Here is a 113,632-nt window from a genome sequence, read left to right as displayed (position 1 = left end):
CAACCCCGACGCCGAAACCGCCATCGATCCGTATGCTGCGGAAAACCCCGCGGAATTTTTTGCGGTCACCAGCGAATATTTTTTCAGTGCGCCGGATTTGCTCGCCGACAGTTATCCACAGGTCTACGAGCAACTGAGCCACTTTTACCGCCAGGATCCACTGGCCCGCCTCAAACATCTGCAAGCCAGCGACCCACGCTATCAGACTGAAGGCTAAGTACCGTACGACGTCTGGCGCGTGGCATCGGCGCAGGAATATGCCTATAATCGCCGCCACTTTTAGGCCAATCCGGCCAATTTACTTGGCCAACTACGGGGGCAACGCCCAATGAGCTACAGCAAGATTCCGGCTGGCAAAGACCTGCCGAACGACATCTACGTCGCCATCGAGATTCCGGCCAACCACGCGCCGATCAAATACGAAATCGACAAAGACAGCGACTGCCTGTTCGTTGACCGTTTCATGGCCACCCCGATGTTCTACCCGGCCAACTACGGTTTTATCCCCAACACCCTGGCTGACGACGGCGACCCCCTCGACGTGCTGGTCGTGACCCCTTACCCGGTCACCCCAGGCTCGGTCATCCGCGCCCGCCCGGTAGGCATCCTGAACATGACCGACGACGGCGGCGGCGATGCCAAAGTTATCGCAGTGCCACACGACAAGCTGTCCCAGCTGTATGTCGACGTGAAGGAATACACCGACCTGCCGCCACTGCTGCTGGAACAGATCAAGCACTTCTTCGAGAACTACAAAGACCTCGAAAAAGGCAAATGGGTGAAGATCGACGGTTGGGGCAACGCAGACGCCGCCCGTGCCGAGATCATGAAGTCGGTAGCCGCCTACAAAGGCTGATACCACGACTCATTGCCCAGGCAGTCAAAAAAGCCCCGATTATTCGGGGCTTTTTTTGTGGGAAAATTTAAACGACAAGTTCAATTAGATAAACAAAAACACAACTACCGTTTAACTTGATCAAGTTGGAGTGCGACTTTACTTCCAATAAGGAAATACCTACATACACCAACTCAACACATAGTTTATTTGATCTTATTTTCCGGCCAGTAAACTCTGCGTTTATGAATACATCAGGTGATCGCTTAAGAACGTTACTTCGGGAAGTTCATCTTTCCGCATCCGACTTCGCCAAGAATCGCGACGTCACGCCCCAGCACGTGAACAACTGGTTCAAGCGCGGCGTGCCCATGGCCCGGCTCGACGAAATAGCAGAACTGCTGTCTGTCACCAGCCGCTGGCTGCGCACCGGCGAAGGCCCCAAATACCCGCCGACCAACCTCCAACTGGAAGGCCCCAACCACGCAAACAGCGCCACCGCCCGCGAAGACTGCGGCCACTACCGCTGCGGCCCCAGCAGCGGCCCGGAAAAAATCGACGTGGAAATCCCCCTCCACGCCTCCTTCAACACCCAGGAAAGCCTACGCCTCTCCCTGCGCACCCTGGAACAACTCAACGTCACCGCCGACCGCGCCTTGGGGGCCTACATGGTCGGCAACAGCATGATCGACATCATCCAGGACGGCGCCACCCTGGCCATTGACCGCGGCCGCACCCAAATCATCGACGGCGAAATATACGCCCTCGAACACGACGGCATGCTCCGTATCAAATACCTCTACAACCGCCCCGGCGGCGGCCTGCGCATGCGCAGCCACAACAGCAACGAACACCCCGACGAACTCCTGACCTACGACCAACGCTTCGAGCAAAACCTACAGATCCTGGGCTGGGTCTTCTGGTGGTCCACCCTCAACAACCGCCGCCCACCGGTCCCGCTGGACGAGCACTTGATCGGCTACGACAGCTCTAAATCAGACCAGACGCTGGAAAACTGAGAGGAGTGTCAGTATCATGCGCGGCACATTTGGCAGGGGTTGGCGTAGCGTCGACACACCCTGCCCGGCAATGCGGAGGAGTTCCCGCTGATGCCCCCTTTATCACTTGGGCGAGCGCTTGAGTGAACGATTGAAGGCTGGTGAGGTTTACCAAAAATAGACTTAACCAGTCCCCGAGAAGCCGGCCACAAGCCGGCTTTTTAATTACCCCAAACAATCTAATCCCATCTAAAAGCCCCCCATCAGCCCAACTACTCACGCAAGGCTTGCGACCAAAAGCCAAGAGCCGCACCCTAACGTGCAGCTCTCGCAAACTAAGCAGCAACAACCCTACCGAGTACCCCGCAACCGCAACGCCGACGGCATAAAGTACGAATCCTCAGGAATCGCCTGGCCAAAATCCACCGTCTGCGGTTCTTCGTTATCCAGGTTCTGCACGTAGTACCGCCGCGCCTGCAGGTCGTGGAATACATCCAATGCACTCCAGGTAGTCGGCAAGTCGTAGAAGTTCTTCAAGTAAGCCATCGACACCCGCCACAGTTCGCCACGGCCGTCGTACTGATCAACCACTGCTGCGCCCCAGCTGTCTTCGTCGAGGTACAGCACGCGTTTGGAGTACAGGTGACGCGCCGTCGGTTTCAGGGTGCCTTCGACGACCCACACGCGGTGCAGTTCGTAGCGGGTGTATTGCGGGTTGAGGTGGCCGACCTTGAGCAGGTCGGCGTATTTCACGTCGGCGCTGGCGACTTTGTAGTTGTTGTAGGGGATGTAGATTTCCTTCTTGCCCAGCAGTTTCCAGTCGTAGCGATCCGGCGAGCCGTTGAACATGTCGGTGTCGTCCGCCGTGCGCAAGCCATCGGAGGATGAGATCGGTGTGTCGTAGGCCAGGTTCGGCGCGCGGCGTACGCGGCGTTGGCCGGCGTCGTAGATCCAGGCTTGGCGTGCGTCTTTGATCTGGTCGAGGGTCTCGTGTACCAGGGTCGCGCCACCGGCCAGGCGGGCCGGGCTTTTTACGAAGGTCAGGTAGTAGAACAGGATGTTCTTCAGGTCGGCGTACTGCCCGCCCTGGCGGTAGTAGTTGAACAGCCCTTCCTGCTGCGCCGTCACCAGGGCAAAGCTGCCATTGCGTTGCACGGGCGCTTCCGAGGCGCGGCGGACCACGTAGGTGCCACGGTAGCGGGTGATGTGGTTCCACAATGCCTCGACACCGCTTTGTGGAATGGGGAACGGCACGCCGCCAAAGGCGTCGGCAAAGCCGGTGCCACCGTCCAGCAGCTTGGCGCTGGTGGCGTTTTTGAAGGTGTTGTCATACACCCACTGGGGTGCCGAGCCGGAACGCCGGCTTGGGTAGATGGGCATCTGGAAGGTGTCGGGGTAGCTGTTGAACAAGGCGATCTCGCCCGCCGTCAGGTTGGCCTTGTACTGTTCCAGGTTGGCCTTGGTGATGGTGAACAGCGGCTTGTCGCCGGCAAAGGGATCGACATGGTGCTTGCCCTTTTCATAGCCCTTGGGTGCCTGGGTGATCCCGCCTTCCCAGGTCGGGATGGTGCCGGCGGCATTGCCCGCGCGCTCGGCGCCGAACGGGGTGAGCTGGGTCTTGAGCTGTTGTGCGTCTTGAGGCGAGAGCGCAGCAAGCGCGTTGCCAGCGGCCAGGCCGAGGGCCAGGGCCAGGCTGGCGGTGAGCATTCGAGGTGTGTGGAACATGGCAAATCTCCAAAAAAACGAGGGCGGGCAGCCGCCCTCGCGCCGCAGCACGGCAGCGGCTTACAGGAAGTACTTGAGGTTGAAACCGATGTTGTCGCGGTCGCGGATCACGTTGTTCTGGCCGCCACCAAAGAACTCGGTGTATTGCAGCTCGGCTTCCAGCTTGTTCTGGTAGTTGGCCTTGAGCCCCAGGGTGTAGGCCTTGCGTCCCTCGATGTAGTTGCCGGCCTGATAGGAGTTGCCCTTGAAGTCGTCCTTGTAGACCACGTAGGGCGACAGGTTGACCCCGGCGTACACGTCGTTCCAGGTACCGTTGAACATCACCGTATAGCTGTAGGAATCACGGCTGACCTGGTCATCGCGCTCACCACCAGACACATAGGAGGTGTTGCCGCTGCCCGCGTAGTAGCGGGTGCTGCCATCGTAGGCCTGGTACTTCAGGCTGCTGCCACGCAGGTGCTCGGAGGCCAGTTCGAACACGCCAAACAGCGAGTCGAAGCTCAGGCCCGGACCGAAGTTGTAGATGCTACCCAAGGAGGTGTTGAAGGCCTCGACGCGTTCGGAGTTGTCGATCTGGCTGTTGAGGTTGACCATCTGCCCGCCGACATTGATGTACTGCCCGCCCGCCGCCGCGCCGGCGCCATTGGCCAGGTCGCCGATCAGGTCGTTGGTGGCGGCGACGCCGATGGGCAGGTTCGGCCGGTAGGCCAGCTCACCAAACACCGAGGCCTTGCCCAGGGTGGTGTTGAAGCTGAAGCCATACATGCGGATGTCTTCGGCATAACGCCGGTGCGCCTGGATATTGCCCATCACGTCCACCGTCGCCAGGCCATTGGCCAAGGCCGCCGCCTGGCTGCCGGCCACCGACGACAGCATGCTGGTCAGCGCTGCCATGTCGATGCCTTTGTAGCCCGCCAGGTCAGCGGCAATGGTCGGCTCCTTGGCGTGGTAGTTGACCAGGTACAGCCCGAACTCGGTGCTGTTGAGTTCCTCGGCGATGTAGCGGAAGGCAAAGCCGTACTGGCCATCGTTGCGCGCGTTGTAGTCCTTGCCGATGGACGCCACCTTGAGGGTGTTGCCGTAGGCCGGGGTCATGCCGTTGGCATACAGCCCGGTACTGCGCAGCATGCCGCCGAGCATCGGGTTGTTGCCCAGGGCGTCGTATAACCCGATGACGTTGCCGCCGATGGGCGTCGGGGTGTCGAGGGCGCTGCCGGTGAAGTTGTTGTAGCCCGTGCGGCCGCCATCGGCGAACAGGTCGCTCTGGGAATAGAAGGTGCCGACCGGATCGATGCGGGTCTCCTTCCAGTTCCACTGGTAGAAACTCTCCATCGACAGGTTGTCGCTCAAGCCGATATTGAAGCTGATGGCTTCCACCGGCATCAGCACTTCCTTGACCTCGGCGCCCGGCAGGCGGTACTTGGCCGCGTCCACCGGGTTGGTGGTGTTGACCCCGCCGCGATAGAAAATGCCCTCGCCCCAGTTGAACACCTGGCGCCCCAGACGCGCGGTCAGGGGCATCTGGCCCACGCCCCAGTTGCCATAGATGTAGGAGTCGAGGATCTCCACGCGGCTACCGGCGATGTCGCGGGTCTGGTCGGTGAAGTGGTCATCCTGGGGATGGCTCTGGCTGGGTTGCGACGGGTTGTTGTTGCGGTAGTAGTCGTTGCGCTTGTCCATGATCTGGGTGTCATAGAACCCCGTGCCACGCACGAACAGCCCGTAGTTCTGATAGTTGGCCTCCAGCTCCGAAGTGATCTTGTACACCTCGGAAACCAGCCCGGTATCGAAGTTGCGATTGCCGTCGTTGGTGTTGACGTCATCGTTGCCCTTGTCACGCCCCTGGACCCGCCACAGGCGCCCATACGACAGGGTGCTGTCGAACGAGCCGGTGACCTGGTTGTCCAGCACACTGAACTCCATGGCCTGCACGTCCCCGCCGCTGCACAGTTGCAGCAGGCCCACCAGGCCGACGCCCGCCCCCGTGGATTTAATGGACCATTTACCCTCGGATCCCGAGCCTTGCGCGCGCACTGTGGTGCTCATTGCCGTCTCTCCCCTGCAACTTTTTTGTTGTTATTGCACTGCGATGTCTGTTGTCACGGCGCCGGGCGGTCGAGGCCGGCCCTGACGTAGTTGCGACTGTGGGCGCCAAAGTGGCGCAGCAACTGCACCAACTGTTCGTTGAGCTGGGCATGGTCGTAGCGTTCGGCGGGCAATTGGTTGCCCGCACTGAAGCTCTGGGTCGCCCCGGGCGTCGCCAACCACTGGCCGATGGCCTCGTCGAACGCCACCGCCTGGGCATCCGCCTCGGCGCTGACTACCTGGCGCAGGTAATCGGTCGAATAAGCCGGGTAATCGGCGTCCCGGGAGGCGTCGGCATAGGCCGTCAGCATCGGGTTGCTCGCCCCCGTCAGCAGCAGGTGGCGCAGCCAGGCGAACTGGTAGCGCTCCACCTCGTTGTGGCGCGTGGCGACACGCTCGATCGCCGCCCGCTTGTCACTGTCATAGCCAGCCAGGGCCTTGCCCTCCATCAGCAGCATGCTGGTCAGGTCATCGCCCGGCAGGGTCGTGGCGTGATACGGCTGGGTCAGGTCCTGCAGGTAGTGCATGCCCCAGCCCAGGAAGCGATAGCCCCAGTAGGGATGGCCATTGGCAAAGGCAAAACGCGCCAGGCCGAAGTACTGGTAGGCCCGCCAGTCCGGCCAGTTGCGCAGCAGGAAGGGCGCCGCGACGTAGACCACCGCGCTCTCGTGGAAGAAGCCCATATGGAACGGCGCCTGGGAGCTGTATTGGAAACGCGCGTCGCCAAACGACTGCACGCCGAAGCCATACAACGCGCCGACGGCCCCCGGGTTATCGCTGAACAGATTGATATCGTGACCGTAGTCCGGCTCGTCCGCAGCGGTCGCCAGCACGGCCAGTGGCGCGACCTGCTGCCCCGGCTGCAGCTGAATGAAGCGCTGGCGATTCCACGGCGAAAGCGTTTGCTCGACCATCACGTCGGCGGCCTTGAGCTGCGGGCGTCCCGCCAGGTCCTCGCCGGGCATGGGCTGGATCACCTGGGCCAGGTGGATCTGCGGGTTGACCCGCAGGGCCATGAGCAAGTCCCGGCGCAGATCGGCCCCAGGTTGCGGCGCCAGGCGCAGGTTGTCGGGGCGCGGCGGATAGTCGGGGAAGTGGCTGCGGGCGAAGTTCTCCTGCTCGTCCAGCAAAGCCACCAGGCCTGGATACTGCTCGGACACAAACTGCTCGAGGGACTCGACCGCCACCTCGGGCGCCTCGCGCAAGGCGGGCAAATCCCGCAGGGCCAGGTAGCTGCCCACGCTGTGATTAGACCATGCACCGGCCAAGGGCGACAGACTGCACAGCCCCAGGCACAGCAGCAACGACGGCAACTTCATGGCTTTACGCTCTTGTTGTAGATGCGTTCAGCCTAACAATCCGGGTACCCCCCGACACTGTCCGATCTTGCCAAAAAGACTCTCCAATAGCGCCATACAGCTTGGGTCTACGCCGGGTAGCCGGTAATCTCGCGAATACTCTGGTACAGCGGCTTGAGCTGGCGATACATGTGCAGGTAGACCTCACGGTACAAGCGGTCGTACATCTGTTGCGCCTCGGGCTGGGGCATGAACACCTCGGCAGTGCGGGTCATGGCCGCGATGGCGGTATCGAAGTCCGCGTACAACCCAAGCCCCACCGCACAGGCAATCGCCGCCCCCAGTCCAGAGGCCTCGTAGACATGCGGGCGCTCGGCGGGCAGGCCGAAGATATCGGCGGTCAGTTGCATCGCCGCATCGCTCTGGGAACCGCCCCCGGCCACGCGCAAGCGCTTGATCGACAGTTTCGAACGGCGCTCGATACGCTCCTTGCCCTGGCGCAGGGCATAGGCCAGGCCCTCGAGGATCGCCCGGTAGATATGGGCCCGGGTGTGCACGTCGCCAAAGCCGATCATCGCCCCCTTGGCCTCTACACCCGGCTCGCGGATGCCCGGCGACCAGTAGGGTTGCAGGGTCAGGCCCATGGAGCCGGGCGGCACCGCGTTGACCAGCGCATCGAACAACTGCTCCGGCTCCAGGCCCTGCTCCCGGGCCTGCTGCATTTCCCGCAGGCCGAACTCGTTCTTGAACCAACTGACCATCCAGTAGCCGCGATAGATCATCACCTCGCAGTTGTAGTGATCGGGGATTGCCGCCGGATACGGCGGGATCAGCGGGACTATCTCCAGGTAGCGCGAGCGCGTGGTGGTGATGGTCGCCGTGGTGCCGTAGGACAGGCACGCAGTCGTCGCCTCCACCACGCCGGAGCCGAGCACCTCGCAGGCCTTGTCGGAGCCGGCAGCGATCAGTGGCAGGCCCTCGGGGATCCCGGTGTGGCGGCTGGCCTCGGCGGTGATGCGGCCCAACTCCTCTCCCGGCTTGTACAAACGCGGCAGTTGCTGCGCACGCACCGCCAGGGCCTGCCATTTCCAGTCCCGGGGCGCGGCCCAGCGCAGGTGCTTGAAGTCGAAGGGCAAGTAGCCCACGCAGCACCCCACCGAGTCGACAAAACGCCCGGTCAGGCGATGGCTGAGAAAGCCCGAGAGCAGCAGGAACTTGTCCGTGGCGGCCCAGATATCCGGCTGATGCTGGGCGATCCAGTTGGCCTCGGCCTGGGCGCGAAAATAGTCCACCGTGGCCTCGGCGCCGATCAACTTGAACAGCCAGCCCCAGGGCCCCTTGATCCCGCCCTCCGGCTCGCACTGGCGCTGGTCGAGCCAAAGGATGGCCGGGCGCAAGGCCTGGCCCTGGGCATCGACATTGATCAAGGTGCCGCGCTGGGTGGTCAGGGACACGCCACGGATCAGGCTGCGGTCGATGCCGGTCTGCGCCCACAATTGCTGGCAGGCTTCGCCCAGTTTGCGCCAGTAGTAATCCGGATCCTGCTCGGCCCAGCCAGGCTGCGTGGAGTAGTAGGCCTGCAACTCGACCTTGCCTTTGCCCAGCAGGTTGCCCTGCAGGTCGAACAACAGCGCGCGGACACTCTGGGTGCCGTTGTCGATCGCCAGTACATAGTGTTTGTCGGGGGAATTGTTATCCACGAAGCTCTCTTTATTCATGACGCGCTCTTCAGATCGAGGCGGACGGGACGCTGTGATGGCGTTGCCAGAGTTGCAGGTAGCGCTGCTGTTCCTGTTCCCAGCGCGCGTCGTCCCAGCCCAGGCGCGGCTGACATAGCCGACGGATGTCTGGCAGGTAGTGGGCGGCGCCGCCGGGCAGGAGCAGGCCGAGACGGGTGCGCCGCAACAACAGGTCGTCCAGGTGCAGGACCATCTCGGCCTCGGCGGCAAAGGCCAGCTCTGCCCACAGGGTATCGCTGGCGCCGACACACTCGCTGCCCAGACTATGTATCAGGCTGGCCAGGCGGGGCAGGTCGCGGCCATGGCGCCCGGCCAGGCGCCGCCTGCCGGCATCGCTCAGCCCGGGGATCGCCTGCCGCGACACAGCCTGGAACACTGGCGCGCCGTCATCCTCCAGGGGCTTCCCGAGCATCCCGGCACAGGCCCGCAGCACCTCGATGGCCTGGGGCCTGAAGGTGGTCAGCTTGCCCCCCGCCAGGGTCACGCAGCCCGGTTCCTGCCACAGCACATGTTCGCGGGTTTCATTGGAGGGTTTGGCCTGGGAATCGGCGGCGCCCACCACCGGGCGCACCCCGGACCAGGTGCACAGCACGTCCGCCGCCGTCACCTCGGCCTGGGGAAATGGCTGGGCGCAAGCCTCCAACAGGTAGTCGAGTTCTTCACGGGTAATGCTCGCCTCGAGGTCCAGGTCCTCGCGATGATCCAGGTCGGTGGTGCCCACCACGGTGGCCCCTTCCCAGGGAAACACGAACACCGGGCGACCGTCGCGCCGATGCATAAAACTGAAGGCATGGGCCACCGGCAAGCGCCAGCCAGGCAACAACAAATGACTGCCACGCAAGGGCCGCAACTGCCGCTGCCCGCCGCCCGGTTGCAAGCGTTCAGCCCAGGCGCCGGTGGCGACCGCCAGCACCGCGCAACGCACTCGCATAACGGCGCCGCCTTGCGCGTCTTCGACCTCGACCCCACACACCCGCCCGTCCTCGCGCAGCAACTGGCGCACCCGCAGGCCATTGAGCGCCCAGGCGCCATCGGCGCGGGCCTCGGCCAACACGCGCATGACCAGGCGGGCATCGTCGGTCAGCGCATCGCGAAACTGCGACGCCCCCAGCAGCCCCGGCTCCATCAGCCCCGGCGCCAAGTAGCGCAGTTGTGCAGGCCGGTGGAACTGCCGGCTGCGGCAACCGGCCAGGGCGTCATACACCCGCAGCAAGCCGCCGAACACCCGCGGCCCGGGAAACCCGCCACGATAGTGCGGCATCAAAAAACTCAGGGGTTCCACCAACCCCGGTGCTTCGCCCATCAGGCGCTGGCGCTCGCGTACCGAATCGCGCGCCAGGCGCCACTGGCCCTTGGCGATGTAGCGCAGGCCGCCATGGACCATTTTTGAAGAACGGCTGGAGGTGCCCCAGGCAAAATCCCGTTGCTCCAGCAGCAGGCAGCGCCAGCCGCGCCGGGCCGCCTCGCGCAGGATCCCGGCGCCGCTGATGCCGCCGCCAATCACAATCAAGTCCCAGGGTTCACGCGCCAGTTGCGGCAACACGGCCTCGCGCCATTGGGCATTCCAGTCATCGCTCATGGGCCTAGTCTTCCAGCAGGGTGCCGGGGTTCATACGCCCGGCCGGATCGAAATGCCGGCTCAGGCTGTGCAACGCCGCCATCGCCAATTCGCCCTTCTCCCTCGGCAGGTAAGGCGCGTGGTCCTTGCCCACACCATGCTGATGGCTGATGGTGCCGTGGTTTTCGACGATGGTGCGGCTGGCCACCTGCTTGAGGGCTTTCCAGCGCTCCAGGGTGGCCGGGTAGTCCGCCGCCGGGCGGAACACATAGCTGGTGTAGATGCTCGAACCTTCGCCATAGACATGGGACAGGTGGGTGAACACATGGACGCGCTCGCCCTCGGCCGCCAGGCAGTCGCGCAGGCTGGCCTCGATCGCGTGCAGCAGGGCGTCGACATGGCACCAGTCGGTCGCGGTCTCCAGGGTGTCTACCACGTAGCCGGCATGCCAGAGGTTCTCCCGCAGGTAGGGGAAGCGAAAGCGGTTCTGTTGCCACTTTTTGCCCAGCAGGGTGCCGGTAAACACCCCGCCAAAAGCCTTGAGGTGCTGGCGCGCCTGGCGCAACGACAAGGCATTCTGCCGACGATTGCCGGTGACGCCGAAAGTCAGCAGGCATTTGCCCTCGCCAGCCCCGCGCAGTGCCAGGTAGCGTTCCAGCCAGGCGATTTGATTGGGATGGCCGGCCAGCGCCAGTTGGGTCTGGGTTTCCATGGCATTGGACAGGCGCAGCATCGACAGCGGCACCCGGGCCTGCACCAGTTGGCGGATCGCCTGCAGGGCCTTGGGCCAGTCTGGCAGGAATACGCCGTAGAAGCGCTCGTCCTCGGGCAACGCGCTGACCCGGACCTTGACCTTGGAGATGATGCCGAACCGCCCTTCACTGCCCAGCACCACTTCCCGCAGGTCGGGGCCCGCGGCCGAGGCCGGGAAGCTCGGGATTTCCAGGGGCCCGGCGAAAGTCTCCAGGGTGCCGCCGGCAAACAGTTGCTCGATCCGCCCATAGCGCAGCGATTGCTGGCCACTCGAGCGGCTGGCCACCCAGCCGCCCAGGGTCGACAGCTCCCAGGACTGCGGGAAGTGCCCCAGGGTGTAGCCTTTCGCACGCAGCTGGCTCTCCACCTGGGGCCCACTGGCACCGGGGCCAAAGGTAGCGATCAGGCTTTGTTCGTCGAGGTCGAGCAGGCGGTTCATGTGGGCCAGGGACACCGTCAGCACCGGGCGCGTGGATGCCGGCGGGTTGATATGCCCGGCCACCGAGGTGCCGCCGCCGTAGGGAATCAGGCACAGGTCGGCACTGTCGGCCAGGGCCAGCAGCTGGCGGATCTGCTCGACAGTTTCCGGCAGGGCCACGGCGTCCGGGTACCGGCCCAGCGCACCTTCACGCAGGGCCAGCCAGTCCGGCAGGCTCTGGCCGCGGGCATGCATCAGACGATCCCGGGGCTCGATACTGTAAAGCGGATGGGGCGCCAGGCGCGACGCGGGCACCGCGGCCAGGGCGCGGTCCAGGCTGGCGTCCGGCAGGGTGTGCCCGTCGCCCAATCGCTCGCGCAGAAACGCTGCCCCATGGGCGGGCATCTCCATCTGCGTAGTTTCTTCGCCCCAGCCGTTCCAGCGTCGCATGCCTGTTTCTCCCAGCAGATCTTATGATTTTCAGTGTCCCCATACTAAACAGCCGGTGCGCGCTGTCACGGTCGCATCGGGACAGATGGAGTAGCCAATTGGGTCAATCGCTGTATTACCGGATGTATCCACGGGAGCATTTACTTTAGTCACGATTTCAAATTACCTTGCCTGCCATCGACGCGCGCAAGGCACTGCCGCCGGCAACACCCCGCAAGGAACCCGATCATGCAGACACTCGGCTCTACCTCCGTCCCCCCTCTGCTGAAGTACCTGCGCCATGCCGAACAGCTCGGCGTGGCAACCGCCCCCGCACTGGAGGCGGCCGGGATCACTGTCGGCCAACTGGACGACAACAGCCTGCGCCTGCCCGTGGAAGCCCACGAGCGCCTGCTGGGGTACTTCTGCGAACATTCCGGGGACTTGCTGTTCGGGCTCAATTCGGCGCGCTTCGTGTTGCCCAACTCGTGGAGCGTGCTCGGCTACATCACCATGAACTGCGCGACCCTGGGCGAGGCGATGAACCGCATCATGCCGTTCGAAAAACTGGTGGGCGACATGGGCACCAGCCGCGCGGAAATGGTCCATGACCAGGTGCGACTGATCTGGAACTGCCGCCACCAGCAGCCGCAGATCCGCCGGCACATGGTGGAAAACGTCCTGGCATCCTGGCTGGTGTATGCCCGCTGGATCGCCGACACCGAGCTGTCGCCAAGCCAGGTGTTGCTCGAACATCCGCTGCCGGACGGCGCACAACTAAGCCAGTACGAGGACTTCTTCGGCTGCCCGGTGTTGTTCGAACAGCCCTGCTCGGCCCTGGTGGCGCCCTTGAGCTACCTGCAAACGCCCCTGCGCCAGGCCGATGCGCAATTGCTGCGCACCCTGGAAGAACATGCCCTGGCCCTGATGGCCTCACTGGACGATTCAACCCTGGCGCTGCGGGTGAAAAACGCCCTGCGCCAGTTGCTCAAGGAAGGCCTGCCGCGCAAGGAACAGGTGGCCGAGCAGTTCGCCATGTCGGTGCGCACCCTGCAACGCCAGTTGCAGCAGGCCGGCACGTCCTACCAGCAGATCCTCGACGACCTGCGCCAGGAACTGGCCGAGCACTACCTGCTGCACAGCGACCTGCCGATCCAGGACATCGCCCAATACCTGGGCTTCACCGAACCGCGCTCGTTCCACCGCACCTTCAAGAGCCGCACCGGTGTGCCACCGGGCGAGTATCGGCAGACCCATCGGGGCAGTTGAGGCCGAACATCACAGGCGCTCCAGCCCCAACCCCTCGATCAAATCCTCCCCTGCTTCATCCGCCCGCCAGCGCCGACTGGAGATGCGCATGGTGTAGCGCCGCCGATACTCCGAAGGCGTCAGCCCCGTACTGCGCAAAAACAGGCGCCGAAATGCACTGGCATCTTGATAACCGCAGTACTCCATGACTTCCGTCAGGTCGATCAGGGTCACTTCCAGTAACTGCTTGGCGCGCTCAACCCGCAGGCGATGCAGGTAATCCAGGGGGGTCATGCCCTCCACCTCTTTGAAGTGACGCAGCAAGGTCCGCGGGCTGGCGGTCGCGGCCTGGGCGACCTCGTCCAGGCTGTAGGGCGTCTGAATATGCTGTTGCAGCCACTGCTTGGCGCGGAACACCACACTGTCGCGGGTTTTTACCGAGATGCCGGGGAAATTCAGGCTTGAGTGTTCAAAGCGCATCGGGTGATAAAGCAGGCCATTGGTCGCGACCTGGGCCATTTCTTCGCCGGCGAAGTGCCGGATCAACTCCACCATCAAATCGCAGACCGCCGCCGGGGCTCCAGCGGTGAACACCGGGCCGTCGACCACCACCGGGCCTTCCATCGCCAATTGCACCTTCGTAAAGGCGCACGCGAACCAATTGGCAATCATCCAGGTGACCGTCGCGCGCCGGCCATCCAGGACACCTGCACGCGCGAGCATCACCGCGCCATTGAAGCTGGCAGCAATCACGCGCCCTTGGGCGTGGTAACGCGCGATGCAGTTCAGCTCGGCGGTGCATTGATCGAGAACATGGTTCAGGTCCGGCACGCTTTTCATCTGCACGCCGGGAACAAACAGGGCTGTCTGCGAGGGCCGCAGGGTTTTGCGGCCGGCGTTGGGCGGGCGCATTTGCGCCAGCCAGTCGGGAAGCGGCAGCTCATTGCCCGCCGCATCGATCAGGCGCCAGTGAAAAAACGCGCCGCGCTTATCCGGGTTGCGCAACTGCCAGAGGCTGTTAAAGGTGCGCAGCATGTCGATCACGCTAAACAGCGTGCCAGTGAGACTGTGCGGGCCATGCAATAAATCGACGCGGACATTCATGGGCTTACCTGGCGATATTAGATTTATTGTTGGCGATATTAGCCCTGCCTTTTCACGCTGTCTCCCGACCGCTCGCCCGGCCTGCGTGATGCTCCTTTAAAAACAGGGTCGAACCGCCTTTTCACCTGGCTTTTAACAGTCAATTGCCCGGGATTTTTACTGGCGATATTGGCTTTATCGCTGTCGGTACTCGCCTTATTACCGAGACCGCTTCGACGATAGACTGAAAAACACCTGAGCTGCGCAAAGAAAAAAACAAGGGTATCAGTCAGTGAAAACAACAATAAGAAACACCGGCAAGCCTGTGATGGCAGGGTTGGCCACGGCCTTGCTCAGTGCTGGCATCGGCACTCCAGTCACCGCAGGAGAACTGGTGTTCAGTGACCTCAAGTCAGGGCTGGGGAATGGCATGCAATGGCAACATGAAGACACCCGTCTGCAGGTAAAAGGCGCCTTGGCCCTGGGCACAGTGCGACGCATGGACGACCCGAGCCACCGCCTGACCAGTGCCGAATACGGTATGAACCTGTTCAACGACGGCAACCTCAACTACAAGCGCGGCGATGCGGTTTCCACGTCGGCCGAAGCCTACCTGCAAGCGGACCTCAGCCACCGTAACCTCGGGGTTTTCGTCAGCGCAAAGGGTTGGTACGACTACACCCAGAAACACCAGGACGTCGGGCATGGCAGCGTCCCCAACGGCTATCGCTCGGGAGAACCACTCAGTGATTCGGGGTTCGATTCCCTGGCGCGCTTCTCCAATGCGGTGTTCAACGACGCCTATGTCTACGGCAATTTCCAGCCCGCCGGGCATGATCTGCTGGTGCGCCTGGGCGACCAGGCGATCCCTTGGGTCACGCCCACCACCATCAGCGGTGGCTTGCAGGCAGTGAACGCGTTTGACTGGGCCGCCGCACGCCGCGCCACCTCGATTGCCGAAGCCCGCACCGTGCCGATGCCGACCCTGTACGCCAAGCTGGCCCTGACCGAGAACCTGTCGGTGGATGCGTTCAATCAGTTTGAATTGCGCCCCAGTGCCTACTCTGGCTGTGGCACATTTCTGTCGACCAGCGACTACGCCCAACCCGGCTGCAACCAATTTATCCTTAACGGCAGCGTGATGAGCGCGATAGCAGGCCGACCGATCTCGACCACCGACGGCCAGGCCCTCAACAACCCCTTGGATCACGTGGCCCGCGGCCCGGACCATCGCCCAGGCAATAATCAATACGGCGCCAGCCTGCAGTATTTATGGAAGGACGTCGGGTTGTTCGGCTTGTATTTCGCCGACTACAGCAGCCGGGAAGCGCTGACACAAGTCATGCGTACCGGCCCCGGCGTACTGACACCACCGGCCGCGAACGTGGGGCAGGCAACACCCACTGGAGTGGCGGCCTATTATCAACGCGCCTACCCAACCCGCATTCGCCTGTACGCCCTCAACTTCAAGACACGGCTACCGGGTGGCACCGGGATTTATGCCGAATACAGTTACCGCCCCAATCAACCGATCGCCTGGAACGGCGCTGACTTTATTGCCGGGCTGCTCGCCGGCAGCGGGCCGATGGGCTACCTGTCCAAAACCCCGACGGGCTACCTGGCAAGCGGCTACGACCGCTTCCACGTCAGCCAATTGAATCTCGGCGCCAGCCACCCTTTTGGCCAAGTGCTGGGCGGTGCGATGAAGCTATCGGCAGAAGCCGGGTTGAAATATGTACATGACCTGCCCGACACCGACCAGATCCGTTACGGACGCCCCGGTTTTGGCAGCGCGCCCTACGGCAAAGCGGCGAAGTGCACAGGCCCGGCGGCCAGATGTGCGGATGACGGATTTATCACGCCGTTTGCCTGGGGTACCCGTATCAAAGGGGAAATCAACTACAGGAATGTGTTGCCCGGGCTGGACCTGACGCCTTCGCTGACACTCGTCTATGACATCGAGGGGCACGCCTATGACGGGGTATTTTCCGAAGGCCGCTACGCGCAAATACTCGGTGTGAACGGTGATTACAAAAGCACTTACACCTTCGATCTCAGCTACCTGAACACCGGTGGCGGCGATTACAACCTGGTGGCAGATCGCAGCCTGTTAGAGGCCAGTGTCGGTATTCGCTTCTAGCAGCCCCCCTTAAAACAAGGCCATAACCATGAGTTCATTTACCGATAGCCGACGCCCGCTCGTCGTTGCCCTGCTGATGACAGTGGTGATCATCAGCGTGCTGGACAAGACCATTTTTGCCTTCGCCGGCCCGCAGATCATTGATGAGTTAAAGCTCACGCCAGCACAGTTCGGTTTTATCAGCAGCGCGTTCTTTTTTCTTTATTCGATCTCTGGGGTACTGGTGGGTTTTCTCGCCAACCGTATGCCGAGTCGCTGGATTCTCTCCGGCATGGCCCTGGTATGGATGACCGCCCAATTGCTCGCGGCCCTGTCCACCAGTTTCTTCACCCTGCTGGCCAGCCGCATCCTGCTCGGTGCCGGTTGCGGCCCGGGCACGGCGGTGACCCAGCACGCCTGCTTCAAGTGGTACACCAGCCGAGAGCGGGTGCTGCCAGCAGCGCTGATCCAGGTCGCAATCATGCTCGGCGCGATTGCCGGAGCGGTCGCCCTGCCCAAGCTGATCGAGCAGTACGGCTGGCGCACGGGCTATGTGCTGCTGGCCGGTGTCGGCCTGGTGTGGCTGCTGCTGTGGCAACGTTATGGCCGTGAAGGCCAGCATGACGATACACGGGACACCCAGGGCGACCTGCTGCCCACGCTGCCCTACAAGCGCCTGTTGCTCAACCGCACGTTTGTCTGCATTACCCTGGTCGCGTTCTGCAGCTACCTGCCCAATGCCTTGCTCTACAGCTGGCTGCCCACCTACCTGCAAAGGGGCCTGGGCATGACCCCGATGCAATCGGGGTACCTGGTGCTGGCCACCACCCTGGGGGTGATCTTTATCAACTTGCTGGTTTCCAGCCTGGCGCAACGCGCGATGAAACGCGGCGCCAGCCTGCGCAAGGCGATGGTTGTGCCGCCGCTGCTGGCGTGCCTGGTCGCCGCCGTCACCTACATCCTGATGGGTTTTACCAGCACCAGCCTGACGGTGACCCTGGGGTTTTTCCTGCTCGGCAGCATCCTCCTCAACCTGCTGTCGGCCTTCGGTTTCAGCATCGTTGCCCACATCGCCCCGGCCCGCCAGCGCGGGAGCATGCTGGCGATCCATATTGCGCTGCTGACCACTGCCGGCATGCTCGCGCCAGTGCTGGTCGGCCAGGCCATTGGCTGGCAGAACGGCGACCTGGTGACCGGCTTCGAGCTGGCGATCGGCCTGTTCGGCATTGCCCTGCTGGTGTTCAGCCTGCTGGGCCTGGTACTGATCGACCCGGAGCGCAGTCGTCGTGAGCTCCTTGCCAGCACTCCCAGCGCAGCTTTTGAGGCCACCAGCCCGGCCTAAACCGCGCAGTGATTGCCCACCACCTTGAGCGCTGCGCGCGGCGCCCAGCACGACTGCCAATAGGGAACACCCGATGGACTTATCCTGCTTTTCACAAAGCTACGCCGAAGCTCGGCAAAAATTCCTCCAGGCCTGTGCCAATGCGGGTCTGGAGGCTCAATCTCATCCTCACCCACTACCGGGTATCGATGGCGAGGAACTGGCCCTGGATGTGGTATTTGCCGGCTCACCAAAGGCCACCAACCTGCTGGTCCTGAGCAGCGGCGTACATGGTGTGGAAGGCTTCTGCGGCTCGGCCGTACAGGTTGATCACCTGCGCAACCGCGAGTGGGGGGAGCACTGCCAGCGCCAGGACCTGGCGGTGCTGTACCTGCATGCGATCAACCCCTACGGCTTCTCCTGGCTGCGCCGGGTCAACGAAGACAATATCGACCTCAATCGTAACTTCATTGACTTCAACCAACCGCTGCCCGACAACCCAGACTACCGCGCCCTCGCCCCGCTGCTGCTTCCCCGCCGGCAGCCACCCACCCTGCTCAGCACGTTGGGCCTGGCCGGATATGCGCTGCGACATGGCACCAAAGCCCTGCAGTCAGCCATTACCCGGGGCCAACACAGCCACCCTGAAGGCCTGTTTTACGCAGGCGCGGCCCCCGCCTGGAGCAACCTGCAACTACGCCAGATTATCCGTCGCCTGGGCAACCACTGCCGGCGCATCGGCTGGATCGATGTGCACACCGGGCTAGGCCCGTGTGGCGTGGGTGAGCGGATCTATAAAGGGCTCAACCACCCCAACGATATTGCGCGGGCACGAAGCTGGTGGGGCGCACAGGTCACGGCCAGCGCAGACGGAACCTCCTCGTCGGCCATGCTCAATGGCACCCTGGATCTGGCCGTGATGGAGGAATGCCCGCACGCGCAATACAACGGCTTGACCCTGGAATACGGCACCCAGCCAGGGCCACGGGTACTTGAAGCGCTACGTGCCGATCACTGGCTGCACGCCCATCCGGATACGGCACAAGCCCGACGGGTGCAGATCAAGCGCCAGTTGCGCGATGCCTTCTACATCGACACCGAACTCTGGAAGCGCCGGGTCCTGGAACAAGCCCGAGAAGTGACTGCGCTGACCCTGCGCGGTCTTGCCACGCGCCTTGAATGACAAAAATGCCCACTATCGGTGGGGTACCCACTCAAACCACAGAGGATGTTCATGATGAGTGCATATTTGGTGCAAGCGTTAAAAGAGGTCATGCAAAAGGTCCAGACCCGTCTCGACCAGCATCAGGATGAGGTCGTCACCACACTCAGCCGCGTAGCCACGGGCGAGCTGAAGATGACCGAGACGCTCAGCCCCGATGAGCAGGAGTGCGCCCGACTGCTGTTCGGCTGGGTGGCGCAGGAGGGCCCGCAAAAGGTGTTTGCCGCGATCCAGCCCGTGCTGGCCGATCCTGCCAAGTTGAGCGCCGGCATCACCCTCGATGAAATCATCGAAGGCCCGCCGTTCGGGATCATCCCGCCGGCTCTCAAGCACATTGACCTGCGCGCCCTGACCCGACTCGCGGTACTTCTGGCCAGCTACATCTTTTATGAGCAATTCCACTACCCACAGCCAGAAACCGGGGTGTACGACATCTCGGGCAAGCCTTTCCAAAAACTCAAATGGCTTTACCGCTACTGGTTCAATCAACTTGAAGTGGCCGAGAAAGGCTCCGGGCTGGAGGAGCTGTTTGAGTCCCAGGCGTTCAACTTCTTCAACCTGAATCAATCGCCGATAGACCCAGGCTTCGGCAACCCGCCTTTGCGTTCGGTCTCGGTTTCATGTGCCGGAGACCTGCTGGCGGTCGATGTCCTGACCCCGGAAAACACCCCGCACCTGTTCGACGACATCACGGATTTCTACAGCAGCGCAGACATCGTCAGCGCCAACCTGGAATCGACCGTTGACTGCCACAGAAAACCGGGACGCCATCAGGCCAAAGGGCAACCGGCCCAGATGAATACATCCGAGGCGATGTTCCGCAAGTTCCGTGACGAGGCGAAAATCAACTTCTTCAGTACCGCGACCAACCACGCCATGGACTGGGATGAACAAGGCGTACTCGCCACCCTCGATGTACTGAAAAAATCCGGCGCCTACTATGCCGGCACTGCCGCCAGCCAGGCCGAGCAGGATGACGTGGTGGTGGTGGAAAAAAACGGCATCAAGGTTGCCTTGCTGGCCTACACCTTTGACCTCAATGGCCGCGACCCATCGCCTGACAAGGCGTACCTGGCCAACGTGGTGCGCTTCAACGATGTAAACCCGGCGCCCGACTACTCACTGATCGAAAAACAGGTCGCCCGCGCCAAAGCCAAGGGGGCGGACTGGATCATCGCCTACTGCCACTGGGGCTGGGAGTTCGAGATGTACCCCCACCTCAATATCGTGGAAGCCGCACGCAAGGTGATTGCCTGCGGTGTAGACACGATCCTTGGCAACCATGCGCATGTCAGCCAGCCCGCAGAACTTATCCCGCGCCCTGGCAAGCAGGATGCGCTGGTGATCTACGCGTTCGGCGACTTCGTCAGTTATCACCCCGAAAGCCGTAACTCAAAACTGGCCTACACCCTCAAATTCAGCATCGGGAAATTCCTGGGTGTTACTCGCCTGTTCAACGTCAAGGCACTGCCTATCTACATCGTTAACGAAAGATTGGATGACACGCGTTTCAACTGCCGCATCGTCAAATTCTTCGATGTGCTGGAGAACCCGGATGGCTACGGGCTGACCGAGTTGGAGAAGAGCCAACTGCCCCATCTGCGGGACAAGGTGTGGAGCGATATTCTGTCGCCACTTTCCAGCCTCCCGGACTGATGTGAGCAACAGCGCCAAGCCTGCCTTACACGGCAGGCTTTTTTGTAGGGCCCTTGACTCTCCCCTATACGGCAGACCCTACGCTGAAGATCATTTCCCCAAGGGCTTTCCCGTGGTTCAGCGCATCCTGGTCATCCTCGGCCACTCCTCCAGCACCAGCTTCTGCTCGGCCCTCGCCGAGACCTACCTGCAATCGGCCAGAAACGCCGGGCATGAGGTACGTCTCCTGCGCCTGGGCGAGCTGACGTTCGACCCGATCCTGCACCATGCCTATCACCAGGCCCAACCCCTGGAGCCCGACTTGCTCGGCGCCCAATCCGACATCCTCTGGGCTACTCATCTGACGTTCGTGTTCCCCATCTGGTGGGGCGGTGTTCCGGCGTTGTTGAAGGGGTTTATCGATCGGATCTTCCTTGCCGGCTTCGCCTTCAAATACCGCAAGGGCAAGGCGTTCCCCGACAAGCTCTTGAAGGGCCGCACCGCCCACCTGCTGGTGACCATGGATACGCCACCGTGGTATTACCGCTGGTTCTACCGCATGCCCGGCCTGCACCAAATGCGCAAGACCACCCTTGAGTTTTGTGGCATCAAGCCGATCAAGACGTTGATGTTCGGCCCACTGCTGGGCTCTACTGCAGCGCAGCGCGACAAGTGGCTGAAGAAGGCCCGCACACTCTTTTAGGAAAGGACCTGCATGTACATCGGTAAAGCCGCGCAGTTGTCAGGCACGACGATCAAGGCGATTCGTCACTACGAGGACATCGGCTTGCTACCGCAGCCGCAACGCGAGGGGCGGTATCGGGTGTATTCGGCGCAGAGCGTTGAGCTGCTGACGTTTATCAAGTGCGCGCAGCAGTTGGGCTTCAAGCTCAAGGAGTTGCAGGGGATTCTTCACGGGTACCGTGGCAATGAACTGCCTTGGCAGCGCGCCAACCAGGCGATAGCACAAAAGAAACTCGAGTTGATGACGCAGATCCAAGCCCTGCAGCAAGTGCATGCAGGGCTGGTGGCGTTTGAGGGCAGCCTGGAACAGGCCCAGGGTCAGTGCCAGTTTGCACGTCTGGTGGAAACCGGCACGGCGCGCATCGGCTAGTTCAGCAGGTCGCCCCATTTGTTTTGCAGGACGCGCTCTTCTGCCAGGATTTCCCGCGTCATGCTGCCAACCCATTGCTGGGCAAAACCATTAGCTTCACGCAGCAGTACGATGTCATCGAGCTCGAAGTCGCCGGGTTGGGCCACGTCCTGATGCTCATCCAGCATCTTCCTGACCATTTCATTGAGCTGCTTAGGAGCTGAAGCCTTGGCTGTATGACTGAAAAACCCCGGCGTGCCCAAGCGCCCCTCATTTGCCCCTCCACCCCCTATCTGCTAGTGTCGCGCCCGTTTACCGTCAACCGGAATAGCCGCCATGGCCCGCAAAAAAGTTGCACTCGATTTCGAACAATCCCTCGCCGACCTGCAAACCCTGGTCGAGCGTCTGGAGAACGGCGAGTTGTCGCTGGAAGACTCGTTGACGGCGTTCGAGCAAGGTATCGGCCTGACCCGCGACTGCCAGAGCGCCCTGGCGCAGGCGGAGCAGAAGGTCCAGGTATTGCTGGAACGGGATGGGGAGTTGGCCGAAGAACCTTTCGACGCGGAACAAGCGCAATGATCGACGTTTATCAGGCCAGCAGTCAGGCTCGGGTCAATGCTGCGCTCGAACCGCTGTTTGTGGCACCCAGCCCGGAGCTGGCCAGGCTGTATGAGGCCATGCGCTACAGCGTGATGAACGGCGGCAAGCGCGTACGGCCATTGCTCGCCTATGCGGCCTGCGAGGCGCTGGGCGTGGACGCCGCGCAAGCCAATGGCGCGGCGTGTGCGGTGGAGTTGATTCATGCCTATTCATTGGTGCATGACGATTTGCCGGCGATGGACGATGACGATCTGCGTCGCGGCCAGCCCACTACCCATAAAGCCTTTGACGAAGCCTGTGCGATCCTCGCCGGTGACGGCCTGCAAAGTCTGGCGTTCAGCGCCTTGCTTGATCCGCGCCTGAGCGGCGTGAATGCCGAGATTCGCCTGCGTATGGTCACCGCGTTGGCCAGCGCTGCGGGCCCGGCCGGTATGGTCGGGGGCCAGGCGATTGACCTGGGGTCGGTGGGCCTCAAGCTGGACCAGCAAGCCCTGGAATATATGCACCGGCACAAGACCGGTGCGCTGATCGAGGCTGCCGTGCACCTCGGCGCCCTGGCCAGTGGCCGCGCCGAAGCGGCGCAGTTGGCCGCCTTGCAGACCTATGCCCGGGCCATCGGCCTGGCGTTCCAGGTGCAGGACGATATTCTCGACGTAGAAAGCGATACCGCGACCCTCGGCAAGCGCCAGGGCGCCGATATTGCCCGTGACAAGCCGACCTATCCGTCACTGCTGGGGCTCGAAGCCGCCAAGGCCTATGCCCTGGAGCTGTGCGACCAGGCCCTGGCCGCCCTGCGACCATTCGACGCGGCAGCCGAGCCGCTGCGTGACCTGGCGCGGTATATCGTCGAACGCCGCCACTGATTACAGCGGCCTTTACCGCCGCATATCGGCCAAGTTCGGTGCTCTGCGTGGGCAGTTTGCGATGCTTGAGGTAAACTGCCGCCTCTTCTATACCTATAACGATTCGCCTGATGCCCACGACGTTTCAAGAGATTCCCCGCAAGCGCCCGACCACGCCTCTGCTGGACCGTGCTAACACGCCGGCCGGCCTGCGCCGCCTGGGTGAAGCCGAGCTGGAAACCCTGGCCGATGAGTTGCGCCTGGAATTGCTCTACACGGTCGGCCAGACCGGTGGGCATTTTGGTGCTGGCCTTGGCGTCATCGAGCTGACCATCGCGTTGCATTACGTATTCGACACCCCGGACGACCGGCTGGTGTGGGACGTGGGCCACCAGGCGTATCCGCACAAAATCCTCACCGGACGCCGCGAGCGCATGGCCACCTTGCGCCAGAAGGACGGCATCGCCGCCTTCCCGCGCCGCGCCGAGAGCGAATACGACACCTTTGGCGTCGGCCACTCCAGCACCTCGATCAGCGCAGCCCTGGGCATGGCGATTGCCGCCCGTCTGCAAAACAGCGATCGCAAGGCGATTGCCGTGATCGGTGATGGCGCACTGACAGCCGGCATGGCGTTTGAAGCGCTGAACCATGCGCCGGAAGTGGACGCCAACATGCTGGTGATCCTCAACGACAACGACATGTCGATCTCGCGCAATGTCGGTGGTTTGTCCAATTACCTGGCGAAGATCCTGTCCAGCCGCACCTACGCCAGCATGCGCGAGGGCAGCAAAAAAGTGCTGTCCCGCCTGCCCGGCGCCTGGGAAATTGCCCGCCGTACCGAAGAATACGCCAAGGGCATGCTGGTCCCCGGCACCCTGTTCGAAGAGCTGGGCTGGAACTATATCGGCCCCATCGACGGCCACGACCTGCCGACCCTGATCGCTACCCTGCGCAATATGCGCGACCTCAAGGGCCCGCAGTTCCTGCATATCGTCACCAAGAAAGGCAAAGGCTTCGCCCCGGCGGAAGTCGACCCGATTGGCTACCACGCCATCACCAAGCTCGAACCGCTGGACGCGCCCGTGGCGGCGCCGAAAAAGGCCAGTGGGCCGAAGTACTCCGGTGTGTTTGGCGAATGGCTGTGCGACATGGCCGCCGCCGATCCGCGCCTGGTGGGCATTACCCCGGCGATGAAGGAAGGCTCCGACCTGGTGGCGTTCAGCGAGCGTTTCCCGCTGCGCTACTTCGACGTGGCGATTGCCGAGCAACACGCGGTGACCTTTGCCGCTGGCATGGCCTGCGAAGGCGCCAAGCCAGTGGTGGCGATCTACTCCACGTTCCTGCAACGCGGTTATGACCAGCTTGTCCACGATGTGGCGGTGCAGAACCTCGACGTGCTGTTCGCCATCGACCGCGCCGGCTTGGTGGGCGAAGACGGCCCGACCCACGCCGGCAGCTTTGATCTGTCGTACTTGCGCTGCATCCCCGGCATGCTGGTGATGACCCCAAGCGACGAGAACGAGCTGCGCAAGATGCTCAGCACCGGCCACCTGTACAACGGCCCCGCAGCGGTACGCTACCCCCGTGGCAACGGCCCGAATGCGCTGATCGAGAAAGACCTGGAGCCGATCGAGATCGGCAAGGGCATCGTGCGGCGCCAGGGCAGCCAGACTGCGTTCCTGGTCTTCGGCGTGCAACTGGCCGAAGCCCTGAAAGTGGCGGAAAAAATCGACGCCACCGTGATCGACATGCGCTTCGTCAAACCCCTGGATGAAGCCCTGGTGCGCGAGATCGCCGGCAGCCATCAATTGCTGGTAACGGTTGAAGAAAACGCCATCATGGGCGGCGCCGGTGCGGCAGTCAGTGAGTTCCTGGCACGGGAGAATATCCTCAAGTCGGTGCTGCACCTGGGTTTGCCGGACATTTATGTGGAGCACGCCAAGCCGGCGCAGATGCTGGCTGAGTGCGGGCTGGATGAAGCGGGGATCGAGGCTGCGGTTCGCCAGCGCATGGCCTTGCTCGGCCTGTAAACCGGATCAAATTGTGGGAGCTGGCTTGCCTGCGATAGCATCACCCCGGTCTGTCTGAAAGACCGAGGTGTCTGCACCGCAGGCAAGCCAGCTCCCACATTTGTTTTGTATTGCCTTGGAACCCATGGACGGCCCATGAAACACCTTCGACTTGCCCTGCCACTCCTGCTCCTACCCACTCCAGAGCTGCTCGCCGACACCCGCGACGCCGCCCTGAAGCTCCCCGATGTGGTCATCAGCGCCAACCGCCAGGTGCAGGCGCGCAATGACAGCAGCGCCGCCAACACCGTATTCACTCGCGACGATATCGACCGCCTGCAACCCTCCAGCGTGACCGACCTGCTCAGCCGCGTGCCCGGTGTACAAGTGGCGCGGACCGGTGGCCGGGGCAGCTTGCCGGGGATCTTCATACGCGGCACAAAGTCGGCGCAAAGCCTGGTGCTGGTGGATGGCCAGCGGATCGCCAATGCCACCTCTGGCGACAGTGGCCTGCAATACTTGAATGTCGACCAGATTGAACGGGTGGAAGTGCTGCGCGGATCGCGCTCGGTGATTTACGGCAGTGACGCGATTGGCGGGGTGATCCAGATATTTACCCGACGCAATGCCGGACCAGGCCTGCAACCGCGCCTGAAGTTGGGCTTTGGCAGCAACAACACCTGGGAGCGCAGCCTGGGCCTGTCGGGCGGTGATCAACGCACGCGCTTCAACCTGGGCGCGAGCCTGGATGACACGGCCGGTATCGACTGGAGCCACGCCTCCTTCCCCAGCGACCGCGACCATGATGCCTATCGCAATAAGTCGCTGAGCTTGAACCTCAGCCATGAGTTCAGCGATGAGCTGGAGGTGGGTTTTAACCTGCTGGATAGCCGGGGCAAGTCGGAATATGACAACAGCTTTGGACGCTATGATTTCGCCACGGGGCAAAGTGTCGGCCAAAAGCCCTATACCGACTACACCGTCAGCAGCGCCAGCGCTTACATCGACGCCCAACTCAACGAGGCCTGGCAGACCCGTGTAGAGCTGGGCCACAGCGAAAACCGCGACACCAAGCGCGACAAGCTCAGCACTGACTTCAGTGTGTTCAACACCTATCGCGACTCGATCAACTGGCAGAACGACCTGACGCTCGACCAGCAGAACAGCCTGATTCTGGGCGGTGATTGGTATGAGGACCGCTTTCACGGCAGCACCACGTTCAGCGAAAACAGCCGCTGGAACCGTGCCGCATTTATCCAGCATCGTTTCAAGGGCGAGTGGTTTTCCACCGAACTGGGGCTGCGCCGCGACCAGAACCAGCAATTTGGAGGGCAGAACAGCTGGAGCGGCACCCTGACCTTGCCAGTCAACAGCGATAACGACGTATTGCTGAGTTACAGCGAAGGGTTTCGCGCACCGACTTTCAATGACCTGTACTACCCCGACACCCAGTACAGCAATCCGAACCTGCAGCCAGAGACATCGAAAAGCTATGAACTGCAATGGCGCAGCCAGCTCAGTGACAGCACACGCCTGGAAGCCTCGCTGTACCGCACCGACCTGAAAGACGCGATCATCCTCGACGCCAGCAGCAAGCCACAAAATGTCGCCACCGCCCGCATCAACGGCTTCGAAGCCGCCCTCAAGCAGGAGTTCTTCGGCTGGCAAGGCAACCTCGGCCTGTCGATCATCGACCCGCGCGACCGCAACAGCGGCCACACCCTGGCCCGTCGTGCCCGGCGCACCCTGAACCTGGACCTGGATCGGCAGTTCGACCAATTGAGCCTGGGCGCCAGCTGGCAGGCCATCAGCAGCAGCTACGACGACGAGTACAATAAAAACCGGCTAGCAGGCTATTACCTGCTGGGATTGCGCAGCGGTTGGGCGCTGAACCGGGAAGTGGCGCTTTCGCTCAAGGTCGATAACCTGCTGGATCGCCGCTATACACGGGCGTGGTACAGCTATGACGATCCGAACTTCGCGAACAACCAGCCGTACCGCGAAGAAGGCCGGACGTGGATGCTTGGGGTGACGTGGACGCCGCAGCTCTGAGGTTGTCCGGGCCGACGCCATTGCAGGCAAGCCAGCTCCCACATTTGTTCTGTGGTGTGGCCAAAATATTCTGCACTGCCGAGCTCCCACCTTTTGATGTGTGAATACAGTCAAATGTGGGAGCTCGCTTGCCTGCGATAGCGGTCTTAGCGGTTCGGCGCAATCACCTGACACAACCTCGCCACCGCCTCCACCATCTGCCCACTGGGCCGCTCCAGCCCTTTATCCGGCACGATCAGCAAGCGCCCCTGGACCACCGCCGCCACCTGGGGCCAGGCCTTCCAGTCGTCCAGTTGCGCTTGATCCGCCGCCAGGATCACCTGGGGATCACGCTGCAACACCGACTCGATATTGACCTGCGGGGCTGGCAACTTGAGGTCGTCAAACACATTGCGCGCGCCACATACGCTAAGCGCATCGCTGATGATCTGCCCACCGCCCACGGTGTACAGCGGTTGGTTCCAGACCTGGTAGAACACGCGCAACGGCTCGCTACGCTGATAACGCTGGCGCAACTCGGCCAAGCGTTGACGCAAGCGGTCGGCCAGTTGGCGACCGGCTTCGGCGCGGCCCAACTGTTGGGCGATGGCTTCGACCTGGCTGCTCAGTTGTTCAAGGCTATGGGGTTCGGCGACGTAGATCGGGATGTTCAAGCGCTTGAGCTGCTCGCGCTGGGCGGGGCCGACGCTGCCGGGCCAGAGCAGCAACAAGTCAGGCTGCAGGCTGAGCAGCCGCTCCAGATCCAACTGCCCATAACGGCCCACCGAGGGCACATTGCGCAGCGCGTCAGGCCGTTCGCCGCCGTCGAGCACGCCCACCAGCAGATCGCTCGCACCCAGCTCAACGACGATTTCAGATAGGGACGGTGCGAGGCTGACCACCCGCTCGACCGCCGCCGCCGACGCGCTGGCGGCCAGCAGCAGAACCGCCAGCCACAAGCGCATCAACCGAGCTGACGCGGGATGCGATAGAGGTAGAACAGCACCAGGGTCGACAAGGCCAGGAGAAACAGCGGCACTGCCTCCAGGCCGACGAACACGGCCAGCGCACCGATCCAGGCCGGGAACGCCGCGACCAGCAGCGCCGTGCGTCGACGAGCCGCGAGGGTGATCCAGGCGGCGGGCTCTTCAGGTGTATCCAGGGCCTTGGAGGTGGCAATCAGCGCATGTTTATAGCCATGGAAGTAACGCAGGCTGGCAAACATCGAGGCAACGCCGGCGATAAAGAACGGCATCGCCAACACTGGCAACAGCGGCTCGCCCTGACCAAACACCAGGTTGATCACGAACAACGGCAGCAACGCCAGCGCCAGGTACTGCCACCAACTGAAGGACAGCCGCCGCTTGACCTGGCCGCGCGTCACGCCCGGTCGACCTCGCCCTGATGCTCGTTGCCCATCATATGGTCGAGCTTGCTGGCTTTGGTCGCCAGGTAGAGTTTGTTGTGCGGGTTATGCCCGGTGTGCAGCGGCACGCGCTCGGCAACGGTGATGCCCATCTCGGTCAAGGCGTTGACCTTGCGCGGGTTGTTGGTCATCAGGCGCAGGGACTGGATGCCCAGGTGTTCGAGCATCGGCAGGCAGATGCCGTAGTCGCGCTGATCGGCGGCAAAGCCCAGGCGCTCATTGGCTTCTACGGTGTCGGCGCCGCCGTCTTGCAGTTCGTAGGCGCGGATCTTGTTCAGCAAACCAATGCCCCGGCCTTCCTGACGCAGATACAGCAGCACGCCACGGCCTTCACGGGCGATGGCTTGCAAGGCGGCTTCCAGTTGCGAACCGCAGTCGCAGCGCTGGCTGAACAGTGCGTCACCGGTCAGGCACTCGGAGTGCACGCGGCCCAGGACCGGGGCGCCATCGGCCACATCGCCCAGGCTGAGCACGACATGCTCGCGCCCGGAGGCTTTTTCAAGAAAGCCATGCATGGTAAACGTGGCAAAAGGGGTAGGCAGCTTGGAAGCAGCGACGAAAACGACGGGCACCGTGTGCTCCTGATTTCAGATTTCACAGAGGCAGGCATTGTAACAGCACGTTCCTACAGACGCTTAAGCTGAATTATCGCTGATAAAGATCAATCGGTTCGATTGGCCTTTGCCTTGGTTCTATGGGCGTCAAAACGGATACGGCTGATTCCAGCGCTGGAAAATCGGTTTCAACTCGCCACTTTTCACCAGCGCCTCCATGCGCTGGTCAAACAACGCCATCAGCGCCCGCCCCCGCTCATTGTCGGTAAACCCCAGGAACAACGGCAGTTCGGCAATGTGCGTGAGCTTGAACGCGGACGGGTCGTCGGCTTGGCCCAGGATGTATTTCAATTCGGCCAGGGCATCGATGTAGAAGTCGGCCCGCCCGTGCTGGAGCATCGGCAAAATCCCGCCACGACGCTCGATCTGGTTGAAACGATGAATATTGGGCAGGTACTCCTCGTACTTGTAGCCGCGCACCCAGGCCAGGCGGTAAGTACCCAGGGTCACCAGGGTCGGTACGGGGCTGCCCGCCAGGCCCAGGGCGTAGATGTGGTCGGCGTCATAGTTCCAGCGGGCGTACAGCACGCCTTCGGTTTCATCATGATAGGAGCCGACCCAGGCATCCACTTCGCCCCGCCGTGCCAGGCCGACTGAGCGGGTGTAGGGCACGCTGCGAATCTTGACCTTGACCCCGGCCGGCTCGAAGATTTCCCTCAACACATCCCAGGCCAGGCCGCTGCCGTCGGCGTTGGTGTAGTCATTCCAGGTTTCACTGGCCAGACGGATCTGGCTGGGCACTTCAGAGCTGTCATCGGCCCATACGCCAGGCGCGACAACACACAGCAGGATCAGCAACCAGCGACGTAGCCCCATGATGACGTCCTCCTGGGAAAAGCGATCTGTTCTACAACGCTGTAAAGGGTAGCGCAGCCCGCCGTGTCACGGCGCCTGGCGAAAATGCTGATAGCCGCGCACGGCCGGGGTGATGTCGTGGCCGCGGGCATCCAGCAGCCTGACGCCCGCCCCCGCTTCCACACGCCCGACAACCTGCACCGGCCAACCGTCGGCCAGCAACGGCGCCAGCTCAGCGGGCGGCAGGGTGAACGCGAGGACATAATCGTCGCCACCGCTCAAGGCGGCAGCCCGCGCACCGTCATCGCCGAGAAAGGCCAGCAGCGCCGCCGACAGCGGCAGCCGTTGCCGCTCGATCACCAGGCTTACGCCTGACGCCTTGGCGATATGCCCGCAATCGGCTAGAAGGCCGTCGGAAATATCCAACGCAGACGTCGCCTTGCCACGCAACGCTATGCCCAGGGCCAACTGCGGTTGCGGCGACCAGTAATGGCCCAGCAACGGTTCGGCGACATCCGCCGCGGCACTACGCTGGCCCAACACCAACGGCAAGGCTGCGGCGGCATTGCCCAGGTCACCGCCGACACACAGCAGGTCGCCCGGCTGCGCCCCACTGCGGGTCAACGCCAGGCCCGCCGGGACACGGCCAAACACAGTGACGGTCAGGCTCAGCGGCCCACGAGTGGTATCGCCGCCCACCAGGCCCACGCCGCAGCGCTGGGCCATGGCGTTCAAACCCTGGGCATAGCGCTGCAACCAATCGGCCGCGACCGTCGGTAGGGTGAGTGCAAGGGTAAAGGCCAGGGGATTGGCGCCCATGGCCGCCAGATCGCTGACTGCCACCGCCAGCGAGCGCTGGCCGAGCAGGAACGGGTCGCAGGGGTCGGCAAAGTGCACGCCGGCCACCAGGGTATCGGTGGAGATTGCCAACTGTTCCCCGGGGGGAACCGCCAGCAAGGCGCAGTCGTCGCCGATCCCCAGGGCAATGCCCTCGCCGCCTTGCGCACAGGGCGCGGCGGCGAAGTAGGTACGGATCAGCTCGAACTCGCCCATCAGGGAGCCAAGCGCAGGTTAGCGCTTGTACGCCTTCACTTCGGCTTCACGCAGGCGCGGGGCCAGCTTGTCGAGCACGCCGTTGACGAACTTGTGACCGTCGGTCGAACCGTAGACTTTCGCCAGTTCGATACCTTCGTTGATCACTACGCGGTAAGGCACGTCAACGCGCTTGAGCAGCTCCCAGGTGGACAGGCGCATCACGCACAGTTCAACCGGGTCCAGCTCTTCGAGGGTCAGGTCCAGGCAGGGTGCCAGGGCTGTGTCGATCTCGCTCAGATTGGCATGCACACCGTGCAGGATGTCGTGGAAGTACGGCAGGTCGGCGAAGGTAAAATCGTTGTCGACGCGAAACTGCGCTTCGATTTCGTTCAGCGAAGTACCCGCCATCTGACGCTGATACAGCGCCTGGGTCGCCAACTGACGGGCAGCCCGGCGCTTTTCGTTCTTCGATGGTTTGCCGGCGTCCGCAGGACGTGGCTCGCGCGGGTTGAAACGATCGCTCTCGTCGGAAATCACTTGGCCTCCAACTGCGACAGCAGGCTGACCATTTCCAGCGCGGACAGGGCAGCTTCAGCGCCTTTGTTACCGGCCTTGGTGCCGGAACGCTCGATGGCTTGCTCGATGGAATCAACAGTCAGGACGCCGAAGGCCACTGGCACGCCGAACTCCATGGACACCTGGGCCAGGCCCTTGGTGCACTCGCCAGCCACGTATTCGAAATGCGGGGTGCCGCCACGAATGACCGCGCCCAGGGCGATGATTGCTGCGTATTCGCCTTGTTGCGCGACTTTCTGCGCAACCAGTGGAATTTCGAAGGCGCCAGGGGCACGGATAATCGTGATATCGCTTTCGCTCACACCGTGGCGAACCAGGGCGTCCACGGCACCGCTTACCAGGCTTTCAACCACGAAGCTGTTGAAGCGGCCAACCACCAGGGCGTAGCGGCCTTTGGGGGCGATGAAGGTACCTTCGATGGTCTTCAGGGTCATTCGACAAATCTCTTAAAGAGCCGGGACGCGTATCTGACGCGCCCCTTAGTGATATTTGAACCGCGAACAAGGTGCGACAATCGCCGGCCTTTATTCGGAGGGCACGTATTCTACTACTTCCAGGTCGAAACCGGATATCGCATTAAATTTCATTGGCGCACTCATCAAGCGCATTTTGCGCACGCCCAGGTCACGCAGGATCTGCGAACCGGCGCCGACGATGCTGTAGGTGGTCGGTTTTTTCACCGGCACCTGGTCAGCGCTTTCGCGGATATGGGCCAGCAGCACGTCGCCATCCACCGGGTTACCCAACAGCAGCACGACCCCGCTGCCCGCCTCGGAAACCGCAGCCATGGCGGCTCGCAGGCTCCAACGGCCCGGCTGCTTGACCATCAACAGGTCGCGCAGCGGGTCCATGTTGTGCACGCGCACCAGGGTCGGCTCTTCGGCGCAGATGTTGCCCAGGGTCAGCGCCATGTGCACGTCGCCTTCCACCGAATCACGGTAGGTCACCAGGTTGAAATGCCCCAGTTCGCTGTCCAGCGGCTGCTCGGCAATCCGCTGAACGGTACGTTCGTGGATCATCCGGTAGTGAATCAGGTCGGCGATGGTGCCGATCTTGATGTTGTGCTCGGCGGCAAAGGCTTCCAGCTCCGGGCGACGGGCCATGGTGCCGTCGTCATTCATCACTTCGCAGATCACCCCGCTCGGCTCGAAACCGGCCATGCGCGCCAGGTCGCAGGCAGCTTCGGTATGGCCGGCACGGGCCAGGGTGCCACCGGGCTGGGCCATCAGCGGGAAAATGTGGCCAGGGCTGACAATGTCTTCGGCCTTGGCGTCTTTGGCAGCCGCGGCTTGCACGGTGCGGGCGCGGTCAGCGGCAGAGATGCCGGTGGTCACGCCGGTGGTCGCTTCAATCGAGACGGTGAACTTGGTGCCAAACCCAGAACCATTGCGCGGTGCCATCAGCGGCAGCTTGAGCAGTTCGCAGCGCTCGCGGCTCATGGGCATGCAGATCAGGCCACGGGCGTGCTTGGCCATGAAGTTGATGTGTTCAGGCTGGCACAACTCGGCGGCCATGATCAGGTCGCCTTCGTTCTCGCGGTCTTCGTCATCCATCAGGATGACCATCTTGCCTTGGCGGATATCTTCAACCAGTTCTTCGATGCTATTGAGCGCCACGCGGCACCCCCTTGGTCAGGATTTCAGGTAGCCGTTAGCGGCCAGAAAACTTTCGGTGATGTTACTCGGCCCTTGAGAAAGGCTTGGCTCTGCGGCCTTATCGCCAAGCAGAAGGCGCTCCAGGTAACGGGCAAGCAAGTCGACTTCCAGGTTCACCCGGCGACCTGGCTGGTAAGACGCCATGATGGTTTCGCTGAGGGTGTGGGGAATGATGGTCAGTTCGAATTCGGCGCCATTCACGGCGTTCACGGTCAGGCTGGTGCCGTCGACGGTGATCGAGCCTTTGTGGGCGATGTACTTGGCCAATTCTTTCGGCGCACGGATGCGAAATTCCACGGCCCGCGCGTTTTCGCTGCGTGCCACTACTTCGCCGACGCCGTCGACATGGCCGCTGACCAGGTGGCCGCCCAGGCGGGTGGTCGGGGTCAGGGCTTTTTCCAGGTTGACCGGGCTGCCGGCCTTGAGGTCATTCATCGCGGTGCAGTCCAGGGTTTCCCGGCTGACGTCGGCGGCAAAGCCATTGCCCGGCAGTTCGATGACGGTCAGGCACACGCCGCTGACGGCGATGCTGTCGCCCAGCTTGACGTCGCCAAGGTCCAGCTTGCCGGTTTCAACCAGCAGGCGCACGTCGCCGCCTTTGGGGGTCATGGCGCGGATGCTGCCGATGGATTCGATAATGCCGGTGAACATGGCCTTCTCCTGGAAAACGGTACGGGCGCCTGGGCGCCCGGTCGGAATTATACGCTCGCTGCTGGCACAGGTATGGCAGTGACTCGCCAGTCGTCGCCTACAGCGCGCATTTCAGTGATCTTGAGTTGGGGGGCGTCGGCCAGTTTCTCAAGCGGCCAGTCGAGCAAAGGCCGGGCGGCGGAGCCCAGGAACTTGCCGGCGATGAAAATCACATACTCGTCCACCAGGCCCTGCTGGGCAAACGCGCCTGCCAGGCTTGGGCCGGCTTCCACCAGCACCTCGTTGACACCACGGGCCGCCAGCGCCACCAGCGCCGAGCGCAGGTCGACCTGGCCGTCGACACCCGGCACCACCAGGCATTCCGGGCCACGGGGGAACTGGTTCTCCGGGGTCACGCAGGTGATGACCAGGGCCGGCCCGGCCTTGAAGAACGGCGCATTGAGCGGCACCCGCAGGCGACCGTCGATCAGCACGCGCAGCGGTGGACGCGACATGGCCAGGGCCGTGGTTTCGGCATCCAGGCCCAGTTCGGCGGCACGCACGGTCAGGCGCGCACCATCGGCCAGCACGGTATCGGCACCGGTCAGCACCACACTGGCCTGGGCACGCAGGCGCTGCACGGCGGCGCGGCCGGCGGGGCCGGTGATCCATTGGCTCTCGCCACTGGCCATCGCGGTGCGGCCGTCCAGGCTCATCGCCAGCTTGACCCGCACAAACGGCAGGCCATGTTCCATGCGTTTGAGGAACCCTGGGTTCAGGGCACGCGCCTGGCTTTCCAGCACGCCGCTGAGCACCTCGATGCCGGCCTGGGCCAGGCGCTGCATGCCACGCCCGGCCACTTCCGGGTTCGGGTCCTGCATACCCGCGACCACCCGTGCCACGCCAGCGCTCACCAGCGCATCGGCGCAGGGCGGCGTATGACCATAATGGCTGCACGGTTCAAGCGTCACGTACACCGTGGCACCGCGGGCTTTGTCGCCAGCGGCGCGCAAGGCGTTGGGCTCGGCATGGGGCTCGCCGGTGCGCTCGTGCCAGCCTTCGCCGACAATCTGCCCATCGCGCACAATCACGCAGCCGACCCGAGGGTTGGGATGGGTGGTGTACAGGCCCTTGCGCGCCAATTCGAGGGCGCGAGCCATGTAATGGGCGTCGAGCACAGCCTGTTCTACAGAAGGAGGGTTCATTCTTTGACCGGCTCACGGGCCAGGCGGTCGATCTCTTCGCGGAACTCGTTGAGGTCCTGGAAGCGTCGATACACCGAGGCGAAACGAATGTAGGCAACTTCGTCGAGCTTTTGCAGCTCGCCCATCACCAGTTCTCCCACCACCAGGCTCTTGACCTCGCGCTCGCCAGTCGCGCGCAGCTTGTGCTTGATATGCGCCAGCGCCGCCTCCAGCCGCTCGACACTCACCGGGCGTTTTTCCAGGGCGCGCTGCATACCGGCGCGCAATTTGTCTTCGTCAAAGGGCTGGCGGCTGCCGTCGGACTTGATCAGGCGTGGCAGTACCAGTTCGGCGGTTTCGAAGGTGGTGAAACGTTCACCGCAGGCCAGGCATTCGCGCCGGCGACGTACTTGATCGCCCTCGGCGACCAGACGCGAGTCAATGACCTTGGTGTCGTTGGCACCGCAGAAGGGACAGTGCATGGTGGCAGGCAACAAAAAAAGGGAGGGCCATGGTAGCGCATCCCCGTGGCAAGACAAGCCATAGCCTTTACGGTATATAGGCTGACTATTATGTTTCTTATGTTTAGTTCACGGATTTTTGCCCTTTTTGGAGCCGTACATGCCGTTACGACCGCTGGTTTTACTCACAATGTTCAGTTTCCTGGTCGCGTGCAGCAGCGAAGCGCCAAAACCAGCGGCCCCGCAACCCACGCCGCAACAAGAGAAAAAAATCCCCGGCCAGGAACCGCTCGGGCCATTGCCGGCCTACCAGCGTGAAGTGAGCGGCACCCTCAACGGCGTACCGGCCGGCGCCGAAGTGGAACTGGCACTGCTGGTGATCGACGACCGCAGCCGCCCGCAACAACTGCTGGCCAGCAGCGTGCTGATCGGCAACAACAAACCGCTGGCTTTTCGCCTGCGCTTCAACCCGCAAGCGTTCCCCGCCGGTGCCCGCGTTGAGCTGCGAGGGCGTGCCAGCCAGTCCGGGCAGTTGATCCTGCACCTGCCGGCGGTGCGCATCCAACAGCCGATCACCCAGACCACCGGGCCGCTGCAACTCGTTCGCGCACCATGACGCCACCGCTGCACCTGCAACGGGCCTTGAGCGAACTGATCGGCGACGCGCAACTGGTGCCCTGCCCGTTACCGGGCACCGACCTGTCGTTGTGGCTGCTGGACGCCGACAACATGGACCGCGCCTTCAGCCCCGAAGAAACCCGGCGCATCCTGCATGAGCCGCCCTACTGGAGCTTCTGCTGGGCCAGTGGCCTGGCACTGGCCCGCTACCTGGCCGCCAACCCCGAGTGGGTGGCGGGCAAGCGCGTCCTGGATTTTGGCGCCGGCTCCGGGGTGGCAGGGATTGCCGCCGTGAAAGCCGGCGCCCTGGAAGTGGTGGCTTGCGACCTCGACCCACTGGCACTGGGCGCCTGCCGTGCGAATGCGCAACTCAATGGCGTAACGCTGGGTTATTCGGCGGATTTTTTTGCCGAAGCCGATCGTTTCGACCTGATCCTGGTGGCCGACGTGCTGTACGACCGGGCGAACCTGCCGCTGCTGGATCAATTTCTCACACGCGGACGGCAAGCATTGGTCGCCGATTCCCGGGTACGCGATTTCCAACATCCCGATTACCAACGGCTGGGGATCCTCGAGGCGCTGACGCTGCCGGACCTGGCGGAACCTTGGGAGTTTCGTAAAGTGAGTCTGTACCATTCGCGCAGGCCTTGAGGCCATCGCCGGCAAGCCGGCGCCTACAAAGCCTGTTTGACCTGCCCACGCTTTCAGCCAACCCCACCAAGCCTTATAGTTGCCCCATTCCCGCTTTCTTCGAGATATCCCATGAGTGAGCCCACGCCCTACATTTTCGATGTCACCACCGCCACCTTCGACCAGGCTGTCATCGAAAACTCGTTCCACAAACCCGTGCTGGTGGATTTCTGGGCCGAATGGTGTGCGCCGTGCAAGGCGTTGATGCCGTTGCTGGCGCAGATTGCCGAGAGTTATCAGGGCGAGTTGCTGCTGGCCAAGGTCGATTGCGAAGCCGAGCAGGATATTGTCGCGCGTTTTGGTATCCGCAGCCTGCCGACCGTGGTGCTGTTCAAGGACGGCCAGCCGGTGGATGGGTTTGCCGGGGCCAAGCCTGAGTCTGAGATTCGCGCGCTGCTGGAGCCCCATGTGCAGATGCCGCCACCGGCTGAGGCGGATCCGCTGGAACAGGCCCAGGCGCTGTTTGCCGAAGGCCGGATCAGTGAGGCCGAGGCGGTGCTGGTGGCTTTGCTCGGTGAAGACAACACCAACGCCGCCGCGTTGATCCTTTACGCCCGCTGCCTGGCCGAGCGTGGCGAACTGGGCGAAGCGCAGGCCGTGCTCGATGCGGTCAAGAGCGACGCGCACAAGGCGGCCCTCGCCGGCGCCAAGGCGCAGATCACTTTCCTGCGCCAGGCGGCCGACCTGCCGGACACCGCTGACCTCAAGGCGCGCCTGGCGCAGAACCCGCAAGACGATGAAGCGGCGTATCAACTGGCCGTGCAGCAATTGGCCCGCCAGCAATACGACGCGGCGCTGGAAGGCTTGCTGAAGTTGTTTATCCGCAACCGCAGCTACAACGAAGGCCTGCCGCACAAGACGCTGCTGCAAGTGTTCGAGTTGCTGGGCAACGACCACCCGCTGGTCACGGTGTATCGCCGCAAGTTGTTCGCCGCGCTGTACTAATCCGCGATCCAACTGTACTGCGGCGTATCCCCGCCGCTGGACACCTTCACCTTGGCGCTATGGCGCAAGCGCACTAGCAGGCGCTTGCCGGCCTGGGCGCTGCCGGCCAGCGCTTCGAGGCGATCCGACAACTCCAACCCGCTGAGTTGCCCGGCCTCGCGCAGCAGGTCCTGGGCGGCCTGCCACAGGTTTTCATCCTGATTGACCGGCGCAGCGGCGGGCACTGCCTCCGGCGCCGGCGTGGCCGTCTGCAGGTGCACGCCCAACCGCGCCCAATCGCTGTCGTCCAGCTCCAGGGTCAAGTCCACGGGCAGCTCGCCGATGGTTCCACGAATTCGCATCATTGCTCGTCCTCCAGCACTTTTCTGACGAGCATGCTCCCACGCGTCTTGCGCAACGCCAAGCAGAGGGTCAAACTCTCGGCACTTTTGTTATAAGATCACATAACAAAATCTTCATTCACGCCCTGGAGTCTCCCTATGCGCCGCCTGTTGCTCGCTTTGCCGTTTGCCCTGTTGCCACTGGCCGCCCAGGCCGCCGACGAACATAACCACGATCATGACCATGAACATGGCAGCCTGGACGCCCACGAACACGGCGTTGGCCGCCTGAATGCGGTGCTGGACGGCAAGGCGCTGGAACTGGAGCTGGAAAGCCCGGCGATGAACCTGGTGGGTTTCGAACACCTGGCCACCACCGACGCCGACAAAGCCAAGGTCGCCGCCGCCCGCAAGCAGTTGGAACAACCGCTGGTGCTGTTCAGCCTGCCCAAGGCTGCCGGTTGCGTGGTCAGCACCCAGGAGCTGGAAAGCCCGCTGTTTGGCGACAAGCCAGACGATGATCATGACCACGCCACCGATGGCAAAGGCGCGGCCGCCCATGACCACGATCACAGTGAAATCCACGCTCACTACCAGTTCACCTGCGCCAACCCCACTGCGCTGAAAAATCTCGACCTGGCGAACATCTTCAAGACCTTCCCCGCCACCCAGAAAATTCAGGTACAACTGATCGGCCCAAGCGGCCAGCAGGGTGTTGAAGCAACGGCGGCTGCCGCGACCCTGAAATTCTGACCCCACACGGTTGATGTAGGAGCTGGCTTGCCTGCGATGGCATCGACGCGGTGTCACTGATACACCGCGTCGTCTGCATCGCAGGCAAGCCAGCGCCCACAGGTGACCGCGCTCTGCAGGTGATATTGAGTTCCCATGACCCAAGCACTGATCGAACTGTCCGACCTGGGCTTTAACTGGCCCGGTCACCCGCAGTTGCTGGACATCCCGGCGTTTCGCCTGGAGCCGGGGGAAACCCTGTTCCTCAAGGGCCCCAGCGGCAGCGGCAAAACCACCTTGCTCGGCCTGCTGGGCGGGGTGCAGACACCCAGCCGTGGCAGCATCCGCCTGCTGGGCCAGGAGTTGACCGACTTGTCGGCCGGCGCCCGTGATCGGTTTCGGGTCGACCACACCGGCTATATCTTCCAGCAGTTCAACCTGCTGCCGTTTCTCTCGGTCCGCGAGAACGTCGAACTGCCTTGCCACTTCTCCAAGCTGCGCGCGCAGCGGGCGATCCAGCGCCATGGCAGTGTCGACCAGGCCGCCGCGACCCTGCTCGCGCACCTGGGTCTCAAGGACCCGGACTTGCTCGGGCGCCGCGCCGATGCGCTGTCGATCGGCCAGCAACAACGGGTGGCCGCCGCCCGGGCATTGATCGGCCAGCCGGAACTGGTGATCGCCGACGAACCGACCTCGGCCCTGGACCACGACGCCCGGGAAGCCTTCCTTCAACTGTTGTTCGCCGAATGCCGCGAGGCGGGCGCCAGCCTGTTGTTCGTCAGCCATGACCAGAGCCTGGCTTCGCTGTTCGACCGCAACCTGTCGCTGGCCGAGCTCAATCGCGCCGCCACGCCGCTCGAGGTTTGAGATGTATTTGTTCCGTCTAGCCATGGCCAGCCTGGCAAACCGCCGCTTTACCGCGATCCTCACCGCCTTCGCCATCGCCCTGTCGGTGTGCCTGTTGTTGGCGGTAGAGCGCGTGCGTACCGAGGCCCGCGCCAGCTTTGCCAGCACCATCAGCGGCACCGACCTGATCGTCGGCGCCCGTTCCGGCTCGGTCAACCTGCTGTTGTACTCGGTATTTCGCATTGGCAACGCCACCAACAACATCCGCTGGGACAGCTTCGAGCACTTTGCCGCCAGCCCGCAGGTGAAATGGGCGATCCCCATGTCCCTCGGCGACTCCCATCGCGGCTACCGGGTGATGGGCACCACTCAGGCCTACTTCGAGCATTACCAGTACGGCCGCAAGCAAAACCTGCAATTGGCCAGTGGCCGCGCGTTTGATACCGACCCGTTTGAAGTGGTGCTCGGCGCCGAAGTGGCCGACGCCCTGCACTACAAGCTCGGAGACAAGCTGGTGCTGGCCCACGGCGTGGCGGTGGTCAGCCTGGTCAAGCACGATGACAAGCCGTTCACCGTGGTCGGTATCCTGCAACGCACCGGCACCCCGGTGGACCGCACGCTGCACATCAGCCTCGGCGGCATGGAGGCGATCCACATCGACTGGCACAACGGCGTGCCGGCCCAGGGCAAGGGCCGGATCAGTGCCGACCAGGCGCGTAACATGGACCTCACGCCGCAAGCCATCACCGCGTTTATGCTGGGGCTGAACAACAAGATTTCGACCTTTGCCCTGCAACGGCAGATCAACGAATTCCGTGGCGAACCGATGCTGGCGATCCTCCCCGGCGTGGCCCTGCAAGAGCTGTGGAGCATGATGGGCACCGCCGAAAAAGCGCTGTTCGTGATCTCGCTGTTTGTCGTGCTGACCGGGTTGATCGGCATGCTCACCGCAATCCTCACCAGCCTCAACGAGCGCCGCCGGGAAATGGCGATCCTGCGCTCGGTTGGCGCACGGCCGTGGCACATTGCGAGCCTGCTGGTTTTCGAGGCGTTCGCCCTGGCACTGGCCGGAGTGGTCGCGGGGGTCGGCCTGCTGTATGTGTGCATCGCCGCGGCCCGTGGCTATTTGCAGGCCAATTACGGCCTGGACCTGCCGCTGGCGCTGCCCAGCCCGTATGAATGGACGCTGCTCGCCGGTATCCTGGCCGCTGCCCTGCTGATGGGCAGCGTGCCGGCCTGGCGCGCCTATCGCCAATCGTTGGCCGATGGTCTGTCGATCCGTTTATGAGGAAGGCTTTGATGCGCCGTGCCCTGCTTGCGCTGTTATTGATGGCGGCCCTGCCCGCCTGGGCCGAGGCGCCCCGGGACTTGTCGTGGCAAGAAATGATTCCGCCGGATGCGCCGGTGGAAGTGCCGAATATGACGCCGCTGCACGACCTGTCGAACATGGCCGACGCCCTGTCGGCGGAAGCCGCGCCAGCGGCCAGGCAGGACTTGCCCAACGCGCCGGTGGTGGCGACCCTCAACGGCCAGCATATCCGCCTGCCGGGTTATATCGTGCCGCTGGAAGTCAGCGAGGCAGGCCGCACCACCGAGTTCCTGCTGGTGCCGTACTTCGGCGCCTGCATCCATGTGCCGCCACCGCCGTCGAACCAGATCGTGCATGTGCGCAGCGAGATCGGCGTGAAGCTGGAAGAGCTGTACCAGCCGTACTGGATCGAAGGCCAGATGCAGGTCAAGCCGTCCACCAGCGAATTGGCAGATGCTGGCTATCAGATGGAGGCCGAGAAGATCTACATCTATGAGTTGCCGGAATAGCACCACCAATCAAATGTGGGGCTTGTGTGGGAGCGGGCTTGTCGGGTCGCCGCATCGCCGCGATGGCGGCGGGTCAGCGACAAATGCAGCGACTGACAGTCTGCAATCGCGGGCAAGCCCGCTCCCACACTGTTGATTGGCGGCGGACTTGGCTGATCACCGTTTCATTGAGCTGAGTCAAAAGCCCCGCCGCAGCGATCTTTACCATTGGACACAGCCAACTAAAAACGTCCTTTGGAGCCACCCATGCACAAGTCACTGCTCAGCGCTTCCCTCTTCGCGCTTGCACTCGCCGCCCCTCTCGCCCATGCCCACGAAGCTGGCGACATCCTCGTTCGCGCCGGTGCCATCACCGTTAACCCAAAGGCCGACAGCGGCAGTGTCAAGGTTGACCAGGGTCCATTGGCCGGCACCAACCTGGGCGGCAAGGCGACCATGAGCAGCGACACGCAACTGGGCCTCAACTTCGCCTACATGCTGACCAACCACGTCGGTATCGAGCTGCTGGCGGCCACGCCGTTCGAGCATGATGTGAAGATCAAGAACACCGCCCTCGGCGCCGCCAACGGCAAGCTTGGTACCCTCAAGCACCTGCCGCCAACCCTGAGCGTCGTGTACTACCCACTGGACAGCAAGTCGGCGTTCCAGCCCTACGTCGGTGCCGGTATCAACTACACCTGGATCTATGACGAACACGTCGGCAGCCGCGCCCAGGGCGAAGGCTTCAGCAACTTCAAGGCCGAGAACTCCTGGGGCTGGGCCGCGCAGATCGGCGCGGACTACATGATCAACGACAAGTGGATGATCAACGGCCAGGTGCGCTACATCGACATCAGCACCAAAGCCACCGTGGACAACAACGCCCTGGCGGCGGGTACTCGTGCCAAGGTCAATGTGGACGTGGATCCAATGGTCTACATGGTGGGTATCGGCTACAAGTTCTAAGCACGACTTAACAAACGCCACAAAAAATGTGGGAGCTGGCTTGTGTAGGAGCTGGCTTGCCTGCGATAGCATCGCCTCGGTGTCTTTAATAGACCGAGGTGTCTGCATCGCAGGCAAGCCAGCTCCTACATAAGCCGAGCTTCCACATTTTTTTTGCGTTCTGTCAGCTAGTGATGCCGGTAGAAGCGGTCCAGCAACGCCGGCAGCCCCGCACGCCACGCCCGTGGCTTGATGCCGAATGTATGCAGGATCTTCTTGCAGGCCAGCACTGCGTGTTGCGGTTCGTCGGCGGCATCTGGCCGCGCGGCGTGGGCCTGGGCTGTCGGTGCTTCGACCGCCAGCGCATGGAAGTTACGCGCTTCGGTGAGGATCGCCTGGCCAAGGGCCACAGGGGTGGTCGCCTCTTGCCCCGCGTAATGGTAGGTGCCCCACAGCGGCGCCGCACAATCGAGCTGCTTGAGCACCGAGATAATCACCCGTGCCGCATCGTCTACCGGCGTCGGGTTGCCCCGTCGATCATCGGCCAACAACAACTCCTCGGGTTTCTCGGCACGCGCCAGGAAACGCCCGAGCGCGCCGTCGACACTGTCATCGAGCAACCAGCCAAAGCGCAGTAGCACATGTTGCGGGCAGGTCGCGCGTACGCTTTGCTCAATGCGCCATAACGCCTGGCCGCGCAGGCCCAGGGGCACGGGTTCGTCTTTTTCGCTGTAGGCGGTGGCGCGCGAGCCATCGAACACCCGATAGCTGGACGGTTGCAGCAGCGTGATGTTGTGGTGCTGGCACAGTTCCGCCAGGCGCTCGACAGCAGATTCCTGCCCGGCCAGGCGCGCCTCGTTCACGCTTTCGGCCTGGAACCAGTCGAAATAGTAGGCGAGATTGATCAAGGCATCGGGACGGGTGTCGTCGAGCAATTGGGTAAGGCTGGCGGCATCCCAGCCGTCTTGTGGCGGGCGCGGGGCGAGGAAACCGATATCTTCCTCTGCACCGAGGCGAATCAGCGCCTGCCCGAGGGCATTCCCGCCGCCCAGTAACATAAGGCGCATTCGCATAGATTGAGCAGGCCCGGTCTGTTTGGAACGATGGCTATTATCGACAGGCGTTGATGCCGTGCCGTTAGTATTTGCCAGAATCGTTGCATTTTGCGGGTTTGTAGCGCAACCGTCACTTACTAAGTGGCGTTGAGTGGCGCTGCTTCCTCTTCAATCTGTGGCACGCGCTGCGCGATTGACGGCACAAGGCTCAGGCGCCTTCAGAGGGAGTGCCGTTGGTAGGATCGTCGAAACTTTCGCGCCAGCACCACAGTCAGCCGTTAACGAACGGAGGCCACTGCCCCGCCAACCCACGGGAGCCACCATGGCTGTGATTCCAGAATGGGTGCCTGTCACGCCCAGCGCTGCCATCACCCGCTTCAAGGTGCTGACGGTCAATACCCACAAGGGCTTCACTGCCCTCAATCGACGCTTCATCCTGCCGGAGTTGCGCGAGGCGGTGCGCGGTGTGGCGGCCGACGTGGTGTTCCTGCAGGAGGTGCACGGCACCCATGAGCACCATCCCCGGCGCTACAGCAACTGGCCGAGCATGCCCCAGTATGAGTTTCTCGCCGACAGCATCTGGCCGCAGTTCGCCTACGGGCGCAACGCGGTGTATCCCCATGGTGACCATGGCAATGCGTTGCTGTCGAAATTCCAGATCATTCGCTATGACAACCTCGACATCTCCCAGAGCGGCCACGAAAGCCGCGGGCTGTTGCATTGCATCCTGCGCCTGCCCGGCACCGGCCAGGAGGTACATGCCATTTGCGTGCACCTGGGTTTGCGCGAGGTGCACCGCCAACAACAGCTGAAATTACTGGCCCGGCGGGTTGCCGAGATTCCCGGCGAAGCGCCGCTGATCGTCGCCGGTGACTTCAATGACTGGCGCCAGCAGGCCGACCTGAGCCGCAGCGGCCTTAAGGAAGTGTTCGTGCAGGCCCACGGCAAGCCGGCGCGTACGTTCCCGGCGCGCCTGCCACTGCTGGCGCTGGACCGCATTTATGTGCGCAACCTCAAGGCCCATCAGCCGCAAGTGCTGACGGCGCGCCCCTGGTCGCACCTGTCGGATCACGCACCGCTGTCGGTGGAGATTGAGTTATGAACAGCGCCGTGGAGCACATCGCCACCGACCAGCCACCGGGTGACGCCAGGGCCAGGGACCTGGACTACGGCTGGCAGGCCGGTAACCAGGTGCAATTGCTGGAAAACGGCGAGGCGTACTTCCCCAAGGTGTTCGAGGCCCTGCGCCAGGCCCGCCAGGAAATCCTCCTGGAGACCTTTATTCTGTTCGAAGACAAGGTCGGCCATGAACTGCACGGGATTCTGATCGAAGCCGCGCAGCGTGGGGTGAAGGTGGTGGTCAGCCTCGATGGCTTTGGCTGTGGCGAACTGAGCCCCGGGTTTCTCGGCGAGTTGGCCCAGGCCGGGGTCACGGTGCAGATGTTCGACCCGGCGCCCAAGACCCTGGGGGTTCGCACCAACTGGTTTCGCCGCCTGCATCGCAAGATCGTGGTGGTAGACGCGGCAGTGGGGTTTATCGGCGGGATCAATTTTTCCGCCGACCATCTGGCGGACTTCGGCCCCGAGGCCAAGCAGGATTATGCGGTGCAGGTGATCGGGCCGGCGGTGGCGGACCTGCATCACTTTGCCCTCGCGCAAAGCGGCCGCCCGGTGCGCATGCGGCGCGGTTGGCGGCGCCGGCAACAACCTGCCTGGGCTGCGGAGGAAGGTGACGGCCTGGTGCGCCTGATCTACCGCGATAACCTGCAACACCGCTCGGATATCGAAGAAGCCTACCTGCACGCCCTGCGCTACGCCCGCCAGCGCGTGGTGATCGCCAATGCCTACTTCTTTCCCGGTTATCGCCTGCTGCGCGAATTGCGCAATGCCGCGCGGCGCGGCGTGCAGGTGCAGTTGATCATGCAGGGCCAGCCGGACGTGCTGCTGGCCAAGCTGGCGGCGCGCATGCTCTATGACTATCTGCTCAAGGAAGGCGTGGTGATCCACGAGTATTGCCAGCGCCCACTGCACGGCAAGGTGGCCCTGGTGGATGAGCAATGGAGCACCGTGGGCTCGAGCAACCTCGACCCGTTGAGCCTGTCGCTGAACCTGGAAGCCAACGTGCTGATTCGTGACCGAGGGTTCAATCAACTGTTGTTCGAGCGCCTGCAAGACCTGAGCCGCAACCACTGCAAGACCATGCCGGAAAACCGCAGCCCCCGCGGCTGGTTGTGGCGGGTGACCGTGGGGTTTGTGGTGTTCCATGTGCTGCGCCATTTCCCGGCCTGGACCGGCTGGCTGCCCGCGCATAAACCGCGTTTGAAACCCTTTGTGCATCCATGAGCCAAGCCCGCGCGGATGATGCCCGCCCCCATGCGTTCAAACGCTGGAAGAAGCCGCTGACCGTCGCGTTCTTTGTGCTGCTGATTGTGCTGTTTACCCTGCTCGCGCGGCGTATCGACTGGAGCGAAGTGTTCGACACCCTCGGCGACTTCAAGCTGCGCACCCTGTGGATCGCAGCCGGGCTGACCCTGTGCAGCTTCCTCGTGTATGCGTGCTTTGACCTGATTGGCCGAACCTACATCCGCCAGCCCTTGCGCTGGAAACAGATCCTGCCGGTGGGCATCATCAGCTATGCGTTCAACCTCAACCTCAGCGCCTGGGTCGGCGGGATTGCCATGCGCTATCGGCTGTATTCGCGGCTGGGGGTGAGCAACGGCAACATCGCGAAAATCCTTGGCTTGAGCCTGGCCACCAATTGGTTTGGCTATATGGCCCTGGCCGGCGTGGTGTTCAGCAGCGGCCTGGTGACCATGCCGCCGGGCTGGAAGCTCAGTAGCGGCGCGTTGCAAGGTGTCGGGGTGTTGCTGGTATTGGCAAGCCTCGGCTATCTGGCTGCCTGTCAGTTCTCGAAGAAGCGCGCCTGGTCGATTCGCGGGATCGAGATCAACCTGCCGTCGCTACGCATGGCGTGCCTGCAACTGGCGCTCGGCGCGCTGAACTGGTCGCTGATGGCAGCGGTGATTTTCACCTTGTTGCCGGCGAAGCTGGACTACCCGCTGGTGCTGGGGGTGTTGCTGATCAGTGCGATTGCCGGCGTGGTCACGCACATTCCGGCCGGCCTTGGCGTGCTGGAGGCGGTGTTTATCGCGCTGCTGCAACATGAGGCCTCACGGGGCAGCTTGCTCGCCGGTTTGATTGCCTACCGGGCGATCTATTTTATCTTGCCGCTGCTGATCGCCCTGGTGATGTACCTCGCGGTGGAGGCGAAGGCCAAGGCCTTGCGGGTGAAAAAAACACCGGCGTGAAACGCATCATTGGGATTGGATGATGCTCAACCGCTCGCCCACCACCATCTCGGTGATCCAGTCCACCAGGATCGAGGTGTAGGCCTGCTGGGATACCGGGTCGCTCAATGAATGATCGCCACCGTCGATGATCCGGTGCGTCAGCGAATGGGTCTGCTGGCACGCAGCCCGGTAGCTCATGATGGTGGCGTGGGGCACATGGTCATCCGTTTGTGATTCGACAATCAGCACATCCCCGGTAAATGCGGCGCAGGCGTGCAGCGCGCGATTGGTCTCGGCCTGCACCAGGGTGCTGCGGTAATCCATCAGGTCGGCTTTATCCAGGTCGCGCTTGGGGGTGTGCCATTGCTGGTCGCGATACAGCGCCGGCACCCGCAGTGCGAGCCAGCGCACCGGGCGCAATGAGGTGAGGATCGCCGCCAGGTAGCCGCCATAACTGGTGCCCACCACCGCCACCGCCGAGGTATCGATGGCCGGGTGCGCCAGCAGTCGATCATAGGCCGCCAGCAAGTCCCGCAGGTTGTCGTCCCGGGTGACCCGCGACAAGGGAATGCCGTTGCCAGCATGCCCGCGCAGGTCAAAGGTCAGGCACACACAGCCAAGGCCGGCGATGCCCTTGGCCCGTTCCAGGTCACGCTCCTGGCTACCGCCCCAGCCATGCACAAACAACACCCCTGGCACTTTTGACTTGGGACTGAGGAAGGTGGCGCTCATCTGTTCGTCGTCGATATCAATGGTGATGGTTTCGCTTCTAGCCGTCATAGGATTTGACCGTTACGTACTTGAGAAGAAAGTCGCTGTTTTCTGCCGGGCCGCGATAAATCTCGATGGCATTGGCGGGCAAGGACTGCTCGATATAGGTCTCTACGGACGAGACGCGAATCGCACGCAGGCCGGGGTCGTTGATAAAACTCTGCAATGCCGCCACCTCCGCGCTGCTGGCACCGCCCATGCGCCAGGATTGCTCGAGCACCCCGCTGCGGCGCTGGCCTTGGCTGTCCAGGCCCTGGGCGATGTCGTAATTGCGCCGCGAGGCATAGAAACCAGGATAGGCCTCATCGGCGGCGTTATCGAAGACTTGTGCCTGCTCAATGGCCAGGCGCACGTCCTCGTTGAGCGCCAGGGCCAGCAATGCTTCGTAATAACCCGGCACCACCAGCAGGTCGGAGCCGCCGTAGACCGCCTCGCCCTGCCCGTCCTGGGTCAGGTACTGCTCGCCGCAGTAACTGAATACATGCCCGCCGATAAAGCTCTGGCCGACACTGTGGGTCACTACGTCCTGCAGGTCTTGCTCCAGCACCACGCCTTGGTCGAACAGCTGCGCTGCATCGGCACGGGCGAGGATTGCATGCAATTGCTCGAGGTTGTCGACCACCTCCTGACCACGACCGGCGCAAGCATGTACCGGCTTCAGGCGAATCGGCCCGAGCGCCAGCAACTGGATGGCGGCAGCGCGGGCATCTTCCACGCCATACACACTCCAGCCGTCGAGCACCACGGCGCGCACCCGCTCGGCAAACAGCGGCGACCAACCCTCGGGCGCCAGGGCAGCCGTGTGGTGCAAGCCATGGGTGATGGCCTTGGTGCAGATGAAATCGTGGTCCACATAACCGCCCCACAAATCCTCCGGCCCCTTCACCCCCAGGCTGAGTGCCTGGGCCGGCCCGACCAGGGTCTGGGTAGGCAGCAGGTACAGATCGGTATGGGCATGCAGCTCGGCGCTGTAGCTGCCGCCGTAGTCGAGCCCGAGGATCTGCGCCAGCCAGCGAGCGAGGGCGCGGTTGCTTTCCACTTCATGGAGTGGGGCATCGGGCCGGACCGAGTGCGCCACCACGATCTTTTTGCGGTTGGTCGGGGTCATGCGTCCCCCTTGTGCAAGGCTTGCGGGTGTGTATCGCAAAGGTTGCAGGGATCAGGCCAAGGCGCGACTCAGGCAAAGGGTTGGTGGATCAAGCGGTTAGGGGAAGAGCAGTGGCATTTGGCCTGCTTCATTTTGCACGAAGGGCGATGGAGCGGCCGGCGTTCTGCACGATCCAGGGCGCGCAGGCGATCAAAAATGTGGCGGCGGGCTTGCTCGCGCCCACATTGGTGGGGTGGCGTGTCCGGCAATCAAGCGGGGGCCTTCACGCCAAATCGGTTGCGGTAATCGCTGGGCGCAAGGCCGGTGATTTTCTTGAAGATCGCGCGAAAGGCGCTCGGGTCTTGATAACCCACGGTCCAGGCAATCTGATCAATGGTGGTATTGGTGAACTCCAGCATCTGCCGCGCCTTGCCGACCCGCAGGTGCTGGCAGTATTGGGTGGGTTTCAAGCCGGTGGCATTGCGAAAACGGCGTAGGAAGGTGCGCTCCTCCAGACCGGCCGCCTGGGCCATCGCCGCAAGCGAGACATCCACCGCACCACTGGCCTGCAACGCGTGCTGGACCTTGAGGATCGCTCCGTCACCATGGCTGAGGATCGGTGCAAAATTGCTGCCGCACTGGCTGGCGCTGTCGCTGTGCTCAATCACCAGAAAGCGCGCGGTGTCGGCGGCGATGCTGGGGCCCATGAGACGGTCGACCAGGCGCAGGCCCAGTTCGGACCAGGCCATCAGCCCGGCGGTGGTGATCAAGTCGCCGTCGTCGACTATGGGTTTGTCGGCCTCCAGGCGCACCGCAGGAAACCGGCTGGCGAAGGTGTTGGCCGAAGACCAGTGGGTGGTGGCGCTGCGCCCATCGAGCAAACCACTGCGCGCCAGCATGATCGAACCGATGCACACGCCTCCCAGCACGGTGCCGGCCGCATGTTGCTGGCGCAGCCAGTGCAGCAGCGCGGGCGGCGCCTGCTCTTCGCAAAACTCGCCAATCGACGGCGGCACCAGCACGGCCATCAGGGGTTGATCGGGGCCGGGCTGGCTGTCGAAACCTCGAACAGGGGTACCATCGTCATTGACCTGCCAGTGGCTGACACGTAACAAGGGCAACTGCTGGCTCTGATGCTCGGCGGCAATGCGATTGGCGACGCCAAACAAGTCGGTCAAGCCATGTACTGCGGCCATCTGCGCACCGCGATAAATCAGCACGCCGAGCTCGACGATCGAGCGTTCCAGAGCCATTGTCAGTTTTCCCCCTGTTATTGTCGGTACGGCCAATCCCCGTGCCACGCGCCAGTCACGATACTGGGCGCATCAACCCATCACGAGAACATACACATGGCCAAGCAAGCACTTATCCTAATCGATATCCAGAACGACTACTTCCCCCAGGGCAAGTGGCCATTGACCGGCGTGGAAGCGGCGGCCGACAGGGCGCAACAGGTGCTCCAGGCATTTCGCCAGGCCGGCGACGCGGTGATCCACGTGCGCCATGAGTTCACCTCCGAGGATGCGCCCTTCTTCACCCCAGGCTCCGAAGGCGCACATATACATGCCAAGGTGCAGAACGAAAACGACGAGCCGGTGGTGCTCAAGCATTTTGTAAATGCGTTTCGCCAAACCAACCTGCGCGAGGTGCTGGAACAACGCAGCATCACCGACCTGGTGGTGGTCGGCAGCATGAGCCACATGTGCATTGACGCAGTGGTTCGGGCAGCAGCGGACTACGGCTACAACGTGACGGTGATCCATGACGCCTGTGCCACGCGCGACCTGGAATTCAATGGCAAGACCATTGCCGCCGCCCAGGTACATGATGCCTACATGGCATCGCTGGCATTTGCCTATGCCAGCGTGGTGTCGGCGGATGAGTTCCTGAAGACTGTCAGCGCGTAGCGATAATGAACAGCCGTGGAAACGGTAGCAACACTGTGCCATCGGCCAGGGCCGGGTAAGCCTCGCGGATGCGCGCCAGGTAGGCGTCGAGGAAGGCGCCTTTCGCGGCCGCATCCAGCGGCGCCAGGAATGGCCGCAAGCCCGTGCCCTTGAACCACTCCACCACCGCCTCATGACCGGTGAGCGGGTGGTAATAGGTGGTGTGCCATACATCCACGGTGCTGCAATGTTTGCTCAACAACTCGTAGTAATAACTCGCCGGGTGACGCGCTTCATGTTTGACCGCGCCGATCTTGCCCGCCCAAGGGCCTTGCGCTGCCACCTCACGGGCCAGGCGGTGAGCCGGCTCGTTGAGGTTATCCGGGGTTTGCACCGCCAGCGTCCCGCCCGGCGTCAATTGCGCCACCAGGTGTGGATAAAGGCTGGTGTGGTCCGGCACCCATTGCAGTGAGGCGTTGGCGAGGATCACATCGAACTGTTGCGCAGGCTTCCAGGCGCCGATATCGGCCAATTCAAAGTTAAGTGCCGGCAACCGCTCGCGGGCACTAACCAGCATGTCCTGCGAGCTGTCCAAGCCGGTAATCGTCGCCTGGGGGAAACGCCCGGCCAACACCTCGGTGGAATTGCCCGGGCCACAACCCAGGTCGACCGCCGTTCGCACATCGCCCGCGGGGATGGCGGCGACCAGGTCCTGGACGGGACGGGTGCGCTGTTGTTCAAACATCGAATACTGCTTGGCAGACCAGGTCATCGGGGCTTCCTTCTTGGGTAAGGGAATGCGCTACAGCCTAAGTCTTGTGGCGCCCTGGGACAAATGCCAGGGCTCGGGACTTTGCCCACTCAAAAACAAGAAACCCCCGAGGCAAATGCCAGCGGGGGTTCCTGGTGTTACTGGATAGTCCGTGCCGAGGTGGCCCTAGAAAGGTTGTAGCCACCACAAAGTCTAGTGCTTTCGGCGAGTGAGTGAGTGACCCCATATAATACGGCCACATCCCTCCGATGAACCTGTACCAAGAAAACAATACGTAAAGAATAATGTAAGGTTTTTGCTAAAAAAGCGCTTTTCACTATGAAATACTTTACAAAGTATAGCACCCACATTTCGCTTCGCCTCCATGTCAACGAAGCCGCCCATCAGCAGAGCAAGCTTGTGCATTTTTAGGCCGAGATGCCGCCTACTGACATGAAGCTAGCCCTGCTGAGGATCATCGCTGCAATACGCTGTCCACGAGGGTGTAGGTTGCTAGCATCCGCTAGTGACTGTGTAGCTGGAGCTAGAGCTAGAGCTAGAGCTAGACATTTAGCTTGGCTTTCAGTTTGAGCTTAGCGGTATCGGCTGCCATGGTGCTTGGCATAGCTGCATCGCTATGCTCGTTCGGAATGGAAAAACCTCCGGCTGTAAAAATGCAAGCTATAGTGTCAAAGCGCCACGCTCCGTGCCGAATTTTTAAGCACGTATGAAGTGCGATGACACGCACATATAAACCAAAGAGAGAGAATCATATGAGTATCAAACCCGGACCTAAACCAATAGCTGAATCTACTGGCAAAGAAGATCAGCGCCGACGTGTTACACCCGAGAACAAACCCAAACACCCCGATCTGGATGTACACAAGCATAGAAAAGGTAAGTGACCCATAAAGCTTCGAGTTGCATCGCGAGGCTTTCAAAATGAACCCAATCGATTGCTAGTAGAAAAATGATGACTTTTGAATCACAAAAAGCCGCTATCTGCGGCTTTTTCGTGATCACCACTTAAAAATAACCCAATGATTCGCGCCTCTAGTACTTTGCAAACATATCATCAATAGGCGCTTGGATTTCCTCTATTCGCAACTTTAAATCCGCAATAGATTTTTCATGCTGTGCAATTGCAACTTGATGATCTTCTATCATTTTTTTTAAATTACCCAACTCAGTTTCAGGCAACTCATCCGAGTTCGTCCCTTCGAGCAAACTCATAGTTTTATTAAGCGATATTTTTTTATCGGCCTCAACAAATGAATCATAATCCATTTGATTTACCAATGTTTTCAAATCGGAAACACTAGACACATTAAGAAACGCTTTTCTTGAAGAAACATAAACTACAGATTTCTTTTTTTTCTTCAACAATTCTATAACATTGCTTAATGTCCCAGTGCTTTTGCAGTCCCAAACCATAAGCCCAAAATCGGAATCATCAGCCATTTTTAAATCTTTTGCAGTAAAATATGCCCTAGATTTTGCCTTAACTGGTGGTTCAACATTTACAACAGGCCACGAGCCATCGTTATTTCTAGGCGAATCACCAGTACAATAAACTGTAACTGATGGAAAGTTATTCTTTATAAGATACTGCTGGACTGACTTATCAACTCCTCCAGCATCACCTATCAGAACCTTTACACCAGACGACATGACATTATCCAACCTAGATTTTACTTTATCATCCAAGTTTTTAATCTTGATTGAACCAGATATGAAAACTGTTGACATTTAATGCCTCCGGGTCAAAGCAACAATAGAGATACTCTTAATGTTAGTATACTTTCGCAGCTCTGTACAGGCAGCTTCAAGAGAAGCTCCAGTATCATACAAATCGTCAATCACGAGAATATTCCATGGCCCTGCATTAAGTCTAGCACGAGCTTCAAAACAGCCCTTGAGAGCATCTACACGTTCCCCATAAGACTCAAGATCCTTCATGACTCCTGTAGACTTTATCTTAACCAATACATCTTCGGTGTAAAAAACCCCTAAAATCTGAGCAACTTTTTTAGCGACCTCATAAACTGGCTGCTGTGCCCTTTTTTTGCTTGCCGGCATAGGTACAACCACATGAATTTTCGGAAACATGTCATCTTGTAGAGCTTTAATCACAGCCTGAGCTAAAGAATCGACTTTGGTAAAATCTGATCGATACTTAAGTAGAAATACCTCTTCACCAATAAGTGTTCTTTCCGTGTCAAATTGCATATACCCTTGCGCGTTCGGACCAATCGGCACACTTTTAACTATATGCTTATCTAAGCTAACAGCATGATCCCACGCGCTGGTCTTTGGTATTATTTTAATAACCATTTTTTCTTCCCTGTATTTTGACTTTCCAGAAAATAACTCTTGCCCTTGGGGCTACCGCTAATCTACTACCGAACTCATACGTAACTGTGGCCTACAACTGCTAAATGGCCACTGCGCCCGCTGTGACCAACAATCGCAAGTGCTAGGCTCCGAAAAGCTTTTTACGCTGATCCGTCCTTTCTCCGCGCAGCTTTTGATATGCGGATCGCCTTTTCCCCGCCTCTCCAACCAGCTGCAATATCAAACCGATATCACTTAACAGTTCTTCCCGAGTAGGGAGCGGCAACTGGCGTTCGCCGGGGGTGTCGTGCGCTTCGGTCGCCTCACATGCCCTACCGTAGATGTCCAATAATTGCTCCCATTCTGCCGAAGGGTGTCCAATAACTGCACCGAACGCCTCTACGCTCACAATATCGCTGAAAGGTTGAACCGTATTGTTCATGAACACCTCCCGTATTGCGCGTTCGATGGTGCCCCTAAGACTTGAGTAGCCGGCTGCAATTTCTCGTTCGAGATCATCATCAGGGTAGCTATCGTCAACCGCATTCAAAGCTGTTGCTCGGTTTCTTAGGTCAGTCAATCGAGCTTTGGTATCCATTGCGGCCCACGTCAAGCCTTCGCTTACTAGCCCTGGCGATTCATCCCAGCCGATGGTCTTGTAGCTTGCAGAGCGATCAGAGCGCTGGAGAGCCATGGCAAGCTCAGTCAAGAACACTGCATCATGTGTGAAAACTAAAACCTGTCGTGCATCAGATAGCCCAACCAATCGCCGTGCAATAGCGCGCCGATATGAGTGGTCCAGCGAGGTCGATGGATCATCGAATATTACAGTGGATGTATGGGGCAAGGATTCGAGTTCAGCGAGGAACATAGCCATCCCTAACGCCCGCTGCTCGCCTTCGGATAGAACCCTTGATGCTTTGGTCGTAATGTCTTTCAGCCGCAGCGTAACCTTAGTCACTCCAAGCTCAGTACGCCCGCTCAGATCAGGTTGCACTCTGCGCTTGTACCCTAGCGCTTTCAATTCAGCATTCATCGTTGCGGCTAAGGCCTCGGTCACATGCGCCCCGGCCAGTTGGGTGAGCTTGCGAGAGACGGTGGCTGGATTCAGAGCAGTGTGGCAACGACTCAAGGTAGCGTGCGTCTGGCTGTCCTGAATAAATCGTTCGACTGTGGCGAATTGATCTGACAGCCGCTGCCGAGATTCTAGCTCTGCAAGTTCTTTGGTTAAAGCAAGACGAACTTCCGGATCGGCGGACGCCCGTAGAGTCGCTGCATCCGCACGTAGCGAGGCAGCCTTGAGTGCTAATTCAGCATTCAGATTTATCTCTTGAGGGACTGGTTCAGCGCCAGTAGGTAAATCCCCGTCTTGCAGCGCCTTGCTCACCCAGGAGTGCCTAACGCTCCAGACAGAAGTTGCGGCAGTAAGAGCACTGTGTAAATCCGGAAGGCGCTCTGCGAGTTCAGATAGCGTAGGTGCGTCCATGATAGTGAGATTCACTGCGTTCACTTTCCGCAGCGCAGCTAGACGAGCATCGTTAGCGGCCTGAGCATCAGCAGTCGCGCTATCTGAAACGAATTCTGCGAAACGGAGCATACGCTCCACTGCATCTTCGGAGTAAGGCTGCTGACAAAGCAAACATTGTGAGCCCGGCTCCAAATGAGGAAAATGAAGTCCAGGGTATGCCAACTGCTGAGAAAATGATTCGGCGGCGCGGTACAGCGTCTGCCAAAGCACATCTCCAGTGCCCGGCAGGAGTGATGCAAAATTCGAATCAGAAGTTAGAATATCCGTAACTTCTTCTGAGGGTACGGGCCCACGGAGGCGGGCTTGCGCCAACTGCATCGCCATATGAGATGCTTTCTCGGTAGCAATGAGTTCCTTCACTCGTCCAACTGCTCGGTCGCTAACCCAAGGCTGGACCTGCTCGACCCGAGCTTGAGCCTGATCTAGTCGGGTCGCTAAACGTTCAAAGGCTGCTATTCGGGGGCTGGAATCAGTTTCCAATAAATTTTGCTTCAGAAATTGAAGCCTTTGAAGCTCCGCCTCGCTAACCGTTCCCAAGCGAGCTAGGTCTTCATAGCTTGAATTAGCACCGAGCGTATTGATGTAACGACCTACCGCAGTATTTCCTTTCAGAGATTCAAACTGCGTGGCATTCAGCACCAAAGCATTGCGTTCACCTCCGATTCGAGCCTGCAAGTCACGCTGAAGTAGCACCAGACGGGTGAGTTGGGTCAACCCGTATGGTTGAAATGCCGGGATGCCTTCAGCATCAATGTAGTCGGCGGCACAGGCAACGTCATACACAGAAACCGAACTCAGATGTGGATGCGCTGGTTCGCCCTGAACCCATCGGGCCGTAGCCGCAACACCATCCACCAGAATAGAAAACTCGCCAGATGGAGCCCGACTAGAACTTACCGTGTTGAAGGCATTGGGCAGTACGTCAACACGATGCCGAGCTTTGCATGCGTTTTTGAAGACGCGAGCATAACCAGACTTACCTGCCCCGTTGCTGCCAAATAATACGGTCATACCTTCCGGAACGAGGTTCAGGCTGCGGCCAGAGGGGAAACCATTTACCTGATCTAGCCCAGATACCCCAACCAGTCGCACAGTGGCACCGCTACCGGCACCTGGTACGTCAGCTAGCGAAAATAGCGTTGCATCCGGTGAAGCCGAGCCCAGCCTTTCTTCGTCCCGGACCAACTGCAAAACAGCGTCGACGTCATCTTGAGATAGATCTGGCTGGGCGAAAATGCGACGCAACGCATCCTGTTGCCACGTCTTTAGCCCTTGAGCCCATGTAATGATTTCCTCTAGCAGCGACATAGCAATCTCCTTTGCATGAGTCTCCAATTAGAGGTTGCCAGGATGCGCATGGCAAGTGGCCATTCATAAGAAAGGATCGGGTACTGCTATTGCTTCAGTTCAGCCAACAGGGCTAAGCATGATAATTGACAAGCCACTCGTAACAAAACACTCGTGAAGTGGCCCAGGAATTACGATTCGAAGAAAATCTCGAATAGCTTCAAAACGCCTGCGAATTTAGGCGGGTGACTGGCTCCATTTGCAGGAAAATGTCTTCCTTAGATAAAGCGTGCATACCGTACTTCTGCCAACCGACTTCGACCATCAGGTGCTTTATAAACGGAAAGGTGTGTCGATAAATCCTGCTACACCAAGCTGCCGCTCGATGTCTCGAATCGTTAGAGGCAACGGATCTTGGGGATGCATGAAATGCTTTGCCAAAATAACTGGCACAGCTTCGTGCACCTCCAGCCGCTCACAAATCCGGGCCAAAATAGCGAGCGAGGGTGCTCGCTTGCCGCACTCCAGATCGCTCAGATACTGGGTAGACACAGTCCCCAAAAAATCCTTCTGCGTAAGCCCCTTTTGACGACGTAAAGCCTGCACAGCAAGGCCTATAGCCTCGTTGAAATTCATGGATTTTTGCCTAGCTTTAAAGCTGGCATTTGACGCAGGGATCAGATATTTTGGGAATCAACGATAGGCGATGTTAAGATATGTCTATGGAATCATTGTCAGGTTCTGCTCTGGAAACCAGCGCCTCACGAGGATCAGAGCCAAAACATAGAAGCGCTTCGAAGCATGCATTCACCTATGCAATCCTCACCGACGAGAATGACAAGAATGAGCGACACCATCGACGAGGCAATATTAAGACTGAAAGGTGATGCCAGTGACGTGATATTCACAGGCTACGTTACAAACGCTTATGTCGAGGATTCTTCATCGCTAATCGGAGAAGTCTGGCACCACGCAGGTGCGGACGAATTGGGGAAGTTTGCCAATGGGCATTGCATCGAAACCTCAGCCATAGCCCAGATTCATACTCGGGGTGAGAGCCTGTGGGTCATCACCGAAAGCGGAAGTACTTATGGCATTCTTTCGTTTACCCCGTTGGGCTGGACGTATTTCAGCCACTTCTATGTGACGCACAGTCGTCTTGATTCAGTAGCTGTGTGCATCCCAAGCTTTTATATGCCCTCACCAGCCGCGAGCCGTGTTGGTTTAGGACGAGCTTTTTTGAAGAGAAAAAAAAACGTACCGAAAGAAAATGTCCCGGAGTCCACGACACGCGTTCTTCGTGGACCAGAACCAGATCTGGACTACATACGGCGGATGAGTATCCATGCCCAGGAGACTTTGGAGACGCTAAAGCGCAACGGAGTGAAAACAACAGATTATGAAAAATGAGCCATCTCTCGTGATTAGCGCATCCTTAGGCGCCTCAAGCACTGAGAATATTTTAGCGGGGCCTACGAAGGCTGACTTCGGCTCAGAACTTCAACGACTTTATCCTGAGGCGTTTCAGCGCACCGATTCTAGCCAAATAAAATTTCGGTGTGGTGAAGGGTGGCTGGCGATCATCAGAACACTCTGCTCACTTTTAGCAGAAGCTAATCGCCATGAGGCTGGGCAACCAACGTATCTCACTGAAGCCAAAGAGAAATTAGGGACTTTAAGAATCCTGGTATCCGGTCGCTCACGGGTCGCCCATGAATGGATCAGATTTGCAGCGCAGCACTCCGCTAATGTCTGTGAAATTTGCGGGTGTAGCGCTCGATTAATCTACACAGACGGCTGGCAGCGGGTACGGTGCGATGCTCACACCTCTTCGCCCGTTCCTGACTTGATCGATTGACTAAGAAGCTGTCATTCGTCTTACAAGGATTAATCATGGAAAAGCAGATCAACATCGTAATGGCTAATCATCCAGAGGTTATTTCTTTGGTCAGAATCTTTCTAGAGGACGAGAAGCTTTCCAAGCAGAACGCAGTGCCGCTGTATATTCTCAAAGCCTGCGTATCCTCACCCAGACTTTTCGATGTCTATCTGCGAGACTTTCCTGACAGTTCCTTTTTGAAGGTGGGCGATAGCTATTTGGACAGCAGAACTATGCTGGCCGACCTTCCCCAAAAGACATATGGGATATCACTAACAGAATGGAATCTTATTAAAGGTCGTTATCGGAATGCCGAAAATTTTATGCCAAATGACAGTTCTATATCACGAGTCCAGATTTGGCCGTTCGACCCTAGGAGTCTATCCCCCGAACAATTGAAGTTGGCAGTAGCGGTGAGCTACAGCGATTTAGAAATGTATCGCGAGCCGAGATTGTCTGGAGCACTACGTGACTTACTTGTCGATTACAACATCGAACCTTACTCTGACCCCCCGACTTACGGGTAGGTGAGATAGAAAATTCTTAAATTAGCAATGTGCAAAAAATGCACATTGCTACACACCAGATCGACTCCTGAGTAGTTAGTTGCTGCTCGGAATAGTCAATACCAACCACAAGATAATCGCGCCTTTTAGTCCTTGGCCGTTCCAACTGGCTCTTCGCTGCATCGCTGCGCAGCGGTAAACGGGCAGCGGCGATCATGAGCCTGATCCAGTCGGCACGCATGAATGGGCATGATCCGTACGCGAATCTCAAGGATGTGCTGATGCGGTTGCCGATGCAGAAGGCCAGCGAGATCGAGCAGTTGCTGCCGTATCAGTGGATGGCTGACTGACCTGCGCAAGGTCTATTCCCCGTGCGCTTACGGTAACGTGATCGTGACGACTGTTTGCAGCAACGCTGGGACGCAAAAGGTCGCAGATATGAACATGTGCAGGGAAACGACTGAGTTGCTGCTGTGCTCCAGTTCCCCGCCCGGGTACTCTCTGGGGACATTGAGCGAAGCATAAACCTAAGTGGCGCATGCTGCTCCACCAAGACACGCCAGAACAATGATTTCAGCCTAAGGGCTATATGCCACTGCACGTACCCGGTGTGTAGATATATCGGAAACACAGGTGGAACGGGCTTTTACAGTGGTTGTGCCGTGCCCAGTATGATAAGCAGTTAAGGAAGACCCATGAGTGCCGAACAAGACAATCCTCGTAAACAATTCAAAGATGCGCTAGACAAGCTTGATCTCAAAAGAGCGACCGATGCGCTGAAAAACCTCGATTCAGATGACGTCACAGCAGTCTTCGCTAGCAAGATGACACAGCCAGGTGGCTTCCAGATGCGGGCGGATCGCAAGAAGCGAAACCAGTTCTATTCCTCGCTTCTGAGCGACACTGCCATGGATCGGCACCCTGAAGCACAATCGTACGCTCAAGACCTCAACGAAAAAATACAGATCATCGAGCAGTGCTTCGACCAGATACGCGCGAATCTAGCTCTCTGTGACATCTCCAGTTATCCGGCGGATATCCAGTTCTGGAGCCACATCGAACGCGCAGTTGGGGAGCTTAAAGAGCTGAACGCTCTGAGCAAAAAAGCGATGGGAGCTTTGGAGGCCAAGGCCCGAGCCGGACTGCCCTTTGTTATGCCCGAAGCGATCATGGTCAAGACGCCAGAGGGTATGGAGGTTAATGTTGATGCGGCCTACTCAAACACTGCCACTACGCTCAGCTTGACCCTGAAAATGATGGCCTTTGAGCACAAACTGTTGATCAATGGCAAGCTCGCTGCCCCGACGAAAGTGCAGACCACCGATGAGCATCAGTATAAAGCGGGAAGCATCCAGCTTTTTGCGGTGTCTTGGAATGCCTTGGAGGACATCGGCAATAGGACACTTTTCTTTGCGGGACAAATCGGTGATATGAAAACCTTGGGCATCCCGCGTACCAAGCTGGATGAGGCCTTTTATAAAAAGTTTCCAGACCCCATTTTCTTTCACCGCACGCCTTCCGAAGATGAGGTGTATGATTTCTTGGCAAACCGGCGCCAGCATTCCTGGGCTGTCCAAAACTCTCATAACCTTCTGCAAGGTAAAACCCTGCGAAAGGCTGTCATGGCCAAGGGGGCGAAAGTACCGGATCTTTCGGGGGCACCTTTCGTATCCGAGGATGAGGGCGTCACCCTAACGACGCTGTCCGAGATACTGTCGTTCGATGTTTTCTCTGACCAAGATCGCCATCATGGCCTTACTTTGCGTGAGTGGGTACGTGGGTACTGCGCGTTGAAACTCATGGCCAAAGCCAAGGAAAAAACATCGGGTTCCAGTCTGGTCACCTTTGATAAAGCAGAGCTGGAACAAGGTCTGGTTGATTACCGGATTCCCCAATCAGTCGTTGCCACTTTGACTGACCACCTGACCTTTGGCACTGACAGCCGTGACCTGTATGACTCACCACTGATTCGATCGCAGGATGACAAATACTCTCTTCTGGCCGAAATCCTTGTCAGCTGCAATGTACCCAACGTCCTGTTCTCTAGGCTGGGCTCACTTCAAACTCAAGTAGACAAGAAAGGCAAAGGCTTTGAGGACAAGGTTGTGTCGTTCCTCCAGAATCTAGGCTACCCATGCAAACCCGCTAAATTCAACCTCGACGGTGCTCAGTATGAGTACGATGCGCTGTTTATGATGGATGACAAATTGTTTTTGGTTGAGTGCAAAAACAATCTGTTATCAGGAAATCATGCAGTCCCGGCCCTGCGATACAGCAAATTCATCACCGACACCGTCAAGCAGGTGAAGCGATTGGAGCAAGGTTTGCGAGCACGTCCAGAGGTTGTAGAGTCACTGTTCGGCAAAAAGCTTGAAGACCTCACTCTGGTGCCGATGATTTTGAACTCGCTCCCCTACTCTAGGGCGCCGATTGACGGTGTTCACATTTCCGATTACTCGGCGCTCAGCAAATTCTTGACCGAAAGTACCATCTCCGAATCTCATAAAAAAAATGGCAAGAAAATGATCAGGAAGGTCATTCATCGACTGTGGTCAGGCGAGCGTCCCACCGCTCAAGAGTTGCTTGATTATCTGGCTTTGCCACCCCAATTGAAGTTCATCATCGACCACTTAAATTATCAAATTTTCCCAAGGCCGATGTCCGAGAGTACGATTTTTTTCTCTCGCATATTGGAGGTAGATGAAACTGCAATGCAGCAGGCGAAACAAGACGCTCCTCACGTCAAGTGAGCCAAGAATGGTGGATGCTAGCACGCTCTGGCTCCACCAGTATCCGGCTCAAAAACCATCTCACCCCAGCCATGTGCCCCCCCGGAAAGTCAGCTCTCGAAATGCGACATGATCGGAGGCTGGGAGTGAAAAGTCTCTAGGCGTCCGGAGCACCAAAGCCTCTTAAGCGCCTGGTGAACCCACCTACCGAACTCCAGCGTTAAGGGAGATGTTGTCCGCCTATTTTTTAGCGGACGCGATCACCCTTATCGCCAGGATTCACATGCGCTTTGAATTCCACGGCTAGTGATCTCCTGGTGGACTGTACAGTGTGTTTAGACTAATAGTCGCTTTTGGCCGATTTCCGCCTGTCGTGACGGGCAGCAATCCACCCTCATAGATGCCTTCCAAAGCAGACGTTGTAGCACTTCTATTAGGGAAGAAACAATTCTGGCCTGGCTAGACAGAGGGTAGCTAGAGATGCACAGTGCTATCACCCTGACAAATGGAACTTGAGCATGCACGTCGCCACCACGATAGCCAAAAACGGGTTTTTCTTCCTTCCGCAATCCCCCGAAAAACGTTACCCAGGCACGCTTACCATCTCAGACGGTGGTCGGATTGAACTAGAAATAACTGCGGACGAGCCTGCTTTCACCTCACACGATGAGATGATGATCGGGCGGCTGATCGGTCAGGTCGAAGGCGGCTATGTGACACTGGAAGGTTGCGAATATCGGACGATGAATCTCTCGTTCGCTGGCATGACCGGGAAGTCGCTCATCACAGCACGATTGGTTTTTGTCGGGTTGGGGCTACCAGAGCCGGCCAAGTTCATATCCCTCAGATTTTGCATAGATGGCCTCAGCGAATGGCTAGGTAGATCTGCATTCAAAGTCGGAATCGGCCAAAGCTTTGAAGACTGGACCGTGACAATGAAACGACCTGAACCAGTACAGTGCACGTTACCAGATGGCACGACGCTAGAGATCGACATCGAGGTAAAGCTGCCTGGCGCTATTAGGTATCCGACCTTGGAACTCTATCAGCAGGCATTCATTCAGATAACCCCCACCGAACCTCAACTTTTCGAGTTTTACCAAAAGCTTTCGCATCGTATTACTCGATTTTTCTCCTTTGCAATTGGCCGTCCGGTAGCGATTCATTCTTTGAAGGCGGAGGTAGATGACCCTGAAATTAGCGACGTGCATAAATGGGTGGAGCTTTATTTTCAAAGCCTGAACAATTCGGCTAAACAGTCGCTAGGTTCAAGGGATATGTTACTTGGATACTCCAGTATTGCGCTCCGTTTCGGAGATTTACTCTCGACTTGGTTGAACGAATACGAAAATCTAATGCCAGCTCTTCACCATTATTTTTCCGTCCAGGACGAAAGCCTTGCCTATCTAGACACCAAATTCATTGCGATGGCGCAAGCTCTCGAAGCATTCCACCGCCGGACGTCTGAGTCCGGAAGATGGCCGAAAGACGAATACAAAGCCAAAGTTGCCGCAATCATTGAAGGATGCCCCGAAAAGGACCGCCAATGGTTACAGCAGAAGCTCAACTTCGGCAACGAAATAACCTTGGCTGAAAGGCTACATCAACTGATCGACCGCTTTGCATGCGTGTTTGGTGGAGAGGCTCCCATAGATTTAATTGTTCGGGGTACTGTGAGAACACGAAACTACCATGCCCACTACGATCCACAGGGTGCAGCTAAGGCGCTAAAAGGCGGAGCACTTATCTCATTAACTTTCCGCTTACGAGTTTTGTTCGCTCTATGCTTGTTAATCCGTCTTGGCTTAACGGAGGAGGAAGCTATAGACCTAGCTCGGTCTGCCCCCCTACAGCGGTTGCTACGCAATGCCAATTACATTGAGCAAAATGGAGATTAGACGGTAATCCGCTTCTAGGTTTCATCTTCGTCAAGCATCAAAGCCAGTGGGCTATGATCGTTCGATACGGTGATGTAGGAGCTGCTGGGCTGCCGCTTATGACCAGCATATTCGTTCGATAGCTGCCGCTCACGGGCAACCGCTTTCGGCCTATTGCGGCCGCTCTCAACTACTGAATAGGCTCCCATTTCGCTTATCACTATCCTTGGCCGTACGCAGGCAACGCTTCTATTGCAATAGGCAGAGCAACAACCTTTGTCGGGGAAATTGCCGGTGCTCCGGTTAAAGTCTTGTTCTGAAATTCATGGGCAACGAGCAGATATTTCGCACTCAACATCTTGCTCAGCGGCCTGATATGCTTGGATCTAGGTCAACGAAACACTTGGCCAAAATCCAGGACGATCTCGCCTAGCCTTTCGCTTATGCGGATGGATGCATCGCTACCCAATCTCTCTTCCGAGCAGCCGAATATGTCAAACACTCGCGACGATTTCACGAGCCGCACCAAGAGTGACTTGGCGTTGCGTGCGAGCTATTTCTGCTCCAACTGCAAATGCTCGACGGTTGGACCGAGCGATGAGGCTTCTGACGCGGTGACGATGATCGGAATTGCCGCACACATTTCTGCCGCTTCGGCTGGTCGTGGTGCGCGCCGCTACGACCCCAGTCTGACGCCTTCAGAGCGTTCGCACATCGATAACGGGATTTGGTTGTGCGGAACGTGCAGTATTCTCATTGATCGAGATGAACAGCGCTTTTCGGTTAAAGCCCTCTTGGACCTCAAGAAGCAGCACGAGGCATCCAGGCGCATCCACAGAAATGGTGGCGCCGATGCAGAGAACATAATTGCTGTTGGCCCCCTCCTCATAGCCTTGGGCTCGGTCGTTAGATCCGGCCCAGAAGGAATACAAGTCAGAATCTCCCATTTTTTACAAGGGTCTATCCGAGACCTGTGGTCTTTGACCCAAGATTTTAAGAAATGGCCCAGAGAACGTCGTTACGTACTCCTGAATGAGCTTGGTTATGGAGGACTGTTGGCTGAAGCACCGAGTATTGAGCGAACCAATCAAGGGTACGAGGTTCACTTCATCCTTGAAGCTGAAGTGCCACGTAGGGATGCTAGCAAAATCAAAACATTGTGCGCAGACACATTGAAAAGGCTTGAAGGGCTTGAAGCTATAATCCCGATTTGTCAGGCCACATTGGGCATGGCATGCGGGACGTGGTTCGCCGATCTTGATCGAGGTAGTGATGTATCTGACATCTACTGGCGCTATCTAGGTTCGCCATGGTTCGCAGGTCTTGTCACCATGGAAATGATCCGCCTTTCGTCCATCCCATCAAAGCCACTTCATGGCTCCGACGCCACGACACCCATGGCATGCGTTAATCGAATCAATCGCGTCGAAATCCCCTCATTCGAACTCACCGATCATCGCTTACCTATTTCTGTGGATATCGAGCTAGAGGGAATTGGTAATTGGAACGGGACATTGCTGGTATTCATCTCCAGTTCGGATGAGCTGCTCGCAGCCAGGGCCAACGCCGAAAAAGCGGGCAGCCGCATGGCCCCCACCCAACATCGCAACGTCACACCCGTTAAAATCACAGATGAAAAACTCATAGCGCGGCTCAAAAACTGGACGTAAACATCACGCACAATCGAGCGTGGATTAGCCGCTCAACCGGACAACATCGAATCCAAAGCGACTTGCCGCGAAAATGCTTTAGGGGGCAATGCAATAGCTTGCTTCAGCGCAGTCACATCGCCAACCAGAATTACCTGGACTTGAGCGCGTGTTAAGGCTGTATACACGAAGGTTCGGTCCAGTATGCGTGACTGGCGCACAGGAATGATAACGCGCTGAAATTGCGAGCCTTGACTCTTGTGGACTGTAATCGCGTAAGCGTGCTGCATAGCGTCTAAATCACTTTCCAAAACGTAGTGATGGATACCTTCGTAAATCGCACACCCTAGCGCACCGCGCATAATGGGATGATCGACAGTCCCAATGTTGACTTGAACGACGTCGTCGTAGACTTCCGTTAACTGGCCAAGGCAACCATTTTGAAGATCTCGCTGCCAATCGTTTGCGGTATATAACAGCAGATCCCCGACACAGAATCCGGTGGACTCAATCTGTCCCGACTCTGCACTGAAGGCCAATAGAGGCCGACCATGACTAGCGTAGCGGACGTGACAAGTCCTGTTGAGGGCGTCGACCCCAGCAAACCTACATGACCGTGTAGCACAAAGAATTTGCGTGCCTTCCCGCTTTTGCTCGTAGAGACGAAGTACCGTGGGTATGATTTCAGCGTCAGAAGTAGGGAGAAGAATGACCTCACCGGCCTCATTCGAAGTGAAGTCTGGCCACCGCCCCTCTCGAATTGCCTGCGCTGCTGATGGAATTTGGGATGCCTTTGACTGCCGCTTTACCTCAGTCAGTTGAGTCTGAGCGATCTCCGAATGACCACACAAGACATGCAAAACCAGCCCTGCTCCGATTGGAGGTAACTGATATGGATCACCAACAAGAATAAGGTGGGTATCAGGCGGCAGCTTTCGGGCAAGCCGATAAAATGTCACAAGATCCAGCATTGAAGCTTCATCAATAACAACTATGGGGTGCATCCCAATTTCTTTTGCTGAAACGCTGCTCAGAAAGCCAGCTATCGTAGTTGCACTTTCGGACGTCGCCTCAATCATGCGCGCGGTAGCTCGACCTGAAAGTGCCATCTGAAATCTTGGCCGCCCCAAGGTATCGAGCGCTCTGTAGAGAGCTTTCAGCACCGTTGTTTTCCCCACGCCCGCGCCACCAGTAATAATGCTGAAACGGTGCGCGAACGAGGTTCTGACGGCCTTGCGCTGAGCATCGTTCAGCGAGAAATCGTCGCGGCCTAGCCGATCACGTTCTTCGCTCTCAAACCTGCGAAGAACATCATCAATGTCTGTAGGAAAAAGCTGTTGATGAGATGATGTCGTTTGAAGCAACGACCGAATGAACTCTGCACATTCCCGCTCCATGATCCACGTGCCTGGCGCGTGAAGCATTACTTCGCCCGATGCGTCCTGCCTCACGACAAACTGCCCGTTCTCTTTACCGCTGAGTAGAGCCTTTGATAACACAGAATTTGGAGACTTATGAGGTTTGATAAGGACCGCTACTATCTTCTGAAGGTCTGCCAGGGTGGCGCAGGTATGCCCCTTCTCGGAAATCCGGTAGAGCGCCTCCTCTAATGCAGCACGGGTCCGCCTCGGGTCGTCCGCCGTCATGCCAAACTGCTGAAGGGCGATCCGGTCAACATCTCGCCAATCGGCGGCAAAGCTCAAAAGCCGATAAGGATCTTCAGTTAGAGCGGAGATAGTACCGGTCTTATGAAACCTTATTATTTTTCGGGCCAAATCAAGCGGGATGTTTTTTTCCTGCACGAAGCGAAGCGTCCTCGCGTCGCCATTTTCAGACCATTTGGAAAAAAGGCAGCTTCGGACAACCTCCGAGGGAATAATTCCAATCACTGAATCATGATTAGATTGGTCTAATACGCCGTACAAACCTTCACCGAAAACATCCCAGAGCTTAGTCGCCTTTACTTCACGGATACCGGTGACATTGTCTGACATCCATTGGATGACCTGGCTCCCACTCGGCCTGATCAGCTTGAGGTCATGAACGATAATGTTCGTTTCCACAATGACGAACCCGCCATGCTCACGACGCAGAGTCTGAGCTTCGCCATAGGCCTGGTATATACCGCCTACGACGACGTCTTTGGAACCGGCAATCGTGGATGGAACCGTGAGGACGATGGCAGAAGATCGGTCATTGACCGCTTCTTCTAAATCAACTCGGTGACCGAAAGCGATGCATCCTCTCCTATTCACGGCTCTAATACGGGTAATTCTGATCGTGGCGGTGACGATAGTGGGTATGGAAGATGTCATCTCGGCATCCGCCCGTTATCATCAAGAAACCGTGCAAACAAACCATATTTTTCAAGTGCTGCTTTAGCTTCTCGTAGCTCAGCACGAAGAGCGGCATTCTCTTGTTCGAGACGGTTGAGCCTCTGGCCGTCGACCCTACGCTGGCTGCTCCCGCTATCCCTAAGGGGCGGCTGCGTTTGCTCTTGCGATCCTGATGTCGAGACCTCGACTAAAGGAGGCAGGACGTTTCTGCTTCGAAGATCACGCTCCAAGGCCTCCAATGCGCTGCGAACAGCTGGATTCTGAGCCAGTGCACTCTTCCCAAAACCGCACTCCGCTGCGATCTCCGAGCGTTTGAGTTTTCCCCGATGAACATACTCGCGCCAATCATCATCGGTCTTATTCGACGACCAAGCGATAAAAGCAGCGTAGTTTTCCTCTGCGACTTTCTGTCCGGAGGCCATTAACGTCTCTTCTCAGAAGATTCGCGATCAACGAACGGCATGGAAGCATCAAGCTTTTCTTGATTCATCCCATGCTTGTAAGCATTGTATTGCCACTTGACGAAACGCTCGATCAGCCGAGAATTCTCATCTTTGAGCCTGGCGTTTTCACTTTCGAGCGACCTGATGCGCTGTGAAGCCAAGTCCAAGCTCGCCGGTCGCTTGGTGGGCATGACTCCCGCCTTCAGTCCAAGCTTTTTTTGGTTATAAGCAGCCTTGATTCGCTCATGCGCACTCAACGTTTGTCTGGTTGGGCGAGTACCGATAACGCGCAAAACGCCATCGCATAGATCCTCCCACTGTAATTTTCCTTCCCAGCCGTCGATCAATCCTAAAATCACCGAGACATCTTTAGGGGTGAGATGCTTTGCCATGATTAGAATTGCCCTAGCATTTTGCGCAGATCGCCCATATCGAACTCATCCGAGACGACATTGATTAATTTCTCAGATCGCGCCGCGATTTCTCTCTTGAGGACGCTGTGTTCTTGATCGTTACTCAACCGGATTACAGCGCCGTTGGGCGTATCGGGCGACTCAAGGATCATTATCAACTGATCCACACGCTCTAGCGTGGCAAGCTGGTGCTGTGTCCATCGGTCAGCGCCATAGACCCCATCCTCGGAGGCTGCGGCGGCCTTGTCGAGCTGTACCTGGGTACGGTCCCGGACATTTTTTAATCGCACGAGCTTTTCGTCGTCGCCCTTTACGCAAACCTGCTCGGTACAATTCAGGCAGTCGCGGTGCTTTTGGCACGGGACCATTGAAAAATCGTGCACACAAAAACCGTAGATAGTGACATGAGCAATACCATCTCCAACGGCTTCCAAGTCCGCGAGAGTCACCGGGGCATTTGCCTTCACCCTTTCCAGCAGGCCAGCCCCCACAATCTCACGTGCACCATCCACAAGTTCAGACTCGGTCATATGGTTATATGTGGCGTTCTGACGAATATCAGCTCTCCCGGACCACCGCGCAATGTCTAGCTCGCCAAGTTTTCCCCGCTGAGCGACTGTGTTTAGGAAGTGGCGTACTTGGTGAGAAGTCATTGAGATTTCTGTCTCGTCCAAATTTCGATAACCGTGCCGCTTCCAAATACTGTTTTCCTGACCGGGGATGAAATTCAAATCAGTTGTAAACGTGCTCTTGCCAGGAGTCCAAAGCAAAATTGGACTAGCATCCCATTCAATGTGAAATTCATGCTTTCGAAAGCATGTGAGCGATTTCGACCACTTGATGCCTAGCTCTTTATGCTTCCATGGAAAGCCATCAGGCAACTGGCTACGACAAAAATCATTCAGATCGCGAAGGGTCAGTGCTGTTCCTCGATTCAAAATATCGAGAATTTTCGGATAGTTCTGGAAATAAGCACGGAGACCAGGAAGTCCGCCATGACTGGAAATACCTACGGCTTCACATGCCTGGGAAGCCGTAAGGGGATGGTCCTCGCTGACATTTGGGCAGTTTGCATGTCGGTAGAATTCGTTCGGATGATCCTGATACCATTTCGCTAGTTCCCGGCCTGGCTTTGTCAGCTCTGTAAGACGTCGAGCAGCCTCTACGGCAGTGTCTTCGAAAATAGTGGGCATATATTTGATGTCTGACGCATACCCTTTTCCCCCATAAAAGCGAAGACCTCGGCGCATTACACCATTTCTGTCCTTTTCTCGGTGAAAGCAATTCAGTGGCAGCTGTTGGATTTCCGAAACTCTCGAAGGGGCGCTCATGAGCAACCCGAATATCGAAGTAGTGAAAACGTCCCTGGGCGCCTCCAGTTTATTGGAAAACATCTCGGCCATACTGTCTAGCCAGTGATCTTCGGGCATTTTTTCTTCGCGCTTTTTTCTGCCCTCCGCATCGGTTCGATTTTGATCTTTATCCTTCTTTATCGGGTTCTTCCAAGTAAGCTTGGTGGCGACCAAACGGTTTTCGTTCAGGAAGGCTATCAGCTGAACCAGCGCCAAACCTGCTTGATAAGCGGTGGAGCGATAGTTCCTTGCAACCTCGGCGGAAGCATCAAGAACCTCGATATCAGTTAATGTAATATCCGCCACCCCCTTAACCATGATGAGGGCCTGTTCAATGCACCGCAATGCCTTGAATTCGTTCTTTAGCTTCTTGCCGTGAAACCCACAGGAATATCTTACGTAGGCTTTAGCAAAAGGGATAAATTTAGCATCAAGAATTTGATCCTCACCAAAGCCTCTTGCAGGCGCACCTTGAATCGTAAAGTTCCCGACTTTAGGCCAAGTGTTACTGTACCAATCAAGGTCCGCACCAAACACCGTTAACCGATCACGTGCCAGCTCGATGAAATCAGCTAAATTTCTTTTAGAATCCAGCTCGTGCTTAGGGGTGAATAACAACACATTGCTCATGCTGCATCCCTACTGTTGATTTTTCGGCAACGATCTACAACATCGCCAACAGCCAAGATAAGACGATCATTCACAGATGCGATTTTGAGGTCACCGGTTTGTTCCATTACCAAGTCACGATCTTCAATGAGGGTGTCGAGAAATGACTCATGTGGACCGTCAAGCCACGGCTGGAAGAATGAGCACGTATAGCACGCGATGGGTGCACTGGCTGAACAGAAACCGTAGCTCCCGCAACTACCAAGGTTCACCTCGCCATTCGATATGCGGCTGGCTCGGTCACTACCCCTTGATGCGTCGCGCTCCGACTTAACCAACACACCTTGGAAAGCCTGGGCGAGAGGTGCTAATTGAAGAGCTACTGCTTTATTCAGGCGCTCAACGATTTCCGGGCTGTTTCGTACGTAGACACCAGCGTTTTGCGTGTCGCTATGACCCAAAGCTTCGGCGATGACAAATTCCCCATGCCCCTCACGCCCAAGATTGGTGCCCAGCGTATAGCGGAACCGGGTCGGATTGATCCAGATTGGTAGGCCCGTCCGTTCACTAAGCACATCAAGTTTTTTAGCCACTTGGGCCATCGCGGCTGTAACGTAAGCATTCGGGGCATGCAAACGATCGCAGTCCAACTGCTCGCGAAGGTTTTCACTTCTATTTAGTTCACTTATGCGAGGAAAGAGAGGCAGCTCGCCTATCAATTCCTCAGGCACGGAGTCATAAAGGTGTTTCGCAAAGAGGCGCTGGACCATCGCAGACTGCTCCTGCAATAGCAGCCAAAGATCTTCCACGATGCCGTAGCGTTTGAAACCCACCCTCCAGCCCTGGCCACGTTGCTTAGCCTGAGGAAAGTTTATGTAGTACTTCCCTCCTACGAATTGAAGATCTTTAAGCTTCAGCGCCGTGATCTGCCCTGGTCGTCGTCCTGTCATTGCCAGCGTCATGGCGTAGCAAGTTTCTTCCAGCGAAAATAGCCCATCAGAAAAACCAGCAGTCAAACTATCAAGCATTCCCGACATTTCAATATCGGTGAACGGGCCGGAATCCGGGCACATCGATTGCACCGCAAAGCCCTTTTCGTTTCCCTTCAATGTCCATTTATCAAGCAGCAACAGGGACTTCTCTGGCACCCCGGCATATCCCAAGGCATGCCACTGGCGGATGAAACCTCTCAGATTGCCCAGATGCCATTCATTTTTGGAGTCTAGCTGCGAGCGGAACGAGAGCAACGACTCTGGGCTGAATGGCTCTAGAGACGGGGTAGCCTCAAGATAATGCTTGCACCGTTCAAACATATTTTTCGTATGCGAGGGGGCGTATTTTTTAGCATAAAGTGCCAAAACCAGCCGGAAAGACATCCACAGCGTGTCGGGGAGCAGTCCCTCCATGGCGAAGAGCGGAATAGTGATGTCTTTGCTTAATATCCATCGGTCGTCATCAATATGAAATGTATAGCCTTCACGGGATGTATAGGCAACTGTCTGATGGATAGCAGCGGCGAGCTGGTTCACTCTTTATTGTCCTTATGCATATTTTTGAGGTGCTTTGCCTGAATCTCTAGTGTTGCCACTCTGGCTTTTTCTTTGATACGTCGCCCGTTGTAGGTCGCTGCTGTTCCCGAAGTGGACATCCATCCCATCAAAAATGAGCGACTACGCTCCTCTTCCGCAGACGAAGTTTCACGTTCGTCGGAATTTTTAGAAAAAGTATAGTTCCAGTGATGGCGTAGAGAATGAGCATGCACACCCGCATGACCTGCTGCTGCGTGCTTTATCTGATCAAAGATTTTGCCAAAGGCAGAGTTCGAAAGAGGACGTCCTAGGTTTGGTCCCTCTTTATGAACCACAAACAGATAGCCGTGCCTTCGGGCCGCGGGGATTTTATTCCGATACTCGGTCACATACTCATAGATGCGTTGGATCAACTCGGGAAGAACCGGGTATGGTCTGCCGAAGGTTTTAGCAGTGGGCTGGATCGCTCTCACATCACCTTTGGAGTCCGCCCGCCGTACCACTTTGATGACCTTCGAAGCAAAATCGATATCCTCAATCTTCAGATTAAGGGCTTCACCACGTCTAAATCCAGTGGTGCGCAGTATAGAGAACAACAGCGCATTTCGTACTTGGACAGGATAGGACCCGACAGGATTAGACTCAGATCCAGGCTTCAAAATCATTTCGAGGCTATCCAGCATCTCATCATCTAGATGCTTATCTTCGCGATCCGTCTCCAACCATCCAGCATTTTGAGGCCGGTTCGCTCTGATCTGTGAAGCCATTGCCGTAGCCGCCGCACTGCTGAGATCGGTAGCGCGTTGAAGTTTCCCGGCGAGAAACTCAAGGTATATAGCAATAACGCTCATGCGTGCATATTGGACTTCGTTACAAACAACTTTCGGCTGCTTTATGGACACTACCTTTTGGGCAGCAGATACACGAAGAGGTTTTTGAAGAAAATCACGTAGCGCGTGTATTTCATGGGCTTCCAAAAGGAGGTTTTTCTTAAACCGTGCCTCTATGTCTATCCCGAAATACTCCTGCCAAGCGTATAAAGATTTTATTGCCGTCAGCGCGTTAATGTTTGTGTTGACCGCTAGGGAGCCGCCTCGCAGGTGGGCGGTTACAAAGAGAGTCGGGTAAAACAGTGGAACCCCATCGTCTCCCACCAACACTACAAGCCTCTCACCGTCAGCACATGTGAGCCTACGCATCCTGATGATCATAAAGCTTCCAATTCTTTACATTTTTACATGGTGGCATACATATCAAAAATGGTCAAAATAATTTTACACCTCTAAAAACGAAGAAGCCCCCGATATACGGGGGCTCCAGACCAAAACTTTACAAAAAAGTCTAAGGTGACCGCTAGAACGGAATATCATCATCAAAGCTATCGAAGTCAGCCGCTGGCTGCGGTGCCGCCTGCTGTGGCGCTGGACGCGACTCACGCTGTGGCTGCTGGCTTGGCTGCGGACGGGACTGCTGTGGACGCGGCGCCGAGTTGGACATGCCACCCTGGCCCTGTTGGTCGCCCTGTGGACGGCCGCCCAGCAGTTGCATGGTGCCTTGCATGTCGACCACGATTTCAGTGGTGTAACGCTTGATGCCGTCTTTTTCCCACTCGCGGGTCTGCAGTTTGCCTTCGATGTAGACCTGCGAACCCTTGCGCAGGTATTCACCGGCGATCTCTGCGACCTTGCCGAACATCGACACACGGTGCCATTCGGTTTTCTCGACCTTCTGGCCAGTCTGCTTGTCAGTCCACTGTTCGCTGGTCGCCAGACTCAGGTTGGTCACGGCGTTACCGTTAGGCAAGTAGCGAACTTCGGGATCCTGGCCGCATGTACCGACCAATATGACTTTGTTAACCCCACGGGCCATAACGTTCTCCTAGGCTGGGCGCGCTGTCGGCACTGGATTTACCAGTTGCTCGAGCGTCGCGCGATCCAATAGTTCGGTGTCCAATTTGATGTAAATGGCCGCCTCTTCAGCGACCACGACTGCATCTGTTACCCCTACGACGGCCTTCAGGCGCTCTACCAGACCGCTTTCACGGATCGCCTCGGGCGATAGCGGCAAACGCAGGCTTGTGACGTAGGGAGGTTCGCGCATGGTAACAGCAAAGACCAGCCAAAGTGCAGCCAGCCCGGCGCATCCGAGGAACACAACCGACAAACCGCCATGCTGGAACATCCAGCCGCCCATGATCCCGCCCAGCGCCGAACCGAGGAATTGGCTGGTGGAATACACCCCCATCGCCGTGCCCTTGCCGCCCGCCGGTGAAACTTTACTGATCAGCGAAGGCAGTGACGCCTCCAGCAGGTTGAACGCGGTGAAAAACACCACCGTGCCGATTACCAGCGCCCGTAGGCTGTCGCCGAACTGCCAGAAGAATAGTTCAGTGAGCATCAATGTCGCGACGGCGCCGAGCAAAACTCGTTTCATTTTGCGTTTCTTCTCGCCGTAGATGATGAACGGGATCATGGCGAAGAACGAAATCAGCAACGCGGTCAGGTAGACCCACCAGTGCTGCTCCTTGGGCAACCCGGCCTTTTCCACCAGCGCCAGGGGCAAGGCGACGAAGCTGCACATCAGCATGGCGTGCAATACGAAGATACCTAAATCCAGGCGCAACAGGTCGGGGTGCTTGAGCGTCGGCAGCAGCGCCTGTTTGGCCACGCCCGACTCACGGTGCTGCAGCGGCCCGGTGGAACGCGGCACCATAAAGGCCACGATCAGGATGCCGAACAGCGCCATGCCGCCGGTGGCCAGGAACAGGCCGTGCAAACCGAACGCACGAGTCAACAGCGGGCCAACCACCATCGCAACGGCAAACGAAAGACCGATGGTCATGCCGATCATGGCCATGGCCTTGGTGCGATGCTGTTCGCGGGTCAGGTCCGACAGCAGCGCCATCACCGCCGCGGAAATCGCCCCGGCGCCTTGCAGGATGCGTCCGGCGATCACGCCCCAGATCGAGTCGGCATTGGCCGCCAGCACGCTGCCCAGGGCGAAGACGATCAACCCCAGGTAGATCACCGGCCGGCGGCCAATGCGGTCGGAAATGATCCCGAACGGAATCTGGAAAATCGCCTGGGTCAGGCCATAGGCGCCAATCGCCAGGCCGATCAGGGCCGGGGTCGCGCCAGCGAGGTCCATGCCATAGGTCGCCAGTACCGGCAACACCATGAACATGCCCAGCATACGGAAGGCGAACACCAGGGCCAGACCGCTTGCTGCTCGGGTCTCGCCGCTACTCATGCGTTCGCTGTGGGGATCGTGCATGGAAAAACCTCGTGTGAACCGGCGGCGATTCTACCAGTCCCATCGATTGAGAGGGTATATGCGGCGCTTTGCCGCGCAGCTTTCATGTAAGGCTGAAATGGGCAAATTGACAGTGTATATTCATCCAGTCTTTAGCCGTATACTCCTGCATTATTTATACGCCCGCCGTGCGAGGCCATCTTGGACAAGATCCTGATTCGTGGGGCTAGAACCCACAACCTGAAGAACATCGACCTGACCCTGCCCCGGGACAAACTGATTGTCATCACCGGCTTGTCCGGGTCCGGCAAGTCGTCGCTGGCGTTCGATACGCTGTATGCCGAAGGCCAGCGTCGCTATGTGGAGTCGCTGTCGGCCTACGCCCGGCAGTTCCTGTCGATGATGGAAAAGCCTGATGTCGACACCATTGAAGGCCTGTCGCCAGCCATTTCCATCGAACAGAAATCGACCTCCCACAACCCGCGCTCCACCGTGGGCACCATCACCGAAATCTACGATTACCTGCGCCTGCTGTACGCACGCGTCGGTATTCCGCGCTGCCCGGACCACGACATCCCTCTGGAAGCGCAGACCGTCAGCCAGATGGTCGACCTGGTGCTGGCCCAGCCGGAAGGCGCCAAGCTGATGCTGTTGGCCCCGGTAATTCGCGAGCGCAAGGGCGAGCACCTGTCGGTGTTCGAAGAGCTGCGCGCCCAGGGTTTTGTCCGCGCCCGGATCAACGGCAAGCTCTATGAGCTGGATGAAGCACCAAAGCTGGATAAACAGAAGAAGCACACCATCGATGTGGTGGTCGACCGTTTCAAGGTGCGCGCCGATCTGCAGCAACGTCTGGCGGAGTCGTTCGAGACCGCGCTGAAACTGGCGGATGGTATCGCCCTGGTGGCGCCGATGGACGACGAGCCAGGCGAAGAAATCATCTTCTCCGCGCGCTTCGCCTGCCCGATCTGCGGCCATGCCATCAGCGAGCTGGAGCCCAAGCTGTTCTCCTTCAACAACCCGGCCGGCGCCTGCCCGACCTGTGATGGGTTGGGGGTCAAGCAGTTCTTCGACATCAAGCGCCTGGTCAATGGTGACCTGACACTGGCGGAAGGCGCGATACGTGGCTGGGACCGGCGCAATGTGTATTACTTCCAGATGCTCGGGTCATTGGCTGCCCACTATAAATTCAGCCTGGAAGTGCCATTCAACGAACTGCCGGCCGAGCAACAGAAAGTCATCCTCCATGGCAGCGGCTCGCAGAACGTCGACTTCAAGTACCTGAACGACCGTGGCGACATCGTCAAGCGCTCCCACCCGTTCGAAGGCATCGTGCCCAACCTGGAGCGCCGCTATCGGGAAACCGAGTCGGCCAGCGTGCGCGAGGAACTGGCCAAGTTCCTCAGCACCCAGCCCTGCCCGGATTGCCGCGGCACCCGCTTGCGTCGCGAGGCCCGCCACGTGTGGGTCGGCGAGAAGACCCTGCCGGCGGTGACCAACCTGCCGATCGGTGATGCCTGCGAATACTTCGCCGTACTGAAGCTGACCGGGCGACGTGGCGAGATTGCCGACAAGATCCTCAAGGAAATCCGCGAGCGCCTGCAGTTCCTGGTCAACGTGGGTCTGGACTATCTGTCCCTGGATCGCAGTGCCGACACCCTGTCCGGCGGCGAGGCCCAGCGCATTCGCCTGGCCAGCCAGATCGGCGCCGGCCTGGTGGGCGTGCTGTACATCCTCGACGAGCCGTCCATCGGCCTGCACCAGCGCGACAATGATCGCTTGCTGGGCACGCTCAAGCACCTGCGCGACATCGGCAACACGGTGATTGTGGTCGAACACGATGAGGACGCCATTCGCCTCGCGGACTACGTGGTCGATATCGGTCCCGGTGCGGGCGTGCATGGCGGGCATATTGTTGCCCAGGGCACCCCGGCCGAAGTCATGGCCCACCCGGACTCGCTGACCGGCAAGTACCTGTCTGGCCGGGTAAAAATCGAAGTGCCGGCCAAACGTACCCCGCGTAATAAAAAACAGGCACTGCACCTCAAGGGCGCGCGCGGCAACAACCTGCGCAATGTCGACCTGGAAATCCCCCTGGGCCTGCTGACATGCGTGACCGGTGTATCCGGTTCAGGCAAGTCGACCCTGATCAACAACACCCTCTTCCCCCTCAGCGCCACGGCATTGAACGGTGCCACCACCCTGGAAGCAGCCGCCCATGACAGCATCAAGGGCCTGGAGCTGCTGGATAAAGTAGTGGATATCGACCAGAGCCCGATTGGTCGCACTCCCCGCTCCAACCCGGCGACCTATACCGGGCTGTTCACGCCGATACGCGAACTGTTCGCCGGTGTGCCGGAGTCCCGCTCCCGTGGTTATGGGCCTGGGAGGTTTTCCTTCAACGTCAAGGGTGGGCGATGCGAAGCTTGCCAGGGCGACGGCCTGATCAAGGTCGAGATGCACTTTTTGCCGGACATCTACGTTCCGTGCGATGTGTGCAAGAGCAAGCGCTACAACCGCGAAACCCTGGAGATCAAGTACAAGGGCAAGAACATCCACGAAACCCTTGAGATGACTATCGAGGAAGCTCGGGTGTTCTTTGACGCGGTGCCGGCCTTGGCGCGCAAGCTCCAGACCCTGATGGACGTGGGCTTGTCGTATATCAAGCTGGGGCAGTCGGCGACCACGCTGTCCGGTGGCGAGGCGCAGCGGGTGAAGCTGTCTCGCGAGCTGTCCAAGCGCGATACCGGCAAGACCCTGTATATCCTCGATGAACCGACCACCGGCCTGCACTTCGCGGATATCCAGCAATTGCTCGACGTGCTGCATCGCCTGCGCGACCACGGCAACACCGTGGTGGTGATCGAACACAACCTGGATGTGATCAAGACGGCCGACTGGCTGGTGGACCTGGGGCCGGAAGGCGGCTCCAAGGGTGGGCAGATTATTGCGGTGGGTACGCCGGAGCAGGTCTCCGAGATGCCGCAATCCCACACGGGCTACTATCTGAAGCCGTTGCTGGCGCGCGACCGGGCCTGACTCTTCAGGCCCAACAAAAAGCCCCTGTCACCGTAGCGGTGACAGGGGCTTTTTTATTGCCGGCGGAATCAGAACTGCGATTGCAGGTAATTTTCCAGGCCGATCAATTTGATCAGACCCAGCTGCTTTTCCAGCCAGTAGGTGTGATCTTCTTCAGTATCGTTCAACTGTACGCGCAGGATTTCCCGGGTCACGTAGTCATTGTGCTTCTCGCAAAGCTCGATGCCTTTGCACAGTGCTGCACGAACCTTGTATTCCAGGCGCAAGTCGCTGGCGAGCATCTCAGGCACAGTGGTACCGGTATCCAGGTCGTCAGGACGCATACGCGGCGTGCCTTCGAGCATCAGGATACGGCGCATCAGCGCGTCGGCGTGCTGTGCCTCTTCTTCCATTTCGTGGTTGATACGCTCGTAGAGCTCGGTAAAGCCCCAGTCTTCGTACATACGCGAGTGAATGAAATATTGGTCACGAGCTGCCAGTTCGCCCGTCAGCAACGTGTTGAGGTAATCGATTACGTCGGGGTGACCTTGCATCGCCCTACATCTCCCTACTTGAAAGACTGTAGTTTGAACCAAGCGGACCCGCAGGTCACGGGATGAACGGCATAAAAGTGATGTTTTTCGGAGAAAAGTAGCTGAAATAACGCAAAAACCGCCCAAATGAGGGCGGTTCTGCTTATCACTTAGAGTTAGTTAAGCGATACACCCAGTGCAGTTGCGATCCCTTCTCCATACGCCGGATCGGCCTTGAAAAAGTGCTGCAACTGACGCTGAACCACATCGCTGGAAACACCCGCCATCGCGCCCGCGATGTTGTTGATCAACAGCGCCTTTTGCTCAGCATTCATCAGGCGGAACAGCGCACCGGCGTGGCTGTAGTAATCCGTGTCTTCGCGGTGATCGTAGCGATCAGCTGCACCACTCAGAGCCAGGGCAGGTTCTGCGTACTGCGGCGCCTGTTTGGGGGCATCGGCGTAGCTGTTTGGCTCGTAGTTCGGGGCCGCGCCACCGTTGCTGCCGAACGCCATGGAACCGTCACGCTGGTAAGTATTGACGGGACTGCGTGGAGCATTCACCGGCAGGTGCTGATGGTTGGTCCCGATACGGTAGCGATGCGCATCGGCGTAAGCAAAGACACGCCCCTGCAGCATGCGATCTGGCGACAAACCGACACCTGGCACCATGTTGCTTGGACCGAACGCGGCTTGCTCCACTTCGGCGAAGTAGTTCTGCGGATTGCGGTTCAACTCCAGCTCGCCCACCTCAATCAACGGGAATTCTTTCTGAGACCAGGTTTTGGTCACGTCGAAGGGATTCTCGTAGTGCGCGTTGGCCTGGGCCTCAGTCATGATCTGGATACACACGCGCCATTTCGGGAAGTCGCCGCGCTCGATGGCCCCAAACAGATCGCGCTGAGCATAATCCGGATCGGTACCGGCCAGGCGCGCAGCATCGGCAGGCGCCAGGTTCTTGATGCCTTGCTTGGTCTTGTAGTGCCATTTCACCCAGTGACGCTCGCCATTGGCGTTGATCAAGCTGTAGGTGTGGCTACCAAAGCCATGCATGTGGCGGTAGCCGTCCGGGATACCCCGGTCCGAGAACAGGATGGTGACCTGGTGCAGCGCCTCAGGCGAATGTGACCAGAAGTCCCACATCATCTGCGCACTTTTCAGGTTGCTTTGCGGCAGACGCTTTTGGGTGTGGATGAAATCGGGGAATTTCAGTGGGTCACGGATAAAGAACACCGGGGTATTGTTGCCAACGATGTCCCAGTTGCCTTCTTCGGTGTAGAACTTCAATGCGAAGCCACGTGGGTCGCGCTCGGTGTCTGCGGAGCCGCGCTCGCCACCCACTGTCGAGAAACGCAGGAAGGTTGGCGTCTGCTTGCCAACAGCGTCAAACAGCTTGGCGCTAGTGTACTGGGTGATGTCCTTGGTGACCGTGAACGTGCCATAGGCTCCCGAGCCTTTGGCGTGTACACGACGCTCTGGGATGTTTTCGCGGTTGAAATGGGCAAGCTTCTCGATCAGATGAAAGTCGTCGAGCAGCAGCGGGCCACGCGGACCTGCGGAACGGGAATTCTGGTTATCGGCAACGGGAGCACCGCTGGCGGTTGTAAGGGTTTTATTCTGGCTCATGCTCAATCTCCTCAGGTCAGTCTTGGAACTGCCGGCTAATCGGCTTGGAGGGAGTATTGACCAGGAAGATGGCACCATCAAATTTATTAAATCATGCTTATCGATAGTTAATTACTAACGATGACTTGGCTCGCATAGCCACAACTCAATCAATACCCGTCATGAACTTTTCTATCGCCCACAAAAAACCGGGCACTAGGCCCGGTTTTTCGTAGCAGACTGTCGTCTTACTCGGCGGATACAGCTTCGCCAGCAGTAGCACGATCAACCAACTCGACGTACGCCATAGGCGCGTTGTCGCCAGTGCGGAAACCGCACTTGAGGATGCGCAGGTAGCCACCCTCACGGGTAGCGTAGCGCTTGCCCAGGTCGTTGAAGAGCTTACCAACGATAGCTTTCGAGCGAGTACGGTCGAAAGCCAGACGGCGGTTAGCCAGGCTGTCTGTCTTGGCCAAAGTGATCAGCGGCTCAGCAACGCGACGCAGTTCTTTGGCTTTCGGCAGTGTAGTTTTAATCAGCTCGTGCTCGAACAGCGACACCGCCATGTTTTGAAACATGGCCTTGCGGTGCGAGCTGGTACGGCTCAGGTGACGACCACTTTTACGATGACGCATGGTTCATTCCTTACCAAACTCACGTTCGGTGATTACGACGATCAGGCAGTCGCCTTGTCGTCCTTCTTAAGACTTGCAGGCGGCCAGTTGTCGAGGCGCATGCCGAGGGACAGACCGCGGGAGGCCAGAACGTCCTTGATTTCAGTCAAGGATTTCTTGCCCAGGTTCGGAGTCTTCAACAGTTCTACTTCGGTACGCTGAATCAGGTCACCGATGTAGTAAATGTTTTCCGCCTTAAGGCAGTTAGCCGAACGTACAGTCAGTTCCAGATCGTCAACCGGGCGAAGCAGGATCGGATCGATCTCGTCTTCCTGCTCGATTACCACTGGTTCGCTGTCACCCTTGAGGTCGACGAACGCAGCCAACTGCTGTTGCAGGATGGTTGCAGCGCGGCGAATAGCCTCTTCAGGATCCAGAGTACCGTTGGTTTCCAGATCAATAACCAGCTTGTCCAGGTTAGTACGCTGCTCGACACGGGCGTTTTCCACCACGTATGCGATACGGCGAACCGGGCTGAACGAAGAGTCAAGCTGCAAGCGACCAATGCTGCGGCTTTCGTCTTCATCGCTCTGACGCGAGTCGGCCGGTTCATAACCACGACCACGAGCTACGGTGAGCTTCATGTTCAGGGCGCCGTTAGACGCCAGGTTAGCGATTACGTGATCGGGATTAACGATCTCGACATCATGATCCAGCTGAATATCGGCAGCGGTAACCACCCCCGAACCCTTCTTCGACAAGGTCAGCGTAACTTCGTCACGGCCGTGCAGCTTGATAGCCAGACCTTTAAGGTTCAACAGGATTTCAATTACGTCTTCCTGTACACCTTCGATGGCGCTGTACTCGTGGAGCACACCGTCAATCTCGGCCTCGACTACTGCACAGCCGGGCATTGAGGACAACAGGATGCGGCGCAGCGCGTTGCCCAGGGTGTGGCCAAAACCACGCTCGAGAGGCTCGAGAGTGATCTTGGCGCGGGTTGGACTGACAACCTGCACATCAATGTGGCGGGGTGTCAGGAACTCATTTACCGAAATCTGCATGGATGCACCTATTTTCTAGCCCTTACTTGGAGTAGAGCTCGACAATCAGGCTTTCGTTGATGTCGGCGGACAGATCACTGCGAGCAGGAACGTTCTTGAAAACGCCCGACTTCTTCTCAGTGTCTACTTCTACCCATTCTACGCGGCCACGTTGGGCACACAGATCGAGAGCTTGGACAATGCGAAGTTGGTTTTTTGCTTTCTCGCGAATCGCGACCACGTCACCAGCACGAACCTGGTAGGACGGGACGTTAACGGTTTGGCCGTTTACGCTAACGGATTTGTGCGATACCAGCTGACGGGATTCGGCACGAGTCGAACCAAAGCCCATACGGTATACAACGTTGTCCAGACGGCATTCGAGCAGTTGCAGCAGGTTTTCACCGGTTGCACCTTTCTTGCCAGCAGCTTCTTTGTAGTAGCCGCTGAACTGACGCTCGAGAACGCCGTAGATACGACGGACCTTCTGCTTTTCACGCAGTTGGGTGCCGTAGTCGGACTGGCGACCGCGGCGTTGGCCGTGGATACCAGGTGCTGCTTCAATGTTGCACTTCGATTCGATCGCGCGCACGCCGCTCTTCAGAAAGAGATCGGTGCCTTCGCGACGAGCGAGTTTGCATTTTGGACCAATGTAACGAGCCATTCTTTACAATCTCCTGGATTACACGCGGCGCTTCTTCGGCGGACGGCACCCGTTGTGCGGGATTGGCGTCACGTCGGTGATGCTGGCGATCTTATAGCCACAGCCGTTCAAAGCACGGACAGCAGACTCACGACCTGGACCTGGACCCTTGACGTTAACGTCGAGGTTTTTCAGGCCATATTCCAGCGCAGCTTGACCAGCACGTTCAGCAGCTACTTGAGCAGCAAACGGGGTGGACTTGCGGGAACCGCGGAAACCCGAACCACCAGAGGTAGCCCAAGAAAGCGCGTTACCTTGACGGTCGGTGATGGTCACGATGGTGTTGTTAAAAGATGCATGGATGTGGGCGATGCCATCAACCACTGTCTTTTTAACTTTTTTACGAGGACGAGCAGCAGGTTTTGCCATGATAATTTTCCTGTCGATTCGCTGGGGCGATTACTTGCGGATCGGCTTACGCGGACCTTTACGGGTACGCGCGTTAGTCTTGGTACGCTGACCGCGTACTGGAAGACCACGACGATGACGCAGACCGCGATAGCAACCGAGGTCCATCAAACGCTTGATTTTCATGTTGATTTCGCGACGCAGGTCACCTTCAGTGGTGAACTTCGCCACTTCGCCACGCAGCAATTCAATCTGCTCGTCGCTCAGATCCTTGATCTTAGCGGCTGGGTTTACCCCAGCAACTGCGCAAATTTTCTGCGCAGTAGTGCGACCAACACCATAGATGTAGGTCAGCGAGATAACAGTGTGCTTGTTATCTGGAATGTTAACGCCTGCAATACGGGCCATTCAGTGGGACTCCAATTGACAGCTACCTACGCCCCGGAAGCCAAGAAATAGGGCGCGAGATAATATCGCTGTAATAACAAATAATCAACCCGGCAGCGCACTAGCTGCCGGGCTTCAAGCGGATCACACTCAGCCTTGGCGCTGTTTGTGACGCGGTTCCGCGCTGCAAATTACTCGAACAACACCTTCGCGGCGAATAATCTTGCAGTTACGGCACAGCTTTTTCACCGATGCACGAACTTTCATCACCAACTCCTCGAACCTTATGGGGTACTCAGCGCAACATGCCGCTGCCGTAGCCCTTCAGGTTGGCTTTCTTCATCAGGGATTCGTACTGGTGCGAAACGAGGTGCGATTGTACTTGGGACATGAAGTCCATCACAACCACGACCACGATCAGCAACGAGGTCCCGCCAAGGTAGAACGGAACGTTTGCTGCAACCACCAGGAACTGGGGCAACAAGCACACGGCCGTCATATATAGAGCACCGAACAGGGTCAAGCGGGTCAGAACGCCATCAATGTAGCGCGCCGACTGCTCGCCTGGACGAATACCCGGAATAAAGGCACCGGACTTCTTCAGGTTTTCCGCTACGTCTTTCGGATTGAACATCAACGCCGTATAGAAGAAGCAGAAGAAAATAATCCCTGCACTAAACAGCAGAATATTCAACGGCTGACCAGGAGCGATCGACTGCGAGATGTCCTGCAACCAGCCCATACCTTCAGACTGACCGAACCAGGCACCCAACGAAGCCGGAAACAGCAAAATGCTGCTCGCGAAGATAGCAGGAATAACACCGGCCATATTCACTTTCAGCGGCAAGTGGCTGGTCTGCGCAGCGAAGACCTTGCGGCCCTGCTGACGCTTGGCGTAGTGAACAGCAATACGACGCTGACCACGCTCAATGAACACCACAAAACCGATAATCGCTACTGCCAGCAAACCGATGGCAACCAAGGCGAAGATATTGATATCACCCTGACGTGCAGACTCGAAAGACTGCCCGATTGCCCTCGGAAGACCGGCGACGATACCTGCGAAAATCAACATCGAGATACCGTTGCCAACACCACGCTCAGTAATCTGCTCACCCAGCCACATCATGAACATCGCACCAGCCACAAATGTGGTTACTGCAACGAAATGGAAGCCAAAGTCACCAGTGAACGCTACGCCCTGCCCCGCCAGACCAATGGACATGCCAATAGCCTGGACAAGAGCAAGAACGACAGTGAGGTAGCGGGTGTACTGGCTAATCTTGCGACGACCAGCTTCACCTTCCTTCTTCAACTGCTCCAGCTGCGGGCTGACGGCGCTCATCAACTGCATGATGATCGATGCCGAAATGTACGGCATGATCCCCAATGCAAAGATGCTCATCCGCTCCAGCGCGCCGCCGGAAAACATGTTGAACAAGCTAAGAATGGTCCCCTCATTCTGTCGAAACAGGTCTGCGAGTCGGTCCGGGTTGATACCTGGAACCGGGATGTGTGCGCCTATTCGGTAGACGATAATCGCCAGGAACAGAAAACGCAGACGAGCCCAAAGTTCAGACATACCGCCTTTGCCGAGCGCTGAGAGAGCACCTTGCTTAGCCATTTATTCCTCGAACTTGCCGCCAGCTGCTTCGATAGCCGAACGCGCACCTTTGGTGGCGCCGATTCCCTTGCCGATAGTGACAGCGCGAGTCACTTCACCGGACAGCATGATTTTCACACGCTGTACGTTGACGTTGATCACGTTGGCATCTTTCAGGGTCTGCACGGTAACGATGTCGCCTTCCACTTTAGCCAGCTCGGACAGACGCACTTCTGCGCGGTCCATGGCCTTCAGGGAAACGAAACCGAACTTCGGCAGGCGACGATGCAGCGGCTGTTGACCGCCTTCAAAGCCTGGAGCGATGGTGCCACCGGAGCGGGAGGTTTGACCTTTGTGGCCACGGCCACCAGTCTTACCCAAACCGCTACCGATACCACGGCCCGGACGATGCTTTTCGCGACGGGAACCCGGCGCTGGACTCAGATCATTGAGTTTCATCGATTAACCCTCGACACGCAGCATGTAGTAAGCCTTGTTGATCATCCCGCGATTCTCGGGAGTATCCTGGACTTCTACAGTGTGACCGATGCGACGCAGACCCAAACCCTTAACGCACAATTTGTGGTTAGGGATGCGGCCGGTCATGCTTTTGATCAGCGTTACTTTAACGGTAGCCATGATCAGAAGATCTCCTTGACGCTTTTGCCACGCTTGGCGGCAATGGATTCAGGAGATTGCATAGCTTTCAAACCTTTGAAAGTGGCGTGAACCACGTTTACCGGGTTAGTCGAGCCGTAGCACTTGGCCAGAACGTTCTGAACGCCAGCAACCTCGAGGACAGCACGCATAGCGCCGCCAGCGATGATACCGGTACCTTCAGAGGCAGGCTGCATGTACACCTTCGAAGCGCCGTGAGCGGACTTCATTGCGTACTGCAGGGTGGTGCCGTTCAGGTCAACTTGGATCATGTTGCGACGAGCAGCTTCCATTGCCTTCTGGATCGCAGCAGGCACTTCACGCGACTTGCCACGGCCGAAGCCAACACGGCCCTTACCATCACCAACCACGGTCAACGCGGTGAAGGTGAAGATACGGCCGCCTTTAACGGTTTTGGCTACGCGGTTAACTTGAACCAGCTTCTCAATGTAGCCTTCGTCGCGCTTTTGGTCGTTATTTGACATAACTTAGAACTCCAGCCCAGCTTCACGAGCAGCATCAGCCAGCGCTTTAACGCGGCCGTGGTACTTGAAGCCAGAGCGGTCGAAAGCCACTTGCGAGACGCCAGCGGCCTTAGCACGCGTAGCGACCAGCTGGCCAACCTTAGTGGCCGCGTCGATGTTGCCAGTGGCACCATCACGCAGTTCTTTATCCAAAGTCGAGGCGCTTGCCAGGACTTTGTTGCCGTCGGCCGAGATGACCTGGGCGTAGATGTGCTGCGACGAGCGGAACACGCAGAGACGCACGACTTCGAGTTCGTGCATTTTCAGGCGTGCTTTGCGAGCGCGACGCAGTCGAGTAACTTTTTTGTCGGTCATTTGCTATGCCCTACTTCTTCTTGGCTTCTTTACGACGGACGACTTCGTCCGCGTAGCGCACACCTTTGCCTTTGTACGGCTCTGGTGGACGGAAGTCGCGGATCTCGGCAGCCACTTGACCTACCAGCTGCTTATCGATGCCCTTGATCAGGATATCGGTCTGGCTAGGAGTTTCAGCGGTGATGCCTTCCGGCAGTTCGTAATCCACTGGGTGCGAGAAGCCAAGGGCCAGGTTCAAAACCGTGCCTTTTGCTTGCGCTTTGTAACCAACACCGACCAGCTGGAGCTTACGCTCGAAGCCTTGGCTTACGCCTTGGACCATGTTGTTTACCAACGCACGCGTGGTACCGGCCATTGCGCGAGTTTGTTGATCGCCATTGCGAGCAGCGAAACGCAGCTCACCAGCCTCTTCAACGATCTCAACGGACGAATGGATGTTCAGTTCAAGAGTACCCTTGGCACCCTTCACCGAAAGCTGTTGGCCTGCGAATTTTACTTCGACACCGGCTGGCAGCTTAACGGGGTTCTTAGCGACGCGAGACATGCTTATCCCCCCTTAGAACACAGTGCAAAGAACTTCGCCGCCGACACCGGCAGCGCGCGCAGCACGATCCGTCATCACACCTTTGTTGGTGGAGACGATAGACACGCCAAGACCGCCACGAACTTTCGGCAGATCTTCAACGGACTTGTACTGACGCAGGCCTGGACGGCTAACGCGCTTCACTTCCTCGATGACCGGACGGCCTTCGAAGTACTTCAGCTCGATGGACAGCAGTGGCTTGATTTCGCTGCTGATCTGATAACCCGCAATGTAGCCTTCGTCTTTCAGGACTTTGGCAACAGCTACCTTCAACGTGGAAGATGGCATGCTTACGACGGACTTTTCAGCCATCTGGGCATTACGGATACGAGTTAGCATGTCCGCTAACGGGTCCTGCATACTCATGGGCTAGACGCTCCTAATACAAAAAAATTAGCCTTGCGGCTACATATGTCACCGAGAATCTCCGGGCATAAAACACACGGGCTCAGGCGAGCCGCGTATTTTAGACACACTCCGGAAATGAAACAAGCCCCAAAAGGGGCTTGTTCCAGATTCTAGGCCACCGGCGGTCAGTATCTTGCGATCCTGGCCACCGAGACTTCGAAAGTACTTACCAGCTGGCTTTAACCAGACCTGGTACGTCACCACGCATTGCAGCTTCACGCAGTTTGTTACGGCCGAGGCCGAACTTGCGGTAAACACCGTGTGGACGACCGGTCAGGCGGCAGCGGTTACGCATGCGCGAAGCGCTTGCGTCACGTGGCTGCTTCTGCAGAGCTACTGTAGCTTCCCAACGCGCTTCTGGACTTGCGTTCAGATCAACGATGATAGCTTTCAGTGCTGCACGCTTCTTGGCGTACTTGGCAACCGTGAGCTGACGCTTCAGCTCGCGGTTTTTCATGCTCATCTTGGCCATGGTCCTACTCCAATCAGTTGCGGAACGGGAATTTGAACGCACGCAGCAGAGCGCGGCCTTCATCATCGTTCTTGGCAGTGGTGGTCAGGGTGATGTCCAGACCGCGGAGAGCATCGATCTTGTCGTAGTCGATTTCCGGGAAGATGATCTGCTCTTTAACGCCCATGCTGTAGTTACCACGACCATCGAAGGACTTGGCATTCAGGCCGCGGAAGTCGCGAACCCGAGGCAGGGAGATCGACAGCAGACGATCCAGGAACTCGTACATACGCTCACGGCGCAGAGTCACTTTGACACCGATCGGCCAACCTTCACGGACTTTAAAGCCAGCGATGGATTTCCGAGCGTAAGTCACAACGACTTTTTGACCGGTGATCTTTTCCAGGTCAGCAACAGCGTGCTCGATGACTTTTTTGTCACCGATCGCTTCGCCCAGACCCATGTTCAGGGTGATTTTGGTAACGCGCGGAACTTCCATCACGTTCGAAAGCTTAAGTTCTTCCTTAAGCTTCGGAGCGATTTCCTTCCGGTAAATCTCTTTTAGTCGTGCCATGGTCTTATCTACCTAGCAGTGTTCAAGCATCAACCGCTTTTTGGGTCGACTTGAAGACACGAATTTTCTTACCGTCTTCTACTTTGAAACCAACGCGATCAGCCTTGTTGGTTTCGCCGTTGAAGATGGCGACGTTAGAAGCGTGCAATGGCGCTTCTTTCTCGACGATACCGCCCTGTACGCCCGACGCGGGGTTTGGCTTGGTATGACGCTTGACCAGGTTCAGACCACCAATGACCAGACGGTCATCAGCAAGAACCTTCAGCACCTTACCGCGCTTACCTTTGTCTTTGCCGGCGATCACGATGATCTCGTCGTCACGACGAATCTTTTGCATGTCGGATCTCCTTACAGCACTTCTGGGGCGAGCGAGACGATCTTCATGAACTTCTCAGTACGAAGTTCACGGGTCACTGGCCCAAAGATACGGGTGCCGATCGGCTCTTGCTTGTTGTTCAGAAGAACAGCAGCGTTGCCATCAAAGCGGATAATGGAGCCATCAGCACGACGTACGCCGTGACGAGTGCGGACTACAACAGCAGTCATCACTTGGCCTTTTTTCACTTTACCGCGAGGAATTGCTTCCTTCACGGTAACTTTGATGATGTCACCGATACCAGCGTAACGACGATGGGAGCCACCCAGCACCTTGATGCACATAACACGGCGAGCGCCGCTGTTATCGGCCACATCGAGCATGGATTGAGTCTGAATCATATAATTTCTCCGACCCCTAGTCCTTAGACTTCCACAGCGCGTTCGAGAACATCAACCAGTGCCCAAGACTTGGTCTTGGCCAGCGGACGAGTTTCACGAATAGTGACTTTGTCGCCGATGTGGCACTGATTGGTTTCGTCGTGCGCGTGCAGCTTAGTCGAACGCTTAACATATTTACCGTAGATCGGGTGCTTAACGCGACGCTCGATCAAAACGGTGATGGTTTTGTCCATCTTGTCGCTGACAACACGGCCAGTCAGCGTACGGACAGTCTTTTCGGCTTCAGCCATGATCACTTACCTGCCTGCTGGTTGAGCACAGTCTTCACGCGAGCGATGTCACGCTTAACTTGCGAGAGCAGATGAGACTGCCCCAACTGGCCAGTTGCTTTCTGCATACGCAGATTGAACTGGTCGCGCAGCAGGCCGAGCAGTTGCTCGTTCAGCTGCTGTGCGGATTTTTCACGAAGTTCATTCGCTTTCATCACATCACCGTCCGTTTAACAAAGGCGGTGGCGAGCGGCAGCTTTGCAGCAGCCAGGGCAAAAGCCTCACGCGCCAGCTCTTCAGTTACACCCTCGATTTCATACAGGACTTTGCCTGGCTGAATCTGGGCTACCCAGTATTCCACGTTACCCTTACCTTTACCCATCCGAACCTCGAGAGGTTTTTTGGAGATCGGCTTGTCCGGGAATACACGGATCCAGATCTTGCCACCACGTTTTACGTGACGGGTCAGTGCACGACGCGCTGACTCGATCTGACGAGCGGTGAGACGACCACGAGCTACAGACTTCAGCGCGAACTCGCCGAAGCTGACTTTGCTACCGCGCTGAGCCAGACCACGGTTGTGGCCTGTCATCTGCTTGCGGAACTTCGTACGCTTAGGTTGCAACATTTGGCGTACCCCTTACTTAGCAGCTTTTTTACGAGGCGCTGGTGCTTGTGGTTTCAGTTCTTCTTGGCGACCACCAATTACTTCGCCCTTGAAGATCCAAACCTTTACACCGATCACACCGTAAGTGGTGTGAGCTTCGTAGTTGGCATAGTCGATGTCGGCACGCAGGGTGTGCAACGGCACACGACCTTCGCGATACCATTCAGTACGTGCGATTTCAGCACCGCCGAGACGACCGCTCACTTGGATTTTGATGCCCTTGGCACCAATGCGCATGGCGTTCTGTACAGCGCGCTTCATAGCACGACGGAACATTACGCGGCGCTCCAGCTGCTGAGCTACGCTCTGCGCAACCAGCATACCGTCGAGCTCCGGCTTGCGGATCTCTTCGATATTGATGTGCACAGGCACACCCATTTGCTTGGTCAGGTCCTGACGCAGTTTCTCAACATCTTCACCTTTCTTCCCGATAACGATACCTGGACGAGCGGTGTGGATGGTGATACGTGCAGTTTGGGCCGGACGATGGATATCGATACGGCTTACGGACGCGCTTTTTAGTTTGTCTTGGAGATACTCACGCACCTTCAGATCAGCGAACAAATAGTCCGCATAAGTCCGACCGTCTGCGTACCAGACGGAGGTGTGCTCCTTGACGATTCCCAGGCGAATGCCAATGGGATGTACTTTCTGACCCATCTCTTCGACTCCGTTACTTGTCAGCAACCTTGACAGTGATATGGCAAGACCGCTTGACGATGCGATCAGCACGGCCTTTGGCACGCGGCATGATACGCTTCAGCGAACGCCCTTCGTTGACGAAAACGGTGCTGACCTTCAGGTCATCAACGTCTGCGCCTTCGTTATGCTCGGCGTTGGCTACGGCCGACTCCAGCACTTTCTTCATGATCTCGGCGGCTTTCTTACTGCTGAAAGCCAACAAGTTGAGCGCTTCGCCCACCTTCTTCCCGCGGATCTGGTCGGCGACCAAGCGGGCTTTCTGGGCGGAGATTCGAGCGCCCGACAACTTAGCGGCTACTTCCATTTCCTAACCCCTTAACGCTTGGCTTTCTTGTCTGCCACGTGCCCACGATAAGTGCGGGTACCGGCAAACTCGCCCAGTTTGTGGCCGACCATGTCTTCGTTAACGAGAACTGGGACGTGCTGACGACCGTTGTGTACTGCGATGGTCAAACCGACCATTTGTGGCAGGATCATAGAACGGCGCGACCAGGTCTTAACTGGTTTGCGATCGTTCTTTTCCGCCGCCACTTCGATCTTCTTCAGTAGGTGAAGATCAATAAAAGGACCTTTTTTCAGAGAACGTGGCACTGTCGTATCCCTCTATTTACTTGCGACGACGGACGATCATTTTGTCGGTACGCTTATTACCACGAGTCTTCGCGCCCTTAGTCGGGAAGCCCCATGGCGATACCGGATGACGACCACCAGAGGTACGACCTTCACCACCACCGTGTGGGTGGTCAACCGGGTTCATGGCAACACCACGAACGGTTGGGCGAACGCCACGCCAGCGTTTGGCACCAGCTTTACCCAGCGAACGCAGGCTGTGCTCGGAGTTCGAGACTTCGCCCAGGGTCGCACGGCATTCAGCCAATACTTTACGCATCTCACCAGAACGCAGACGCAGGGTCACGTAGACACCCTCACGAGCGATCAGCTGAGCCGAAGCACCAGCGGAACGAGCGATCTGTGCGCCTTTACCTGGCTTCAATTCGATGCCGTGTACGGTGCTACCAACTGGAATGTTACGCAGTTGCAGAGCGTTGCCCGGCTTGATCGGTGCCAGGGCACCTGCGATCAGCTGGTCGCCAGCACTCACGCCTTTAGGCGCGATGATGTAGCGACGCTCGCCATCTGCGTACAGCAGCAGAGCGATGTGAGCAGTACGGTTTGGATCGTATTCGATACGCTCGACAGTGGCAGAGATGCCATCTTTGTCGTTGCGACGGAAATCGACCAGACGATAATGCTGCTTATGGCCACCACCGATGTGACGAGTGGTAATACGACCATTGTTGTTACGACCACCAGTCTTCGATTTCTTCTCGAGCAGCGGTGCGTGAGGAGCGCCTTTATGCAGCTCCTGGTTGACCACCTTGACCACAAAACGGCGGCCAGGGGAAGTCGGTTTGCATTTAACGATTGCCATGATGCACCCCTTCCTTACTCAGCACTGCTGCTGAAATCGAGATCTTGGCCTGGCTGAAGGGAGATAACTGCCTTCTTCCAGTCATTACGCTTGCCCAGACCGCGAGCAGTGCGCTTGCTCTTACCCAGAACATTCAGGGTAGTAACACGCTCTACTTTCACGCTGAACAGGCTTTCGACGGCCTTCTTGATTTCCAGCTTGGTTGCGTCAGTTGCAACCTTGAAAACGAACTGGCCTTTCTTGTCAGCCAGAACCGTAGCCTTTTCGGAAACGTGCGGGCCAAGCAGAACTTTAAATACGCGTTCCTGGTTCATCCCAGCAGCTCCTCGAATTTCTTCACGGCCGACACGGTGATCAACACCTTGTCGTATGCGATCAGACTAACTGGATCGGAACCTTGCACGTCACGTACATCAACGTGTGGCAGGTTGCGAGCAGCCAGGTACAGGTTCTGATCAACAGCTTCGGACACGATCAGGACATCAGTCAGACCCATGCCGTTCAGCTTGTTCAGCAGATCTTTGGTTTTCGGCGCTTCAACAGCGAAGTCCTGAACCACCACCAGACGATCAGTACGCACGAGTTCAGCAAGGATGGAGCGCAGTGCTGCGCGATACATCTTCTTGTTGAGCTTCTGAGAGTGATCCTGCGGACGAGCTGCGAAAGTGGTACCGCCGCCACGCCAGATTGGGCTACGGATAGTACCGGCACGAGCACGGCCAGTACCTTTCTGACGCCAAGGGCGCTTACCGCCACCACGAACGTCGGAACGGGTCTTTTGCTGCTTGCTACCTTGACGGCCGCCGGCCATGTAGGCCACGACTGCTTGGTGAACGAGCGTCTCGTTGAATTCGCCGCCAAATGTCAGTTCGGAAACTTCGATCGCTTGAGCGTCATTTACATTTAATTGCATGTCAGCTTCCCCTTAACCGCGAGCCTTGGCCGCTGGACGTACAACCAGGTTGCCGCCAGTAGCGCCAGGAACAGCACCCTTGACCAACAACAGATTGCGTTCAGCGTCGACGCGCACTACTTCGAGGGACTGCACGGTCACGCGCTCAGCGCCCATATGACCGGACATTTTTTTGCCCTTGAATACACGACCAGGAGTCTGGCACTGGCCAATAGAGCCCGGGACGCGGTGGGAAACGGAGTTACCGTGAGTGTTGTCTTGGCCACGGAAATTCCAACGCTTGATCGTACCCTGGAAGCCTTTACCCTTGGACTGACCGGTTACATCAACCAGTTGACCAGCGGCGAAGATTTCAGCGTTGATCAGATCGCCAGCCTGGTAGTCGCCATCTTCAAGACGGAACTCCATGACAGTACGACCAGCTGCAACGTTTGCTTTAGCGAAGTGACCTGCTTGAGCAGCAGTCACGCGCGAAGCACGACGCTCGCCGACAGTGACTTGCACTGCACGATAGCCATCGGTTTCTTCAGTTTTGAACTGGGTGACGCGATTCGGCTCGATCTCAATGACCGTGACCGGAATGGAGACACCTTCTTCGGTGAAAATACGGGTCATACCGCATTTACGACCGACTACACCAATAGTCATGTTGTAAACCTCATGAGTGTACGGGGCTTTCACCCGCTATGGCCGCCCATTTCAGAGCGTTACACGACTAAGACCCGAGTCTTAGCCGAGGCTGATCTGTACTTCCACACCGGCCGCCAGATCAAGCTTCATAAGTGCATCAACGGTTTTATCCGTTGGCTGGACGATGTCCAGAACGCGCTTATGAGTACGGATCTCGTACTGGTCACGCGCGTCTTTGTTGACGTGCGGGGAGACCAGAACGGTGAACCGCTCTTTGCGGGTAGGCAGTGGAATAGGACCACGCACTTGTGCCCCAGTACGTTTCGCGGTTTCCACGATTTCCTGGGTGGATTGGTCGATCAGGCGATGGTCAAAAGCCTTCAACCTGATACGGATTTGCTGATTTTGCATTGGATTTCAGACTCCGGCTGCTATTCCCACCGAGCGCACTGCGCCCGTTAAAAGGAGGCGCAATTCTATAGACGCCCCAGATAGGTGTCAACCCAATAAAAAAGCCCCCGCTGAGCGGGGGCTTTTCAAAGCATCGAAGCTATCTCAGAAGAGATGCTTACTCGATGATTTTAGCTACAACGCCAGCACCAACGGTACGGCCGCCTTCACGGATTGCGAAACGCAGACCGTCTTCCATTGCGATGGTTTTGATCAGGGTGACAACCATTTTGATGTTGTCGCCTGGCATTACCATTTCAACGCCTTCCGGCAGTTCGCAGTTACCAGTCACGTCAGTAGTACGGAAGTAGAACTGTGGACGGTAGCCTTTGAAGAACGGAGTGTGACGACCGCCTTCTTCTTTGCTCAGCACGTACACTTCAGCTTCGAACTTGGTGTGCGGCTTAACCGAACCTGGCTTGACCAGAACCTGGCCACGCTCAACGTCGTCACGCTTGGTACCGCGCAGCAGAACGCCGCAGTTCTCGCCAGCACGACCTTCGTCGAGCAGCTTACGGAACATTTCAACACCGGTGCAGGTGGTGACGGTAGTGTCACGCAGACCAACGATTTCCAGTGGATCTTGAACCTTGACGATACCGCGCTCGATACGACCAGTTACAACAGTACCGCGACCGGAGATCGAGAATACGTCTTCGATTGGCATCAGGAACGGCTTGTCGATAACACGAACTGGATCTGGGATGTAGCTGTCCAGAGTCTCAACCAGTTTACGAACGGACGTGGTGCCCATTTCGTTATCGTCTTTACCTTCCAGAGCCATACGAGCAGAACCGATGATGATCGGAGTGTCGTCGCCTGGGAAGTCGTAAGTGCTCAGCAGATCGCGCACTTCCATCTCAACCAGTTCCAGCAGCTCAGCGTCGTCTACCAGGTCTGCCTTGTTCAGGTAAACCACGATGTACGGAACGCCTACCTGACGGGACAGCAGGATGTGCTCACGGGTTTGTGGCATCGGACCATCAGCGGCCGAGCAAACCAAGATTGCGCCGTCCATCTGGGCAGCACCGGTGATCATGTTCTTCACATAGTCGGCGTGACCTGGGCAGTCAACGTGAGCGTAGTGACGGATCAGCGAGTTGTATTCAACGTGCGCGGTGTTGATGGTGATACCACGAGCTTTTTCTTCTGGTGCGCTGTCGATTTTATCGAAATCAACGATTGCGGAACCGAATACTTCGGAGCAAACGCGAGTCAGAGCAGCAGTCAGAGTGGTTTTACCATGGTCAACGTGACCGATAGTGCCAACGTTGACGTGCGGTAGGGAACGATCAAATTTTTCTTTAGCCACGACAATTAACTCCTTGCCTAAAGGACTGAATCAGCCTTGTTTTTTGGATACAGTTTCAGCGATGTGCGCCGGAGCTGTGTTGTATTTTTTGAATTCCATAGAGTAGCTTGCGCGACCCTGGGACATGGAGCGAACGTCGGTCGCATAACCGAACATCTCACCCAACGGAACCTCGGCGCGAATCACTTTGCCGGAAACCGTGTCTTCCATACCCAAGATCATGCCGCGACGACGGTTAAGGTCGCCCATGACATCACCCATATAGTCTTCAGGTGTAACAACTTCTACCGCCATGATTGGCTCAAGCAACTCACCACCGCCCTTCTGGGCCAGTTGCTTGGTTGCCATGGAAGCAGCCACCTTAAACGCCATCTCGTTGGAGTCGACGTCGTGGTAAGAACCGTCAAAAACGGTTGCTTTCAGGCCGATCAGCGGATAGCCGGCAACAACACCGTTCTTCATCTGCTCTTCGATGCCCTTCTGGATAGCAGGGATGTATTCCTTAGGAACCACACCACCTACTACTTCGTTCACGAATTGCAGACCTTCCTGACCTTCGTCAGCAGGAGCAAAACGGATCCAGCAGTGACCGAACTGACCACGACCGCCGGACTGACGAACGAACTTGCCTTCGATTTCACAGTTCTTCGTGATGCGCTCACGATAGGAAACCTGAGGCTTACCGATGTTGGCTTCGACGTTGAACTCACGGCGCATCCGGTCAACCAGGATGTCCAGGTGCAGCTCGCCCATGCCGGAGATGATCGTTTGACCAGTCTCTTCATCAGTCTTGACGCGGAAAGATGGATCTTCCTGAGCAAGCTTGCCCAGAGCGATACCCATTTTTTCCTGGTCATCCTTGGTCTTAGGCTCTACGGCAACCGAGATAACCGGCTCCGGGAAGTCCATGCGAACCAGGATGATTGGCTTAGCAGCGTCGCACAAAGTTTCACCAGTGGTGACGTCCTTCATGCCGATCAGGGCCGCGATGTCACCAGCGCGCACTTCCTTGATCTCTTCGCGGGCGTTTGCGTGCATTTGCACCATACGACCCACACGCTCTTTCTTGCCCTTGACCGAGTTGATCACGCCGTCGCCGGAGGCCAACACGCCCGAGTAAACGCGGACGAAAGTCAGGGTACCCACGAATGGGTCGGTAGCGATCTTGAACGCCAGAGCCGAGAACGGTTCGCTGTCGTCAGCGTGACGCTCCATCTCTTCTTCCTCGTTATCAGGGTTAGTACCCTTGATAGCAGGAATGTCGGTTGGAGCAGGCAGGTAGTCGATAACGGCGTCGAGAACCAGGGGAACACCCTTGTTCTTGAAGGAAGAACCGCAAACAGCCAAGACGATCTCACCAGCGATAGTACGCTGACGCAGAGCAGCCTTGATTTCCACGTTGGTGAGTTCTTCACCTTCGAGGTACTTGTTCATCAGCTCTTCGCTGGCTTCGGCAGCAGCCTCAACCAGGTTGTTGCGCCACTCGTCAGCCAGTTCCTGCAGTTCTGCAGGGATAGGCTTGCGAACAGGAACCATGCCTTTGTCGGCGTCATTCCAGTAGACCGCTTCCATGGTGATCAGATCGATCTGACCCTGGAAGTTGTCTTCGGAACCGATAGCCAATTGGATTGGCACCGGAGTGTGACCCAGACGCTGCTTGATCTGACCGATCACGCGCAGGAAGTTGGCACCAGCACGGTCCATCTTGTTTACGTAAACAAGACGTGGAACACCGTACTTGTTGGCTTGACGCCATACGGTTTCCGACTGAGGCTCAACACCCGAAGTACCGCAGAACACAACGACGGCGCCGTCGAGTACACGCAGGGAACGCTCAACTTCAATAGTGAAGTCAACGTGGCCCGGGGTATCGATTACGTTGAAGCGGTGCTCGTCCTTGTACTGCTTGGCAGAACCTTTCCAGAAGGCGGTAATAGCAGCAGAAGTAATGGTAATACCACGCTCCTGCTCCTGAACCATCCAGTCTGTGGTCGCGGCGCCATCATGCACCTCGCCCATTTTGTGACTTTTGCCGGTGTAAAACAGTACGCGCTCGGTGGTGGTGGTTTTACCAGCATCCACGTGAGCAACGATACCGATGTTACGGTAGCGGCTAATCGGAGTAGTACGAGCCATAAAGCCCTCGCAAAATTAGTGAAGCTAAGATTAGAAGCGGTAGTGCGAGAAAGCTTTGTTAGCTTCAGCCATACGGTGCACGTCTTCACGCTTCTTAACAGCAGCACCTTTACCTTCAGCAGCGTCCAACAGCTCGCCGGCCAAACGCAGAGCCATAGACTTCTCGCCGCGCTTACGGGCGAAGTCTACCAACCAGCGCATTGCCAGGGCGTTACGACGGGACGGGCGAACTTCGACCGGAACCTGGTAAGTAGCACCGCCTACACGGCGCGACTTCACTTCGACCAGCGGAGCGATGGCGTCGAGAGCTTTCTCGAAGATTTCCAGGGGGTCGCTGTTCTTGCGCTCTTTAACCTTTTCCAGCGCGCCATAAACGATACGCTCGGCAACGGCTTTCTTGCCGCTTTCCATCACGTGGTTCATGAACTTGGCCAGGATTTGGCTTCCGTATTTTGGATCGTCAAGCACTTCGCGCTTGGCTGCTACGCGTCTTCTTGGCATGGATAAGCCCTCAAACGGTCTTCAGGTTCGTTCGGAATCGGTGCCCTTGCGGGACGCCTCCGACCTTACTCTTATCGACTCAGAAAATAAGATGATTCAGTTTACAAAAAGCCGCTACTACTTAGGCTTCTTGGTACCGTACTTCGAACGACCCTGGTTACGACCTTTAACGCCGGAAGTATCCAAGGAGCCGCGTACGGTGTGGTAACGAACACCTGGCAAGTCTTTTACACGACCGCCGCGGATCAGTACCACGCTGTGCTCTTGCAGGTTGTGGCCTTCACCGCCGATGTACGAGGAAACCTCGAAACCGTTGGTCAGGCGCACACGGCATACTTTACGCAGTGCCGAGTTAGGTTTTTTCGGCGTAGTGGTATACACGCGAGTGCATACGCCACGACGTTGCGGGCAGTTCTGCAGCGCAGGTACGTCGGATTTCTCGACGATACGCTTACGCGGCTGACGTACCAGCTGGTTGATAGTTGCCATCTACTAGCTCCACTGTTGTCTTGCGACGCTATTGTCTTGCAAGAAAAGCAAAATGGCAGGAACGAATTCCCGCCAAATTTAGGGGTACAAGAGTCTAAAGAGGATCTTGCCCCCAGTCAAGGCAAGGCCCCGACCTCCCCCTCCATCGAAACCCGACAAAACTGTCTTGTTCCGACGAACGGGGCTGCCAGGGCCCGGACTCATTTATCGCAGAACTCAGTTACCGCTAGAGTTCAGCGCTTCGGTCAGTGCAGCTTCCACTTCACTGGCGCTTACGCGCAGCGGCTTGTCGAGTTCACGGCGACGCTTGCGCTCGCTGTGGTAGGCCAAGCCGGTACCGGCCGGGATCAGACGACCCACAACCACGTTTTCTTTCAGGCCGCGCAGGTAATCGCGCTTGCCGGTTACCGCCGCTTCGGTCAGTACGCGAGTGGTCTCCTGGAAGGAGGCCGCCGAGATGAACGATTCGGTGGACAGCGACGCCTTGGTGATACCCAGCAACACGCGAGTGAACTTGGAAACAAATTTCTCTTCGGTTGCCAGACGCTCGTTTTCTACCAGTACGTGAGTCAGTTCCATCTGGTCGCCCTTGATGAAACTCGAATCGCCGGATTCAGCGATTTCAACTTTACGCAGCATCTGACGCAGGATGGTCTCGATGTGCTTATCGTTGATCTTCACGCCTTGCAGACGGTAAACGTCCTGGATCTCGTTAACGATGTACTTGGCCAGCGCACTCACACCCAGCAGACGCAGGATGTCGTGTGGATCGCTCGGGCCGTCGGAGATAACTTCGCCGCGGTTTACCTGTTCGCCTTCGAAGACGTTCAGGTGACGCCACTTCGGAATCAGCTCTTCATACGGATCGCTACCGTCGTTCGGGGTAATGACCAGACGGCGCTTGCCCTTGGTCTCTTTACCGAACGCGATGGTGCCGCTGACTTCAGCCAGGATCGACGCTTCTTTCGGACGACGAGCTTCGAACAAGTCGGCAACACGCGGCAGACCACCGGTGATGTCACGGGTCTTCGAAGTTTCTTGCGGGATACGCGCGATAACATCACCGATCGCGATCTTCGCACCATCCGCCACACCGACCAGGGCGTTGGCTGGCAGGAAGTACTGAGCGATAACGTCAGTGCCTGGCAGCAACAGATCCTTGCCGTTGTCATCGACCATCTTCACGGCAGGACGGATGTCTTTACCGGCAGCTGGACGATCTTTGGCGTCGAGGACTTCAATGTTGGTCATACCGGTCAATTCGTCAGTCTGACGCTTGATCGTGATGCCTTCTTCCATGCCCACGTAGGTCACGGTACCTTTCATTTCGGTAACGATTGGGTGAGTGTGCGGATCCCACTTGGCCACGATTGCGCCAGCGTCGACCTTGTCACCTTCTTTAACCGAAATCACAGCACCGTACGGCAGCTTGTAACGCTCACGCTCACGACCGAAGTCATCAGCGATCGCCAGCTCACCGGAACGGGACACAGCAACCAGGTGGCCATCCACTCGCTCAACGTGTTTGAGGTTGTGCAGACGGACAGTACCGCCATTCTTCACCTGAACGCTGTCAGCTGCGGAGGTCCGGCTTGCCGCACCACCGATGTGGAACGTACGCATGGTCAGCTGGGTACCCGGCTCACCGATGGACTGGGCAGCGATAACGCCGACCGCTTCACCGATGTTCACCTGGTGACCACGAGCCAAGTCACGGCCGTAGCACTTGGCGCAGATACCGTAGCGGGTTTCGCAGCTGATCGGCGAGCGAACAATCACTTCGTCGATGCTGTTGAGTTCGATGAACTCGACCCACTTCTCATCCACCAGGGTGCCGGCAGGAACGATGATTTCCTCGGTACCTGGCTTGAACACATCACGGGCGATAACACGACCCAATACGCGCTCACCCAGCGGCTCTACAACGTCACCGCCTTCAATGTGCGGAGTCATCAGCAGGCCGTGCTCGGTGCCGCAATCGATCTCGGTTACAACCAGATCTTGTGCAACGTCTACCAGACGACGAGTCAGGTAACCGGAGTTAGCGGTTTTCAACGCGGTATCCGCCAGACCTTTACGAGCACCGTGAGTAGAGATGAAGTACTGAAGTACGCTCAAACCTTCACGGAAGTTCGCAGTAATCGGCGTTTCGATGATGGAGCCGTCCGGCTTGGCCATCAGGCCACGCATACCGGCGAGCTGACGGATCTGCGCAGCAGAACCCCGTGCGCCCGAGTCGGCCATCATGTACATCGAGTTGAAAGACTCTTGATCGACTTCGACGCCATGACGGTCGATGACTTTCTCTTTCGAGAGGTTGGCCATCATCGCCTTGGAAACTTCGTCGTTGGCCTTGGACCAAAGGTCGATCACTTTGTTGTACTTCTCGCCCTGGGTTACCAGGCCGGAGGCGTACTGGCTCTCGATCTCTTTCACTTCATCAGTGGCAGCACTGATGATGCGGGCTTTTTCATCCGGGATAACGAAGTCGTTAACACCGATGGAAACGCCGGAAATGGTCGAATAAGCAAAACCGGTGTACATCAACTGGTCAGCGAAGATCACGGTCTCTTTCAGACCAACCACGCGGTAGCATTGGTTGATCAGCTTGGAGATCGCCTTTTTCTTCATCGGCAGGTTGACGACGTCGTAAGACAGACCTTTTGGCACAACCTGGTACAACAGCGCACGGCCGACAGTGGTGTCGACGATCCGGGTGTTGCTCACGCTGCCGCCGTCACGGTCGTTGACCGTTTCGTGGATGCGCACCTTGACCTTGGCGTGCAGTGCGGCTTCGCCAGCACGGAACACACGGTCAACTTCTTGCAGGTCAGCGAACACACGACCTTCGCCCTTGGCGTTGATCGCTTCACGGGTCATGTAGTACAGACCCAATACAACGTCCTGCGACGGAACGATGATTGGCTCACCGTTGGCTGGCGACAGGATGTTGTTGGTCGACATCATCAACGCACGCGCTTCCAACTGGGCTTCCAGTGTCAGCGGTACGTGCACGGCCATTTGGTCGCCGTCGAAGTCGGCGTTGTACGCAGCACAGACCAGAGGGTGCAGCTGGATAGCCTTACCTTCGATCAGTACCGGTTCAAACGCCTGGATACCCAGACGGTGAAGGGTCGGTGCACGGTTGAGGAGGACCGGGTGTTCGCGAATCACTTCAGCGAGAACGTCCCAAACCTCTGGCAGTTCGCGCTCGACCATTTTCTTGGCCGCTTTGATGGTGGTCGCGAGACCGCGCATTTCCAGCTTGCCGAAGATGAACGGCTTGAACAGCTCAAGAGCCATCTTCTTAGGCAGACCGCACTGGTGCAGACGCAGGGTCGGGCCTACGGTAATTACCGAACGACCGGAGTAGTCAACACGCTTACCGAGCAAGTTCTGACGGAAACGACCTTGCTTACCCTTGATCATGTCAGCCAAGGATTTCAGAGGACGCTTGTTGGAACCGGTAATAGCGCGGCCACGACGGCCGTTGTCGAGCAGGGCATCGACCGCTTCTTGCAACATACGCTTTTCGTTGCGCACGATGATGTCCGGAGCGGACAGATCAAGCAGGCGCTTCAAGCGGTTGTTACGGTTGATCACGCGGCGGTACAGGTCGTTGAGGTCGGACGTCGCGAAACGACCACCGTCCAGCGGTACCAGCGGACGCAGGTCTGGCGGCAGAACCGGCAGAACGGTCAGCACCATCCACTCTGGCAGGTTGCCGGAACCCTGGAAGGCTTCCATCAACTTCAGACGCTTGGACAGTTTCTTGATCTTGGTTTCGGAGTTGGTTTGCGGAATTTCTTCACGCAGGCGGCCAATCTCGTGTTCCAGGTCGATAGCGTGCAGCAGTTCGCGGACAGCTTCAGCACCCATGCGGGCATCGAAATCGTCGCCGAACTCTTCCAGCGCTTCGAAGTACTGCTCGTCGTTGAGCAACTGACCCTTTTCAAGGGTGGTCATGCCTGGATCGATAACGACATAGCTCTCGAAGTAGAGAACGCGTTCGATATCACGCAGGGTCATGTCCATCAGCAAGCCGATACGGGACGGCAGCGATTTCAGGAACCAGATGTGGGCAACCGGCGAAGCCAGCTCGATGTGCGCCATACGCTCACGACGAACCTTGGCCAGCGCAACTTCAACGCCGCACTTCTCGCAGATCACACCACGGTGCTTCAAGCGCTTGTACTTACCGCACAGGCACTCGTAATCCTTTACCGGGCCAAAGATCTTGGCGCAGAACAGGCCGTCACGCTCAGGTTTGAACGTACGGTAGTTGATGGTTTCCGGCTTTTTAACTTCACCGAACGACCACGAACGGATCATCTCAGGCGATGCCAATCCAATACGGATGGCGTCGAACTCTTCGACTTGACCCTGGTTTTTCAGCAAATTCAGTAGGTCTTTCAAGGCCTTTCCTCCTGGCGGAGCAGAGAGCGGGCTAAACAGCCCCGCTCTCGATTCGCGTCACGTGTTATTCGGTTTCCAGATCGATATCGATGCCGAGGGAACGAATTTCTTTGATCAACACGTTGAAGGACTCGGGCATGCCCGGCTCCATACGGTGATCGCCGTCCACGATGTTTTTGTACATCTTGGTACGACCGTTCACATCGTCCGACTTCACTGTGAGCATTTCTTGCAGAGTGTATGCAGCACCGTATGCTTCCAGTGCCCAGACCTCCATCTCCCCGAAACGCTGACCACCGAACTGAGCCTTACCACCCAGCGGCTGCTGGGTAACCAGGCTGTAAGAACCGGTAGAACGAGCGTGCATCTTGTCGTCTACCAAGTGGTTCAGCTTCAGCATGTACATGTAGCCAACAGTAACCGGGCGCTCGAACTTGTTGCCGGTACGGCCGTCGAACAGCTGCATCTGGCCGCTTTCTGGCAGGTCTGCCAGTTTCAGCATGGCCTTGATTTCGCTTTCCTTGGCACCGTCGAACACCGGGGTAGCCATTGGAACGCCGCCGCGCAGGTTCTTCGCCAGATCCAGGATTTCCTGGTCGGAGAAAGTGTCCAGCTCTTCTTTGCGGCCGCCGATCTCGTTGTAGATCTCGTGCAGGAACTTACGCAGGTCTGCGACCTTGCGCTGCTCTTCGATCATACGGTTGATCTTCTCGCCCAGACCTTTGGCCGCGAGGCCCAGGTGGGTTTCAAGGATCTGACCAACGTTCATACGCGAAGGTACGCCCAACGGGTTGAGGACAACGTCGACCGGGGTGCCATTGGCATCGTGCGGCATGTCTTCAACCGGCATGATCACCGAGACCACACCTTTGTTACCGTGACGACCGGCCATCTTGTCGCCCGGCTGGATGCGACGACGGATTGCCAGGTAAACCTTGACGATTTTCAGCACGCCTGGAGCCAGGTCATCGCCCTGCTGCAGTTTGCGCTTCTTGTCTTCGAACTTGTCGTCCAGCAGACGGCGGCGATCAACGATGTAGGCCTGGGCCTTCTCGAGCTGCTCGTTCAGAGCGTCTTCAGCCATGCGCAGTTTGAACCACTGGCCGTGCTCAAGACCGTCGAGGATTTCGTCGGTGATGTCCTGACCTTTCTTCAGACCTGCGCCGCCTTCGGCCTTGTGGCCTACCAGGGCGGAACGCAGACGCTCGAAGGTCGCGCCTTCGACGATACGGAACTCTTCGTTCAGGTCCTTGCGGATCTCGTCGAGCTGGGTCTTCTCGATGGACAGTGCACGAGCATCACGCTCAACGCCGTCACGGGTGAAGACCTGTACGTCGATGACAGTACCCTTGGTACCAGTAGGTACGCGCAGGGAGGTGTCTTTAACGTCGCTGGCTTTTTCACCGAAGATGGCACGCAGCAGCTTCTCTTCCGGAGTCAGTTGAGTCTCGCCTTTCGGAGTGACCTTGCCGACCAGGATGTCGCCAGCGCCAACTTCAGCACCTACGTAAACGATACCGGCTTCGTCCAGCTTGTTCAGAGCAGCTTCACCCACGTTCGGGATGTCTGCAGTGATTTCCTCAGGCCCAAGCTTGGTGTCACGCGCCACGCAGGTCAGTTCCTGGATGTGGATCGTGGTGAAGCGATCTTCTTGAACCACACGCTCGGACAGGCAGATGGAGTCTTCGAAGTTGAAGCCGTTCCACGCCATGAACGCGATGCGCATGTTCTGACCCAGAGCCAACTCACCCATATCGGTGGAAGGACCGTCGGCCATGATGTCGCTACGCTGAACGCGATCACCCTTGCTCACCAGCGGGCGCTGGTTGATGCAGGTGTTCTGGTTCGAGCGGGTGTATTTGGTCAGGTTGTAGATGTCGACACCGGCTTCGCCAGTTTCAACTTCGTCATCGGCAACACGAACCACGATACGGCTGGCATCAACAGAGTCGATCACGCCGCCACGACGAGCCACGACGCAAACGCCGGAGTCACGGGCTACGTTGCGCTCCATGCCGGTACCCACCAGCGGCTTGTCAGCGCGCAGGGTCGGTACAGCTTGACGCTGCATGTTGGAACCCATCAACGCACGGTTGGCGTCATCGTGTTCCAGGAACGGGATCAGCGACGCCGCAACAGAAACTACCTGCTTGGGCGATACGTCCATCAAGGTGACGTCTTCTGGCGCCTTGACGGTGAACTCGTTCAAGTGACGAACAGCTACCAGCTCGTCGATCAGGACTTTCTTGTCGTTCATCGTGGCCGAAGCCTGAGCGATCACGTGATCAGCTTCTTCGATGGCGGACAGGAAAACGATCTCGTCGGTGACCAGGGCGTCTTTCACCACACGATACGGGCTTTCGAGGAAGCCGTACTGGTTGGTGCGCGCATAGGCAGCCAGGGAGTTGATCAGACCGATGTTCGGACCTTCCGGCGTTTCGATCGGGCAAACACGACCGTAGTGCGTCGGGTGAACGTCACGAACTTCAAAGCCTGCACGCTCACGGGTCAGACCGCCCGGGCCCAGTGCAGAAACACGGCGCTTGTGGGTGATCTCGGAGAGCGGGTTGTTCTGGTCCATGAACTGCGAAAGCTGGCTGGAACCGAAGAACTCTTTCACCGCCGCAGCCACTGGCTTGGCGTTGATCAGGTCTTGCGGCATCAGGCCTTCGCTTTCGGCCATCGACAGACGCTCTTTGACCGCACGCTCAACACGCACCAGGCCAACGCGGAACTGGTTCTCGGCCATTTCGCCTACGCAGCGAACACGACGGTTACCCAGGTGGTCGATGTCATCGACGATGCCTTTGCCGTTACGGATGTCGACCAGAGTCTTCAGGACCGCAACGATGTCTTCCTTGCACAGCACGCCCGAACCTTCGATCTCGGTACGACCGATACGACGGTTGAACTTCATCCGGCCGACCGCAGACAGGTCATAGCGCTCAGGGCTGAAGAACAGGTTGTTGAACAGGGTTTCGGCAGCGTCTTTGGTTGGTGGCTCGCCAGGACGCATCATGCGATAGATCTCGACCAGCGCTTCCAATTGGTTGCTGGTGGAGTCGATCTTCAGGGTGTCGGAGACGAACGGACCACAGTCGATATCGTTGGTGTACAGGGTCTCGATGCGAACAACCTGGGCCTTGGCGATTTTTGCCAGGATCTCGGTGTTCAGCTCGGTGTTGCACTCAGCCAGGATCTCGCCTGTCGCCGGGTGAACGATAACCTTGGCGGTAGTGCGACCCAGGACGTAGTCCAGAGGCACGTCCAGCGACTTGATACCGGCTTTTTCGATCTGGTTGATGTGGCGCGCAGTAATACGACGGCCAGCCTCAACAATGACCTTGCCCTTCTCATCCTGGATATCCAGGACGGCAATTTCACCACGCAGACGCGAAGCAATCAGCTCCAGGCTGAGGGTTTCATCCTTCAGGCTGAATACGTTGGTGGTGTAGAAAGCGTCCAGCACCTGCTCGGTGGTGTAGCCGAGCGCGCGCAGCAGTACCGAGGCCGGCAGCTTGCGACGACGGTCGATACGCACGAACACGCAGTCTTTAGGGTCGAACTCGAAGTCCAACCACGAACCACGGTACGGAATGATCCGCGCGGAGTACAGGAGCTTGCCGGAGCTGTGCGTCTTGCCGCGATCGTGGTCGAAGAACACGCCCGGGGAACGGTGCAGCTGGGAAACGATTACACGCTCGGTACCGTTGATAACGAAGGTACCGTTCTCAGTCATCAATGGGATTTCGCCCATGTAGACTTCTTGCTCTTTGATGTCCTTGATCGCTTTGTTCGACGATTCTTTGTCGAAAATGATCAGACGAACTTTTACCCGCAAAGGTACGGCGTACGTAACACCGCGCAACACGCATTCTTTGACATCAAATGCCGGTTCGCCCAGGCGATAACCGACGTACTCCAGCGCAGCATTGCCGGAGTAGCTGATGATCGGGAAAACGGATTTGAAGGCCGCATGCAGGCCCACGTCGCGGAACTGATCTTTGGTCGCTCCCGCCTGCAAGAATTCACGATACGAATCCAGCTGGATAGCCAGAAGGTACGGGACATCCATGACGTCCGGCAACTTGCTAAAGTCCTTGCGGATACGTTTTTTCTCAGTATATGAGTAAGCCATCAGCGTTCCCCAGCTTGGTCACCTGCTTGTTTGGCCCTCCCGACGGGAGCAGCCAGAAAATCTTGCAAACCCCATGGTTTGCACCACCGCATCGGGTGGCTACAGCGCGTTAGTGGCGGCGACCGAGTCGACAGCCAAGAACGGAAAAAGGCCGGTGGCAAGAGCCACCAGCCATCAGCCTTCAGCTTAACGCTTGGGCTGGAAACGCAAGGTCGATGCTTACTTCAGCTCGACTTTAGCGCCTGCTTCTTCCAGTACTGCTTTGGCTTTGTCAGCGGCGTCTTTCGACACTGCTTCCAGAACCTGGGCAGGAGCGCCGTCAACTACAGCCTTGGCTTCTTTCAGGCCCAGACCGGTCAGTTCACGTACTGCCTTGATCACGTTTACTTTCTTCTCGCCAGCTTCCAGCAGCATGACGTTGAATTCGGTTTGCTCTTCAGCAGCAACAGCAGCAACAGCTGGGCCAGCGGAAGCAGCGGCAGCGGAAACGCCGAATTTTTCTTCGAAAGCTTTGATCAGCTCAACAACCTGCAGAACCGACATTTCAGCTACGGCGTTGAGGATATCGTCTTGGGAGATAGACATTGCTGTATTTCCTGAATTGGGGGACGGCCTACGCGGCCATCGAAATAAACAAAAAAACGCGAGAGAAGTTGCTCAGCCTTAGGCTGCTGCAGCTTCTTTTTGCTCGCGAACTGCGGCCAGAGTACGAGCCAGCTTGCTGGTAGCGCCTTGAATCACGCTCATCAGCTGCGAAATAGCTTCGTTACGGGTCGGCAGTGTTGCCAGTACGTCGATTTGGTTAGCTGCGAGGAACTTGCCCTCGAACGCAGCTGCCTTGATCTCGAACTTATCCTGACTCTTGGCGAATTCCTTGAACAAACGGGCAGCAGCGCCTGGATGATCCTTGGAGAACGCGATCAGAGTCGGGCCGGTGAACACGTCGTTGAGGACACTGTATTCAGTGTCAGCAACAGCGCGCTTGAGCAGGGTGTTACGTACAACACGTACGTATACGCCAGCTTCACGAGCCTCTTTACGGAGTCCGGTCATAGCGCCTACTGTCACACCACGGGCATCAGCCACGACAGCGGACAGAGCAGCTTTGGCAGCCTCGTTGACTTCAGCGACGATGGCCTTCTTGTCTTCGAGATTAATTGCCACGGGTTTAACTCCTGCTTGTTACCGTTTCATCTGGCCTAGGCCGGATGTCGTTTTGGTGTCTGATTCGGTAAGGAACCGGGAGCACCATCTGCGTAGGCTTGATGGTTTAAGACTTGCGTCGCCTACGGTCTTGGATAGCCCCCGCCAGGCAGGGACCCCAATTTTTTCAACTGGCGCGATCTCTCGCGCCAGCTTGTGTCTTATACGTCCAGCGAGCCTTGGTCGATGACCAGACCTGGGCCCATAGTGGTGCTCAGGGTAACGCGCTTGACGTAGATACCTTTCGAGGAAGCTGGCTTGATACGCTTCAGATCAGCGATCAGGGCTTCAACGTTTTCCTTCAGCTTGACGGCGTCGAAGCCGACCTTGCCAACGGAGGTGTGAATGATGCCGTTTTTGTCAGTGCGATAACGAACCTGGCCAGCCTTGGCGTTTTTAACCGCGGTAGCTACGTCTGGAGTTACGGTACCGACTTTCGGGTTAGGCATCAGACCACGTGGACCCAGGATCTGACCCAACTGACCTACAACGCGCATTGCATCCGGGGAGGCAATAACTACGTCATAGTTCAGGTCGCCGCCTTTCATTTCGGCAGCCAGGTCGTCCATGCCAACGCGATCGGCGCCAGCGGCCAGAGCAGCTTCAGCTGCCGGGCCTTGGGTGAAGACAGCAACACGTACAGTCTTGCCAGTACCGTGTGGCAGCACAGTAGCGCTACGAACGACCTGGTCGGATTTACGTGGGTCAACACCCAGGTTTACAGCAACGTCAACGGACTCGCTGAACTTGACAGTCGACAGCTCGGTCAGCAGAGCAGCAGCGTCTACAAAATTGTAGGACTTGCCCGCTTCGATTTTGCCGGCGATAGCCTTTTGGCGCTTGGTCAGCTTAGCCATTACACACCCTCCACGTTAAGGCCCATGCTACGAGCAGAACCGGCGATGGTACGCACGGCTGCATCCATATCAGCTGCAGTCAGATCCGCGTTTTTGGTTTTCGCGATTTCTTCCAGCTGAGCACGAGTTACGGTGCCAACCTTAACGGTGTTCGGACGAGCGGAACCGCTAGTCAGACCTGCAGCTTTCTTCAACAAAACCGAAGCCGGGGTCGACTTGGTTTCGAAGGTGAAGCTACGGTCGCTGTATACAGTGATGATCACTGGAGTCGGCAGACCTGGCTCAATACCCTGAGTACGGGCGTTGAAGGCCTTGCAGAATTCCATGATGTTCACGCCGTGCTGACCCAGAGCTGGACCGACGGGTGGGCTAGGGTTGGCCTGTGCGGCCTTCACTTGCAGCTTGATGTAAGCGGTAATCTTCTTGGCCATGAGGCACTCCAATTACGGGTTCAAGCGCCTCGAAAGGCTCCCCGGTTACTTGCGCGTTTATCCCAGTGACGACAAAACCCCACAGCCTAAGGCTGCGGGGTTGGGATGCTTTGTCAGCTAGACCTTTTCGACCTGACTGAACTCCAACTCTACCGGGGTAGAGCGACCGAAAATGAGCACCGCCACTTGGATCCGGCTCTTTTCGTAGTTAACTTCTTCGACAGTGCCGTTGAAATCAGCAAACGGACCATCAGTGACACGAACAACCTCGCCCGGCTCGAACAACGTCTTCGGCTTCGGCTTGTCGCTACCGTCAGCAACACGGCGCAGAATCGCTTCCGCTTCCTTGTCAGTGATCGGCGCAGGCTTATCGGCGGTACCGCCAATGAAGCCCATGACGCGAGGGGTATCCTTGACCAAGTGCCAAGTACCCTCATTCATGTCCATCTGTACCAGCACGTAGCCAGGGAAGAACTTGCGTTCGCTTTTGCGCTTCTGGCCATTACGCATTTCAACCACTTCTTCAGTGGGAACCAGAATTTCGCCGAAGCCATCTTCCATGCCTGCCAGCTTTACGCGCTCTAGCAAAGAGCGCATGACATGCTTCTCGTAACCCGAGTAAGCATGCACAACGTACCAACGCTTAGCCACGGGACACCCTTAGCCAACAATCAAGGAAACAAGCCAGCCGAGCAGGGAATCAAGCCCCCACAACAGCAACGCCATAACCAAAACAACAGCCACAACAATCAGCGTGGTCTGCGTGGTTTCTTGGCGAGTCGGCCAAACGACTTTACGTATTTCGGTGCGAGCTTCCTTAACCAGTACGGCGAAAGACTTACCCTTTACAGTCTGCAGACCGATGAAGACAGCCGCAGCAGCGAGAGCGAGCAATACGAGTACGCGGTACAGGATCGGCGAAGCAGAATAATACTGATTGCCAACAACGCCTACGACCACCAAAGCGACGACAGCGAGCCACTTAACCAGATCGAAACGAGAGCTTTGAGCTTCAGCCTTAGGAGTCATCTATGAAGATCCTGTGAAAAGAAAGCCAGATACACCACGTGAATCTGGCAGGTCAGGAGGGAATCGAACCCCCAACCTACGGTTTTGGAGACCGTCGCTCTGCCAATTGAGCTACTGACCTAAAACAAAATCAGGCCGACCATTATGCAGGCCTGAAAAAGACTTTACAACAACCAACCCCAAGAGACTTGAAACAACCCGATAACACCAGGCAAAAAAGAATCAAGCCGAGACAGCTGTTAAAACAAAGGCAGATATTTTCATATCTGCCTTGTTATATGGAGCTCTTGAGCGGATTTGAACCGCTGACCTCACCCTTACCAAGGGTGTGCTCTACCAACTGAGCTACAAGAGCAAAACACCTTGCACAACCTGCAAACTTGGAGCGGGTAGCGGGAATCGAACCCGCATCATCAGCTTGGAAGGCTGAGGTTCTACCACTAAACTATACCCGCGGAGCTTGCAGCTCACGCTAAAAATGGTGGAGGGGGAAGGATTCGAACCTTCGAAGTCGTAGACGTCAGATTTACAGTCTGATCCCTTTGGCCGCTCGGGAACCCCTCCTAAGCGAGCCGGCATTTTACATTACGCCGACCTTCTGTCAAGCATTTTCTCATTAAAAATATGAGGTTAGCTGCGTGACGATCGCTTCACACCAATTTCCCAAGTAGGTCATCGCTGTGGAGCGGGCGCCATTCTATGCAAACTATTCGACACTTGCAATGCCTTCGCACGGCATTATTTTATGTTTTAACTCATTGAATTCATTAACAAGGCTTTCAAACGGCAGATCGTCAGCCAAGCGGCGACTTTCAGGTGCCACACGCAACCAAAAAGCGGGCACACCTGCACCAGCCAATGACTGGATCTTGACCTTGATATCCAGACTGGTCAGGCGCTGCTCGAGGAACTGCGCCTGCTCCTGACTGGCAAAGCCGCCTATATACAAGCAACCGGCCGGCGCTTCTGGCGCCCTGGGCCGATCACGACGGGGCATTGCGTCCGCTGACTCACTCAGCAATTGAATATCCTGCTGAGAGCCCCGATACAGCGCCAGGGGCGTTACATCCTTCGCACGCAACGGGGCCTCTTGCTGGTGCCAGATGTAATAAAAGACATTGAGAACCAGCAACAACAGAAACAACCAACGCATAGAAACCTCAAGACAAAGGGCATGCCATCGCCAGACCAACAAATACCAGGTCCGGAACGAACCGAGCGCCTGGCAGAGCATCGGCGACTAACTCAGCATCACCACCCGTAAGGAATATTGAGAAGTCTTCGCCCCAGTAACTCTGGGCCAGCTCCAGTTGCGACTCAGCGAAGCCGCGAAGCATGAGCGTACAACCACGCTCTACGGCTTGTGCAGTCGTACGTCCAGGCACCAGGCTTTCCAGCGCACGCTCAGCCGCAACATCGTCATAACGTATTTTACGGGTGTGGGTTCGCAGCTGATTGCGCATCAGCGGCATGCCAGGACAGATAAATCCCCCAAGATGCTCGCCATCCGCCGTAATGAAATCAGCAGTGGCCGCCGTACCAAAATCCAGCACCAAACATGCTCCAGAGGCCAGGCGGAAGCCTCCCAGCATTGCTAACCAACGATCCAGCCCCAGACGGGCATATTCCTCATATCCATTGCGCACACCCGCCATCTCACGCGACGGCGCAGCACAGCTTATAGAGACACCAAAAGCGGCAACCAACACGCCGACCAGACGATTCGTCTCCTCCTGGGCGCGCACGCTCACCAACCTACAGTGTTGCAGTGAAAGACCAGCCAATGAATGGAGGCCACCCAACAACGCCACATCGGAATCCACAACGCCTTCAGCGAAAACGACCGCCTGGTTCGCCTCCAGAACTCGCCATTTGATGAAGCTATTCCCACAGTCGAGCTCAAGAATCATCACGCAACCTCAGGCTTAACTCACCGCCACTGTATATTTTCTCAACACCATCCACTTCGAGACGCAGCGCGCCCTGACCGTCAATACCTAGCACAACCCCGTCTACTTGGTTAACACCGGCGATCAATGACACCGCCCTGCCCTGCCATAGATGACTCCGCTCCCACTCCTCGCGGATCACCGAGAAGCCGGAATCTCTATGACGCTCGAGATAAGCCTGCAATGCCTGACCCAGGTGAGCGACCAGATGATTTCGATCTACCCTGCGACCCGTTTCGAGCTGTATCGATGTCCACTGCTGATCAACTTCTGCGGCGCTTTGCATGTTGGCATTGATACCAATACCGAGCACTACATGGCACACATCAGCAGGATCGCCTACCAACTCAAGAAGGATGCCCGCAATCTTTTTTGACCCAACAAGAACATCATTCGGCCATTTCAAACCCGAACCCTGAACACCCAGGTCGCGCAGGGTTTGCATTACCGCCAAGCCCACCACAAGACTCAAACCTTCGAGCTGTCGCAAACCACCATCGATACGAAGTACAAGGCTGTAATAAACATTCTGTGCAAACGGACTGACCCACTTACGCCCTCGACGCCCCCTGCCTGCAGTTTGCTGCTCCGACAGAACCAGGAACGGCGCCGCCTGCCCCGCATCGATTAGACGCAAAGCTTCGGCATTCGTGGAGTCGATGGTATCCGAGATGAAAACCGAACCCGCACAGACCGGCGACTTCAAGGCGATCTCGTCAGCACTCAATAGAACCAGCGGGGATGCCAATTGATAGCCTTTCCCCCTGACCTTATGAATCGTCAGGTCCAGCTCAACCTCCAGATGCTGGAGCTGTTTCCACACAGCACTACGACTGACACCCAGGGCCGCACCTAGCGCTTCACCCGAGTGGAATCGGCCATCTTTCAGAAGTTTTAACAACGTCAGCATGCAGGTCTCGCCTCACAATGAGGCACGCATGATAGCCATGCGCAGAGCCATTGCATAGAAAGCAACATAACAGGCGATAGAGCAAACTCAACTAGACAACCGACCAAGCATTTTCGAGTTTTTCGACCGCCCAAAACAAAACCCCAACTGCTTTCGCAATTGGGGTTTCGGAATTTAATCTTGACGATGACCTACTCTCACATGGGGAAACCCCACACTACCATCGGCGATGCATCGTTTCACTGC

The 113,632-nt window shown here is 57.8% G+C and carries 113 protein-coding genes, 4 tRNA genes and 2 pseudogenes (1 of these 119 cut by a window edge); 33 read left to right on the top strand and 86 right to left on the bottom strand.

Features of this window, described 5'->3' with window-relative positions:
• From HBO11_RS09405 to HBO11_RS09395, 3 genes are all read left to right on the top strand, one after another.
• Positions 1–217, top strand: the final stretch of a protein-coding gene (locus HBO11_RS09405) for a zinc-dependent peptidase (protein ID WP_169951275.1). 596 nt of this gene lie to the left of the window's left edge; 217 of the gene's 813 nt are visible here — the last part of the coding sequence; its start codon lies beyond the left edge, outside the window; the stop codon is at positions 215–217.
• Between the two features lie 111 nt (positions 218–328).
• The gene (ppa, locus tag HBO11_RS09400) at positions 329–856 is read left to right on the top strand and encodes an inorganic diphosphatase (RefSeq protein ID WP_003176323.1); all 528 of its coding nucleotides are present in this window, start codon (positions 329–331) and stop codon (positions 854–856) included.
• A gap of 224 nt (positions 857–1,080) precedes the next feature.
• A complete protein-coding gene (locus HBO11_RS09395; protein WP_169951277.1) occupies positions 1,081–1,854 on the top strand; it encodes an XRE family transcriptional regulator in 774 nt (257 codons plus the stop codon).
• Positions 1,855–2,184: 330 nt separating this feature from the next.
• Here the strand turns inward: HBO11_RS09395 and HBO11_RS09390 are convergent, their stop codons facing one another.
• From HBO11_RS09390 to HBO11_RS09365, 6 genes are all read right to left on the bottom strand, one after another.
• Positions 2,185–3,558 carry a DUF1329 domain-containing protein gene (locus HBO11_RS09390; protein WP_169951279.1) on the bottom strand — a complete coding sequence of 458 codons (1,374 nt, stop codon included), beginning with the start codon at positions 3,556–3,558 and terminating at the stop codon, positions 2,185–2,187.
• A gap of 60 nt (positions 3,559–3,618) precedes the next feature.
• Positions 3,619–5,604: a DUF1302 domain-containing protein gene (locus HBO11_RS09385; protein ID WP_169951281.1), complete on the bottom strand. Its 1,986-nt coding sequence runs from the start codon at positions 5,602–5,604 to the stop codon at positions 3,619–3,621.
• Between the two features lie 53 nt (positions 5,605–5,657).
• Entirely contained in the window at positions 5,658–6,962 is a 1,305-nt protein-coding gene (locus HBO11_RS09380; RefSeq protein WP_169951283.1) for a phospholipase, read from the bottom strand.
• Positions 6,963–7,069: 107 nt separating this feature from the next.
• Positions 7,070–8,659 (bottom strand): FGGY-family carbohydrate kinase, encoded by a 1,590-nt coding sequence (locus tag HBO11_RS09375; RefSeq protein ID WP_169951285.1) that lies wholly within the window; start codon positions 8,657–8,659, stop codon positions 7,070–7,072.
• A gap of 10 nt (positions 8,660–8,669) precedes the next feature.
• Entirely contained in the window at positions 8,670–10,259 is a 1,590-nt protein-coding gene (locus tag HBO11_RS09370) for a glycerol-3-phosphate dehydrogenase/oxidase (protein ID WP_169951287.1), read from the bottom strand.
• A gap of 4 nt (positions 10,260–10,263) precedes the next feature.
• Positions 10,264–11,859, bottom strand: coding sequence for an FAD-binding oxidoreductase (locus tag HBO11_RS09365; RefSeq protein WP_169951288.1), 1,596 nt, complete (start codon positions 11,857–11,859; stop codon positions 10,264–10,266).
• 228 nt (positions 11,860–12,087) lie between these two features.
• Here HBO11_RS09365 and HBO11_RS09360 point away from each other — a divergent pair, with 228 nt between their 5' ends.
• A complete protein-coding gene (locus HBO11_RS09360; RefSeq protein ID WP_169951290.1) occupies positions 12,088–13,107 on the top strand; it encodes an AraC family transcriptional regulator in 1,020 nt (339 codons plus the stop codon).
• Between the two features lie 9 nt (positions 13,108–13,116).
• Here HBO11_RS09360 and HBO11_RS09355 read toward each other — a convergent pair whose 3' ends face one another.
• Positions 13,117–14,190 (bottom strand): helix-turn-helix domain-containing protein, encoded by a 1,074-nt coding sequence (locus HBO11_RS09355; RefSeq protein WP_169951292.1) that lies wholly within the window; start codon positions 14,188–14,190, stop codon positions 13,117–13,119.
• A gap of 271 nt (positions 14,191–14,461) precedes the next feature.
• Here HBO11_RS09355 and HBO11_RS09350 point away from each other — a divergent pair, with 271 nt between their 5' ends.
• The 6 genes and pseudogenes from HBO11_RS09350 (at position 14,462) to HBO11_RS09325 (ending at position 21,580) form a co-directional block, all read left to right on the top strand.
• Positions 14,462–16,309, top strand: coding sequence for a DUF1302 domain-containing protein (locus HBO11_RS09350; RefSeq protein WP_346266874.1), 1,848 nt, complete (start codon positions 14,462–14,464; stop codon positions 16,307–16,309).
• Between the two features lie 28 nt (positions 16,310–16,337).
• Positions 16,338–17,630 (top strand): MFS transporter, encoded by a 1,293-nt coding sequence (locus tag HBO11_RS09345; RefSeq protein ID WP_169951294.1) that lies wholly within the window; start codon positions 16,338–16,340, stop codon positions 17,628–17,630.
• Positions 17,631–17,703: 73 nt separating this feature from the next.
• Positions 17,704–18,792, top strand: a complete 1,089-nt coding sequence (locus tag HBO11_RS09340; protein ID WP_169951296.1) for a M14 family metallopeptidase — start codon at positions 17,704–17,706, stop codon at positions 18,790–18,792.
• Between the two features lie 54 nt (positions 18,793–18,846).
• Positions 18,847–20,487 carry a CapA family protein gene (locus HBO11_RS09335; RefSeq protein ID WP_169951299.1) on the top strand — a complete coding sequence of 547 codons (1,641 nt, stop codon included), beginning with the start codon at positions 18,847–18,849 and terminating at the stop codon, positions 20,485–20,487.
• Between the two features lie 112 nt (positions 20,488–20,599).
• Positions 20,600–21,195, top strand: a pseudogene (locus HBO11_RS09330) (NAD(P)H-dependent oxidoreductase).
• Positions 21,182–21,580: a MerR family transcriptional regulator gene (locus HBO11_RS09325; RefSeq protein ID WP_169951303.1), complete on the top strand. Its 399-nt coding sequence runs from the start codon at positions 21,182–21,184 to the stop codon at positions 21,578–21,580. The pseudogene HBO11_RS09330 and the gene HBO11_RS09325 overlap by 14 nt, the downstream one beginning before the upstream one ends.
• Here the strand turns inward: HBO11_RS09325 and HBO11_RS09320 are convergent.
• Positions 21,577–21,759 carry a hypothetical protein gene (locus tag HBO11_RS09320; RefSeq protein ID WP_170058879.1) on the bottom strand — a complete coding sequence of 61 codons (183 nt, stop codon included), beginning with the start codon at positions 21,757–21,759 and terminating at the stop codon, positions 21,577–21,579. The two genes, HBO11_RS09325 and HBO11_RS09320, sit on opposite strands and share 4 nt — an antisense overlap.
• A 136-nt stretch (positions 21,760–21,895) precedes the next feature.
• Here HBO11_RS09320 and HBO11_RS09315 point away from each other — a divergent pair, with 136 nt between their 5' ends.
• The 4 genes from HBO11_RS09315 to HBO11_RS09300 all read left to right on the top strand — a co-directional run bounded on the left by HBO11_RS09315 (position 21,896) and on the right by HBO11_RS09300 (position 27,062).
• Positions 21,896–22,138 (top strand): exodeoxyribonuclease VII small subunit, encoded by a 243-nt coding sequence (locus HBO11_RS09315; protein WP_029299452.1) that lies wholly within the window; start codon positions 21,896–21,898, stop codon positions 22,136–22,138.
• The gene (gene ispA / locus HBO11_RS09310; protein ID WP_169951308.1) at positions 22,135–23,022 is read left to right on the top strand and encodes a (2E,6E)-farnesyl diphosphate synthase; all 888 of its coding nucleotides are present in this window, start codon (positions 22,135–22,137) and stop codon (positions 23,020–23,022) included. The genes HBO11_RS09315 and ispA overlap by 4 nt, the downstream gene beginning before the upstream one ends.
• 110 nt (positions 23,023–23,132) lie before the next feature.
• On the top strand, positions 23,133–25,031 hold the full coding sequence (dxs, locus tag HBO11_RS09305; protein ID WP_169951310.1) for a 1-deoxy-D-xylulose-5-phosphate synthase: 1,899 nt from the start codon (positions 23,133–23,135) through the stop codon (positions 25,029–25,031).
• 135 nt (positions 25,032–25,166) lie between these two features.
• Positions 25,167–27,062 (top strand): TonB-dependent receptor, encoded by a 1,896-nt coding sequence (locus HBO11_RS09300; protein WP_169951312.1) that lies wholly within the window; start codon positions 25,167–25,169, stop codon positions 27,060–27,062.
• A 146-nt stretch (positions 27,063–27,208) separates the two neighbouring features.
• On the opposite strand, the gene HBO11_RS09295 is transcribed toward HBO11_RS09300, so the two are convergent.
• The 11 genes from HBO11_RS09295 to nrdR all read right to left on the bottom strand — a co-directional run bounded on the left by HBO11_RS09295 (position 27,209) and on the right by nrdR (position 35,438).
• Positions 27,209–28,006, bottom strand: coding sequence for a cobalamin-binding protein (locus HBO11_RS09295; protein ID WP_169951315.1), 798 nt, complete (start codon positions 28,004–28,006; stop codon positions 27,209–27,211).
• On the bottom strand, positions 28,006–28,425 hold the full coding sequence (locus tag HBO11_RS09290) for a nuclear FMR1 interacting 1 family protein (RefSeq protein WP_169951318.1): 420 nt from the start codon (positions 28,423–28,425) through the stop codon (positions 28,006–28,008). Before HBO11_RS09290 ends, HBO11_RS09295 begins: the two co-directional genes overlap by 1 nt.
• Positions 28,422–29,039 carry a GTP cyclohydrolase II gene (gene ribA / locus HBO11_RS09285; protein WP_169951320.1) on the bottom strand — a complete coding sequence of 206 codons (618 nt, stop codon included), beginning with the start codon at positions 29,037–29,039 and terminating at the stop codon, positions 28,422–28,424. Before ribA ends, HBO11_RS09290 begins: the two co-directional genes overlap by 4 nt.
• A 129-nt stretch (positions 29,040–29,168) precedes the next feature.
• Positions 29,169–29,897 carry a transporter substrate-binding domain-containing protein gene (locus HBO11_RS09280; protein WP_169951322.1) on the bottom strand — a complete coding sequence of 243 codons (729 nt, stop codon included), beginning with the start codon at positions 29,895–29,897 and terminating at the stop codon, positions 29,169–29,171.
• A gap of 66 nt (positions 29,898–29,963) precedes the next feature.
• Positions 29,964–30,929 carry a thiamine-phosphate kinase gene (gene thiL / locus HBO11_RS09275; protein WP_169951324.1) on the bottom strand — a complete coding sequence of 322 codons (966 nt, stop codon included), beginning with the start codon at positions 30,927–30,929 and terminating at the stop codon, positions 29,964–29,966.
• A gap of 18 nt (positions 30,930–30,947) precedes the next feature.
• Entirely contained in the window at positions 30,948–31,448 is a 501-nt protein-coding gene (gene nusB, locus HBO11_RS09270; RefSeq protein WP_029299437.1) for a transcription antitermination factor NusB, read from the bottom strand.
• The gene (gene ribE / locus HBO11_RS09265) at positions 31,445–31,921 is read right to left on the bottom strand and encodes a 6,7-dimethyl-8-ribityllumazine synthase (protein ID WP_003176356.1); all 477 of its coding nucleotides are present in this window, start codon (positions 31,919–31,921) and stop codon (positions 31,445–31,447) included. Before ribE ends, nusB begins: the two co-directional genes overlap by 4 nt.
• A 90-nt stretch (positions 31,922–32,011) precedes the next feature.
• The gene (gene ribBA, locus HBO11_RS09260; RefSeq protein WP_169951326.1) at positions 32,012–33,103 is read right to left on the bottom strand and encodes a bifunctional 3,4-dihydroxy-2-butanone-4-phosphate synthase/GTP cyclohydrolase II; all 1,092 of its coding nucleotides are present in this window, start codon (positions 33,101–33,103) and stop codon (positions 32,012–32,014) included.
• A 15-nt stretch (positions 33,104–33,118) separates the two neighbouring features.
• Positions 33,119–33,793 (bottom strand): riboflavin synthase, encoded by a 675-nt coding sequence (locus tag HBO11_RS09255; protein ID WP_169951329.1) that lies wholly within the window; start codon positions 33,791–33,793, stop codon positions 33,119–33,121.
• 47 nt (positions 33,794–33,840) lie between these two features.
• Positions 33,841–34,977, bottom strand: coding sequence for a bifunctional diaminohydroxyphosphoribosylaminopyrimidine deaminase/5-amino-6-(5-phosphoribosylamino)uracil reductase RibD (ribD, locus tag HBO11_RS09250; RefSeq protein ID WP_169951331.1), 1,137 nt, complete (start codon positions 34,975–34,977; stop codon positions 33,841–33,843).
• Positions 34,974–35,438: a transcriptional regulator NrdR gene (gene nrdR, locus HBO11_RS09245; RefSeq protein WP_057439031.1), complete on the bottom strand. Its 465-nt coding sequence runs from the start codon at positions 35,436–35,438 to the stop codon at positions 34,974–34,976. The genes ribD and nrdR overlap by 4 nt, the downstream gene beginning before the upstream one ends.
• A gap of 139 nt (positions 35,439–35,577) precedes the next feature.
• Here nrdR and HBO11_RS09240 point away from each other — a divergent pair, with 139 nt between their 5' ends.
• The 3 genes from HBO11_RS09240 to trxA all read left to right on the top strand — a co-directional run bounded on the left by HBO11_RS09240 (position 35,578) and on the right by trxA (position 37,670).
• Entirely contained in the window at positions 35,578–36,033 is a 456-nt protein-coding gene (locus tag HBO11_RS09240) for a YbaY family lipoprotein (RefSeq protein ID WP_169951333.1), read from the top strand.
• Entirely contained in the window at positions 36,030–36,686 is a 657-nt protein-coding gene (locus HBO11_RS09235; RefSeq protein ID WP_169951335.1) for a 50S ribosomal protein L11 methyltransferase, read from the top strand. Before HBO11_RS09240 ends, HBO11_RS09235 begins: the two co-directional genes overlap by 4 nt.
• Positions 36,687–36,797: 111 nt before the next feature.
• Positions 36,798–37,670, top strand: a complete 873-nt coding sequence (gene trxA, locus HBO11_RS09230; RefSeq protein ID WP_169951337.1) for a thioredoxin — start codon at positions 36,798–36,800, stop codon at positions 37,668–37,670.
• Here the strand turns inward: trxA and HBO11_RS09225 are convergent.
• Positions 37,667–38,014, bottom strand: a complete 348-nt coding sequence (locus HBO11_RS09225; RefSeq protein WP_169951339.1) for a hypothetical protein — start codon at positions 38,012–38,014, stop codon at positions 37,667–37,669. The genes trxA and HBO11_RS09225 overlap by 4 nt on opposite strands.
• Before the next feature lie 135 nt (positions 38,015–38,149).
• Here HBO11_RS09225 and HBO11_RS09220 point away from each other — a divergent pair, with 135 nt between their 5' ends.
• The 5 genes from HBO11_RS09220 (at position 38,150) to HBO11_RS09200 (ending at position 42,331) form a co-directional block, all read left to right on the top strand.
• On the top strand, positions 38,150–38,743 hold the full coding sequence (locus HBO11_RS09220) for a DUF2796 domain-containing protein (protein WP_169951341.1): 594 nt from the start codon (positions 38,150–38,152) through the stop codon (positions 38,741–38,743).
• Between the two features lie 135 nt (positions 38,744–38,878).
• Positions 38,879–39,589, top strand: a complete 711-nt coding sequence (locus HBO11_RS09215; RefSeq protein WP_169951343.1) for an ABC transporter ATP-binding protein — start codon at positions 38,879–38,881, stop codon at positions 39,587–39,589.
• A gap of 1 nt (position 39,590) precedes the next feature.
• Positions 39,591–40,856, top strand: coding sequence for an ABC transporter permease (locus HBO11_RS09210; RefSeq protein ID WP_169951345.1), 1,266 nt, complete (start codon positions 39,591–39,593; stop codon positions 40,854–40,856).
• Between the two features lie 11 nt (positions 40,857–40,867).
• On the top strand, positions 40,868–41,386 hold the full coding sequence (locus HBO11_RS09205) for a DUF3299 domain-containing protein (RefSeq protein ID WP_169951347.1): 519 nt from the start codon (positions 40,868–40,870) through the stop codon (positions 41,384–41,386).
• A gap of 246 nt (positions 41,387–41,632) precedes the next feature.
• Positions 41,633–42,331, top strand: coding sequence for an OmpW family outer membrane protein (locus HBO11_RS09200; protein ID WP_029299417.1), 699 nt, complete (start codon positions 41,633–41,635; stop codon positions 42,329–42,331).
• A 167-nt stretch (positions 42,332–42,498) separates the two neighbouring features.
• Here HBO11_RS09200 and HBO11_RS09195 read toward each other — a convergent pair whose 3' ends face one another.
• A complete protein-coding gene (locus HBO11_RS09195; RefSeq protein WP_169951349.1) occupies positions 42,499–43,383 on the bottom strand; it encodes a sugar nucleotide-binding protein in 885 nt (294 codons plus the stop codon).
• Positions 43,384–43,687: 304 nt separating this feature from the next.
• On the opposite strand from HBO11_RS09195, the gene HBO11_RS09190 reads away from it, so the two are divergent.
• The 3 genes from HBO11_RS09190 to HBO11_RS09180 are packed head-to-tail and all read left to right on the top strand — an operon-like array spanning position 43,688 to position 46,673.
• Positions 43,688–44,467: an endonuclease/exonuclease/phosphatase family protein gene (locus HBO11_RS09190; RefSeq protein WP_169951352.1), complete on the top strand. Its 780-nt coding sequence runs from the start codon at positions 43,688–43,690 to the stop codon at positions 44,465–44,467.
• On the top strand, positions 44,464–45,708 hold the full coding sequence (gene clsB, locus HBO11_RS09185) for a cardiolipin synthase ClsB (protein WP_169951355.1): 1,245 nt from the start codon (positions 44,464–44,466) through the stop codon (positions 45,706–45,708). Before HBO11_RS09190 ends, clsB begins: the two co-directional genes overlap by 4 nt.
• The gene (locus tag HBO11_RS09180; protein WP_169951357.1) at positions 45,705–46,673 is read left to right on the top strand and encodes a lysylphosphatidylglycerol synthase domain-containing protein; all 969 of its coding nucleotides are present in this window, start codon (positions 45,705–45,707) and stop codon (positions 46,671–46,673) included. The genes clsB and HBO11_RS09180 overlap by 4 nt, the downstream gene beginning before the upstream one ends.
• 6 nt (positions 46,674–46,679) lie before the next feature.
• Here the strand turns inward: HBO11_RS09180 and HBO11_RS09175 are convergent, their stop codons facing one another.
• From HBO11_RS09175 to HBO11_RS09165, 3 genes are all read right to left on the bottom strand, one after another.
• Positions 46,680–47,435, bottom strand: a complete 756-nt coding sequence (locus tag HBO11_RS09175) for an alpha/beta fold hydrolase (protein WP_169951359.1) — start codon at positions 47,433–47,435, stop codon at positions 46,680–46,682.
• On the bottom strand, positions 47,425–48,534 hold the full coding sequence (locus HBO11_RS09170) for a DUF3182 family protein (protein ID WP_169951361.1): 1,110 nt from the start codon (positions 48,532–48,534) through the stop codon (positions 47,425–47,427). The genes HBO11_RS09175 and HBO11_RS09170 overlap by 11 nt, the downstream gene beginning before the upstream one ends.
• Positions 48,535–48,782: 248 nt before the next feature.
• On the bottom strand, positions 48,783–49,766 hold the full coding sequence (locus HBO11_RS09165) for a GlxA family transcriptional regulator (RefSeq protein WP_169951363.1): 984 nt from the start codon (positions 49,764–49,766) through the stop codon (positions 48,783–48,785).
• Between the two features lie 96 nt (positions 49,767–49,862).
• On the opposite strand from HBO11_RS09165, the gene HBO11_RS09160 reads away from it, so the two are divergent.
• Complete coding sequence (locus tag HBO11_RS09160) at positions 49,863–50,420, top strand: cysteine hydrolase family protein (RefSeq protein ID WP_169951366.1); 558 nt, start codon at positions 49,863–49,865, stop codon at positions 50,418–50,420.
• Here the strand turns inward: HBO11_RS09160 and tam are convergent.
• The 5 genes from tam to HBO11_RS09135 form a co-directional block, all read right to left on the bottom strand.
• Positions 50,410–51,171 carry a trans-aconitate 2-methyltransferase gene (gene tam / locus HBO11_RS09155; protein WP_169951368.1) on the bottom strand — a complete coding sequence of 254 codons (762 nt, stop codon included), beginning with the start codon at positions 51,169–51,171 and terminating at the stop codon, positions 50,410–50,412. The genes HBO11_RS09160 and tam overlap by 11 nt on opposite strands.
• A gap of 1,032 nt (positions 51,172–52,203) precedes the next feature.
• Positions 52,204–52,899 carry a hypothetical protein gene (locus HBO11_RS09150; protein ID WP_222936226.1) on the bottom strand — a complete coding sequence of 232 codons (696 nt, stop codon included), beginning with the start codon at positions 52,897–52,899 and terminating at the stop codon, positions 52,204–52,206.
• Complete coding sequence (locus HBO11_RS09145; RefSeq protein WP_170058878.1) at positions 52,900–53,484, bottom strand: ComF family protein; 585 nt, start codon at positions 53,482–53,484, stop codon at positions 52,900–52,902.
• 142 nt (positions 53,485–53,626) lie between these two features.
• Positions 53,627–56,347 (bottom strand): AAA family ATPase, encoded by a 2,721-nt coding sequence (locus HBO11_RS09140; RefSeq protein WP_262381024.1) that lies wholly within the window; start codon positions 56,345–56,347, stop codon positions 53,627–53,629.
• A 285-nt stretch (positions 56,348–56,632) separates the two neighbouring features.
• On the bottom strand, positions 56,633–56,935 hold the full coding sequence (locus tag HBO11_RS09135) for a helix-turn-helix transcriptional regulator (RefSeq protein ID WP_170058877.1): 303 nt from the start codon (positions 56,933–56,935) through the stop codon (positions 56,633–56,635).
• A gap of 207 nt (positions 56,936–57,142) precedes the next feature.
• On the opposite strand from HBO11_RS09135, the gene HBO11_RS09130 reads away from it, so the two are divergent.
• The 6 genes and pseudogenes from HBO11_RS09130 to HBO11_RS09105 all read left to right on the top strand — a co-directional run bounded on the left by HBO11_RS09130 (position 57,143) and on the right by HBO11_RS09105 (position 64,960).
• The gene (locus tag HBO11_RS09130) at positions 57,143–57,709 is read left to right on the top strand and encodes a hypothetical protein (protein WP_170058876.1); all 567 of its coding nucleotides are present in this window, start codon (positions 57,143–57,145) and stop codon (positions 57,707–57,709) included.
• Positions 57,710–58,192: 483 nt separating this feature from the next.
• Positions 58,193–58,705 (top strand): hypothetical protein, encoded by a 513-nt coding sequence (locus HBO11_RS09125; RefSeq protein WP_170058875.1) that lies wholly within the window; start codon positions 58,193–58,195, stop codon positions 58,703–58,705.
• A 131-nt stretch (positions 58,706–58,836) separates the two neighbouring features.
• A pseudogene (locus tag HBO11_RS09120) lies at positions 58,837–59,034 on the top strand (transposase domain-containing protein); the annotation flags it as partial.
• Positions 59,035–59,379: 345 nt separating this feature from the next.
• Positions 59,380–61,434 carry a hypothetical protein gene (locus HBO11_RS09115; protein ID WP_170058874.1) on the top strand — a complete coding sequence of 685 codons (2,055 nt, stop codon included), beginning with the start codon at positions 59,380–59,382 and terminating at the stop codon, positions 61,432–61,434.
• Between the two features lie 497 nt (positions 61,435–61,931).
• Positions 61,932–63,311 (top strand): HEPN domain-containing protein, encoded by a 1,380-nt coding sequence (locus tag HBO11_RS09110; RefSeq protein ID WP_170058873.1) that lies wholly within the window; start codon positions 61,932–61,934, stop codon positions 63,309–63,311.
• 470 nt (positions 63,312–63,781) lie between these two features.
• Positions 63,782–64,960 (top strand): hypothetical protein, encoded by a 1,179-nt coding sequence (locus HBO11_RS09105; protein ID WP_262381023.1) that lies wholly within the window; start codon positions 63,782–63,784, stop codon positions 64,958–64,960.
• A 32-nt stretch (positions 64,961–64,992) separates the two neighbouring features.
• On the opposite strand, the gene HBO11_RS09100 is transcribed toward HBO11_RS09105, so the two are convergent.
• The 8 genes from HBO11_RS09100 to HBO11_RS09065 form a co-directional block, all read right to left on the bottom strand.
• Positions 64,993–67,254: an AAA family ATPase gene (locus tag HBO11_RS09100; RefSeq protein WP_170058872.1), complete on the bottom strand. Its 2,262-nt coding sequence runs from the start codon at positions 67,252–67,254 to the stop codon at positions 64,993–64,995.
• Positions 67,251–67,697 carry a VPA1267 family protein gene (locus tag HBO11_RS09095; protein ID WP_170058871.1) on the bottom strand — a complete coding sequence of 149 codons (447 nt, stop codon included), beginning with the start codon at positions 67,695–67,697 and terminating at the stop codon, positions 67,251–67,253. Before HBO11_RS09095 ends, HBO11_RS09100 begins: the two co-directional genes overlap by 4 nt.
• Entirely contained in the window at positions 67,697–68,110 is a 414-nt protein-coding gene (locus HBO11_RS09090; protein ID WP_170058870.1) for a hypothetical protein, read from the bottom strand. Before HBO11_RS09090 ends, HBO11_RS09095 begins: the two co-directional genes overlap by 1 nt.
• A gap of 2 nt (positions 68,111–68,112) precedes the next feature.
• Complete coding sequence (locus HBO11_RS09085; RefSeq protein WP_170058869.1) at positions 68,113–70,113, bottom strand: integrase; 2,001 nt, start codon at positions 70,111–70,113, stop codon at positions 68,113–68,115.
• Positions 70,110–71,621, bottom strand: a complete 1,512-nt coding sequence (locus HBO11_RS09080) for a site-specific integrase (protein WP_170058868.1) — start codon at positions 71,619–71,621, stop codon at positions 70,110–70,112. The genes HBO11_RS09085 and HBO11_RS09080 overlap by 4 nt, the downstream gene beginning before the upstream one ends.
• The gene (locus HBO11_RS09075) at positions 71,618–72,832 is read right to left on the bottom strand and encodes a site-specific integrase (RefSeq protein ID WP_170058867.1); all 1,215 of its coding nucleotides are present in this window, start codon (positions 72,830–72,832) and stop codon (positions 71,618–71,620) included. Before HBO11_RS09075 ends, HBO11_RS09080 begins: the two co-directional genes overlap by 4 nt.
• Positions 72,833–72,974: 142 nt before the next feature.
• Complete coding sequence (locus HBO11_RS09070; RefSeq protein ID WP_017849542.1) at positions 72,975–73,490, bottom strand: single-stranded DNA-binding protein; 516 nt, start codon at positions 73,488–73,490, stop codon at positions 72,975–72,977.
• A gap of 9 nt (positions 73,491–73,499) precedes the next feature.
• The gene (locus tag HBO11_RS09065; RefSeq protein WP_169951370.1) at positions 73,500–74,894 is read right to left on the bottom strand and encodes an MFS transporter; all 1,395 of its coding nucleotides are present in this window, start codon (positions 74,892–74,894) and stop codon (positions 73,500–73,502) included.
• A gap of 180 nt (positions 74,895–75,074) precedes the next feature.
• Here HBO11_RS09065 and uvrA point away from each other — a divergent pair, with 180 nt between their 5' ends.
• Positions 75,075–77,909 (top strand): excinuclease ABC subunit UvrA, encoded by a 2,835-nt coding sequence (gene uvrA, locus HBO11_RS09060; RefSeq protein ID WP_169951372.1) that lies wholly within the window; start codon positions 75,075–75,077, stop codon positions 77,907–77,909.
• 68 nt (positions 77,910–77,977) lie between these two features.
• On the opposite strand, the gene bfr is transcribed toward uvrA, so the two are convergent.
• From bfr to birA, 49 genes are all read right to left on the bottom strand, one after another.
• Positions 77,978–78,442 (bottom strand): bacterioferritin, encoded by a 465-nt coding sequence (bfr, locus tag HBO11_RS09055; RefSeq protein ID WP_029299402.1) that lies wholly within the window; start codon positions 78,440–78,442, stop codon positions 77,978–77,980.
• 155 nt (positions 78,443–78,597) lie between these two features.
• Positions 78,598–80,046 (bottom strand): catalase, encoded by a 1,449-nt coding sequence (locus HBO11_RS09050; protein WP_169951374.1) that lies wholly within the window; start codon positions 80,044–80,046, stop codon positions 78,598–78,600.
• 227 nt (positions 80,047–80,273) lie between these two features.
• Positions 80,274–80,660, bottom strand: a complete 387-nt coding sequence (gene rplQ, locus HBO11_RS09045; protein ID WP_007918448.1) for a 50S ribosomal protein L17 — start codon at positions 80,658–80,660, stop codon at positions 80,274–80,276.
• Between the two features lie 41 nt (positions 80,661–80,701).
• Positions 80,702–81,703: a DNA-directed RNA polymerase subunit alpha gene (rpoA, locus tag HBO11_RS09040; protein WP_003176403.1), complete on the bottom strand. Its 1,002-nt coding sequence runs from the start codon at positions 81,701–81,703 to the stop codon at positions 80,702–80,704.
• Positions 81,704–81,725: 22 nt separating this feature from the next.
• Positions 81,726–82,346 carry a 30S ribosomal protein S4 gene (gene rpsD, locus HBO11_RS09035; protein WP_003210056.1) on the bottom strand — a complete coding sequence of 207 codons (621 nt, stop codon included), beginning with the start codon at positions 82,344–82,346 and terminating at the stop codon, positions 81,726–81,728.
• A gap of 18 nt (positions 82,347–82,364) precedes the next feature.
• The gene (gene rpsK / locus HBO11_RS09030) at positions 82,365–82,754 is read right to left on the bottom strand and encodes a 30S ribosomal protein S11 (protein WP_002555466.1); all 390 of its coding nucleotides are present in this window, start codon (positions 82,752–82,754) and stop codon (positions 82,365–82,367) included.
• 30 nt (positions 82,755–82,784) lie between these two features.
• Entirely contained in the window at positions 82,785–83,141 is a 357-nt protein-coding gene (gene rpsM / locus HBO11_RS09025; RefSeq protein WP_024077676.1) for a 30S ribosomal protein S13, read from the bottom strand.
• 129 nt (positions 83,142–83,270) lie between these two features.
• On the bottom strand, positions 83,271–83,387 hold the full coding sequence (gene rpmJ / locus HBO11_RS09020; RefSeq protein ID WP_002555468.1) for a 50S ribosomal protein L36: 117 nt from the start codon (positions 83,385–83,387) through the stop codon (positions 83,271–83,273).
• Between the two features lie 28 nt (positions 83,388–83,415).
• Positions 83,416–84,744 carry a preprotein translocase subunit SecY gene (gene secY / locus HBO11_RS09015; RefSeq protein ID WP_053125863.1) on the bottom strand — a complete coding sequence of 443 codons (1,329 nt, stop codon included), beginning with the start codon at positions 84,742–84,744 and terminating at the stop codon, positions 83,416–83,418.
• Positions 84,745–85,182, bottom strand: a complete 438-nt coding sequence (gene rplO, locus HBO11_RS09010; RefSeq protein WP_003176407.1) for a 50S ribosomal protein L15 — start codon at positions 85,180–85,182, stop codon at positions 84,745–84,747.
• Between the two features lie 3 nt (positions 85,183–85,185).
• A complete protein-coding gene (gene rpmD / locus HBO11_RS09005) occupies positions 85,186–85,362 on the bottom strand; it encodes a 50S ribosomal protein L30 (protein WP_003176408.1) in 177 nt (58 codons plus the stop codon).
• Positions 85,363–85,364: 2 nt separating this feature from the next.
• Positions 85,365–85,865, bottom strand: coding sequence for a 30S ribosomal protein S5 (gene rpsE / locus HBO11_RS09000; RefSeq protein WP_003186035.1), 501 nt, complete (start codon positions 85,863–85,865; stop codon positions 85,365–85,367).
• 3 nt (positions 85,866–85,868) lie between these two features.
• The gene (gene rplR, locus HBO11_RS08995) at positions 85,869–86,219 is read right to left on the bottom strand and encodes a 50S ribosomal protein L18 (protein WP_003186037.1); all 351 of its coding nucleotides are present in this window, start codon (positions 86,217–86,219) and stop codon (positions 85,869–85,871) included.
• Positions 86,220–86,229: 10 nt separating this feature from the next.
• Positions 86,230–86,763, bottom strand: coding sequence for a 50S ribosomal protein L6 (gene rplF, locus HBO11_RS08990; RefSeq protein WP_003176412.1), 534 nt, complete (start codon positions 86,761–86,763; stop codon positions 86,230–86,232).
• A 12-nt stretch (positions 86,764–86,775) separates the two neighbouring features.
• Positions 86,776–87,168, bottom strand: coding sequence for a 30S ribosomal protein S8 (rpsH, locus tag HBO11_RS08985; protein ID WP_017848802.1), 393 nt, complete (start codon positions 87,166–87,168; stop codon positions 86,776–86,778).
• A gap of 208 nt (positions 87,169–87,376) precedes the next feature.
• Entirely contained in the window at positions 87,377–87,682 is a 306-nt protein-coding gene (gene rpsN, locus HBO11_RS08980; protein WP_003176414.1) for a 30S ribosomal protein S14, read from the bottom strand.
• Positions 87,683–87,695: 13 nt separating this feature from the next.
• The gene (gene rplE, locus HBO11_RS08975; RefSeq protein WP_003210069.1) at positions 87,696–88,235 is read right to left on the bottom strand and encodes a 50S ribosomal protein L5; all 540 of its coding nucleotides are present in this window, start codon (positions 88,233–88,235) and stop codon (positions 87,696–87,698) included.
• 22 nt (positions 88,236–88,257) lie between these two features.
• Complete coding sequence (gene rplX, locus HBO11_RS08970) at positions 88,258–88,572, bottom strand: 50S ribosomal protein L24 (RefSeq protein ID WP_029299388.1); 315 nt, start codon at positions 88,570–88,572, stop codon at positions 88,258–88,260.
• Positions 88,573–88,583: 11 nt separating this feature from the next.
• Positions 88,584–88,952 carry a 50S ribosomal protein L14 gene (gene rplN, locus HBO11_RS08965; RefSeq protein WP_002555479.1) on the bottom strand — a complete coding sequence of 123 codons (369 nt, stop codon included), beginning with the start codon at positions 88,950–88,952 and terminating at the stop codon, positions 88,584–88,586.
• Between the two features lie 23 nt (positions 88,953–88,975).
• A complete protein-coding gene (rpsQ, locus tag HBO11_RS08960) occupies positions 88,976–89,242 on the bottom strand; it encodes a 30S ribosomal protein S17 (RefSeq protein WP_003176419.1) in 267 nt (88 codons plus the stop codon).
• A 2-nt stretch (positions 89,243–89,244) separates the two neighbouring features.
• Positions 89,245–89,436 (bottom strand): 50S ribosomal protein L29, encoded by a 192-nt coding sequence (gene rpmC / locus HBO11_RS08955; protein WP_002555481.1) that lies wholly within the window; start codon positions 89,434–89,436, stop codon positions 89,245–89,247.
• Positions 89,436–89,849, bottom strand: coding sequence for a 50S ribosomal protein L16 (rplP, locus tag HBO11_RS08950; protein WP_003232424.1), 414 nt, complete (start codon positions 89,847–89,849; stop codon positions 89,436–89,438). Before rplP ends, rpmC begins: the two co-directional genes overlap by 1 nt.
• Positions 89,850–89,861: 12 nt before the next feature.
• Positions 89,862–90,548: a 30S ribosomal protein S3 gene (rpsC, locus tag HBO11_RS08945; RefSeq protein ID WP_003176422.1), complete on the bottom strand. Its 687-nt coding sequence runs from the start codon at positions 90,546–90,548 to the stop codon at positions 89,862–89,864.
• 13 nt (positions 90,549–90,561) lie between these two features.
• Positions 90,562–90,894: a 50S ribosomal protein L22 gene (gene rplV / locus HBO11_RS08940; RefSeq protein ID WP_003103908.1), complete on the bottom strand. Its 333-nt coding sequence runs from the start codon at positions 90,892–90,894 to the stop codon at positions 90,562–90,564.
• Between the two features lie 11 nt (positions 90,895–90,905).
• On the bottom strand, positions 90,906–91,181 hold the full coding sequence (gene rpsS / locus HBO11_RS08935; RefSeq protein WP_002555486.1) for a 30S ribosomal protein S19: 276 nt from the start codon (positions 91,179–91,181) through the stop codon (positions 90,906–90,908).
• 16 nt (positions 91,182–91,197) lie between these two features.
• Complete coding sequence (rplB, locus tag HBO11_RS08930) at positions 91,198–92,022, bottom strand: 50S ribosomal protein L2 (protein ID WP_003176423.1); 825 nt, start codon at positions 92,020–92,022, stop codon at positions 91,198–91,200.
• A 14-nt stretch (positions 92,023–92,036) separates the two neighbouring features.
• Entirely contained in the window at positions 92,037–92,336 is a 300-nt protein-coding gene (gene rplW / locus HBO11_RS08925; RefSeq protein ID WP_002555488.1) for a 50S ribosomal protein L23, read from the bottom strand.
• Positions 92,333–92,935 (bottom strand): 50S ribosomal protein L4, encoded by a 603-nt coding sequence (gene rplD / locus HBO11_RS08920; RefSeq protein WP_057438746.1) that lies wholly within the window; start codon positions 92,933–92,935, stop codon positions 92,333–92,335. The genes rplW and rplD overlap by 4 nt, the downstream gene beginning before the upstream one ends.
• 12 nt (positions 92,936–92,947) lie before the next feature.
• Entirely contained in the window at positions 92,948–93,583 is a 636-nt protein-coding gene (rplC, locus tag HBO11_RS08915; protein ID WP_003194649.1) for a 50S ribosomal protein L3, read from the bottom strand.
• A gap of 81 nt (positions 93,584–93,664) precedes the next feature.
• Entirely contained in the window at positions 93,665–93,976 is a 312-nt protein-coding gene (gene rpsJ / locus HBO11_RS08910; RefSeq protein WP_003186070.1) for a 30S ribosomal protein S10, read from the bottom strand.
• Between the two features lie 157 nt (positions 93,977–94,133).
• Complete coding sequence (gene tuf / locus HBO11_RS08905) at positions 94,134–95,327, bottom strand: elongation factor Tu (protein ID WP_003176426.1); 1,194 nt, start codon at positions 95,325–95,327, stop codon at positions 94,134–94,136.
• Positions 95,328–95,357: 30 nt separating this feature from the next.
• The gene (gene fusA / locus HBO11_RS08900; RefSeq protein WP_029299268.1) at positions 95,358–97,463 is read right to left on the bottom strand and encodes an elongation factor G; all 2,106 of its coding nucleotides are present in this window, start codon (positions 97,461–97,463) and stop codon (positions 95,358–95,360) included.
• Positions 97,464–97,493: 30 nt separating this feature from the next.
• Entirely contained in the window at positions 97,494–97,964 is a 471-nt protein-coding gene (rpsG, locus tag HBO11_RS08895; RefSeq protein ID WP_002555493.1) for a 30S ribosomal protein S7, read from the bottom strand.
• A gap of 117 nt (positions 97,965–98,081) precedes the next feature.
• Positions 98,082–98,453, bottom strand: coding sequence for a 30S ribosomal protein S12 (gene rpsL, locus HBO11_RS08890; RefSeq protein ID WP_002555494.1), 372 nt, complete (start codon positions 98,451–98,453; stop codon positions 98,082–98,084).
• 216 nt (positions 98,454–98,669) lie between these two features.
• Entirely contained in the window at positions 98,670–102,869 is a 4,200-nt protein-coding gene (rpoC, locus tag HBO11_RS08885) for a DNA-directed RNA polymerase subunit beta' (protein WP_169951377.1), read from the bottom strand.
• 64 nt (positions 102,870–102,933) lie between these two features.
• Positions 102,934–107,007, bottom strand: a complete 4,074-nt coding sequence (gene rpoB / locus HBO11_RS08880; protein WP_029299252.1) for a DNA-directed RNA polymerase subunit beta — start codon at positions 107,005–107,007, stop codon at positions 102,934–102,936.
• A gap of 219 nt (positions 107,008–107,226) precedes the next feature.
• Entirely contained in the window at positions 107,227–107,592 is a 366-nt protein-coding gene (rplL, locus tag HBO11_RS08875; protein ID WP_003210093.1) for a 50S ribosomal protein L7/L12, read from the bottom strand.
• A gap of 78 nt (positions 107,593–107,670) precedes the next feature.
• Complete coding sequence (gene rplJ / locus HBO11_RS08870) at positions 107,671–108,171, bottom strand: 50S ribosomal protein L10 (RefSeq protein ID WP_003176433.1); 501 nt, start codon at positions 108,169–108,171, stop codon at positions 107,671–107,673.
• A 200-nt stretch (positions 108,172–108,371) separates the two neighbouring features.
• The gene (rplA, locus tag HBO11_RS08865; RefSeq protein ID WP_003176434.1) at positions 108,372–109,067 is read right to left on the bottom strand and encodes a 50S ribosomal protein L1; all 696 of its coding nucleotides are present in this window, start codon (positions 109,065–109,067) and stop codon (positions 108,372–108,374) included.
• Positions 109,067–109,498, bottom strand: coding sequence for a 50S ribosomal protein L11 (rplK, locus tag HBO11_RS08860; protein WP_003210097.1), 432 nt, complete (start codon positions 109,496–109,498; stop codon positions 109,067–109,069). The genes rplA and rplK overlap by 1 nt, the downstream gene beginning before the upstream one ends.
• A 117-nt stretch (positions 109,499–109,615) precedes the next feature.
• On the bottom strand, positions 109,616–110,149 hold the full coding sequence (gene nusG, locus HBO11_RS08855) for a transcription termination/antitermination protein NusG (RefSeq protein ID WP_003176436.1): 534 nt from the start codon (positions 110,147–110,149) through the stop codon (positions 109,616–109,618).
• Between the two features lie 9 nt (positions 110,150–110,158).
• Positions 110,159–110,527: a preprotein translocase subunit SecE gene (secE, locus tag HBO11_RS08850; RefSeq protein WP_076964128.1), complete on the bottom strand. Its 369-nt coding sequence runs from the start codon at positions 110,525–110,527 to the stop codon at positions 110,159–110,161.
• Positions 110,528–110,572: 45 nt separating this feature from the next.
• Positions 110,573–110,648: transfer RNA gene (locus HBO11_RS08845), tRNA-Trp, on the bottom strand.
• 158 nt (positions 110,649–110,806) lie between these two features.
• Positions 110,807–110,882, bottom strand: a tRNA-Thr gene (locus HBO11_RS08840).
• Positions 110,883–110,908: 26 nt separating this feature from the next.
• Positions 110,909–110,982: transfer RNA gene (locus tag HBO11_RS08835), tRNA-Gly, on the bottom strand.
• A 24-nt stretch (positions 110,983–111,006) separates the two neighbouring features.
• Positions 111,007–111,091 (bottom strand) — tRNA-Tyr (locus tag HBO11_RS08830).
• A 142-nt stretch (positions 111,092–111,233) separates the two neighbouring features.
• Complete coding sequence (locus HBO11_RS08825; protein WP_169951380.1) at positions 111,234–111,680, bottom strand: hypothetical protein; 447 nt, start codon at positions 111,678–111,680, stop codon at positions 111,234–111,236.
• Between the two features lie 7 nt (positions 111,681–111,687).
• A complete protein-coding gene (locus tag HBO11_RS08820) occupies positions 111,688–112,437 on the bottom strand; it encodes a pantothenate kinase (RefSeq protein ID WP_169951382.1) in 750 nt (249 codons plus the stop codon).
• Positions 112,427–113,386 carry a bifunctional biotin--[acetyl-CoA-carboxylase] ligase/biotin operon repressor BirA gene (gene birA / locus HBO11_RS08815; RefSeq protein ID WP_169951384.1) on the bottom strand — a complete coding sequence of 320 codons (960 nt, stop codon included), beginning with the start codon at positions 113,384–113,386 and terminating at the stop codon, positions 112,427–112,429. The genes HBO11_RS08820 and birA overlap by 11 nt, the downstream gene beginning before the upstream one ends.
• Positions 113,387–113,632: the final 246 nt, after the last annotated feature.

The organism is Pseudomonas sp. WS 5010, assembly GCF_012985565.1.
Classification (GTDB): Bacteria; Pseudomonadota; Gammaproteobacteria; order Pseudomonadales; family Pseudomonadaceae; genus Aquipseudomonas.
This window is presented reverse-complemented; position numbering and strand designations above follow the sequence as displayed.

Bases quoted from the DNA above. Each gene is read 5' to 3' on its own strand.
- ppa (WP_003176323.1), top strand. From the start codon at position 329: ATGAGCTACAGCAAGATTCCGGCTGGCAAAGACCTGCCGAACGACATC.
- HBO11_RS09395 (WP_169951277.1), top strand. From the start codon at position 1,081: ATGAATACATCAGGTGATCGCTTAAGAACGTTACTTCGGGAAGTTCAT.
- HBO11_RS09390 (WP_169951279.1), bottom strand. From the start codon at position 3,558: ATGTTCCACACACCTCGAATGCTCACCGCCAGCCTGGCCCTGGCCCTC.
- HBO11_RS09385 (WP_169951281.1), bottom strand. From the start codon at position 5,604: ATGAGCACCACAGTGCGCGCGCAAGGCTCGGGATCCGAGGGTAAATGG.
- HBO11_RS09380 (WP_169951283.1), bottom strand. From the start codon at position 6,962: ATGAAGTTGCCGTCGTTGCTGCTGTGCCTGGGGCTGTGCAGTCTGTCG.
- HBO11_RS09375 (WP_169951285.1), bottom strand. From the start codon at position 8,659: ATGAATAAAGAGAGCTTCGTGGATAACAATTCCCCCGACAAACACTAT.
- HBO11_RS09370 (WP_169951287.1), bottom strand. From the start codon at position 10,259: ATGAGCGATGACTGGAATGCCCAATGGCGCGAGGCCGTGTTGCCGCAA.
- HBO11_RS09365 (WP_169951288.1), bottom strand. From the start codon at position 11,859: ATGCGACGCTGGAACGGCTGGGGCGAAGAAACTACGCAGATGGAGATG.
- HBO11_RS09360 (WP_169951290.1), top strand. From the start codon at position 12,088: ATGCAGACACTCGGCTCTACCTCCGTCCCCCCTCTGCTGAAGTACCTG.
- HBO11_RS09355 (WP_169951292.1), bottom strand. From the start codon at position 14,190: ATGAATGTCCGCGTCGATTTATTGCATGGCCCGCACAGTCTCACTGGC.
- HBO11_RS09345 (WP_169951294.1), top strand. From the start codon at position 16,338: ATGAGTTCATTTACCGATAGCCGACGCCCGCTCGTCGTTGCCCTGCTG.
- HBO11_RS09340 (WP_169951296.1), top strand. From the start codon at position 17,704: ATGGACTTATCCTGCTTTTCACAAAGCTACGCCGAAGCTCGGCAAAAA.
- HBO11_RS09335 (WP_169951299.1), top strand. From the start codon at position 18,847: ATGAGTGCATATTTGGTGCAAGCGTTAAAAGAGGTCATGCAAAAGGTC.
- HBO11_RS09325 (WP_169951303.1), top strand. From the start codon at position 21,182: ATGTACATCGGTAAAGCCGCGCAGTTGTCAGGCACGACGATCAAGGCG.
- HBO11_RS09320 (WP_170058879.1), bottom strand. From the start codon at position 21,759: ATGGTCAGGAAGATGCTGGATGAGCATCAGGACGTGGCCCAACCCGGC.
- HBO11_RS09315 (WP_029299452.1), top strand. From the start codon at position 21,896: ATGGCCCGCAAAAAAGTTGCACTCGATTTCGAACAATCCCTCGCCGAC.
- ispA (WP_169951308.1), top strand. From the start codon at position 22,135: ATGATCGACGTTTATCAGGCCAGCAGTCAGGCTCGGGTCAATGCTGCG.
- dxs (WP_169951310.1), top strand. From the start codon at position 23,133: ATGCCCACGACGTTTCAAGAGATTCCCCGCAAGCGCCCGACCACGCCT.
- HBO11_RS09300 (WP_169951312.1), top strand. From the start codon at position 25,167: ATGAAACACCTTCGACTTGCCCTGCCACTCCTGCTCCTACCCACTCCA.
- HBO11_RS09295 (WP_169951315.1), bottom strand. From the start codon at position 28,006: ATGCGCTTGTGGCTGGCGGTTCTGCTGCTGGCCGCCAGCGCGTCGGCG.
- HBO11_RS09280 (WP_169951322.1), bottom strand. From the start codon at position 29,897: ATGGGGCTACGTCGCTGGTTGCTGATCCTGCTGTGTGTTGTCGCGCCT.
- thiL (WP_169951324.1), bottom strand. From the start codon at position 30,929: ATGGGCGAGTTCGAGCTGATCCGTACCTACTTCGCCGCCGCGCCCTGT.
- ribE (WP_003176356.1), bottom strand. From the start codon at position 31,921: ATGACCCTGAAGACCATCGAAGGTACCTTCATCGCCCCCAAAGGCCGC.
- HBO11_RS09255 (WP_169951329.1), bottom strand. From the start codon at position 33,793: ATGTTCACCGGCATTATCGAATCCATCGGCAGCATCCGCGCCATGACC.
- ribD (WP_169951331.1), bottom strand. From the start codon at position 34,977: ATGAACCCTCCTTCTGTAGAACAGGCTGTGCTCGACGCCCATTACATG.
- nrdR (WP_057439031.1), bottom strand. From the start codon at position 35,438: ATGCACTGTCCCTTCTGCGGTGCCAACGACACCAAGGTCATTGACTCG.
- HBO11_RS09240 (WP_169951333.1), top strand. From the start codon at position 35,578: ATGCCGTTACGACCGCTGGTTTTACTCACAATGTTCAGTTTCCTGGTC.
- HBO11_RS09235 (WP_169951335.1), top strand. From the start codon at position 36,030: ATGACGCCACCGCTGCACCTGCAACGGGCCTTGAGCGAACTGATCGGC.
- trxA (WP_169951337.1), top strand. From the start codon at position 36,798: ATGAGTGAGCCCACGCCCTACATTTTCGATGTCACCACCGCCACCTTC.
- HBO11_RS09225 (WP_169951339.1), bottom strand. From the start codon at position 38,014: ATGATGCGAATTCGTGGAACCATCGGCGAGCTGCCCGTGGACTTGACC.
- HBO11_RS09220 (WP_169951341.1), top strand. From the start codon at position 38,150: ATGCGCCGCCTGTTGCTCGCTTTGCCGTTTGCCCTGTTGCCACTGGCC.
- HBO11_RS09215 (WP_169951343.1), top strand. From the start codon at position 38,879: ATGACCCAAGCACTGATCGAACTGTCCGACCTGGGCTTTAACTGGCCC.
- HBO11_RS09210 (WP_169951345.1), top strand. From the start codon at position 39,591: ATGTATTTGTTCCGTCTAGCCATGGCCAGCCTGGCAAACCGCCGCTTT.
- HBO11_RS09205 (WP_169951347.1), top strand. From the start codon at position 40,868: ATGCGCCGTGCCCTGCTTGCGCTGTTATTGATGGCGGCCCTGCCCGCC.
- HBO11_RS09200 (WP_029299417.1), top strand. From the start codon at position 41,633: ATGCACAAGTCACTGCTCAGCGCTTCCCTCTTCGCGCTTGCACTCGCC.
- HBO11_RS09195 (WP_169951349.1), bottom strand. From the start codon at position 43,383: ATGCGAATGCGCCTTATGTTACTGGGCGGCGGGAATGCCCTCGGGCAG.
- HBO11_RS09190 (WP_169951352.1), top strand. From the start codon at position 43,688: ATGGCTGTGATTCCAGAATGGGTGCCTGTCACGCCCAGCGCTGCCATC.
- clsB (WP_169951355.1), top strand. From the start codon at position 44,464: ATGAACAGCGCCGTGGAGCACATCGCCACCGACCAGCCACCGGGTGAC.
- HBO11_RS09180 (WP_169951357.1), top strand. From the start codon at position 45,705: ATGAGCCAAGCCCGCGCGGATGATGCCCGCCCCCATGCGTTCAAACGC.
- HBO11_RS09175 (WP_169951359.1), bottom strand. From the start codon at position 47,435: ATGACGGCTAGAAGCGAAACCATCACCATTGATATCGACGACGAACAG.
- HBO11_RS09170 (WP_169951361.1), bottom strand. From the start codon at position 48,534: ATGACCCCGACCAACCGCAAAAAGATCGTGGTGGCGCACTCGGTCCGG.
- HBO11_RS09165 (WP_169951363.1), bottom strand. From the start codon at position 49,766: ATGGCTCTGGAACGCTCGATCGTCGAGCTCGGCGTGCTGATTTATCGC.
- HBO11_RS09160 (WP_169951366.1), top strand. From the start codon at position 49,863: ATGGCCAAGCAAGCACTTATCCTAATCGATATCCAGAACGACTACTTC.
- tam (WP_169951368.1), bottom strand. From the start codon at position 51,171: ATGACCTGGTCTGCCAAGCAGTATTCGATGTTTGAACAACAGCGCACC.
- HBO11_RS09150 (WP_222936226.1), bottom strand. From the start codon at position 52,899: ATGTCAACAGTTTTCATATCTGGTTCAATCAAGATTAAAAACTTGGAT.
- HBO11_RS09145 (WP_170058878.1), bottom strand. From the start codon at position 53,484: ATGGTTATTAAAATAATACCAAAGACCAGCGCGTGGGATCATGCTGTT.
- HBO11_RS09135 (WP_170058877.1), bottom strand. From the start codon at position 56,935: ATGAATTTCAACGAGGCTATAGGCCTTGCTGTGCAGGCTTTACGTCGT.
- HBO11_RS09130 (WP_170058876.1), top strand. From the start codon at position 57,143: ATGAGCGACACCATCGACGAGGCAATATTAAGACTGAAAGGTGATGCC.
- HBO11_RS09125 (WP_170058875.1), top strand. From the start codon at position 58,193: ATGGAAAAGCAGATCAACATCGTAATGGCTAATCATCCAGAGGTTATT.
- HBO11_RS09115 (WP_170058874.1), top strand. From the start codon at position 59,380: ATGAGTGCCGAACAAGACAATCCTCGTAAACAATTCAAAGATGCGCTA.
- HBO11_RS09110 (WP_170058873.1), top strand. From the start codon at position 61,932: ATGCACGTCGCCACCACGATAGCCAAAAACGGGTTTTTCTTCCTTCCG.
- HBO11_RS09105 (WP_262381023.1), top strand. From the start codon at position 63,782: ATGTCAAACACTCGCGACGATTTCACGAGCCGCACCAAGAGTGACTTG.
- HBO11_RS09100 (WP_170058872.1), bottom strand. From the start codon at position 67,254: ATGACATCTTCCATACCCACTATCGTCACCGCCACGATCAGAATTACC.
- HBO11_RS09095 (WP_170058871.1), bottom strand. From the start codon at position 67,697: ATGGCCTCCGGACAGAAAGTCGCAGAGGAAAACTACGCTGCTTTTATC.
- HBO11_RS09090 (WP_170058870.1), bottom strand. From the start codon at position 68,110: ATGGCAAAGCATCTCACCCCTAAAGATGTCTCGGTGATTTTAGGATTG.
- HBO11_RS09085 (WP_170058869.1), bottom strand. From the start codon at position 70,113: ATGAGCAATGTGTTGTTATTCACCCCTAAGCACGAGCTGGATTCTAAA.
- HBO11_RS09075 (WP_170058867.1), bottom strand. From the start codon at position 72,832: ATGATCATCAGGATGCGTAGGCTCACATGTGCTGACGGTGAGAGGCTT.
- HBO11_RS09070 (WP_017849542.1), bottom strand. From the start codon at position 73,490: ATGGCCCGTGGGGTTAACAAAGTCATATTGGTCGGTACATGCGGCCAG.
- HBO11_RS09065 (WP_169951370.1), bottom strand. From the start codon at position 74,894: ATGCACGATCCCCACAGCGAACGCATGAGTAGCGGCGAGACCCGAGCA.
- bfr (WP_029299402.1), bottom strand. From the start codon at position 78,442: ATGCAAGGTCACCCCGACGTAATCGATTACCTCAACACGTTGCTGACG.
- HBO11_RS09050 (WP_169951374.1), bottom strand. From the start codon at position 80,046: ATGAGCCAGAATAAAACCCTTACAACCGCCAGCGGTGCTCCCGTTGCC.
- rplQ (WP_007918448.1), bottom strand. From the start codon at position 80,660: ATGCGTCATCGTAAAAGTGGTCGTCACCTGAGCCGTACCAGCTCGCAC.
- rpoA (WP_003176403.1), bottom strand. From the start codon at position 81,703: ATGCAGATTTCGGTAAATGAGTTCCTGACACCCCGCCACATTGATGTG.
- rpsD (WP_003210056.1), bottom strand. From the start codon at position 82,346: ATGGCTCGTTACATTGGTCCAAAATGCAAACTCGCTCGTCGCGAAGGC.
- rpsK (WP_002555466.1), bottom strand. From the start codon at position 82,754: ATGGCAAAACCTGCTGCTCGTCCTCGTAAAAAAGTTAAAAAGACAGTG.
- rpsM (WP_024077676.1), bottom strand. From the start codon at position 83,141: ATGGCCCGTATTGCAGGCGTTAACATTCCAGATAACAAGCACACTGTT.
- rpmJ (WP_002555468.1), bottom strand. From the start codon at position 83,387: ATGAAAGTTCGTGCATCGGTGAAAAAGCTGTGCCGTAACTGCAAGATT.
- secY (WP_053125863.1), bottom strand. From the start codon at position 84,744: ATGGCTAAGCAAGGTGCTCTCTCAGCGCTCGGCAAAGGCGGTATGTCT.
- rplO (WP_003176407.1), bottom strand. From the start codon at position 85,182: ATGAAACTCAATGATCTGAGTCCAGCGCCGGGTTCCCGTCGCGAAAAG.
- rpmD (WP_003176408.1), bottom strand. From the start codon at position 85,362: ATGGCTACCGTTAAAGTAACGCTGATCAAAAGCATGACCGGCCGCATC.
- rpsE (WP_003186035.1), bottom strand. From the start codon at position 85,865: ATGTCAAATAACGACCAAAAGCGCGACGAAGGCTACATTGAGAAGCTG.
- rplR (WP_003186037.1), bottom strand. From the start codon at position 86,219: ATGACCGACAAAAAAGTTACTCGACTGCGTCGCGCTCGCAAAGCACGC.
- rplF (WP_003176412.1), bottom strand. From the start codon at position 86,763: ATGTCTCGCGTCGCTAAGAACCCCGTTAAGCTGCCAGCCGGTGTCGAA.
- rpsH (WP_017848802.1), bottom strand. From the start codon at position 87,168: ATGAGTATGCAGGACCCGTTAGCGGACATGCTAACTCGTATCCGTAAT.
- rpsN (WP_003176414.1), bottom strand. From the start codon at position 87,682: ATGGCCAAGATGAGCATGAAAAACCGCGAGCTGAAGCGTCAGCTCACG.
- rplE (WP_003210069.1), bottom strand. From the start codon at position 88,235: ATGGCACGACTAAAAGAGATTTACCGGAAGGAAATCGCTCCGAAGCTT.
- rplX (WP_029299388.1), bottom strand. From the start codon at position 88,572: ATGCAAAAGATTCGTCGTGACGACGAGATCATCGTGATCGCCGGCAAA.
- rplN (WP_002555479.1), bottom strand. From the start codon at position 88,952: ATGATTCAGACTCAATCCATGCTCGATGTGGCCGATAACAGCGGCGCT.
- rpsQ (WP_003176419.1), bottom strand. From the start codon at position 89,242: ATGGCTGAAGCCGAAAAGACTGTCCGTACGCTGACTGGCCGTGTTGTC.
- rpmC (WP_002555481.1), bottom strand. From the start codon at position 89,436: ATGAAAGCGAATGAACTTCGTGAAAAATCCGCACAGCAGCTGAACGAG.
- rplP (WP_003232424.1), bottom strand. From the start codon at position 89,849: ATGTTGCAACCTAAGCGTACGAAGTTCCGCAAGCAGATGACAGGCCAC.
- rpsC (WP_003176422.1), bottom strand. From the start codon at position 90,548: ATGGGTCAGAAAGTACATCCCATTGGCATTCGCCTGGGAATCGTCAAG.
- rplV (WP_003103908.1), bottom strand. From the start codon at position 90,894: ATGGAAGTAGCCGCTAAGTTGTCGGGCGCTCGAATCTCCGCCCAGAAA.
- rplB (WP_003176423.1), bottom strand. From the start codon at position 92,022: ATGGCAATCGTTAAATGCAAACCGACTTCCCCTGGCCGCCGTTTTGTG.
- rplW (WP_002555488.1), bottom strand. From the start codon at position 92,336: ATGAACCAGGAACGCGTATTTAAAGTTCTGCTTGGCCCGCACGTTTCC.
- rplD (WP_057438746.1), bottom strand. From the start codon at position 92,935: ATGCAATTAAATGTAAATGACGCTCAAGCGATCGAAGTTTCCGAACTG.
- rplC (WP_003194649.1), bottom strand. From the start codon at position 93,583: ATGACTATTGGTGTAGTCGGTCGTAAATGCGGTATGACCCGTATTTTC.
- rpsJ (WP_003186070.1), bottom strand. From the start codon at position 93,976: ATGCAAAATCAGCAAATCCGTATCAGGTTGAAGGCTTTTGACCATCGC.
- fusA (WP_029299268.1), bottom strand. From the start codon at position 97,463: ATGGCTCGTACTACTCCGATTAGCCGCTACCGTAACATCGGTATCGTT.
- rpsG (WP_002555493.1), bottom strand. From the start codon at position 97,964: ATGCCAAGAAGACGCGTAGCAGCCAAGCGCGAAGTGCTTGACGATCCA.
- rpsL (WP_002555494.1), bottom strand. From the start codon at position 98,453: ATGGCAACTATCAACCAGCTGGTACGTCAGCCGCGTAAGCGTATCGTC.
- rpoB (WP_029299252.1), bottom strand. From the start codon at position 107,007: ATGGCTTACTCATATACTGAGAAAAAACGTATCCGCAAGGACTTTAGC.
- rplL (WP_003210093.1), bottom strand. From the start codon at position 107,592: ATGTCTATCTCCCAAGACGATATCCTCAACGCCGTAGCTGAAATGTCG.
- rplA (WP_003176434.1), bottom strand. From the start codon at position 109,067: ATGGCTAAGCTGACCAAGCGCCAAAAGGCTATCGCCGGCAAAATCGAA.
- rplK (WP_003210097.1), bottom strand. From the start codon at position 109,498: ATGGCCAAGAAGATTACCGCTTACATCAAGCTGCAAGTGAAGGCCGCA.
- secE (WP_076964128.1), bottom strand. From the start codon at position 110,527: ATGACTCCTAAGGCTGAAGCTCAAAGCTCTCGTTTCGATCTGGTTAAG.
- HBO11_RS08825 (WP_169951380.1), bottom strand. From the start codon at position 111,680: ATGCGTTGGTTGTTTCTGTTGTTGCTGGTTCTCAATGTCTTTTATTAC.
- HBO11_RS08820 (WP_169951382.1), bottom strand. From the start codon at position 112,437: ATGATTCTTGAGCTCGACTGTGGGAATAGCTTCATCAAATGGCGAGTT.
- birA (WP_169951384.1), bottom strand. From the start codon at position 113,386: ATGCTGACGTTGTTAAAACTTCTGAAAGATGGCCGATTCCACTCGGGT.